Source organism: Aliikangiella coralliicola (genome assembly GCF_007004725.1).
GTDB classification, from domain to species: Bacteria; Pseudomonadota; Gammaproteobacteria; order Enterobacterales; family Kangiellaceae; genus Aliikangiella; species Aliikangiella coralliicola.
The window spans coordinates 692,057-803,184 of the sequence record NZ_ML660160.1 but is presented as its reverse complement, the minus strand read 5'-3'; the positions used below and the strand labels follow the sequence as shown (position 1 = coordinate 803,184).

100 protein-coding genes and 1 other RNA gene (1 of these 101 cut by a window edge) are annotated in these 111,128 nt (G+C 41.7%); 41 read left to right on the top strand and 60 right to left on the bottom strand.

Annotated features, from left to right (window positions below):
- Positions 1-564 precede the first annotated feature (564 nt).
- The 4 genes from FLL46_RS26905 to FLL46_RS02980 form a co-directional block, all read right to left on the bottom strand.
- Positions 565-735, bottom strand: coding sequence for a DUF6316 family protein (locus tag FLL46_RS26905; protein WP_168204017.1), 171 nt, complete (start codon positions 733-735; stop codon positions 565-567).
- 201 nt (positions 736-936) lie between these two features.
- Positions 937-1,206 (bottom strand): DUF4404 family protein, encoded by a 270-nt coding sequence (locus tag FLL46_RS02990; protein WP_142891919.1) that lies wholly within the window; start codon positions 1,204-1,206, stop codon positions 937-939.
- A 207-nt stretch (positions 1,207-1,413) separates the two neighbouring features.
- On the bottom strand, positions 1,414-2,472 hold the full coding sequence (gene metA / locus FLL46_RS02985) for a homoserine O-succinyltransferase MetA (protein WP_210418582.1): 1,059 nt from the start codon (positions 2,470-2,472) through the stop codon (positions 1,414-1,416).
- Between the two features lie 404 nt (positions 2,473-2,876).
- Positions 2,877-3,266 (bottom strand): hypothetical protein, encoded by a 390-nt coding sequence (locus FLL46_RS02980; RefSeq protein ID WP_142891917.1) that lies wholly within the window; start codon positions 3,264-3,266, stop codon positions 2,877-2,879.
- A gap of 294 nt (positions 3,267-3,560) precedes the next feature.
- Between FLL46_RS02980 and FLL46_RS02975 the strand changes: the two genes are divergently transcribed.
- Positions 3,561-5,093 carry a PilT/PilU family type 4a pilus ATPase gene (locus FLL46_RS02975; protein WP_142891916.1) on the top strand — a complete coding sequence of 511 codons (1,533 nt, stop codon included), beginning with the start codon at positions 3,561-3,563 and terminating at the stop codon, positions 5,091-5,093.
- Between the two features lie 76 nt (positions 5,094-5,169).
- Here the strand turns inward: FLL46_RS02975 and FLL46_RS02970 are convergent, their stop codons facing one another.
- Positions 5,170-6,408, bottom strand: a complete 1,239-nt coding sequence (locus FLL46_RS02970) for a CaiB/BaiF CoA transferase family protein (RefSeq protein ID WP_142891915.1) — start codon at positions 6,406-6,408, stop codon at positions 5,170-5,172.
- Between the two features lie 151 nt (positions 6,409-6,559).
- Here FLL46_RS02970 and yaaA point away from each other — a divergent pair, with 151 nt between their 5' ends.
- The 3 genes from yaaA (at position 6,560) to FLL46_RS02955 (ending at position 9,247) form a co-directional block, all read left to right on the top strand.
- A complete protein-coding gene (gene yaaA / locus FLL46_RS02965) occupies positions 6,560-7,342 on the top strand; it encodes a peroxide stress protein YaaA (protein WP_142891914.1) in 783 nt (260 codons plus the stop codon).
- A 105-nt stretch (positions 7,343-7,447) separates the two neighbouring features.
- Positions 7,448-8,311, top strand: coding sequence for a DNA ligase (locus tag FLL46_RS02960; protein WP_142891913.1), 864 nt, complete (start codon positions 7,448-7,450; stop codon positions 8,309-8,311).
- 201 nt (positions 8,312-8,512) lie between these two features.
- A complete protein-coding gene (locus FLL46_RS02955) occupies positions 8,513-9,247 on the top strand; it encodes an SIMPL domain-containing protein (protein WP_142891912.1) in 735 nt (244 codons plus the stop codon).
- A gap of 113 nt (positions 9,248-9,360) precedes the next feature.
- Here FLL46_RS02955 and FLL46_RS02950 read toward each other — a convergent pair whose 3' ends face one another.
- The 3 genes from FLL46_RS02950 to FLL46_RS02940 all read right to left on the bottom strand — a co-directional run bounded on the left by FLL46_RS02950 (position 9,361) and on the right by FLL46_RS02940 (position 10,772).
- Positions 9,361-9,729 carry a VOC family protein gene (locus FLL46_RS02950; protein WP_142891911.1) on the bottom strand — a complete coding sequence of 123 codons (369 nt, stop codon included), beginning with the start codon at positions 9,727-9,729 and terminating at the stop codon, positions 9,361-9,363.
- A gap of 137 nt (positions 9,730-9,866) precedes the next feature.
- On the bottom strand, positions 9,867-10,394 hold the full coding sequence (locus FLL46_RS02945) for a cupin domain-containing protein (RefSeq protein ID WP_142891910.1): 528 nt from the start codon (positions 10,392-10,394) through the stop codon (positions 9,867-9,869).
- A 63-nt stretch (positions 10,395-10,457) separates the two neighbouring features.
- Positions 10,458-10,772 (bottom strand): cupin domain-containing protein, encoded by a 315-nt coding sequence (locus tag FLL46_RS02940; RefSeq protein WP_142891909.1) that lies wholly within the window; start codon positions 10,770-10,772, stop codon positions 10,458-10,460.
- 189 nt (positions 10,773-10,961) lie between these two features.
- Here FLL46_RS02940 and FLL46_RS02935 point away from each other — a divergent pair, with 189 nt between their 5' ends.
- Entirely contained in the window at positions 10,962-11,453 is a 492-nt protein-coding gene (locus FLL46_RS02935; protein ID WP_246119256.1) for a bacteriohemerythrin, read from the top strand.
- A 99-nt stretch (positions 11,454-11,552) separates the two neighbouring features.
- Here the strand turns inward: FLL46_RS02935 and leuB are convergent, their stop codons facing one another.
- The 5 genes from leuB to FLL46_RS02910 all read right to left on the bottom strand — a co-directional run bounded on the left by leuB (position 11,553) and on the right by FLL46_RS02910 (position 17,401).
- Positions 11,553-12,599 carry a 3-isopropylmalate dehydrogenase gene (gene leuB, locus FLL46_RS02930; RefSeq protein ID WP_142891908.1) on the bottom strand — a complete coding sequence of 349 codons (1,047 nt, stop codon included), beginning with the start codon at positions 12,597-12,599 and terminating at the stop codon, positions 11,553-11,555.
- Entirely contained in the window at positions 12,599-13,180 is a 582-nt protein-coding gene (gene leuD / locus FLL46_RS02925) for a 3-isopropylmalate dehydratase small subunit (protein WP_142891907.1), read from the bottom strand. The genes leuB and leuD overlap by 1 nt, the downstream gene beginning before the upstream one ends.
- Positions 13,180-14,619 carry a 3-isopropylmalate dehydratase large subunit gene (gene leuC / locus FLL46_RS02920; protein WP_142891906.1) on the bottom strand — a complete coding sequence of 480 codons (1,440 nt, stop codon included), beginning with the start codon at positions 14,617-14,619 and terminating at the stop codon, positions 13,180-13,182. The genes leuD and leuC overlap by 1 nt, the downstream gene beginning before the upstream one ends.
- Entirely contained in the window at positions 14,613-15,827 is a 1,215-nt protein-coding gene (locus FLL46_RS02915) for a 2-isopropylmalate synthase (RefSeq protein WP_142891905.1), read from the bottom strand. The genes leuC and FLL46_RS02915 overlap by 7 nt, the downstream gene beginning before the upstream one ends.
- A gap of 638 nt (positions 15,828-16,465) precedes the next feature.
- Positions 16,466-17,401 (bottom strand): M23 family metallopeptidase, encoded by a 936-nt coding sequence (locus FLL46_RS02910; RefSeq protein WP_142891904.1) that lies wholly within the window; start codon positions 17,399-17,401, stop codon positions 16,466-16,468.
- Between the two features lie 242 nt (positions 17,402-17,643).
- On the opposite strand from FLL46_RS02910, the gene FLL46_RS02905 reads away from it, so the two are divergent.
- Positions 17,644-17,949: a DciA family protein gene (locus FLL46_RS02905; RefSeq protein ID WP_142891903.1), complete on the top strand. Its 306-nt coding sequence runs from the start codon at positions 17,644-17,646 to the stop codon at positions 17,947-17,949.
- 202 nt (positions 17,950-18,151) lie between these two features.
- Here the strand turns inward: FLL46_RS02905 and lpxC are convergent, their stop codons facing one another.
- The 18 genes from lpxC to FLL46_RS02815 form a co-directional block, all read right to left on the bottom strand.
- The gene (gene lpxC / locus FLL46_RS02900; RefSeq protein ID WP_142891902.1) at positions 18,152-19,066 is read right to left on the bottom strand and encodes a UDP-3-O-acyl-N-acetylglucosamine deacetylase; all 915 of its coding nucleotides are present in this window, start codon (positions 19,064-19,066) and stop codon (positions 18,152-18,154) included.
- A 528-nt stretch (positions 19,067-19,594) separates the two neighbouring features.
- The gene (gene ftsZ / locus FLL46_RS02895) at positions 19,595-20,728 is read right to left on the bottom strand and encodes a cell division protein FtsZ (RefSeq protein ID WP_142891956.1); all 1,134 of its coding nucleotides are present in this window, start codon (positions 20,726-20,728) and stop codon (positions 19,595-19,597) included.
- Positions 20,729-20,827: 99 nt separating this feature from the next.
- The gene (gene ftsA, locus FLL46_RS02890) at positions 20,828-22,060 is read right to left on the bottom strand and encodes a cell division protein FtsA (RefSeq protein ID WP_142891901.1); all 1,233 of its coding nucleotides are present in this window, start codon (positions 22,058-22,060) and stop codon (positions 20,828-20,830) included.
- A gap of 51 nt (positions 22,061-22,111) precedes the next feature.
- The gene (locus FLL46_RS02885; protein WP_142891900.1) at positions 22,112-22,915 is read right to left on the bottom strand and encodes a cell division protein FtsQ/DivIB; all 804 of its coding nucleotides are present in this window, start codon (positions 22,913-22,915) and stop codon (positions 22,112-22,114) included.
- Positions 22,916-22,955: 40 nt separating this feature from the next.
- Positions 22,956-23,915, bottom strand: coding sequence for a D-alanine--D-alanine ligase (locus tag FLL46_RS02880; RefSeq protein WP_142891955.1), 960 nt, complete (start codon positions 23,913-23,915; stop codon positions 22,956-22,958).
- 120 nt (positions 23,916-24,035) lie between these two features.
- Positions 24,036-25,499, bottom strand: a complete 1,464-nt coding sequence (murC, locus tag FLL46_RS02875) for a UDP-N-acetylmuramate--L-alanine ligase (RefSeq protein ID WP_210418581.1) — start codon at positions 25,497-25,499, stop codon at positions 24,036-24,038.
- Positions 25,496-26,632, bottom strand: a complete 1,137-nt coding sequence (gene murG, locus FLL46_RS02870) for an undecaprenyldiphospho-muramoylpentapeptide beta-N-acetylglucosaminyltransferase (RefSeq protein WP_246119254.1) — start codon at positions 26,630-26,632, stop codon at positions 25,496-25,498. The genes murC and murG overlap by 4 nt, the downstream gene beginning before the upstream one ends.
- Positions 26,629-27,801, bottom strand: coding sequence for a putative lipid II flippase FtsW (gene ftsW / locus FLL46_RS02865; protein ID WP_142891899.1), 1,173 nt, complete (start codon positions 27,799-27,801; stop codon positions 26,629-26,631). The genes murG and ftsW overlap by 4 nt, the downstream gene beginning before the upstream one ends.
- The gene (gene murD / locus FLL46_RS02860) at positions 27,798-29,156 is read right to left on the bottom strand and encodes a UDP-N-acetylmuramoyl-L-alanine--D-glutamate ligase (RefSeq protein WP_142891898.1); all 1,359 of its coding nucleotides are present in this window, start codon (positions 29,154-29,156) and stop codon (positions 27,798-27,800) included. Before murD ends, ftsW begins: the two co-directional genes overlap by 4 nt.
- 8 nt (positions 29,157-29,164) lie before the next feature.
- Entirely contained in the window at positions 29,165-30,247 is a 1,083-nt protein-coding gene (mraY, locus tag FLL46_RS02855) for a phospho-N-acetylmuramoyl-pentapeptide-transferase (protein WP_142891897.1), read from the bottom strand.
- A gap of 2 nt (positions 30,248-30,249) precedes the next feature.
- Positions 30,250-31,638 carry a UDP-N-acetylmuramoyl-tripeptide--D-alanyl-D-alanine ligase gene (locus tag FLL46_RS02850; RefSeq protein WP_142891896.1) on the bottom strand — a complete coding sequence of 463 codons (1,389 nt, stop codon included), beginning with the start codon at positions 31,636-31,638 and terminating at the stop codon, positions 30,250-30,252.
- Complete coding sequence (locus FLL46_RS02845) at positions 31,631-33,154, bottom strand: UDP-N-acetylmuramoyl-L-alanyl-D-glutamate--2,6-diaminopimelate ligase (protein ID WP_168204016.1); 1,524 nt, start codon at positions 33,152-33,154, stop codon at positions 31,631-31,633. Before FLL46_RS02845 ends, FLL46_RS02850 begins: the two co-directional genes overlap by 8 nt.
- A complete protein-coding gene (locus tag FLL46_RS02840) occupies positions 33,147-34,883 on the bottom strand; it encodes a peptidoglycan D,D-transpeptidase FtsI family protein (protein WP_142891894.1) in 1,737 nt (578 codons plus the stop codon). The genes FLL46_RS02845 and FLL46_RS02840 overlap by 8 nt, the downstream gene beginning before the upstream one ends.
- The gene (ftsL, locus tag FLL46_RS02835; protein WP_142891893.1) at positions 34,880-35,218 is read right to left on the bottom strand and encodes a cell division protein FtsL; all 339 of its coding nucleotides are present in this window, start codon (positions 35,216-35,218) and stop codon (positions 34,880-34,882) included. The genes FLL46_RS02840 and ftsL overlap by 4 nt, the downstream gene beginning before the upstream one ends.
- A 108-nt stretch (positions 35,219-35,326) precedes the next feature.
- Positions 35,327-36,256, bottom strand: a complete 930-nt coding sequence (gene rsmH / locus FLL46_RS02830) for a 16S rRNA (cytosine(1402)-N(4))-methyltransferase RsmH (RefSeq protein WP_142891892.1) — start codon at positions 36,254-36,256, stop codon at positions 35,327-35,329.
- Between the two features lie 3 nt (positions 36,257-36,259).
- On the bottom strand, positions 36,260-36,769 hold the full coding sequence (gene mraZ, locus FLL46_RS02825; RefSeq protein WP_246119253.1) for a division/cell wall cluster transcriptional repressor MraZ: 510 nt from the start codon (positions 36,767-36,769) through the stop codon (positions 36,260-36,262).
- Between the two features lie 337 nt (positions 36,770-37,106).
- Positions 37,107-37,500, bottom strand: an RNA gene (rnpB, locus tag FLL46_RS02820) — RNase P RNA component class A.
- 39 nt (positions 37,501-37,539) lie between these two features.
- Positions 37,540-40,380 (bottom strand): choice-of-anchor B family protein, encoded by a 2,841-nt coding sequence (locus FLL46_RS02815; RefSeq protein ID WP_142891891.1) that lies wholly within the window; start codon positions 40,378-40,380, stop codon positions 37,540-37,542.
- Positions 40,381-40,542: 162 nt separating this feature from the next.
- On the opposite strand from FLL46_RS02815, the gene FLL46_RS02810 reads away from it, so the two are divergent.
- The 5 genes from FLL46_RS02810 to FLL46_RS02790 all read left to right on the top strand — a co-directional run bounded on the left by FLL46_RS02810 (position 40,543) and on the right by FLL46_RS02790 (position 46,661).
- Positions 40,543-41,400 carry an MbnP family copper-binding protein gene (locus FLL46_RS02810; protein WP_168204015.1) on the top strand — a complete coding sequence of 286 codons (858 nt, stop codon included), beginning with the start codon at positions 40,543-40,545 and terminating at the stop codon, positions 41,398-41,400.
- Complete coding sequence (locus FLL46_RS02805) at positions 41,397-42,542, top strand: MbnH family di-heme enzyme (protein WP_142891889.1); 1,146 nt, start codon at positions 41,397-41,399, stop codon at positions 42,540-42,542. The genes FLL46_RS02810 and FLL46_RS02805 overlap by 4 nt, the downstream gene beginning before the upstream one ends.
- A 297-nt stretch (positions 42,543-42,839) precedes the next feature.
- Positions 42,840-45,176 carry an efflux RND transporter permease subunit gene (locus FLL46_RS02800; protein ID WP_142891888.1) on the top strand — a complete coding sequence of 779 codons (2,337 nt, stop codon included), beginning with the start codon at positions 42,840-42,842 and terminating at the stop codon, positions 45,174-45,176.
- Positions 45,121-45,915 (top strand): outer membrane lipoprotein-sorting protein, encoded by a 795-nt coding sequence (locus FLL46_RS02795; RefSeq protein WP_142891887.1) that lies wholly within the window; start codon positions 45,121-45,123, stop codon positions 45,913-45,915. Before FLL46_RS02800 ends, FLL46_RS02795 begins: the two co-directional genes overlap by 56 nt.
- A 131-nt stretch (positions 45,916-46,046) precedes the next feature.
- The gene (locus FLL46_RS02790) at positions 46,047-46,661 is read left to right on the top strand and encodes a TetR/AcrR family transcriptional regulator (protein ID WP_142891886.1); all 615 of its coding nucleotides are present in this window, start codon (positions 46,047-46,049) and stop codon (positions 46,659-46,661) included.
- A 23-nt stretch (positions 46,662-46,684) separates the two neighbouring features.
- Here FLL46_RS02790 and FLL46_RS02785 read toward each other — a convergent pair whose 3' ends face one another.
- The 5 genes from FLL46_RS02785 to rsmI all read right to left on the bottom strand — a co-directional run bounded on the left by FLL46_RS02785 (position 46,685) and on the right by rsmI (position 54,897).
- Complete coding sequence (locus FLL46_RS02785) at positions 46,685-47,596, bottom strand: MBL fold metallo-hydrolase (protein WP_210418580.1); 912 nt, start codon at positions 47,594-47,596, stop codon at positions 46,685-46,687.
- A 334-nt stretch (positions 47,597-47,930) separates the two neighbouring features.
- The gene (locus FLL46_RS02780) at positions 47,931-49,307 is read right to left on the bottom strand and encodes a M16 family metallopeptidase (protein ID WP_142891885.1); all 1,377 of its coding nucleotides are present in this window, start codon (positions 49,305-49,307) and stop codon (positions 47,931-47,933) included.
- Complete coding sequence (locus FLL46_RS02775) at positions 49,308-50,657, bottom strand: M16 family metallopeptidase (RefSeq protein ID WP_210418579.1); 1,350 nt, start codon at positions 50,655-50,657, stop codon at positions 49,308-49,310.
- Positions 50,658-50,774: 117 nt separating this feature from the next.
- Positions 50,775-53,588, bottom strand: a complete 2,814-nt coding sequence (locus tag FLL46_RS02770) for a putative Ig domain-containing protein (protein ID WP_142891884.1) — start codon at positions 53,586-53,588, stop codon at positions 50,775-50,777.
- A gap of 424 nt (positions 53,589-54,012) precedes the next feature.
- Complete coding sequence (gene rsmI / locus FLL46_RS02765; protein ID WP_142891883.1) at positions 54,013-54,897, bottom strand: 16S rRNA (cytidine(1402)-2'-O)-methyltransferase; 885 nt, start codon at positions 54,895-54,897, stop codon at positions 54,013-54,015.
- A gap of 40 nt (positions 54,898-54,937) precedes the next feature.
- Between rsmI and FLL46_RS02760 the strand changes: the two genes are divergently transcribed.
- Genes FLL46_RS02760 through FLL46_RS02745 form a run of 4 tightly spaced genes read left to right on the top strand, consistent with a single transcriptional unit; the run spans position 54,938 to position 58,447 of the window.
- Positions 54,938-56,842 carry a penicillin-binding protein activator gene (locus FLL46_RS02760; protein WP_142891882.1) on the top strand — a complete coding sequence of 635 codons (1,905 nt, stop codon included), beginning with the start codon at positions 54,938-54,940 and terminating at the stop codon, positions 56,840-56,842.
- A 43-nt stretch (positions 56,843-56,885) separates the two neighbouring features.
- Positions 56,886-57,245, top strand: coding sequence for a YraN family protein (locus FLL46_RS02755; RefSeq protein WP_168204014.1), 360 nt, complete (start codon positions 56,886-56,888; stop codon positions 57,243-57,245).
- Between the two features lie 39 nt (positions 57,246-57,284).
- Positions 57,285-57,872, top strand: coding sequence for a phosphoheptose isomerase (locus FLL46_RS02750; protein ID WP_142891880.1), 588 nt, complete (start codon positions 57,285-57,287; stop codon positions 57,870-57,872).
- A complete protein-coding gene (locus FLL46_RS02745; protein WP_142891879.1) occupies positions 57,869-58,447 on the top strand; it encodes a BON domain-containing protein in 579 nt (192 codons plus the stop codon). The genes FLL46_RS02750 and FLL46_RS02745 overlap by 4 nt, the downstream gene beginning before the upstream one ends.
- A 181-nt stretch (positions 58,448-58,628) precedes the next feature.
- Here the strand turns inward: FLL46_RS02745 and FLL46_RS02740 are convergent, their stop codons facing one another.
- The 5 genes from FLL46_RS02740 to petA all read right to left on the bottom strand — a co-directional run bounded on the left by FLL46_RS02740 (position 58,629) and on the right by petA (position 62,562).
- Entirely contained in the window at positions 58,629-59,165 is a 537-nt protein-coding gene (locus FLL46_RS02740) for a ClpXP protease specificity-enhancing factor (protein ID WP_142891878.1), read from the bottom strand.
- Positions 59,165-59,794, bottom strand: a complete 630-nt coding sequence (gene sspA / locus FLL46_RS02735) for a stringent starvation protein SspA (RefSeq protein WP_142891877.1) — start codon at positions 59,792-59,794, stop codon at positions 59,165-59,167. The genes FLL46_RS02740 and sspA overlap by 1 nt, the downstream gene beginning before the upstream one ends.
- Positions 59,795-59,882: 88 nt before the next feature.
- Positions 59,883-60,761, bottom strand: coding sequence for a cytochrome c1 (locus tag FLL46_RS02730; protein ID WP_142891876.1), 879 nt, complete (start codon positions 60,759-60,761; stop codon positions 59,883-59,885).
- On the bottom strand, positions 60,761-61,972 hold the full coding sequence (locus tag FLL46_RS02725) for a cytochrome b (RefSeq protein WP_142891949.1): 1,212 nt from the start codon (positions 61,970-61,972) through the stop codon (positions 60,761-60,763). Before FLL46_RS02725 ends, FLL46_RS02730 begins: the two co-directional genes overlap by 1 nt.
- A gap of 8 nt (positions 61,973-61,980) precedes the next feature.
- Complete coding sequence (gene petA, locus FLL46_RS02720) at positions 61,981-62,562, bottom strand: ubiquinol-cytochrome c reductase iron-sulfur subunit (RefSeq protein ID WP_142891875.1); 582 nt, start codon at positions 62,560-62,562, stop codon at positions 61,981-61,983.
- A gap of 424 nt (positions 62,563-62,986) precedes the next feature.
- On the opposite strand from petA, the gene FLL46_RS02715 reads away from it, so the two are divergent.
- From FLL46_RS02715 to FLL46_RS02700, 4 genes are read left to right on the top strand one after another with little or no spacing between them, the layout of a single operon-like run.
- Positions 62,987-64,204 (top strand): Nramp family divalent metal transporter, encoded by a 1,218-nt coding sequence (locus tag FLL46_RS02715; RefSeq protein WP_142891874.1) that lies wholly within the window; start codon positions 62,987-62,989, stop codon positions 64,202-64,204.
- 35 nt (positions 64,205-64,239) lie between these two features.
- The gene (gene pxpA / locus FLL46_RS02710) at positions 64,240-64,992 is read left to right on the top strand and encodes a 5-oxoprolinase subunit PxpA (RefSeq protein ID WP_142891873.1); all 753 of its coding nucleotides are present in this window, start codon (positions 64,240-64,242) and stop codon (positions 64,990-64,992) included.
- A 28-nt stretch (positions 64,993-65,020) separates the two neighbouring features.
- Entirely contained in the window at positions 65,021-65,728 is a 708-nt protein-coding gene (gene pxpB / locus FLL46_RS02705; protein WP_142891872.1) for a 5-oxoprolinase subunit PxpB, read from the top strand.
- Complete coding sequence (locus tag FLL46_RS02700) at positions 65,725-66,651, top strand: 5-oxoprolinase subunit C family protein (RefSeq protein ID WP_142891871.1); 927 nt, start codon at positions 65,725-65,727, stop codon at positions 66,649-66,651. Before pxpB ends, FLL46_RS02700 begins: the two co-directional genes overlap by 4 nt.
- Positions 66,652-66,654: 3 nt before the next feature.
- On the opposite strand, the gene FLL46_RS02695 is transcribed toward FLL46_RS02700, so the two are convergent.
- The 4 genes from FLL46_RS02695 to rplM all read right to left on the bottom strand — a co-directional run bounded on the left by FLL46_RS02695 (position 66,655) and on the right by rplM (position 70,011).
- Complete coding sequence (locus FLL46_RS02695; protein WP_168204013.1) at positions 66,655-67,929, bottom strand: ABC transporter permease; 1,275 nt, start codon at positions 67,927-67,929, stop codon at positions 66,655-66,657.
- Positions 67,922-68,914 carry an ABC transporter ATP-binding protein gene (locus FLL46_RS02690; protein ID WP_142891869.1) on the bottom strand — a complete coding sequence of 331 codons (993 nt, stop codon included), beginning with the start codon at positions 68,912-68,914 and terminating at the stop codon, positions 67,922-67,924. The genes FLL46_RS02695 and FLL46_RS02690 overlap by 8 nt, the downstream gene beginning before the upstream one ends.
- A 262-nt stretch (positions 68,915-69,176) precedes the next feature.
- Positions 69,177-69,569 carry a 30S ribosomal protein S9 gene (gene rpsI, locus FLL46_RS02685; RefSeq protein ID WP_142891868.1) on the bottom strand — a complete coding sequence of 131 codons (393 nt, stop codon included), beginning with the start codon at positions 69,567-69,569 and terminating at the stop codon, positions 69,177-69,179.
- A 13-nt stretch (positions 69,570-69,582) separates the two neighbouring features.
- Complete coding sequence (gene rplM, locus FLL46_RS02680; protein WP_142891867.1) at positions 69,583-70,011, bottom strand: 50S ribosomal protein L13; 429 nt, start codon at positions 70,009-70,011, stop codon at positions 69,583-69,585.
- A gap of 331 nt (positions 70,012-70,342) precedes the next feature.
- Between rplM and FLL46_RS02675 the strand changes: the two genes are divergently transcribed.
- A complete protein-coding gene (locus tag FLL46_RS02675; protein WP_142891866.1) occupies positions 70,343-70,681 on the top strand; it encodes an HU family DNA-binding protein in 339 nt (112 codons plus the stop codon).
- A 124-nt stretch (positions 70,682-70,805) separates the two neighbouring features.
- Here the strand turns inward: FLL46_RS02675 and zapE are convergent, their stop codons facing one another.
- Positions 70,806-71,897 (bottom strand): cell division protein ZapE, encoded by a 1,092-nt coding sequence (gene zapE, locus FLL46_RS02670; RefSeq protein WP_142891948.1) that lies wholly within the window; start codon positions 71,895-71,897, stop codon positions 70,806-70,808.
- A gap of 8 nt (positions 71,898-71,905) precedes the next feature.
- Positions 71,906-72,607: an alpha/beta hydrolase gene (locus FLL46_RS02665; protein WP_142891865.1), complete on the bottom strand. Its 702-nt coding sequence runs from the start codon at positions 72,605-72,607 to the stop codon at positions 71,906-71,908.
- Between the two features lie 418 nt (positions 72,608-73,025).
- Between FLL46_RS02665 and FLL46_RS02660 the strand changes: the two genes are divergently transcribed.
- Together FLL46_RS02660 and FLL46_RS02655 are read left to right on the top strand one after the other, a co-directional pair.
- Positions 73,026-73,601 carry a Z-ring associated ZapG family protein gene (locus FLL46_RS02660; protein WP_142891864.1) on the top strand — a complete coding sequence of 192 codons (576 nt, stop codon included), beginning with the start codon at positions 73,026-73,028 and terminating at the stop codon, positions 73,599-73,601.
- A gap of 236 nt (positions 73,602-73,837) precedes the next feature.
- A complete protein-coding gene (locus tag FLL46_RS02655) occupies positions 73,838-75,133 on the top strand; it encodes a YdgA family protein (protein ID WP_142891863.1) in 1,296 nt (431 codons plus the stop codon).
- A gap of 68 nt (positions 75,134-75,201) precedes the next feature.
- On the opposite strand, the gene FLL46_RS02650 is transcribed toward FLL46_RS02655, so the two are convergent.
- Positions 75,202-76,836, bottom strand: coding sequence for a tryptophan halogenase family protein (locus FLL46_RS02650; RefSeq protein WP_142891862.1), 1,635 nt, complete (start codon positions 76,834-76,836; stop codon positions 75,202-75,204).
- Positions 76,837-77,037: 201 nt separating this feature from the next.
- Positions 77,038-79,992, bottom strand: coding sequence for a TonB-dependent receptor domain-containing protein (locus FLL46_RS02645; RefSeq protein WP_142891861.1), 2,955 nt, complete (start codon positions 79,990-79,992; stop codon positions 77,038-77,040).
- Positions 79,993-80,287: 295 nt separating this feature from the next.
- Between FLL46_RS02645 and FLL46_RS02640 the strand changes: the two genes are divergently transcribed.
- The gene (locus FLL46_RS02640; protein WP_142891860.1) at positions 80,288-81,622 is read left to right on the top strand and encodes a Do family serine endopeptidase; all 1,335 of its coding nucleotides are present in this window, start codon (positions 80,288-80,290) and stop codon (positions 81,620-81,622) included.
- Between the two features lie 212 nt (positions 81,623-81,834).
- Positions 81,835-82,986 carry a S1C family serine protease gene (locus tag FLL46_RS02635; RefSeq protein ID WP_142891859.1) on the top strand — a complete coding sequence of 384 codons (1,152 nt, stop codon included), beginning with the start codon at positions 81,835-81,837 and terminating at the stop codon, positions 82,984-82,986.
- Positions 82,987-83,196: 210 nt separating this feature from the next.
- On the opposite strand, the gene murA is transcribed toward FLL46_RS02635, so the two are convergent.
- Positions 83,197-84,456, bottom strand: a complete 1,260-nt coding sequence (gene murA / locus FLL46_RS02630) for a UDP-N-acetylglucosamine 1-carboxyvinyltransferase (protein ID WP_142891858.1) — start codon at positions 84,454-84,456, stop codon at positions 83,197-83,199.
- Between the two features lie 24 nt (positions 84,457-84,480).
- On the bottom strand, positions 84,481-84,711 hold the full coding sequence (locus FLL46_RS02625; RefSeq protein WP_142891857.1) for a BolA family protein: 231 nt from the start codon (positions 84,709-84,711) through the stop codon (positions 84,481-84,483).
- A 321-nt stretch (positions 84,712-85,032) separates the two neighbouring features.
- Here FLL46_RS02625 and FLL46_RS02620 point away from each other — a divergent pair, with 321 nt between their 5' ends.
- The 11 genes from FLL46_RS02620 (at position 85,033) to FLL46_RS02570 (ending at position 93,980) form a co-directional block, all read left to right on the top strand.
- On the top strand, positions 85,033-86,010 hold the full coding sequence (locus FLL46_RS02620; RefSeq protein ID WP_142891856.1) for a calcium/sodium antiporter: 978 nt from the start codon (positions 85,033-85,035) through the stop codon (positions 86,008-86,010).
- Positions 86,011-86,256: 246 nt separating this feature from the next.
- A complete protein-coding gene (locus tag FLL46_RS02615; RefSeq protein ID WP_142891855.1) occupies positions 86,257-87,267 on the top strand; it encodes a KpsF/GutQ family sugar-phosphate isomerase in 1,011 nt (336 codons plus the stop codon).
- A complete protein-coding gene (kdsC, locus tag FLL46_RS02610) occupies positions 87,267-87,806 on the top strand; it encodes a 3-deoxy-manno-octulosonate-8-phosphatase KdsC (RefSeq protein WP_142891854.1) in 540 nt (179 codons plus the stop codon). Before FLL46_RS02615 ends, kdsC begins: the two co-directional genes overlap by 1 nt.
- Positions 87,803-88,381, top strand: a complete 579-nt coding sequence (gene lptC / locus FLL46_RS02605; protein WP_142891853.1) for an LPS export ABC transporter periplasmic protein LptC — start codon at positions 87,803-87,805, stop codon at positions 88,379-88,381. The genes kdsC and lptC overlap by 4 nt, the downstream gene beginning before the upstream one ends.
- Complete coding sequence (locus FLL46_RS02600) at positions 88,368-89,084, top strand: LptA/OstA family protein (protein ID WP_142891852.1); 717 nt, start codon at positions 88,368-88,370, stop codon at positions 89,082-89,084. Before lptC ends, FLL46_RS02600 begins: the two co-directional genes overlap by 14 nt.
- On the top strand, positions 89,081-89,806 hold the full coding sequence (gene lptB / locus FLL46_RS02595) for an LPS export ABC transporter ATP-binding protein (RefSeq protein ID WP_142891851.1): 726 nt from the start codon (positions 89,081-89,083) through the stop codon (positions 89,804-89,806). Before FLL46_RS02600 ends, lptB begins: the two co-directional genes overlap by 4 nt.
- A gap of 307 nt (positions 89,807-90,113) precedes the next feature.
- Positions 90,114-91,619, top strand: a complete 1,506-nt coding sequence (locus FLL46_RS02590; protein WP_142891850.1) for an RNA polymerase factor sigma-54 — start codon at positions 90,114-90,116, stop codon at positions 91,617-91,619.
- A gap of 86 nt (positions 91,620-91,705) precedes the next feature.
- Entirely contained in the window at positions 91,706-91,993 is a 288-nt protein-coding gene (gene hpf, locus FLL46_RS02585) for a ribosome hibernation promoting factor (RefSeq protein WP_142891849.1), read from the top strand.
- A 97-nt stretch (positions 91,994-92,090) separates the two neighbouring features.
- Positions 92,091-92,552: a PTS sugar transporter subunit IIA gene (locus FLL46_RS02580; protein WP_142891848.1), complete on the top strand. Its 462-nt coding sequence runs from the start codon at positions 92,091-92,093 to the stop codon at positions 92,550-92,552.
- A gap of 304 nt (positions 92,553-92,856) precedes the next feature.
- Positions 92,857-93,708 (top strand): RNase adapter RapZ, encoded by an 852-nt coding sequence (gene rapZ / locus FLL46_RS02575; RefSeq protein WP_142891847.1) that lies wholly within the window; start codon positions 92,857-92,859, stop codon positions 93,706-93,708.
- 8 nt (positions 93,709-93,716) lie between these two features.
- Positions 93,717-93,980: an HPr family phosphocarrier protein gene (locus FLL46_RS02570; protein WP_142891846.1), complete on the top strand. Its 264-nt coding sequence runs from the start codon at positions 93,717-93,719 to the stop codon at positions 93,978-93,980.
- A 28-nt stretch (positions 93,981-94,008) separates the two neighbouring features.
- Here FLL46_RS02570 and lepB read toward each other — a convergent pair whose 3' ends face one another.
- On the bottom strand, positions 94,009-94,710 hold the full coding sequence (gene lepB, locus FLL46_RS02565; RefSeq protein ID WP_210418577.1) for a signal peptidase I: 702 nt from the start codon (positions 94,708-94,710) through the stop codon (positions 94,009-94,011).
- A gap of 126 nt (positions 94,711-94,836) precedes the next feature.
- Positions 94,837-95,739, bottom strand: coding sequence for a transcriptional regulator GcvA (locus FLL46_RS02560; protein WP_142891845.1), 903 nt, complete (start codon positions 95,737-95,739; stop codon positions 94,837-94,839).
- A 627-nt stretch (positions 95,740-96,366) separates the two neighbouring features.
- Between FLL46_RS02560 and FLL46_RS02555 the strand changes: the two genes are divergently transcribed.
- The 3 genes from FLL46_RS02555 to FLL46_RS02545 all read left to right on the top strand — a co-directional run bounded on the left by FLL46_RS02555 (position 96,367) and on the right by FLL46_RS02545 (position 100,958).
- Entirely contained in the window at positions 96,367-97,272 is a 906-nt protein-coding gene (locus FLL46_RS02555; protein WP_168204012.1) for an arginine deiminase-related protein, read from the top strand.
- Positions 97,232-99,118, top strand: a complete 1,887-nt coding sequence (locus FLL46_RS02550; protein ID WP_142891843.1) for a diguanylate cyclase — start codon at positions 97,232-97,234, stop codon at positions 99,116-99,118. Before FLL46_RS02555 ends, FLL46_RS02550 begins: the two co-directional genes overlap by 41 nt.
- Positions 99,119-99,227: 109 nt before the next feature.
- On the top strand, positions 99,228-100,958 hold the full coding sequence (locus FLL46_RS02545) for a serine/threonine-protein kinase (protein WP_142891842.1): 1,731 nt from the start codon (positions 99,228-99,230) through the stop codon (positions 100,956-100,958).
- A gap of 138 nt (positions 100,959-101,096) precedes the next feature.
- Here the strand turns inward: FLL46_RS02545 and FLL46_RS02540 are convergent, their stop codons facing one another.
- The 4 genes from FLL46_RS02540 to FLL46_RS02525 form a co-directional block, all read right to left on the bottom strand.
- Entirely contained in the window at positions 101,097-102,257 is a 1,161-nt protein-coding gene (locus FLL46_RS02540; protein ID WP_142891841.1) for an FHA domain-containing protein, read from the bottom strand.
- A 235-nt stretch (positions 102,258-102,492) separates the two neighbouring features.
- Entirely contained in the window at positions 102,493-103,842 is a 1,350-nt protein-coding gene (locus FLL46_RS02535; protein WP_142891840.1) for a DUF819 family protein, read from the bottom strand.
- Positions 103,843-104,055: 213 nt separating this feature from the next.
- The gene (locus FLL46_RS02530; protein WP_246119252.1) at positions 104,056-104,241 is read right to left on the bottom strand and encodes a type II toxin-antitoxin system antitoxin; all 186 of its coding nucleotides are present in this window, start codon (positions 104,239-104,241) and stop codon (positions 104,056-104,058) included.
- Positions 104,242-104,367: 126 nt separating this feature from the next.
- Positions 104,368-105,231 carry an SPFH domain-containing protein gene (locus FLL46_RS02525; protein WP_142891839.1) on the bottom strand — a complete coding sequence of 288 codons (864 nt, stop codon included), beginning with the start codon at positions 105,229-105,231 and terminating at the stop codon, positions 104,368-104,370.
- A gap of 355 nt (positions 105,232-105,586) precedes the next feature.
- On the opposite strand from FLL46_RS02525, the gene FLL46_RS02520 reads away from it, so the two are divergent.
- The 3 genes from FLL46_RS02520 to FLL46_RS02510 are packed head-to-tail and all read left to right on the top strand — an operon-like array spanning position 105,587 to position 107,719.
- Positions 105,587-106,144, top strand: a complete 558-nt coding sequence (locus FLL46_RS02520; protein WP_142891838.1) for an RNA polymerase sigma factor — start codon at positions 105,587-105,589, stop codon at positions 106,142-106,144.
- Positions 106,134-106,808 carry an anti-sigma factor family protein gene (locus FLL46_RS02515; RefSeq protein WP_142891837.1) on the top strand — a complete coding sequence of 225 codons (675 nt, stop codon included), beginning with the start codon at positions 106,134-106,136 and terminating at the stop codon, positions 106,806-106,808. The genes FLL46_RS02520 and FLL46_RS02515 overlap by 11 nt, the downstream gene beginning before the upstream one ends.
- Complete coding sequence (locus FLL46_RS02510) at positions 106,805-107,719, top strand: hypothetical protein (RefSeq protein WP_142891836.1); 915 nt, start codon at positions 106,805-106,807, stop codon at positions 107,717-107,719. The genes FLL46_RS02515 and FLL46_RS02510 overlap by 4 nt, the downstream gene beginning before the upstream one ends.
- A gap of 109 nt (positions 107,720-107,828) precedes the next feature.
- On the opposite strand, the gene FLL46_RS02505 is transcribed toward FLL46_RS02510, so the two are convergent.
- From FLL46_RS02505 to FLL46_RS02495, 3 genes are all read right to left on the bottom strand, one after another.
- Positions 107,829-109,121 carry a metal-dependent hydrolase family protein gene (locus FLL46_RS02505; protein WP_142891835.1) on the bottom strand — a complete coding sequence of 431 codons (1,293 nt, stop codon included), beginning with the start codon at positions 109,119-109,121 and terminating at the stop codon, positions 107,829-107,831.
- A gap of 143 nt (positions 109,122-109,264) precedes the next feature.
- A complete protein-coding gene (locus tag FLL46_RS02500; RefSeq protein ID WP_142891834.1) occupies positions 109,265-109,813 on the bottom strand; it encodes a porin in 549 nt (182 codons plus the stop codon).
- Between the two features lie 292 nt (positions 109,814-110,105).
- A protein-coding gene (locus FLL46_RS02495) for an ATP-binding protein (protein WP_142891833.1) crosses the window boundary here: on the bottom strand, positions 110,106-111,128 show its 3' portion. The gene runs 249 nt beyond the window's last position; 1,023 of the gene's 1,272 nt are visible here — the last part of the coding sequence; its start codon lies beyond the right edge, outside the window — the gene reads right to left on this strand; the stop codon is at positions 110,106-110,108.

Here is a 111,128-nt window from a genome sequence, read left to right as displayed (position 1 = left end):
ATTCGAACTTTCTTTTTTAGAATAATAGCTCACTACACTTCCCCTTAATTCCATTTATTCACAATCAAATTAATTGATTGCCTACAACAAACTATTAGCAATATTAAGGAGTCATTCCAGTCGAGAAAATTACAGTTTTATTAGTCTTAAATTAACAAAAATATTGGCACAAAACTTTTGTTAAGATTGATAACTAAATACAGAAAAAATTTATCATCACTTTTTAATGACAGATTCGGTAAATAAAAACGAGAAACGAAAAAAACAACTACACCATCTTTCGTAGAATAGGATTACCTTAAATATTTGTATTTTTCGGGAGCAAAGTAAAGTGGTCCTATCACTACAAAAATTTTTCGTTCAAAATTAATTGGAGTTTTTATTTTGTCGACAAAACTATTATTAACAAAAACAATGAATCTAAACCAGGTTAGAATAGAATAAACCTGTGGTAAAAAATAAGTAATGAAAAAGTTAAAGCGGGAAGAGATAAAACCTTTTATCCAGAGGGTTCCCAAGCATCTCCAGCGTTCTCATCTGAAGTGGGGGCGATTGAAAAGTCACTCAGGCCTTGAGTAGATCGATGAAAGCGTTAAGCCCTTTCACAGCCATGTTTCTGGATTCGTAAGGACCGAAAGCAGCGCCTTGTCGAATTGTGAAATACCATCCAGAATCTGTGACATAAAATCTTTCGGAACGATTAAATTGATATTGTTTTTTGTCGTCTCTACGCATACCTTATGCTCTGTGTTTATTAGCTTTACTAACAGCCGGCATCTTACACCGAACAAAATAAATTTGTAGCAAGAAATATCTTTTTTTCTTGTGCGATATTTCTGACATCTATTGTAGAAAAACACCACTCAGTCTCAAGTTAACCAGTTCACAAACTGTTAAATTAACTTGATTAACTTTTGATATTGGTAGAAATAAAAACTAAATTCCCATTCGCGCGAGCAGATCCGAAAGCCGGCCGACAATGTTTGTAAATTTAGGATGTTCCGCCTCAAAATCTTTTGCCAAATCTTTAAGGCGAGTGAGTAAAAATTGATCGCCGCTCATATCAACTTCCGGACTTCCTATTCTCTCTTCAATTTCTCCGGCCAGGGCTTCCATGAGTTGGCGTTGATGATGTTCGATTTTTTCGTTCCCAGCAAGTTCGGTGCGAATTTCATACAGAATTTCAGCCATTTGTTGTTTATCCACCTTGCCCCCCTTTCGTGAGATAGTGACCGTTCAATAACCAGCGAAAAACGATTGTGGAAAAATAACCTATTGATTGTATGGTGCTTTGGTTTCTCCGCAGCTAGAATTTTCAGCATATAAAATGGACGACATAACAATAACAGATCAGTTTTCCATTATTTAAGATTAGTTCATACTGGTGAGACCTACAAGCCGGCCGAGAAGTTCCTATAGGCTTGCCAGGGGATTTTCGGGGTCTACTCCGTCCATGAAAGGTAATTTCGGGTTCTTATTCGTCAGCTGGTAAACAAGCCCCAGCCAATTATTGAATGTCGATAGCGCAGTATCGCGCCAGGTATTATCCAAGTGCTCCATTAGCCACTCTTCAGGCCATGCGGGATACTCCGAATCAGTTGATTTAGAGGACTTTAACTGCTCTCGATAGTCGATAAGCCTTTGCTCAACCACAGGATTAAAGTAGTTTTGTGGAAATGGCGGATAATCGCCTCGTTGCCCAGAAAGCCAACGGTCAATTTCACGCTTGTATTCTTTAAGCAAACTAAAATCATCATATTCCGGGTGGCCCTGAAAAAAGACCAACCGAATTCCGTCGCTACTGGTAGCTAAATGTACGCCTGCTTCAGCACTTTCTGCGAGAGTAATTACCCCTTGCTGGTCTAATTGTTCTCGGGTGATCTGGTTGTAACGGGAATGGGGCACATCGAACCGAGTATTGGTGTGACGAGTTAACGGATGATCAATTTTAGTGAGTTTGTGCTGATAAACTCCCCATTTTTTTTCCGGCAGTGGTTGCCTTTTAATATCATAAAGATATTGCACTACCGCGTGAGTCGCCAAACAGGCACATAGCGTTGAGGTTACATTATCTTTGGCCCAATCGATGACTTCAGTAAGCATCGGCCAAAAAGCCTCTTGTTCAAGGGAGTCAGATATCGGATTTGCGCCAGAAATAATGAGAGCATCCAAACCATTCTCTTTGATAGATTCAAAATCCTGATAATAGTCATCAATCCATTGCTGCGCTTCGCTAGACCGGTCAATCGAGGGCAAGGTAAAAGGATGCACATAAAATTGGACGATTTGGTTACAATCTCCAACCAGTCGCATAAATTGACGCTCTGTCGCCTGCAAAGTAGCGTCCGGCATCATGTTGAGAAGTCCCACGTGGAGTTCCCTGATATCCTGATGAGTCGCTTTTTCAAGTGGCAGCACGTCGTGGTGCTCATTCATTAAGCGTTGAAATGTCGGTAATTTGGAAAACGCCACTAACGGCATCTTTATCAGCCTCGAATCAAATGTTGCCCTAAATCAAACTAACCAATAACCCCTCATCGACACACGAGCTGCAGGTATTAATCGAAGGTTCAATTGGCCGTCTAAATGGCCATCTAATATACCCGCTAATAAGATCTTTTAAAATAGCGGAGTTATAGCGAGTAAATATATTAAAGATGATTTTGCTGGTTAATCATAGCTGGAGGTTATCAAATCGTTGGCTATCGAGGCTAATCGGCCGCATCGAGTCAGTTAGACGCTTCATTGACAGGGAGTTAACCGGCAGCACGAGTAAGCCACCATTCCCATATGGTCAAACCTGTTGCATAGAATTCACGTCAATTTAGAATATCGGTTAACTATTAAGTATTGGTCAACTTAAAATGGCGGTTAACTCAAAATATTGGCCGTTTGACGCCTTTTAGCTTCTCCAAAGCTTCAATAAACAACAACGAGTCAATCACCCACTTCTCAACCGGTGGTGCTACACCTTCGGGGGCATTGTGGTTAGGGTCAAATAAATCTAATTTATGATTAATATAGGTTTCAAAATCTAGCTGTAATCGAGCTTCATTTTTATTTCCAACATTCTTAAAATCTTCCAGCGCTTCCCGAGTAATAATAAAGTGTACCTTCTTCGAACGCTTAAAAGGCCTTTCCGGATCGCTATTTAAAAGCCAACAAAAACTGGCGAAAAAACCTTCTCTATCAAAATCAAACTCCACTTCAGCTTCCGGTGGAAGCAATAGCTGTAATACTTCAGCAATGGACTGTTTGTTCAGCACAGACACCCTCCTCGCTGTATCCCTTATTAACAAATCTTTAAAAGCTACATCCTAAACTTAACTATAGTAACATGACTTTTGGAATTCAAATCAGTCCAACGCGAATTAGCGTTACTAGACCGCAAATATGCCAGACCCGGTTTAACCCGTCTTGCGTCGGTGTGAAAAAAATCGTTTCGAAATAATTCTGCGCAGCGAATAAGCGGACTAAATATGATAAATCACCAGAAAAGCGCTATATTTTATAGGCGAATATCGATAAAAATATGCCATAAAAAGGCGTAAGGATAGTCTATGGATCTCATTGAATTACTCGGTAGTATGGTTGTTAACCAAGCCTCAGATTTGTTTATCAGCGTCGATTCACCACCGCTGATCAAGGTCGAAGGCAAGATGAGACCTGTCAGGGAAGAACCCTTGAATAGTGACGAGAACCACAAACTGATTTACTCAATCCTGAAAGAGAAAGATGTCGCCGAATTTAAAGCAAAACGAGAACTCAATATTTCGCTGAAACTGGATCGAATTGGGCGTTTTCGTATTAATGTCTTTCAACAATGTGGCGAGCCGGCCATGGTGATCCGCTACATCAAAAAGAAAATACCTTCCATCGACGAGCTCGGGCTACCTGCGATACTAAGAGAACTTATTCTCGAAGAGAGAGGGTTGATATTATTGGTCGGCGCCACCGGCACAGGAAAATCAACAACCCTTGCATCAATGATTGACTATCGAAATAACAATCAAGCGGGGCACATTTTAACCATTGAAGATCCTATTGAGTTTATTCATAAAAATAAGCAATCGCTGGTCAACCAGCGGGAAGTCGGCGTGGATACAGACTCCTACGAGATAGCCCTGAAAAATGCAATGCGAGAAGCGCCCGATGTGATTTTGATTGGTGAAATCCGCGACAAAGAAACCATGAAACATGCGTTAACCTACGCGGAAACGGGTCATTTATGCTTGGCCACATTACACGCGACCAATGCTAATCAGGCACTGGAGCGGATTGTTAACTTTTTTCCTGAAGATGCGCACAAGATTATCCTTCAGGATCTGGCCCTCAACCTGAATGCAGTTATCGCCCAACGACTTTGCCTTGGCATGGAGCAAAAGCGGGTTGCAGCAGTTGAAATTATGATCAACACCCCATTTATTCAAAAATTAATTGAAGGCGATAGAGTTGACGAAGTTAAAGATGCCATGGCTCGTTCTAAAGGACGCGTTAATTGCACCTTCGATGATGCACTTTACAAACTGGTTACTCAAGGGAAAATATCTCGTCAGGAGGCTCTCAGAAAAGCAGACTCAGCCAATAACTTACGCGTTAAATTCCGTTTAGAAGACGGTAACAAACCAGAAAATGCCCAACACGAGAGCGAATTTATCATTAATGATAGTGCCCCATTTGATCACTACAGCACCTTTAGCATTACGCCGTTAACCGTTAGAGCCAAGCACCCCGATACTAAGAAAAAAATTAACAATGCATTAATTGGCGTATTTACTAATCGCGGACTGGAGTTAAAATCGAAAAACACTGATCTCGACGTTCAATATGTACTTGGACTAAAAGTCGAAGAAGGTTTGGCGTTAGAAGCTATCGAAGGTCAACAGAATAATTTTGAGCACTTTATTCCAGATGCGAAAGAACAAGCAATGTTAGTGATCAATGTTCTCGACAATCATACCAAAAAACCCATATTTCGAATCACTGCGGTACGCGAGGTATCAGACTATAACGAGAGTCAACAACAACTCAACGCAGGTATCGAAGAACTGCTGAAAAATCTACCAGTAGGACAAGGACACCACGCGCATTAATCTATCAGAATTTGGAATAATGTCAGATTACAAGTCAATGTCAGATTACAAGTCTAGAAATAACACCAAACGCTTTTCAGGAAATGCTGTTACTTTTCTTCAAATTGTCCAGTTCGTCTTCATCGACATTGAGTACATCTCGCAAGATTTCTTCAGTGTGCTCTCCCAATTTAGGCGGCGGAACTCGATAATTAATATCTACATCGGAAAACTGTACCGGATTTGCCACTAACGGAATTTGAATGTCATTATCGCCGGCGATTTCTATTTTCATATTGCGATGTTGTATTTGTTCGTGCGCCATCGCTTCAGCAACATTATTAACCGGACCACAAGGAACACCTTCTCGCGAAAGCTCAGCCAGCCAAAAGTCTCTTCTATTTTCAGCAAACCTTTGCTCCAAAATCGAGATCAACTCAGTTCGATGAATGACTCGATTAGCATTAGTTGTAAACCGCGTGTCTTCACTAACCTCAAGGATCCCTAATACATTACATGTCGAACAAAATTGACGGTCGTTACCTACCGCTAACATGATAAAACCGTCCTGACACTTAAATGTCTGGTATGGAACAATGTTCGGATGGCCATTGCCTTTTCTTTCGGGAGGATTACCGCTAACCAGGTAATTCATCGCCTGATTTGCCAGCATCGCAACCTGTGTATCGAGCAAGGCCAAGTCAATGTGTTGGCCAGAACCGCCAGAATTTCGATGATTTAACGCCGCTAAAATGGCAGTGGAGGCATACATACCGGTCATCAGGTCTGTTACTGCAACGCCAACTTTTGTCGGCTCCCCACCCTCGCTATCAGGTTTTCCAGTAATACTCATTAAACCGCCGGTTGCCTGAATCATGGCATCATAACCCGGCGCAGCGGCCATAGGACCATCTTGACCAAAACCAGTAATTGAACAGTAAATCAACCCAGGATTGATTTGTTTGAGTGACTCGTAATCCAGGCCATAGCGTTTCAAACCATTCACTTTAAAGTTCTCAACCAAAATATCAGCCTCGCGGACCAATCGCCTGATAATGGATTGCCCTTCGATACAGCTGATATCAATTGCCAGAGAGTATTTACCCCGATTAGCAGAAAGAAAGTAAGCCGATATTTGCTCTTCACCCAGCTCCAAAAACGGCGGTCCCCAACTACGAGTATCATCCCCACATTCAGGCTTCTCTATTTTCCACACGGTTGCACCATAGTCAGCAAGCAACTGAGTTGCCCAGGGCCCGGCCAATATACGGCTTAAATCCAAAACTTTGATACCGGCCAATAGGCCTTTTGTTGAAGTGGATTGATTTGTTGTCATTTATTTTTTGCCTGGTCCGTCTGTCTTATTGAATGGTCAGTTTTTCTATAATAGCTTTTCTCTATAATAGCTTTTTTAACCTTCAGGCAATAGTGAAAGAATTTTGTTATTCTAACCGCCTTTGTCAATAGACGACCAGATAACAAGATTAATGATTACAGTAATATCACCTGCAAAAAGTCTGGACTTTGATGGGCCACTGGCAACCAAACAGAAGTCTCAACCACAATTTTTATCTCGCTCAAAAGAACTGATTGCTCAGCTCAAAGAGCTAGCGCCGCAAGAAATCGCGAACTTGATGAAACTGAGTGATAAATTAGCCCTGCTCAACTTTGACCGATATGCCGCATTTAGTACACCATTTACCCCCGACAATGCTCGTCAGGCAGTGCTTGCATTTCGAGGAGACGTTTACCAGGGGCTCGACGCTGATAGTCTGAAAAATGATGACTTTAAATTTGCGCAAAAACATTTACGTATTTTATCCGGGCTTTATGGTGTTTTGAGACCACTAGACCTGATCCAACCCTATCGACTTGAAATGGGCACCCGCTTTCAGAATAACAGCGGCAAGAATTTATACGAATTTTGGAATGAACAACTGAATCAATATCTACAAAAAGAGTTATCGAAACACGATCAACCGGTACTCGTCAACTTGGCATCTAACGAGTATTTTAAAGCGGTTAAGAGCCAACTATTATCTCATCGAGTTATTACAGCAAACTTTAAAGACTTCAAAAATGGCCAGCATAAAATCATCAGCTTTTACGCGAAAAAAGCGCGAGGATTAATGGCTCGTTTTATAATCGAAAACCGAATAGACCGACCTGAAGGATTAAAAGATTTTGCGGTAGACGGTTATTATTTCGATAAGAAATCGAGTACAGAAGACAATCTGATTTTCTTACGCGATGTAGTCCCTGTCGCATAACTTTTTAAGAAATCGCTTACAAAATAAAAGGCGCTCTTCTACTAGCCAGATAGACACCAAGCGTGAATAATACATTCCGAATGGACATCTACGGAGCGCACTAAAATGGAACTAAAATACCAGCTAGGGATAGCGTATTGTTTATTGCCAGTTAGCCTGACCAACATCTCGGAACTTTATGCCGCAACGCAATTTGAACTGAGCCCTCCGTTACTATTGGCAAAACAATTTGAACCATCGATCAACCTGCAAAATTACCTGGTCAGTGAAAAATTGGATGGAATTCGCGCCTACTGGGATGGAGAACAATTTCTTACTCGCAGCGGTCGAACCATTCATACACCCGACTGGTTTACTGAAAAATTTCCTAAAATTGCCATCGACGGAGAACTCTGGTTAGGTCGTCAACAGTTCGAAAAGATATCAGGAATTGTGCGCCGCAAAACAATCGTAGAAAAAGATTGGAAGCATATTAAATATATGGCTTTCGATCTGCCAAAGGAACTCGCCACCTTTGAATTTCGCCTGAATAAACTAAAGTCGCTGGTAAAAGATAGTCGCAGTCAATATCTCGCCGTTGTTCCTCAAAAAATAATCAGCTCGCGGGCTGAGCTAGATAACGCATTAGCGGTTGTTATCGCAAAAGGCGGTGAAGGCTTGATGTTGCACAAAAGAGATTCTCTGTATCAGGCAAAACGCTCATATGACTTGCAAAAACTAAAACCTTTTGATGATGCTGAAGCGGAAGTGCTCGCCCATATTCCAGGAAAAGGGAAGTACCAGGGATTGCTAGGCGCAATTGAAGTGGTCAATCAAGATGGTATCCGTTTCAAAATTGGTAGCGGCTTCAGTTTGAACGAAAGGCAAACTCCTCCACCGGTCGGTAGCAAAGTAACTTATCGTTTTCGTGGAAAAACGAAAAATAATACACCTCGCTTTGCAACTTACCTGAGACGATACAACGAATAAAAGGAGCCCCCTGCCCTATCTTGCTAAAATCAGCACTGGCAAACCCTTGCCCGATCGGCTTAATATCACAAAAAGCTTTAATAGCTATCGACATTAAAATAAATTACCTCTAGATTAGGTAGATAAACCGCTATGCGTTATCTTCGTGATGCGATCGAGATAATTAAAAACAACCGGCAAAATATTCTGAGGGCTATTTAAATGAACACAAGCACAATGAGAATTACCCTGACCAAACTGACAAAGTTATTTTTCCTATTAGTCATTGTTAACCTCACAAGCCTGTTGAGCGTAAACGCACAATCGCTGGACCAGCCCCATATTTCAGTCCAGGGAAGCGCAAGCCAAAGTATTTCACCTGACGAGTTAAGCTGGAGCTTGGCCATCAAGACGCTTGAAAAAGAGCTCCCTCTTGCGGCGAAAAAACATGCGGAGACATCACGGGAAGTCATGCGGTTGTTAAAACAACACAAAATTGATGCTAAAGATATTCAAACGACTCAAATGCAATTTGGTGAAAATAAGCAATACAAACACCAATCGTGGGTTATCGAAGGATACTTTGCATCCAGCCAGATTACTTTTAAACTTCGGGATCTCGATAAATACTCAAAACTCTGGAAGGCATTAGTAAAACAAGCCAATGTCAGCATGAATGGTTTTTCTTACGGTCATTCCAAATACAAAAAGATCCAGAATGAAGTTCAACAACAAGCCTTATTAGTTGCCAAGAAAAAAGCTGAAAAACTTGCACGTACTTTGAAAAACAAAGTTGGCCGAGTTTTAGTGATTGAAGAGGAAGGGAGCAATCCAATTCGCCCATATGTTGGTAGTAGAATGCAAGCAATGGATGCATCAGCCGAATCTCAACCGATAGCACACGGTACTATTACCATTAATGCGAGAATCAAAGCAGTATTTCAACTCGTAGAATAAGCAGGATTCTGAAATACAAAGATCAATATTAGTAATATGACTAATCGAGCACTTCAAATTTTGATTTGCTCTTCATTCATTAATAGATTCAACGGCGCCGTCAAATAAACAACTCAATAAGCTTCACCAAAGTTTAGTTGATGGCCCCATGGATCGGCAATGCTAAAATCACGCATGCCATAATCTGCATCGCACAATGGCTCTACTTTTGGAACGATATCTTTCACATGCTGGTGATACCCTGCAATATCCTGCATGATAAAATAAATATTTTGCTTCTCTACCTCTGAGTTTGAACAAAGATAAAACATCAATGTCACTTCGCCGAATGTCATTCCAATGTGTGTAACCGGCTCAATATCAGGATAGCGCCAACGCTCTTCGAACCCGAGACTCAAATAGTAGTGGGTCATCACCTCAAGATCGGTAACACCTAAGGTCGGCATTACCGCAACAGCTTTCCAACTAGTTGTTTTATTCATGGCTTTCTCACTTTTTTGAAAATACTCTTGTGTCGAAAAAATTATCGAGGGAAAATAAAAACAATCGCTAGTCAACAAACCAAAATCAACTTAAATTAATACTGGTTCAACTAATCAACCTGTGTACAACTAGAAGGTCAGAATTCGAATAAAATAGAAAACTCCCTGCTAGTTTTTTCACACTTAATAAATTGTCCGACACTGGAAACAAGCTCGGGGAATAGTTGATTAATTACTTCAGTCGTCGCGACTTCGTTGTCTTTATATTCAAACCCTGGCGCAACAGCTTCACTGATTAAACCAAAATCACCGTGATGTAGTTGAGATGCCTTCCAATAACCTCCTTTGACAACGAGTTGTGGTGTCTCACCGTTAGCAATATCGGGTCCCAGTATTTTCTTCTCAACTTTACCATCGGGCGAAATAATCAGATATTCGATAGAGGCCCCCAAATGATAAAAATGTACAATATCAGAACAATTTTTGTGGAGGTGTCCAATCGGACTATCGCTGGTCAATAGATAATAAATGGAAGTTAATAGTTTTCTGGGAAGGCCATCATCTCCATTAATATTTCTTTTCGACTCATAAGTTCTTCGATAGTATCCTCCCTCATTCGGGTGTGGTACTAAATTGAGAGAGTCAATCACATCATCTTTAGTCATAATTTATTTTGCCATCAGTTATAAAAGCGGGTCAAAATACGGAAATATTGATTTATCTAAACACTATTGTTCAGGGTAAAACCAAAATTCAATCTCGTCAGTTTCCAATTCAAAATAGGCGGAATGCTCAACATTTGCAGGAACGTGATACCACTGCCCGACACCAACCTTTGTTACCTCGCCATTCATGGTTAAAGTTAGCTCGCCGCGCGTAATCACACCATAATTTTCGGTTTCATGTGAGTGCTCTGGAATTGAAGTTCCTTGTGGATATGAAGCGAATAAAACGTCACTGCCTTTGGCTTCAAGTTTATATGCGTCAAAGCGCCCATCAAAAAGCGGCAACGCTTTTATTTTATCTGGATATTTTCCCGGCATTTCAATCTCCTCAAAACGATAAACGAAAGCTCGACAGAACTAAAATTCAGCTCGTTGAATTGATCCAAATCATTGTCAACAACCACTAAAAAGATATGCTTTCGCCACTCTCTTAATACACTTTTCAAAATGAGTAATCTGTTTCATATATCTCATTTTGAAAAGCCAACAACCCAATAAAGGCTCATCATGTCAACACATACAAGAAAGATTGATAAACAATCAATGTTAGTCACATGGTCCGACGAACTGAGCGTTGGAATTCAGGAAATCGACGAACAACATAAAGTCTTGGTCAATTTACTCAACCAGCTATATAACGCTATCGTACACCAACACGGCAACGAAGACGCGAAAGAAATTCTTGGACGATTGTTAGAATACACTCGAGTGCATTTTGCTGTGGAAGAGAGTTTAATGCGAATACTCGGTTATCCCGACTATGATGAGCATAAGAAACACCATGAATTGTTGCTCAACGAAGTAAAAATGCTGGGAGAGAAAGTAATGAACGGAAAAAAAGCCATTGGTTTTGAGCTACTGCACTTTCTAAAAAAATGGTTAACCAAACATATTATGGAAGAAGATAAGCTCTACACACCATTTTTTATTGCCCGTGGCGTAAAAACCAGTTATGAAAAGCGTTCCTGGATGTCCAAGTTTTGGAATTCTTTTCATTAACCAATCTATTGCGTCTTAGGAAATACAACTCAAGAAAAACATCAATCAAAAACATTGACCCTCTTCTTTAAAATGAGAAAAGAAGAGGGTTAGATCCAATTACAAATATTCAATGACTGCTAAGGTTGCGTCTTTCGTTGTTACGCTACTGGTTGCATCAAGATCCCGGGTTAGTACATCATTGGCAATTGCCTGCTGAACCGCATTTTCGACAGCGTCAGCTTCTTTAGTAAGATTTAACCAGCGTAACATCATCGCCGCACTTAAAATTGAAGCATAGGGATTTGCAATTCCCTGACCCGCAATATCAGGGGCAGATCCGTGTATTGGCTCGAATAATCCCACCCCTTGGCCTAGTGAAGAAGACGCTAGCAGCCCCATAGAACCCGCTAAAACACTGGCTTCGTCAGACAAAATATCTCCGAACATATTTTCCGTTAAAATCACGTCAAAATGTGATGGATTTTGAATCAGCTTCATCGCACAAGAGTCAACTAACTGATGCTCTAGCGTAATTTCGGGGTAGTTTTCCGCAACATAGCGGCTAACCACATCCCGCCATAATCGAGATGTTTCAAGGACATTGGCTTTATCTACGGAGGTTAATATTTTACGTCGCTGCATTGCCATTTCACAGGCAACCTTTGTAATTCGTTCAACTTCCTGGATGGAATAGCGACACTCGTCCGTCGCGAAGTCTTCACCGCGGTTTTTTGCGCCAAAATAAATGCCCCCGGTTAACTCTCTCACAACCACAAAATCAACGTCTTTCAGTAATTCAGGTTTTAATGGAGAGGCATCCAGCAACTTGGGAAAAACCGTTAAAGGCCGAATGTTGGAAAACACACCCAATTCGCTCCTTAACTTCAACAATCCTTGTTCTGGCCTCACCTTCGCGTTAGGGTCATCCCACTTGGGGCCACCGATAGCGCCCAAAAATACCGCATCAGCACTGTTACATGCGTCAATGGTTTCTTGAGGCAACGGCTCTCCAGTTGCATCAATTGCGCAACCGCCGATTAAGTACTTCGACATTTCAAAACTTTGCTGGAATTTTTCCGCAACTGCGTTGAGGACCTCAATAACTGAATCCGTAACTTCTGGTCCAATGCCATCACCTGGTAAACAGGCAATTTTGTAACCCATTATTCATACCTCGTTTGTTGGTTTTCAAAGGTTGTAATTTTATCTTGGTGGCTAATTAAGAAATCGAGTTGATCCATCCCGTTTAAAAAGCAATAACGGGCAAATGGTTCAATTTCAAACTGGAAAACTTTTCCACCAGCTTCGATGGTTTGCGCCTCAATATCAACACTGATCTCAGTTGCATTTTGGCTTAACAAAAATTGATGAGACTCAGTATCAATCACAATTGGTAGTAAACCGTTTTTAATCGAATTGTTGCGAAAAATATCCGCAATCGACGAGCTAATGACCACTTCGATACCGAAGTCGACTAAAGCCCAGGGAGCATGTTCTCTTGACGAGCCACAACCAAAATTATCTCCGGCAATCAATATCTTGCTCTGCCTGGTTTCTTTTTTATTAAGCACAAACTCGGCGTTTTCCTGTTCATCAGCGGTGTAACGCCAGTTAGAAAAAAGATGTTTGCCAAGACCCGACTTGTTAGTAATTTTTAAATGCTCGGCAGGAATAATCTGGTCAGTATCAATATTTTCATTCTCGATTACAGCCGCGGTGCCGCTGATTTTTTTGACTGCTTTCATCAGGCAACCTCCTCATTTTTAGACGATACTGGCTTTGAAGACGCTAGCGTCATTGTATTAATTTGAGACGGGTCAACTACTTTTCCCGTGATAGCTGCGGCTGCAGCAGTTGCTGGACTTGCCAGTAATGTTCGGCCGCCTTTCCCTTGCCGCCCTTCAAAATTTCGGTTACTGGTGCTAACACAAATTTGCCCCGGTTGAATAATATCGCCATTCATGCCCAGACACATTGAGCAACCCGGCTCTCGCCATTCGGCACCGGCCTGGGTAAAAATTTCATTCAACCCTTCTTTTTCAGCTTGTTGTTTTACCAGGTGAGAACCTGGCACAATTAAGGTGCGCACATTTTTTGCGACTCGTTGATCTTTGAGGACTTCAGCAGCAGCCCGTAAATCCGTAATACGCGAATTGGTGCAACTACCGATGAATACGACATCTACCGGTTTGTTGATCATGCTTTGATTGGCTTTAAATCCCATATAATCAAGTGCATGCTCAGCCGCTCCTTCAGGTATAACTGATGTTATCGGAATCGCCATTTCAGGGTTAGTCCCAAACGTAATCATTGGTCTGATTTCTTCGGCTTGAATCACAACTAACTGATCAAACTCTGCTCCTTCATCAGTGTACAATTGTGACCAATCTTCAACGGCTTTGTCCCAAAATTCACCTTCAGGCGCATAGGGGCGATCTTTCAAATAGTCAAAAGTCACCTGGTCAGGTGCAATCATGCCTGCACGAGCCCCCGCCTCAATTGACATATTGCAAATCGTCATTCGCTCATCCATATTTAATCGGCGAATCGCTTCACCAAAATATTCGATGACGTGTCCGGTGGCTCCGCCAATGCCAATTTTTGCTATGATTGCCAGGATCAAATCTTTGGCTGAAACGCCATCACTTAACTGACCGTCAACTCTGATCCCCATCGTCTTAGGTTTTCTTTGCGGTATACATTGAGTCGTGAAGGTATAGCCAACTTCACTGGTTCCGATCCCAAATGCCAATGCGCCAAAAGCGCCATGTGTGCTGGTATGGCTGTCTCCACAAACAATCGTTTTTCCCGGCTGTGTAATACCTTGCTCAGGACCAACAACATGCACAATCCCCTGGCGATCATCACCCAACTCAAAAAGAGTAATGCCAAATTCCTCACAATTGTTTTTTAATTTGGCAACCTGTTGTTTTTCTTTGTCACCATTGAACTGATATTCTCCGTCAGCTCCGGGTTTAGTGGTTGGTGTTGAATGATCCATGGTGGCAAAAGTTCGATCCGGACGACGAACTTTTAAGCCGCGGCTTCGCAACATGTCAAACGCCTGTGGCGATGTGACTTCGTGGATTAAATGCGTGTCAATATATAAAACAGCCGGTGTATTGTCTGTTTCTGGCGCGACAATATGTGCATCCCAAACTTTTTCAAATAATGTTTTTACCATCTTTTGCTTCCTAAGTATTGTGTCGCGTCAACCGAGACGACATTATCACCTTGTGACTGATTTAAGATCGCAAATACATCAGAATCGCTAATCTGTTTTTGAGTATCACTTAATGCTTTTACTTTGTTAGACAACTCAGTAATTTCATCTTCGTTTAAGGTGATTTTATTTTTATCTAACCACAATCGAATTGCATGACGACCACTGTGTTTTCCCAACACAATTTCATTGCTTTCAAAACCAACGTCTTCAGCGCGCATGATTTCATAGGTTGCCCGATTAGCAATAACGCCATGCTGATGAATACCCGCTTCATGGGCAAATGAGTTACGACCGACAATGGCTTTGTTCGGCTGTACGTGAATTCCGGTGACCTCTTCAACCATTTTACTACTATTGACCAACTCTCTCGTATTAATATCTGTTTCAATAGCAAACTTATCGTGGCGTGTTTTTAACGCCATAACAATTTCTTCCAAAGCACAGTTACCGGAACGCTCTCCAATGCCATTAACGGTACATTCTACCTGACGAGCGCCATTCGCGACGGCAGCCAGACTATTCGCAGTGGCCAAGCCTAAATCATTGTGGCAATGGACGCTAATAACTGCTTGCTCTATATTTCTAACACGAGTTTTAAGTGCTTTAATTAGCTGTCCGAACTCAGAAGGTGTGGCATATCCAACTGTGTCTGGAATATTGACTGTTGTTGCACCAGCGTCGACTACCGCCTCAATGATGTGAACCAGAAAATCCAAATCTGTCCGCGCAGCATCTTCTGCTGAAAATTCGACATCGGTAACATAAGATCTTGCCTTTTTCACCGCAGAAACAGCTCTCAGAACAACTTGTTCGCGGGTCATTTTCAGTTTGTGCTCCATATGAATATCGCTAGTCGCAATAAAAACATGAATTCGTTTGTTCTCAGCTTCTGACAATGCTTTCGCCGCAGCTTCAATATCATTATCGACAGCTCTCGCCAAGGCACATATGGTAGGCCCTTTTACCTGCCTGGCAATTTCAGAAACAGCTTTAAAATCCCCGTCAGAAATCACGGGAAAGCCGGCTTCGATTACATTCACCCCTAGTCGTTTTAACTGATGTGCCATCTGTACCTTTTCTTCAATGGTCATGCTGGCACCGGGAGATTGCTCGCCATCTCGCAAAGTGGTATCAAATATCACAATTTGATCTGATTTGTTTTTCATCTTGTGTTTTCCTTTATGTAGAGTATGTCTTGTTAACTAAAATATGTTTTGCTCAATCATCTAAAGCTGGTCGACTTAGTAGCCATAAACAGGCATAAAAAAACCCGCGAGTTTCGCGGGTTTTCTGTTGAATTCATTGGTCACTAATTAATCAACAATAGCCCGCCCGCTCCAGCTTAAGAGCAAGAGTTCGAGCGAGAGGATTTCGCAACTAATTACGGCACGAATAATGCTGTTCATATTGCTAATCATGTTGAAAATATCAGTCAGTTTCATCAATTTAGTTTCGTAAATTTTTAAGGCCTTAAAGCCGATTCAAAAAAGTAAGTAAAAAAAAGCCCCGTAGTTTACGCTACGGGGCTCTGGCTTCTTTACATGCTACAAGCAGATCCCCGTCAACGAATGAGGGGGAGGAGTATCAAATTTAAATTAGAATTGGTCACTTGTTTATCGATATTCTGGTTGCATGATTAATATCAAGTGAATCTATGAAACTTGAGGATTCAGGTCAAGTGAATATAACTTTTCAATATAAAGCAGGGGGGATAACGTGAAATATTATCTCAAAAAAAAGCCCATAAATATGGGCTCTTCATCAATCAGTTTGTTTGAAAATTAATTCAATTATTCTTACTTATTTAGCCTTTGGCACGTCTGTTTACATAAGGCAGTGGATTAACATTTCTGCCATTTTTTAGCACTTCATAGTGAACATGTGCGCCAGTGGAACGCCCTGTATTTCCCATTTTTGAAATAGCCTGGCCTTTGCTCACGACATCGCCTTTTTTAACCAATGCCTTTTTGTTGTGGCCATAACGTGTTACCAGACCGTCGCCATGATTAATTTCAATAAGCAAACCATAGCCATATCGATCCCCAACCCAGGAAACGACGCCAGCCGCAGTGGCATGTATCGAAGCCCCCTCTTTTCCTGCGAAGTCAATCCCACCATGCCATGCAGGCTTGCCGGTAAAGGGATCATTTCTTTCCCCATAATAGGATGACATCCACCCTTTCTTGATTGGTCTGCCCGATATATATCGCTCAACTCCCATATGCTTATCCATCAAGAGTGATTCCAATACTGAAAGTTGCTGTTGTCTTGAATCGAGCTGATTATCTATTTCATTGAGGGCATCTAGTAGTTGAGGGATATCGGCTGTGTCAGAAGCCGTCGCTTTTTCAGGGCCGCCAATTGCCGGCGCATCGTCAAAATTGAATTCTTTTGCATCGAGCCCCGCAATACTCACAATTCTTTCACCAGCAGCGTCCAGTCTTCTGATATGAGCCTGCATCATGCCTAATTTTGCCGTTAGTGCGTTTAATTGTTGTTGAGACGAACGCTTAGCCATATCTAGCTCTCTCCATTGATTGGAGAGTTCGCGTTTCCAGTTATCAATGGTGACTTGTTCCACCTCAGCCATTTCAGCACGCTGGCTGGCGAAATAGTAACCACCCACTGCGGTCGCAGTTGGAAAAAGAATAAACAGGCTTAATAATGAATAAACATATCGATTCTTTAGTTTGACGCTACGCATCCCTTGAGGCGAGCGTTGTAATATTGTGATACTCATGGACAACTCTTTTAAATTAGTTAATCGATCGCTACCAGAAGTTTGTTATACTTGTCGTCACGAAGTACGCATTTTCTAGAAAAAACGCGTATTGTCAATAAATACAAACTAAATTGGTTTGCTAATTTCAACCGAGAAGCAGTTTTAACAGATAAACAGTTCTACGTAATTCAGTTATGAGCAACTGTTAAACAGCCGCTTTACTTTTTGTTTTTATTAGTTTTTTTCCTAAACTTACTACTATGAGCCGTCCTTCAACACCCAATCTGAACAAGCTAATTTCCGATCCTTCCGGTGACGTCAAGTCACTATTAGATCAGCTGGCTAAAATTCAGACGCTAAACAATACCTTACAAAGCAAACTTAATGCAACACTTTCAAAACACTGTCGTGTTGTGAATCTTCGCAAGAATACCCTGGTTATTGCCACTGATAGTGCTGCATGGGCAAACAAGATTCGCTTCCAAACCCCTGATTTACTGAGCTTTTTTAGGGAATCTGGCTACTTTGGGCTGGCTAGCATTGAGGTTATCGTCCAACCGAGATAGTTCTTTAACAAATATCTCTCTCAAGCAGACGAATATCTCAAATTTAAATGAAAAATGGGCTCTTACTCACAGTTTGACACTTTAGTCCCGACTGCTAACCACTCTTCATAGAAATTCAGGCGATATTATCATTATCATAAAAAAACCGGGACAAGCCCGGTTTATTCAATTCGCTCAATCGTCTGAAAAAGTGTTTTTTAGACTATATTGCCAACCCCGGTTTCATAATATAAGAAATCGGCGCAGCTTCTGCGTCTTCAAATGTGACTACTTCCCAAGCTTCTTGATCGGCGACGAGTGCTCTTAATAATTTATTGTTGAGAGAGTGACCCGACTTGATGCCAGTAAAGGCGCCAACAAGGCTATTGCCGAGCAAGTATAAGTCACCAATGGCATCTAGAATCTTATGTTTTACGAATTCATCGTCATAACGTAAACCATCTTCATTTAACACACGATACTCATCCAGAACGATAGCATTGTCCATACTTCCACCTTGAACCAGGTTTTTAGAGCGCAAATGCTCAATATCGTTCATAAATCCGAAAGTTCTGGCTCTACTCACTTCCTTTACGAATGAAGTGGCAGAAAAATCAATTTCTGAATGTTGCGCGCCAGCAGTAAATACAGGATGGTCAAAATCGATGCCGAAAGACACTTTAAATCCGTCAAAAGGTTCAAAAATAGCTGTTTTATCGCCTTCTGAGACTTCAACACGCTTTTTAATGCGGATAAATCGTTTAGCTTTATTCTGCTCTTCGACACCCGCAGACTGAATTAAAAATACGAAAGGACCTGCACTACCGTCCATAATTGGTACTTCTGGTGCAGAAACATCAATGTAAGCATTATCAATTCCCAAACCGGCCATGGCTGCGAGTAAATGCTCTACAGTGGAAATTCGTTCGCCATCCTTGACTAAACACGTAGAAAGCGTAGTGTCACCCACATTTTCTGGCGCCGCACAAATTTCGACAACCGGATCCAGGTCAATTCGGCGGAATACAATACCTGAATCTACCGGCGCAGGCCGCAATGTCAGGTAAACCTTTTCACCAGTGTGAAGGCCAACCCCAGTTGCTCGAATAGCAGTTTTAAGCGTACGTTGTTTAATCATAATTGAATTGTTCTCCAATCAATCTCAAGTTTTGTTCCCTAATGGACAAAATTGAACATTTTTTATACTCATCCGATGAGTCGTATAAAAATTTGCCGCATATTAGCATAATTACGCTTATATGACACGAATAACCATCTATTTGTTAATGATTATCAACAAAATTAGGCAACTGAGTTCGATTTTAGCCTAATTAATGTTATTTTTTGCAAAAAAGTTCTCTTTCCTGATATGTCGTTTCTGCACATTTCGGCCAACAATCTCAATTTGCCAACCTCGTCAATAAACACCACAATCGAAAAAGACCGAAGGGAAGTCTTTTTCGAAAGCGACAATTTTCACTGACAGCCGTGTCGTGACGCCTTTAATGCGTTAACCGCATCAATCATCCACAAAACATGCAAACCAGCATATCCAGCAACATAAACCTAATCGACCAAAAAACTGGATTATCAAACACCGTCGCAATCGACCCTGTGATTCAACCAGGATCAGCTACGTCATCGGCTAACGAGTTACCCCAAAAGGTTAGTCAGCCTGTTTTCGTAAAAACGCTGGAATATCCAGATAGTCCAAATCACTACCGACAGCCTGCTTTGGCTGGCTAGCTTGTTGTCTCAGGATAGTCGGGCGGTCCAGTTCAGGGTAATTGTTACTACCATCTGACTTTTTGGTGTTATCTACCCGCACTTCAGGCGCTTTCACGGTATGTTGACCAATACCTGTTGCAACAACTGTGACTCTGATTTCATCTTTAAGTTCAGCGTCAATAGCAGTACCGATAACAACTGTCGCATCATCTGCAGCAAAATCCTGTACAACACTACCAACCTCAGAAAACTCGTCGATACTCATGTCTTCGCCAGATGTAATATTAACCAGGATGCCTTTCGCACCAGCCAGATCGACGTCTTCCAGTAATGGGCTGGATACAGCGAGTTCAGCCGCACGACGCGCCCGATCTTCACCGCTACCAACACCGTTCCCCATCATTGAGGTACCTTTCTCTGACATGACGGTTCTAACATCAGCAAAATCCACGTTAATCAATCCAGGACAAGTCATTAACTCAGCAATACCTTGAACGGCTCCATGCAACACATCATTTGCCGCTCTGAAAGCCTCGGTCAGTTTTTTACCTTTCATGACATTCAGTACTTTATCGTTAGGCACAATAATTAATGAATCAACATGTTGACGGAGATCGTCAATACCCGATTCAGCAACCTGCATTCGCTTTTTCATCTCAAAGAAAAATGGTTTTGTGACGACAGCCACAGTTAAAACTCCCATTTCTTTAGCAACTTCAGCAATCACCGGTGCAGCACCAGTTCCTGTTCCACCACCCATACCTGCGGTGATAAAAACCATGTCAGTATCAGTTAAAATCTCAACAATACGATCACGATCTTCAATTGCAGCCTGCCGACCAATTTCAGGGTTAGCGCCAGCGCCGAGCCCTTTGGTAATTTGGCTGCCCATCTGGATAGTCGTACGGGCTGTTGATCGATTAAGTGCTTGCGCGTCAGTATTGGCACACACAAAATCAACACCATCGACATTTGCTTTCAGCATATGCTCAACAGCGTTACCGCCACCACCGCCTACACCAATTACTTTGATAACCGCATTTTCACGACAGTTATCGACTAGTTCAAACATATTAGCCATATTATTTCCCCTTCGTTTTACTAACTAATTCCAATAAAAAAATAAAATATTCAAAGTCAAAAATACAAAACACTAAATTTAAATAACTCATTAAAATCCGCTAAACCACTGCTTCATTCGTTTGAACAAGCGACCAAAACCTGACTCTTGCTCATCGTAATAATTTCGTTGTACATTTTGATGCTGTCCGTAAAGTAAAAGCCCGACGCCTGTTGCATGAATTGGATTACGAACCACATCTGCAAGTCCCTTGACACCTTGCGGCATCCCAAGCCTTACCGGCATGTGAAAGACTTCTTCTGCTAACTCAATTAAACCTTCCATTTTAGAAGAGCCACCAGTTAACACGATTCCGGCAGGAATAATTTCTTCAAATCCACTACGTCGCAATTCAGCCTGAATGAGTGTGAACAATTCTTCATAGCGAGGCTCAACAACTTCAGCCAAAGTTTGTCGCGACATTTTTCGAGAATCTCTGTCACCGACGCCCGGAACTTCAATAGTGTCTTCTAACGACGTTAGCTGGCGTAATGCGCAGGCATACTTAATTTTTATATCCTCGGCATGTTGTGTCGGAGTGCGCAATGCAACGGCAATATCGTTGGTAACCTGATCACCGGCAATTGGGATCACCGCGGTATGACGAATTGCTCCCTCGGTAAAAATCGCGATATCAGTTGTTCCGCCGCCGATGTCAACAATACAAACGCCCAGCTCTTTTTCATCATCGGTTAAAACAGAATATGATGACGCCAACTGCTCTAAAATAATGTCATCTACTTCTAGACCACAACGGCGAATACACTTCACAATGTTTTGCGCAGCACTCACTGCGCCGGTCACCATATGGACCTTAGCTTCTAATCGAACCCCCGACATACCAACAGGTTCTCTGATCCCTTCCTGATTATCGATAATGAATTCTTGCGGCAATATATGAAGAATTTTTTGATCCGCAGGAATTGCAACAGCCTTAGCCGCATCAATCACCCGTTCAACATCGCCAGCATTCACTTCGCTATCTCTGATCGCTACAATTCCGTGAGAATTTAAACTTCTCACATGACTTCCTGCAATACCCGCGAAAACCGAGTGAATCTGGCAACCGGCCATCAACTCCGCTTCTTCAACGGCCCGTTGAATTGATTGCACTGTCGATTCAATATTAACCACCACACCTTTTTTAAGGCCAGTTGAACGGTGGCTACCAATACCGATAATATCGGTTGTTCCTTCGGCGCCGATCTCGCCGACAATAGCCACGACTTTCGACGTCCCGATATCCAGCCCTACAATCAATTTTTTTTCTGTTGTTTTTGACATAACACTTTGGCTCTCTTTCCTTTAGAAAAGGATTAACCTTTTAGTTGAGACTTAAGTCTCTGTTTTCCACTCAATAGCGAGGCCATTGAGGTACCTCAAATCAATTTTCTTTATTTTTTGTTTATCTTTTATTTCGCCATAAACTTGTAACAACCTGGCAACTCTTTCTTCTCTCTCCTTTCGTCCTAAATTAATTTGCAGTCCATTGGTAAAGCTTAACTGCCAGTTTTTTAATTGATCAACTTGAAGCAAATCAGTCTCTAGATTTAACAATTCAAATTGTCGTTTAACTTGTTTATATTCTCGCCATACGGCCATGTAAAATTTTTCATCGTTAGCTTTCTCAGCCTGCTCCTCATCCTTATGTTGCAAACTAATTTGAGGTAATTCCACTGACCAGGAACTGCGGGTATCATTCTTGATCATGCCACCTTGTTGAGTAAGAACCTGATTATCGAACATTGCGACAGGTTGATGCTCTTCTACAGTAAAAATTAATTTGTCCGGCCAGACTTTTCTAACCTCGATATTTTTTATCCAATCTAACCTTTTCGCCTGTCGCTGAATTTCACTTAAGTCAATCGCTAACATCCCCTGCACCGGCTGCTGCCTGACAAATTCAATCAAGGCATTTTTCTGAAAATACCTAGGCTCGTTTTCTAACACCACTTCTCTAACCGGCCAAACTCCCTCATAAACACCAACAATTTTGTTACCCAGAAAAACAATACAAACAACAGATGCGGCAGCGAAAAGAATGCGGCCAACAGACTTAGCCTTTTGCACTCCATCAAAATTAAATCGAAATTGTTTTATTTTCGATTTATTCTTTATCGCCATCTTTTTCTTTGTCAAAACGTTATCCTGTTATTTAACAATTACGGCCTAAATTTTGTTACTGTCCCGGCGAAAAACTAGTGTCCAAAATATGAAACACTAATTTTTCAAAGCTAATACCGACAGCATTAGCAGCTTTAGGAACAAGAGAACTTTCAGTCATTCCTGGAACTGTATTTGCCTCAAGAATCAAAAACGGTCCACTTTCACCCTCTCTGATAAAATCAACTCTTCCCCAGCCGGTACATCCAAGCGACTCAAAAGCTCTCAAAGCTAGCGACTGCACTTCCGACTCGTCTATGTCATTCAATCCACTCGGGCAAAAATATTCTGTTGTCGTCGACTCATACTTTGCTTCGTAGTCGTAAAACTCTCGAGGCGTTTGCATACTAATGCTAGGTAAAGCCTTTCCTTTCAATACTGTCACTGTGTACTCTTTGCCACTGATATAACTTTCAACCAGGGCATGCACATCATATTGATGGGCGAGTTTCACCGCACTTATCAGTTCTTGTGGCGTTTTAACTTTCGACATACCAACACTAGAACCTTCTTTTACTGGCTTGACAAAAAGAACTGAACCTAATTTAGCAAATAACCTTCTCGCGTCGACCTCACTAAACGACTCTCCATGTTTAACCGTTGAAAAACGAGCGGTCGGAATTTCTAACTGTTGCCAAATTTGTTTGCTTAACAATTTATTCATCGAGATCGCCGCACTGCCTACATCAGAACCAGTAAACGGAATATTCAATGTTTTAAGAAAACCTTGCACCACGCCGTCTTCTCCATCACGGCCGTGTAGAGCGATAAAAACACGCGTAATATTTTGCGATTTAAGTTGTTCATATAACCCGTCGACCGGGTCTATTTTTACAGCGTCGACTCCGGCGCTGATTAATGCGGCATAAATTGCCTCACCAGATTGCAGCGACACTTCTCTTTCTGCCGAATGACCTCCAAGGAGTACAGCGACACGTCCATATTCCTGAGGAGTTCTAGTTAAACTTAATCCAATACCCACTATTTCTGTCCTATTACCTTTAACAATTTCATTAATGCTTTAACTTTCATTTTGGTTCGCTACTGATTTCTCAACCAATCTAGCTAACCGTTTCATTTCACTTGTCTACCTAAATTAATTGGTTAACTCATCGACAAAAGACATTTTTTCTGTCGCCCAATCTTTAGAAATAGCTCCCACATTACCGGCCCCCTGAGTGACGACCAAATCGCCATCTTTAACGACTGCAGCTACCGTTGACTTCAGATCGTTTGGATCTTCGACAAAAATAGGATCCGTTTGGCCTCTTTGCCGAATTGAGCGACACAAAGAACGGCTGTCAGCCCCAGCAATAGGTGCTTCCCCAGCCGCATAAACATCAAGTAGTATAAGCACGTCAACTTTCGATAAAACAGCAGCGAAATCTTCAAATAAATCTCTAGTTCTGGTATATCTGTGCGGCTGAAAAACCATCACTAATCTTTTATTTTTCCAACCATCTCTAACGGCACTGACCGTTGCCGCAACTTCCGTTGGGTGATGTCCATAATCATCAACCAATTCAAGCGTTCCCTTCTTAGTTTCAAACTGACCGCAAAATTGAAAGCGTCGTCCGATGCCTGCAAAGTTTTTTAAAGATTCAACCAAAGCCGGCGCTCTTACGCCGTCTTCGTTAGCCACGGCAAGTGCCGCCAACGAATTGAGCACATTGTGTTTACCAGGCATATTTAACTTAACTTCTAGTAATCCAGGCTTGCCCTTCCGCTTAATTTTATAGTGACTCACACCACCTTGCTGTTGAAACTCGACCGCCTGATAATCTGCGCCTTCAGAAAAACCATAAGTAACGTAAGGGCGCATTAATGAGCCAATTATTTGTTGCACGCCTTCATCATCAATACATAAAACAGCCAATCCGTAGAATGGCATGTTATGAAGAAATTCAACAAAAGTTTGTTTCACTTTTTCAAAATCGCCGCCATAGGTGTCCATATGATCCATATCGATATTAGTGACGATTGAAATCATCGGTTGCAAATGAAGAAACGACGCATCACTTTCATCCGCTTCCGCAATAAAATACCGGCTTTTACCCAGTCGAGCGTTGGCGCCCAAACGATTTAACAAGCCGCCGATAACAAATGTAGGATCTAGGCCGGCATCGGCATACATGGTTGCCAACAAACTAGTTGTCGTCGTTTTTCCATGGGTTCCGGCGACCGCAACACCGTGTCTAAAGCGCATTAATTCGGCTAGCATTTCAGCACGAGGTACAATTGGAATTCGTCTGTCACGGGCAGCTTGCAACTCCAGGTTAGACTCTGGAATCGCCGTACTAATAACCACTACATCAGCCCCTAAAACATTATTGGCAGTATGTTTATGGAAAATTTCAGCACCTAGTGACTCTAATCGTCGGGTCACCTGATTATCAGCCGGATCAGAGCCTGTCACAGAATATCCCTGATTGATGAGTACTTCTGCAATGCCGCACATACCAGCCCCACCGATACCGATGAAATGAATACTGCGGATCCGTCGCATTTCAGGAATATCCATTACCATATTACTAGGAACTGTTTTATCAAAAATATTCATGCCGCTTTTTTCCCGATTGGTTTGCGCCCGAATTGATCGCAGTAATCTGCAACTTTCTCTGCGGCCGTTAGTAACGCACAGCTTTTCGCTTTTTCCGCCATCTGGTTGATCGTTTGTGGCGAGTTAATCAAACTTTCAACTTCTTCACGAAAACTGTCTTGCTTAATATCTTTCTCACTCACACAAATCGCCGCCTGTTGGCTCACCAGCCATTTTGCATTCGCCGTTTGATGATCATCAACAGCATATGGAAAAGGAATAAAAATCGCACACTTACCTACTGCTGCAACCTCTGAAACAGTCGACGCTCCAGCACGACAGATAACCACATCACACCATTTAAATGCTTCAGCCATGTCATCGATAAACTCTACTACTTCAGTATTGTCCGAAGCTTTCAGCCCTAATGCCGAATAAACATTTTGAGTTTCATCCAAACGATTTTTTCCAACCTGATGTTTCAATTTAATTTTCTTTTCATCTAATAAATTTTTTAGCACTTTTGGCAAATGCTGGTTAAACGCTAATGCGCCTCTGCTGCCACCAATAATTAAAACCTTTACGATATCGTCAGCTTTTACCTGGCTGACTAATTCGCTATTCAGCGCAACAATTTCACTACGCAATGGGTTACCAACAGTTTCTACATCAACGCCACTTTCAAATGCGCCAGGAAAAGCCTGAAACAATTGATGGGCAATTTTCGACAAGGCTTTGTTAGTTAACCCTGCGATAGCATTCTGCTCATGTAATACCAGCGGCTTTCTGGTTAACCAGGCAGCCAAACCACCGGGCCCAGAAGCGAAACCACCAAAGCCAATGACCACTGCAGGCTGTTTACTTCGCAACACTTTTGCTGCTTCAATAATCGCTTTTGTCAAACTAAAAGGCGCTTTTAACCAACCAAGAATACCGTTACCTCTCAACCCCGAAATACTAATCAAATTTAAGTCGATACCTCGGTCATTAACCAATCTTTCTTCCATTCCGCCTTTTGAGCCCAACCAGCTAACATGCCAACCTCTATCAGCTAACGTTTTTGCCACTGCGAGACCTGGGAAAATATGCCCGCCGGTGCCACCTGCCATTATCAAAGCTGTCGCATTTTCCTTTAAGTTAATTTCGCCGCTCACTTAGCTTCACCTTCAGCCGTTTCACTCATTTCAGCTGTTAAACATCCTTGCTCAACCAACTTACTTTCGTAATCAATTCTTAATAATATCGCCACCGCAACAGAACAAATAATCAAACTATTTCCTCCGTAACTGACAAAGGGTAAAGTCAGTCCTTTGGTGGGCAGGGCTCCACTGGTAACCCCCATATTAATCAGCGCCTGAAATGTCAACCAAAAGCCAATACCATAGGCTAAATACCCTGCATAAGGTCGCTGCTGTAATAACGCCTGTCGGCCGATCTTCATTGCGCGATAAAAGAACACAAAAAATAAAGACAACACGAGTACAACACCTATCAGTCCCAGCTCTTCAGCAAGCACCGCAAAAATAAAATCTGTGTGGGCCTCCGGCAAATAAGAAAGTTTTTGCAAACTGTTGCCTAATCCTTGCCCAAAAATACTACCCCGCCCAAATGCAATTAATGACTGAGTCAATTGATAACCACTACCAAAGGGATCCGCCCAGGGATCTAAAAATGTCATTAACCTTTCCAACCGGTAGGGCTGACTCACAGCAATCAAACCAAGTATGACACCGACCGCCGCAGACAAGCCGATAAACTGCCACAACCTCGCGCCGCCTAAAAATAACATTGCCAGTGATGTCGCTAAAATAACAACAGAAGCGCCGAAATCTGGTTCTAGTAACAACAGTCCGGTGATCAAGGCCAACACCATCAACGGCTTGGCAAATCCTTTAATTTGTGTTTGTAATTCATCAGTTCGCCTCACCAGATAACCCGCAAGATAAACCACCACGATCAGTTTAATTGCTTCAGAAACCTGGAAAGTTAACGGACCTAAAGCTATCCAACGCTTACTACCATTCACCGTTCTTCCTGCAAACAAAACCAACACCAATAAACAAAGACCGAGTACTAATAAATATGGCCCGTATTGTTGCCAGCGAATAACCGGTTGCGTTAGTACAATGGCAACGCCAACCGCTGCGATTAACATATAAATTAAATGTCGAATAACGAAATAATTAGTTTTCCCATTAATGCTGTTTTCGGCATAGTAAAGTGAACTAGACGTGACCATAATCAAACCTAACGCAACCAATAGCATGACCGAGATCACTAGTGTTCTGTCGTACCAGGTATTTTGAAGTGTCGCCTGACTCATTGTAAGGCCTCCACTTCCTGGCAAAAAATCTGTCCCCGCACTTCAAAGTTAGGATACATATCCAAACTTGCACATGCCGGCGAAAGTAGCACTAATGGCTTTTTATCCGAATCGCGATTAGCATCAACAAATGTCTTTGCTTTTACTACTGCTTGTTTCATATCAGTCGCGAAATATTTTTTATCTTTGGGTGCTAACTGCGCAAACAAAGCCGCATCTTTTCCGATTAAAACCAGACAAGAAATTTTGTTTTCGAACGCGGGCTTGAGTGGCGATAAGTCTCCCCCTTTCGCATCACCGCCAGCAATAAGCACGACTGGGCCATGATGGTTAAAATCAACGCCATCAAGCGCTGCTTCAGTCGCGCCGACATTGGTTGCCTTCGAATCATTTACCCAGTCAATATCTGCCTTTCGCGAAATCAGCTGGAAGCGATGCGCTAAACCTTCATATTGTCGCAAAGCTTCCAGAACCTGTTGTGTTATGTCTACTTTCAACTCTGATAAAATACCTAGCGAAGCTAATACGTTACTCCAGTTATGGCTTCCGGTTATCGCTAACTGTTCAGTAGTGAGCAAAGTTTTTCCATTACAAACAAATTGCTTGTCGTTAGAACTTTGTTCAAGGAAAAAGTCAGCTTTTTCATTGGTCAAACTGTAACGACTAGATGCCCCATCAAAGTAATCAGTTATAGCTGAATCATCCAGATTAACTAACGAACTCAATGCCCCCCGATAAATCGACAATTTCGACTGACGATAGTGTTCAAAAGAGCGATAACGATCCATATGATCTTCAGTAATATTCAATACAACAGCAACATCAGCTTGCAGCGAATAAGTGGTATCTAATTGAAAACTGGACAACTCTAGAACATATACTTCTGCATCATCTCCGGGTAAATAATCTAAAACGGGCACACCAAAGTTTCCGCCGATTTTCGCATTGACTCCCGCCGCGCATAATAGCCGATGAGTTAAGTCAGTAACGGTGCTTTTACCATTTGAACCAGTGATTGCTACAATTTTTTTGCTGGTGCTTCTAACAAATATTTCAATATCACCAACAACTTCAACCCCGGCATTTTTTGCCGCAACTATTTCAGGTAGCTCTGGCGTAACACCAGGACTTAAAATGATCATGGAAGCCTGCTGCAGTCGCTGCTCGGGAATCTCTCCGAAATAGGTTTGCTGACAATTACTGAGTGCTTCAACTTCTGTCTTTCCTGGCGGTTCATTCCTCGAATCAACGACAAAAAATTCTTGTTCGGTTCTTTGTAAGTAACGCGCGGCCGAAATTCCAGTCTTTCCAAGACCGAAAATACAAACCAGCTTATTTTCGACGTTACTCAACATTTATTTTCCTATCGAATTTTCAGCGTGGCCAGACCGACCAAAACTAAAACAACTGAAATAATCCAGAACCTGACAATGACACGAGGTTCAGGCCATCCTTTCAATTCATAATGATGATGAAGCGGTGCCATATTAAAAATTCGTCTTCCGGTTAACTTAAATGAGGCAACTTGCAAAATAACGGACACTGTTTCCATCACAAACACGCCCCCCATGATAAAGAGCACCAACTCTTGTCGGACAATAACAGCCACAGTACCTAAAGCTGCGCCTAATCCTAATGAACCAACATCGCCCATAAACACTTGAGCGGGATAAGTGTTAAACCATAAAAAGCCAAGCCCTGCTCCGGCCAGGGCACCGCAAAAAATAATTAATTCTCCGGTTCCGGGAATATAGGGAATGGCAAGATAATTTGAGAAATTAACATTTCCAGTTACATACGCAAATATCCCCAACGCGCCCGCGACTAATACCGTCGGCAAAATCGCCAGACCATCTAAGCCATCGGTTAAATTCACTGCGTTACTCGTACCAACGATGACAAAATAAGTCATCACGATATAAAATATTCCCAGATTAATAGCCACATTTTTGAAAAATGGGATGATCAAAATTGTTTCGGCGTCGACTTGCGCGCTCCAATACAGATAAACTGCTGCAACGGTTCCAACAACCGATTGCCAGAAGTATTTCCAACGAGAAGCTAAACCTTTAGGGTCTTTGTAAATTAACTTTCGATAATCATCAACCCAACCCACAGCGCCAAAACCGAGCGTTGTTAACAACACGACCCACACATAACGATTATCCAGGTTAGACCAAAGCAAAGTGGAGACAGCTATTGCAATTAAAATTAATGCTCCGCCCATTGTTGGCGTCCCGGCTTTGCTTAAGTGGCTTTCTGGTCCATCGTCGCGTACGGTTTGTCCAATTTGCTTTCCAGCGAGCTTTCGGATCATGAAGGGTCCCAATAGCAATGCAATAACCAACGCCGTTAATACACCTAAAATTGCCCGTAAAGTCAGGTAACCAAAAACGTTAAAACCGGAATAATATTGTTGTAAATATTCGGTTAGCCAAAGTAACATGATTATTCTTCCCCCATATTGAAAGCAGCGCCCTTACTCTGTTGTTCAGAATCTTCCATTAAGGCCAGCACCACTTTTTCCATATGTGAGCTACGCGATCCTTTTACCAGTATCGTCGTATTCGCTTTCGCTTCTTGTTTTAATTGTTTTATGAGTTGTTGTTGATTCGAATAATGCTTTCCTTCTCCCCCATAAACGGATTGAGAAAACTGAGTTAAAACGCCACAGCTGTACATAGCATCAATACCAGCTAATTTGGCAAATTCGCCGACTTCTTCGTGACATTGTCTGCCAAATTCACCAAGTTCGGCCATATCACCAATCACTAAAATATTTCTGCCTTTATATCCGGCTAACAATTGAATAGCCGCTCGCATAGAATCAAGATTTGCATTGTAGGTATCATCGATCAAACGACAACCATTAGCTAACAGCTCAGTCATTAACCTTCCAGTTACTACCGGCGATCGAGACAACCCTTTACAAATATCTTCTAAGGATATATTTAACGCCAGGCAGCAAGCCGCAGCAGCCAATGCATTATGAACATTATGCACGCCAGCCAGGGGCAACGAAATTTTTTGCGATTGGTTTAAATACTCTAATTCAAACTGCGGGCATTGGTTTTCATCTAACTGGATGTCAGTCGCAATAACATCACCATTTCCTTTGGCCGAAAAAGTTAACACCGATGAAGTAATATGTTTTTTCCAGAACGGCGCAAATTCATCATCATTGTTAACGATTGCTGTTCCGTCATTTTTTAACTCTGAATATATTTCACCCTTCGCTCGCGCTACTCCTTGTAAATCACCAAACCCCTGCAAATGGGCAGCGGCAACATTATTAATCAAGGCCACATCAGGTTGCGTAATCGCAGCGGTATAAGCAATTTCTCCGGCATGATTTGCACCTAGCTCTATCACACCAAATTGATGTTCTTCGTTCATTTCAAGTAGCGTCAACGGCGCACCGATATCATTGTTAAAATTACCTTTGGTCGCAAAGGTCGTTCCAACATTTTGTAATATCGACGCAATCATTTCTTTCACCGTTGTCTTACCACTACTGCCGGTGATTGCAACAAACCTGGCATTGAGTCGTTTTCGATTAAATCTGGCTAAATCCCCTAACGCTAGCTTGCTATTACTCACAACAAGCTGAGGGATATCTAAGCTACTTTCATTTTCAACAATAATGCCGGCCGCACCTTGCTCAACAACTTGTGGTAAAAAATTATGTGCGTCAAAGTGAGGTCCTCTCAATGCAACGAACAAACCATTTTCACATTGTTGGCGGCTATCGGTATAAACCTGACTAACTTGCGCATCTCCGCCGATTAATCGCGCGTTAAGAAAGGGTTGGAGCTGCGATAAAAGCGTTTTAATCATCACTTAACTCCTTAATGTGTTTTTCCGCAATTTCCAAATCACTTAAATGTAATTTTTCATTGCCAATTATCTGATAATCTTCATGGCCTTTGCCGGCAATTAAAACAGCATCACCAGGGTTAGCTTTTTTCAATGCCGTCGCGATTGCTTCTTCTCGACTTTCGATATAGGTTACTTTATTAATTTTTCTAAACCCTGAATAAATATCTTCTTTTATTTTCTCAGCCGGTTCGGTCCGTGGATTATCAGTTGTAACAATGACACGATTGGAAAATTTTTCCGCGACACGAGCCATTAACGGCCTTTTACCTTGATCTCGGTCTCCGCCGCAGCCAAAAATGCACCAGATCATTCCGACACAGTGCTCACGAATGGCCATTAATGATTTTTCCAACGCATCCGGTGTATGTGCATAATCGACGATAGCCAAAGGCGTATGCTTATTACCTATTTTTTGCATTCTTCCCGGTGCTGAACGTACATTTTTTAACGCCAACAAAACTGGGTTAACGTCTTTTAAGATACTCCCTAGTGCGGCAATGACTAATAGCAAATTGGTTAGATTAAACTGGCCAATAAGTGGAGAATCTAATTTTCCACTTCCCCAGGGTGTATATATTTTTGCGTGTAATCCCTCAAGCGATAGCACCACATCTTCTGCCCAAATCCATCGGTTCAAATTTGAGCCCGATGTTGGTAACTTGGTTGTTACCAACCATTTAGTTGCACTGATTTCATCATCCTTTGCCAGTTTGCGCCCAAATCGGTCATCCATATTAATCACGGCGTTTTTCAAATTATCTGGCAGAAAAAGTTTACGCTTAGCTTCACCGTAATTTTCCATAGAACCATGGTAATCAAGGTGATCCCTGGTAAGGTTGGTGAAGACAGCAGAGTTTAATTTCACCGCTGCAGCGCGATCCTGATCGATTCCATGGGAAGAAATTTCCATCGATACAAATTGCGCTCCCGCTCCCACTGCTTGCGCCAAAACTCGTTGCATCGTAATTGCATCGGCTGTGGTATTTTCACAAGACTCAAGATTACTGCTTTGTCCAACTCCCAAAGTCCCTAACAAATAACATTCAAAATGCAACCGTTGCAGTGTTTTCGCAATGAGATAACTACAACTGGTTTTTCCATTTGTTCCAGTTACACCAATCGCCTTCAAAGAATGAGAAGGATGTTGATAGTAATTGGAAGCCAGCAAACTGACCTGTTGACGTAAGTTTTTAACCCAGATAATACGATTATCTTCACCGTATTTTTCTCGATATTCATCACTCTCATCAGCTTCAGCAATAATGAGAGCTGCGCCATTATTCAAAGCACTCTCGATGAACTTTCTACCATCAGTTTGATAACCGGCAATTGCCACAAAAGTATCGCCGCTTTTAATCTGACGACTATCTAAAGTAAGTGGACCAACCGATAATGACATTCGGTCGGCCACTTCCTGCTCACTGGAAATATTCGTTAATAATTCAGCCAGCGTAATCGATGTGAAACTATCCATTGTTATCACCTTTTCGCTTGGTTGTGGCGGCAATTCCATTAAACTGATCTGGTTTTACATTGAGTAGGCGTAAAGTCTCCGAAGCTACTTTTGCAAATACGGGAGCAGCAACTTGCCCGCCGTAGTATTCTTCGCTTTTAGGTTCGTCTACAAAAATAACCATAGCAATTTTGGGATCAGTCACTGGCGCAATGCCTGCAAAAAACACGGTGTATTCATCACCATATCCGCCTCTTGTTGCCTTACGCGCAGTTCCCGTTTTACCGGCAATTCGAAAACCATCTACTTTCGCTTTTTGGCCGGTTCCACCTTCGCCAACCACAGTTTCCATCATTGCGATTACTTGCTGACTGACTCGCTTAGACAAAACTTGCTCTCCCTGAGAAACTTTGTCTAACTTCAACAAGGACAACGGCCGTTTAATGCCATGTGCCCCCAAAACAGCATACGCCTGTGCTAGCTGAACCGGCGTCACACTAAATCCATAACCATAAGAAACTGTAGCCTTTTCAATATCACTCCAGTTATCTCGAATATGAAATCGACCCGCGCTCTCACCAGGAAATCCACTTGCGGTATTTCCGCCAAAACCAACCTGGTAAAAAGCGTGCAAAAACTCATCATCACTCATCATATGGGCAAGCTTAGTCACACCGACATTGCTCGACTTTTGTAACACGCCGCTCACATCCAATACGCCGTGATTTTTGCCGTCTTTCACCCAATGTCCGTTAATTTTTATTCTTCCCGGTTTCGTATTAATTTTGCTATATGGTTTAACGACACCCGCTTCTAATGCACTGGCAACGGTAAAAGGCTTTGCCGTTGATCCCGGTTCAAAACTATCAACAAAAGCAGAGTTCCGGGTAAATTCGGGTAAGCGAGAATCGAACCGATTTGGGTTGTAAGAAGGTTGACTTAATAACGCCAACACTTCTCCGGTATCAACATCAAGCATTACCAGGGAACCTGATTTAGCACGATGTTTCAAAACCGCAGTCTTTAGTGCTTTATAAGCTAATGCCTGAATTCGATTATCAATACTCAATTTCAGATCTTGCCCTTTCTCTGCCTTTTCAATAATTTCTTTCTGTTCAATTACCCGGCGTTGCAAATCCAGTCGAACTTTTTCTTTACCGTTTTTACCAATAAGCACATCGTCATAAGCTTTTTCCAGACCTTCTCGTCCTCTGTCATCAACGTCTGTAAACCCTACCAGGTGAGCGGTGATTTCCGCTGATGGATAGTAACGTCGAAATTCATCTCGTAAATAAACCCCCGGCAAATCGAGAGTCTTTACAATGCTGGCTCGCTTTGGATCAAGATGCCGTGCAATCCAGGCAAACTGCCGCCCCTTTCTCTTCACAATCCACTTTTTAAATGCCAACGGCGGTTTTTTAGCAATAACGGCTAATTTATTCCAATCATCTTCAACCAGTGTTGGCGACTTCTTCATCACTTCAGTCACATCCATCCAAACAGATTTCACTGGAATACTGACGGCCAACTCAACGCCATTGCGATCCAGGATAACCCCTCGATGGGTAATAATATTTTTATCGCGAACACTACGTGAATCAGCTTTTCCAATCAGTATTTCAGCTTCATCAACTTGTAAGTATGCAGCACGAGCCAATAACGCTAAAAAACCACAGGACAAAACTGCGACCAGTACATAAAACCGGCCGCTAGCTAATGGAACTGTGTTAGGTTTTCTCGCCTGACTCATAGCGATATCACCTTTTCATTTTTAGTTGTCACTTCAACCATTCCCAATTGTTTTTTTGCCTGGCTAGAAATGCGATCAGGCTCAGACAAGGTCGTTAACTCTAATCTTAGTGACTCCCAATTCACTTGTTCGGTTCGGTGCTGTTGTCGTAACTCCTGCCATTCAGCGGTTAATCGTCTCGCGCTATGGCTAGTATGTGCAATCATCATTGACGAACTAACAAATAACAAAGCAAGTGCGGTCACCACCCAGTGGCGCACAAAAATATCCGACAACAGCACAACTAACAGTGCTGGTGCTTTTTTGGTTACTTTTTTTTGCTTTTTCTTTGCCATTTCTCGTTAAAGTTAAGTAATTTTTCCGTGTTTAAACTTTTTATCTATTGCCGTCTTGTTTTTTCAATTTCAGTACTATTCATTTCAGTGCTATCAACTGATTACAAATTAAAGTTTTTCCGCCACTCTCAACACAGCGCTACGTGAGCGGCTATTTAATTCAATCTCTTCGGCAGAAGCTTTAATTGCTTTGCCTATCGCTTTAAATTCCTGATTTAACTCACTTGCCATAACCGGTAGTCCTTTAGGAAAGTTATCCCCTTTAGACTTCTGTTTAATAAATCGCTTTACCATTCTGTCTTCCAAAGAATGAAAACTAATCACAGACAATCTGCCTCCCTTTGCCAAAATTTGTGGCGTAACCTCTAAGGTTTCTTTCAATTCACCCAATTCGTTATTGATAAAAATACGAATTGCCTGAAAACTCCTTGTGGCTGGATGTTTAAACTTGTCTTTTACCGGACAAGCCTCATCCACTATTTTTGCCAGTTGCAATGTTGTATCAATTGACTCGACATCTCTTTTTTCTACGATGGCTCTGGCGATACGAGTAGCAAACTTTTCTTCTCCATACTCTTTTAACACCCGTCTAATATCTTCGACCTCCGCAACGGCTAACCATTCCGCAGCTGATATTCCCTGGCTGGTGTCCATTCGCATATCTAAAGGTCCATCTTTCAAAAAACTAAAGCCTCGTTCCGCTTGATCCAACTGCGGTGAAGAGACACCAAGGTCAAGCAATATTCCGTCTATCATTCCTATCAAGTTTTTCTGTTCTAACAGAGGCACAATAGTGGCGAAATTCTGATGAAAAAATTCAAACCTTGTATCGCTCTGTAACTCCTGGGCTGACTTAGCAGCTTGCGGGTCACGGTCAATCGCTATCAATCGACCATTCTCACCCAATTTTTCTAAAACCAGTCGACTGTGACCGCCTCGACCAAAAGTACCGTCAACGTAAATCCCGTCAGGTTTTACATCTAAGCCGTCGACTGCCTCGTGGAGCAAGACAGTTATATGTTTTTGTGTCTGTTGCATAACTTAGTAGTAGAGGTCAGGTAGTTCTTCAGAATCTAGCTCGTCGCTCGAAAGCACAGCCAGATCTTCTTCTGTCAACTTATTCCATTCAGTTTCATTCCAAAGCTGAAAGGTTTTTCCTTGTCCAATCAACATAACTTCCTTATTTAAACTTGCTCGTTCCCGCAGTACACCTGGGATCAACAGGCGTCCACTGGAATCCATATCAACTTCAGTTGCGTGGGCTAGCATAATTCGCTTTAAGCGTCTGTGGAGAGGTTTTGAGTTGGAGAGAGATTGTAGATCGGCTTCCGTTGATTCCCAGTGTTCCAGCGTAAAAATCAACAAACAGTTATCATAGGGGTCGCAGGTGACAATCATATGTGATTCGCAAGACTCAAGGATGCCGCTACGATACTTTGCCGGTATCGCAATGCGCCCTTTCGAGTCTAGATTTATAGAATTAGCTCCACGAAACACTATAATTATTCCTGCTAACGCGGCAAGTTGATCAGACAAGCCACTATTTTGCACAAAACTACACTTTTCTCCACTTCTGTGCACTATAGGTAGTGATGGCGGGTTTTGTCAAGGGAAATGGGCTATAAAAAACGAGAAATAGTGCTTATATCACAAAGACTTAGCTTAGTTTAAAAGCCCTAACTTTTAGTCACTATTCGAATAAGAAGATATTTCATAAAGTTATATATCAAACTTAAAGTAATACATTAAGTGTTGGGTCAAAGTGGGCTAAATTTTCAGGAATTGAGGTTTTTTGCTGGTTCAGGTGTGTGTTTTTTGTACAGAAATATCGTTTTTTATCTCAAATAGTAAAAAATCGCCCCACCCGTGAGGGTAGAGCGATCTCAAAAATTTGGGTTAACCTGTAAGCCGGATTCTGTCGTGGGCAATCATTCATCTAGGCGTTACGTCACCATAACGCTCAAGCAGCCTACCCGGTTCCAACGCGAGCCACGTCTCAAGAGCCACGATACTACCTTAGCAATATCGCTTGTCTACCGGAACCCTATTTGGCCTTGCTTCGAGTGGGGTTTACCCTGCCACTGATGTTACCATCAGCGCGGTGCGCTCTTACCGACACCTTTTCACCCTTACCTGGTAAACCAGGCGGTATATTTTCTGCGGCACTTTCCGTGGGCTTTAGCCCCCCAGGCGTTACCTGGCACTCTGCTCTGTAAAGTCCGGACTTTCCTCCGCTCGATATTTAATTAAAAACATCAAACAGCGACTGCCCAGTCAACCCAGCGCAATACTACCAAGAAGCCGTCACCGATTCGAGCAAATTATTTCGCAAATAATCTTTTTCTTCGAACCAGCAGCATTGTCACAGCGATCAGGGTTAAACCACCGAAACTTCCCCCTCCACTGCTACTTGCCGGCGGAGTGGGTGGAGGTGGTGGAGCAATGACACTCACCTGAACAGAATCGCTCGACTGAGCCCCTTTACTATCCGTCGCGGTTAGCATGAACTCTAATGTTGCCGCGGCGGAAGGTGCAACAAATGAAGCCTGAGCCTGATCAGCCGAACTGATTGCTACATTTGTACCAGAGGTTTGAGTCCATTGATACGTCAGGGCATCGCCTTCTGCATCCGTGACAGTACTGGTTAACTGAACTGTTTGGCCGGTATTTGCTTGAAAATCTTCTCCAGTTGACACCGCTGGGGCAGTGTTGGAATCATCATCAGCAATGGTCACCGTTAATGACGACTTAGCCCCGAGCGACGCACCTGCAACCGTCGACAAACTTACGGTGAAAGACTCGCTGGATTCCTCGTCAGTATCATTAATGATGTTAACCGTAAAGCTCTTAGGAGTGCTTTCTCCGTCTTGCCAGTTGAGAGTGCCAGAGGTGGTTTCGAAATCTTGCCCAGACATCGCTGTGCCGTTCTGCAACTGATACTCAACGCTTGCCGCTCCCTCAGCACCGCCAACTCGATTCACGTTGACCGTTACCGTGCCGCTGTTTTCTGCAGCGTTGATAGCGGTTTCTTCAAATTCAACCGCCCCGGAATTAGACACACCGTTAACTTTTACTGTTAAATAACTGGTGGTTGATAAACTAACACCGGAAGTTGGATCGTAAAGCCTGATATAAAAAGTTTCACTCGGTTCGCTGCCGGATGGATCACTGGCAATCGTCACATTAAAGCTCTTGTTGCCAGACTCATTTCCGTTCCATTCAAGCGTCCCGCTTGTGGTAGTGAAGTCTGACGCTTTTGTCGCGCTTCCAGAAAGAATTTCGTATTTAACCGATACAGATGTACTTGACGCGTTATTGTTTTGTCGAGAAACATTGATAACTGCATCAGTTCCCTGGTCAACCTCAATTTGAGCAGCGGTAAACCCCAGACTTCCTTGTGTTGTTGATTGGGTTTTGTCACGTAAAACATAAAGTCCACTATTAATATCACTGGCTAAAATGAGCCCGGATGGTAAGTATGGATAGACCCCCCAGGCACCATTAAATGATGCATTATCACTCGATGGAAAAGTATCAAAATAGCCAATCTCCGTTGGATTTGCCGGATCGGTAATATCAAGAATCGTCATACCACGCTCGTAGTTAGACATATAGTAACGGTTACCCCGCACAAAACCGTTATGGTCAATGGCACGCGTTGGTCCCGTCCACTGGCCGACTTTCACCGGACTTCGCAAGTTATCGATCTGGAATATTCTCACTGTAGAATTTAAGCCGCCGCGATTTTCGTCAAACTCGTCGTGCAACAAAATAAATCGTTTATCTTCAGTCACCCAGCCAGAATGAATATATTGATTAGCCAGCGGTACATCGTTGTAACCAATTTCGGATAATTTTCGCGTATCTGTCGGATTAGTAATATCCCAAAGCACCATTTCTTTTTCATTAAAGTCCACAAACACGGTGCAGTTTTGAGTCGCGTTAAAACAATCACTATTCATACGCGAATCGTTAATAAGAACCGAGGCACCATCATGGGTGTACCCGTTGAAACTTGATTGGTTACTTTTTACTTGAATGGTTGTTGGATTGTCTAAAGCATAACTGTGAAATGAGCCAGAAAAATTACTCGCTCCTACTAACTGCAATAAAGGTTCCGCGTCTTCTAATTTAATATTTAAACTATGGTCAACATTACTGATATAAACATTATGAGCATTACCGACACTATTGTTGCGTTCAACTAAAGAGATGCTGTTGGGTAAGTTGTTCAGGTCAATAATCGTTACACCGTCTTGAGCACCGTCAACAGTCACGTAAGCATAGGCCCGCCATAACCGGTTGGTTTCATCAAAGTATTGATACACTTTGATATCACGCCAGGTCGCAGAGCTACCGCTAACGGTGCCGACTTCTACAGGGCTTTCAGGATTACTTAAATCGATAACAGCCGCGCCATTTTGTACTCCCATAATGGCATATTCTTTTCCCGTATTTAGATCAACATGTCCCCAGATATCATTACCCGAATTTGGATTAGAACTGAACGAAGACAATGGAAAGTGAGATACCAGGTCGACATTTTGACAAGGAAAGTTTCCGGCACTTCCATTAACGCAGGCAACATCAGCTTGAGATTTATCGAGTTCATAAAACGCAGTCATTTTCTGCGTCAATGCTTCAGAGGTTTGTTGGCTTTTACCGTCATTGATTATTTTAAATCCTTTTTCTCTTAATGCAGGAGCCATTTCAGCTGGAACGCCGAGTAAAAAAGTTTGGTTAAGATCGGGGCTCTGTGATTGAAAATGATCGAATCGGTTGAATCCGGCAAAAATTGGAACAATCTCACTCTTCAAATAAAATAATTCTTCAGCCGAGGTGACTTGATAACTACCACCAGCAACCAAAACTTTATCTCCTTTATTTGCTCGCTGAACAGCGTAGGAAATTGTCTTACAAGGTCTTAGTGCATTTTCGCAATAACCACTGTCTTTGCCTGTGTTTGAAACATAACGCGCTTTACCATGTTCAGAATGCGCCAGCGCTTGTCCTATGAGAAAAAAAGCAATAATAAGTCCGGTACACCAAACAGTAACTCGTTGCATGTTAACCCCCGTTTTACCGTGTAATTTAATTGATCCGCTTTTCTTTCCCTGACCGCTAACCAGTTTTAATTGCCAATCACTTATTAAATCACGCAAAGGACAATCTAAAAAGTTAAATATTTACTTATTCAACACGAAATCATTAACGTAAACTCGTTTTATGATAAATTAGCTTAAGCTTGATATTATTTTAGCTATTTATATCGCTTCAGCTAATTATACTATTCCGACTTCGACCATAGAGTGAGAGAGCGCAGTTTGTTATCTAAAAAAAGTAACTTTTGTAGCAATGTGAAGGCCATCACATTTTTAGTGGTACAATTCCTGCTGCTTTCGGGTTGTCAAAAAAATCCAGAGTCTTATTCAGTAGATTTTGCCGTTTACTATGGGTCAAAAAAACTGGATTGTAAAACGGTGTTTGAAGGCGAAGATACGTTTGAACATCAAGGACAAGTTTGGCGGCTTTCTCAGTTACAATTTTTTATTCACGATGTTCAGTTAAAAAGCAAAAGCGGTCAATGGCATCAGGCTACTCCGGTTGTCCCGGAAAAATATAGTGACGAAGTTTTTTTGATCGGTAGTGGATGCGGGCAACAACAAAACTGGCAGATAAAATTAACTAGTCTATTGGCAAAAAATGAAATCTCCGGAATCAAATTTATCGTTGGCGTACCACCAGAAATTAACCATAAAAACCCGTTAACACTCGCAGCACCACTTAACCAGCCCGATATGTTTTGGACCTGGCAACTCGGACATAAATTTATTCGTATGGAATTTGCTAACAGTGCTGAAGAATGGATTTTTCATCTTGGTTCAACTGGGTGTCGTTCACCAAGCCCGGTTCGACCACCCAAAGAAGCCTGCAAAAATCCAAACGCACCAAAAGTTGTTTTAAATAATTTTAGCGCGAAACATCACGTTGCTCTCAACATTTCTGCATTTCTTGAAGGCATAGATATGCAAGATAACTCTAATTGCCAATCATCTCTAGATACTCCTGCATGTCAGTTATTATTGCCTCGTGTTGGCATAGCCGTCGCTTCAAATTTGGCAAATTCAAACTCGCCGAAAAATTTGCAAGCAAAACAAAAATTGTTCGAGTCCAGACGATGAAAAAAATAACCAGGTTGGCACTCGGCACTTTCATTTGCTGCTGCTTTGTTTTTGGTTGCGGCCAGGAAAATTTAGAAGTCGAATATAACTGGAATCTACGTCAAGGTTTTCCGTTACCACAAGTGCCGGCAAACAACCCAATGACAAAAGCTAAGGTTGAACTCGGTCGGCATTTGTTTTACGACACGAACCTTTCTTTTAATCAAACTCAATCATGCGCAAGCTGTCATCAACAAAATATGGCGTTTGCGGAAAGTTTATTCACATCGATCGGCTCAACGGGAGAAATACATCGCAGAAACTCTCCCGCACTAGTTAACATAGCCTATAACAAAACCTTAACCTGGGCCCACGACGGTTTGACTAGTATCGAACAACAAATATTGTTACCGATGTTTGGAGAGGAACCCGTTGAATTAGGTATTACTGGTCACGAAAATGAGGTGTTAGCCCGATTTAATACTCAGTCATATTCGAAACTATTTTCTCGTGCTTTCCCCGGTGAAAAAATAAGTTTCGAACTCATCAATAAAGCCCTGTCTAGTTTCGTCAGAAGTTTAATTTCACTTAATTCTCCTTTCGATGTTTATGCTTATGATGGGGATGACTCTGCACTTGATCAATCAGCCATAAACGGGATGACTTTATTTTTTTCAGAAAAATTAGAGTGCCATCATTGTCACGGTGGATTTAATTTTACTCAATCAACCTCACACGAAAAACAATTACTCGACCGACGACCATTTCATAACACAGGACTTTATAATGTTCTTCCTGATGGCGGTTATCCAAAAATTGACACTGGGTTATCGGAAATAACTTTGAACCCTTTAGACGATGGACGCTTTCGCGCACCGACTTTGAGAAATATCGCAATGTCTGCGCCTTACATGCATGATGGTAGTATTGCCACTTTGGAAGATGTCATCGATTTTTACGCTGCCGGTGGAAGAAATATTGATTCCGGCGATCTTAAAGGAGATGGAAGGCAAAACCCCTTAAAAAATTCTTTTGTTAAGGGATTTGAGATTACCGAGCAAGAGAAAAAAGATTTACTCGCATTTCTAAATTCCTTAACCGATCAAACTTTTTTAACGAATCCGGAACACGCGGCTCCAGTTAAAAAGGAGACCGGCGAATAATTTTGACCGGGAGCTAGCCTCCACCTTTTCGGTAAATCATCTAAAAACAAGTTTTTTTATATCAAATAGTGCTCCCATCATATATAGAGAAATTACCTGACAGGTAATTTCTCTATTTAATTAAATAACTTAGCATCTAGTTTCCCTGTATTAGCCTGAAATTTCTATCTTGGAGCAACAATTTAAACTTGCATACATACTAGTTGGTATGTATTATACAGACCAACTAGTCGGTATTACCTAAAACTAACTAACCAAACTGATTTAAATTAATCAAACTCAAAAGAGGAAATAACAATGTCTGCGACATTAGCGAATCTTGTCATTCGTTATCGGTGGTTATTATTGATCCTTGCACTGCTTACTATTGGTGCCGCTGGCTACGGCGGTTCAAAGCTGGGATTCACCACAGATTATCGAGTGTTTTTTGACGAGGGCAATGAGCAATTAGAAGCTTATGAAGCTTTGCAAAATACCTATGAAAAGTCTGATAACGTCCTTTTTGTGCTTAAGCCAAAGCAAGGGGATATTTTTAATAAAGAAACCATCAAAGCAATTCAATGGTTAACCAATGAATCCTGGCAAACCCCCTTCTCTACACGGGTCGATTCGATTGCCAACTACCAACACACTAAAGCAGAAGAAGATGATCTGATTGTTGCTGATCTAGCGGGAGAAGAACTTGAACTCACGCCAACAGAAATTGACTACATCAAAAACGTGGCTTTGAATGAACCTTTGCTGGTTCATCGCCTGGTTTCAGAATCAGGACATGTTGGCGCGGTAAATGTCACCGTTAAGTTGCCTGGCATTGAAATGGATGAAAACAACCGAGTTGCTACATTCTCAGCCGATTTGAAACAACAACTTGAGCAGAAATTTCCACACCTGGAAGTTTACATGACAGGTTTTGTGATGCTGAATGAGGCATTTCAGGTGGCTTCTCAACAAGATATGGCCACCATCGTTCCTCTAATGTTTATGGTTGTTCTACTAACTTTAGGGTTCTTATTAAGAAGCGTGACCGCCACCTTCGCGACTCTGGTAATGATTATCGCCTCAATCGTTACTGCGATGGGAATAACCGGTTGGTTAGGTATCAAGTTAACCCCACCTTCCAGTTCCGCGCCAACGATAATTATGACCATGGCCGTCGCCGATGCAGTTCATGTACTCGTCACCTTTTTACAGCAGTACCATCGCGGACTGAATAAATTTGAAGCGATGAGAGAAAGTTTACGCGTCAATTTTCAACCTATTTTCTTAACCAGTGTCACCACAGTAATTGGTTTCTTAAGTATGAACTTCAGCGAAGTTCCACCATTCCATGACCTGGGGAATATTGTTGCAATGGGTGTTACCGCGGCATTTTTATTTTCTGTGACCTTGCTTCCGGCAATGGTACTCGCTCTCCCCATAAAGCAGAAAATCATTCCAGCAGATAAAGAACAAGGTATGGACAAGTTAGCTAATTTTGTCATCAACAACCGCAAAAATCTTTTGTGGAGCATGACTATTTTTACCTTGGTTACAGTGGCGTTTCTACCGAAAAATGAGCTTAACGATGAGTGGGTTCAATACTTCGATAAGTCAGTCCAATTTAGAACGGACACAGACTTCGTTTTAGAGAATCTAACCGGTCTTTATACTTTGGAGTTTTCTTTGAAAGCCGGTGGTGAAGGTTCTGTTAGCGATCCAAAATTCTTGAAGATGGTTGAGGAGTTTTCTGACATGGCTGAATCACAACCTGAAGTGATTCACGTGAATACTTTTACCGACACCATGTCTCGACTGAACAAAAATATGCACGGAGATAATCCAGAATATTACCGTTTACCACAAGAACGAGAACTGGCAGCTCAATATCTACTTCTGTATGAGATGTCATTACCTTATGGTCTCGATCTGAACAACCAGATTAACGTGAAGAAATCATCTACTCGGGTGGTTGTAACTGCGAAAAACCTGTCAACCAAGGAAACGATTGCTTTGGAAAATCGATTGGGTGCCTGGTTGGTTGTCAATGGCAAAGACTTTGATTTCGACGTCGCCAGCCCGTCGCTAATGTTTGCTCATATTGGCGAGAGAAATATTGTCAGCATGCTTGGCGGTACAGCAATTGCCCTGGTCATGATTTCCATATTGCTAATTTTCGCGATGCGCTCGTTTAAAATGGGATTGGTTTCATTAGTACCTAACCTGGTGCCAGCGATTATTGCCTTTGGAATTTGGGGTATCTTCGTTTCTCAAGTGGGGATGTCTCTTGCGATGGTTGCCGGTATGACGCTGGGTATTGTCGTTGATGATACCGTCCACTTCCTCAGCAAATACCTGAGAGCCCGCGAAGAAAAAGGATTGTCAGCAACAGAAGCTGTTCGCTATGCATTTGCCAATGTGGGCAAGGCGCTGGTTACCACTACGATAGTGTTAGGAGCCGGCTTCAGCGTGATGACTTTTTCAAGCTTTAGTTTAAATTCCGATATGGGTGTGATGACGGCATTAACAATCACCGTCGCACTACTCATCGATTTCCTATTATTACCCGCATTATTATTGACCTATGAGAAGGAGAAACGAAATGTTCAAGAGCCTAACCGTCTTGCTACTGAGTCTAATATCAGTACAGCCAATTAGTGCTTTCGCCCAGACAGCAGCCGAAAAAGGTTTAGCTATCGCAGTTGAGGCCGATAAGAGAGACCTTGGTTGGCAAGATTCGACGGCAGATATGCTAATGATCTTGAGTAATAAACAAGGTGAAAAAAGCGAACGAAAAATCCGCATCAAATCAAAGGAAGTTGGTGGTGAGGATGACGGAGACAAAAGCCTGACCGTTTTTGACAGTCCGAAAGATGTGAAGGGAACGGCATTTTTGTCCTACTCTCACATCGTATCGCCGGATGATCAATGGCTATATTTACCGGCGCTGAAACGTGTGAAGCGGATTTCATCTTCCAATAAATCCGGCCCATTTATGGGGAGTGAGTTTGCGTTCGAAGACTTGAGTTCATTCGAAGTTGGTAAATACACTTACCAGTATCTAAGGGAAGAAGACTTAGGAGAATTAAAAACTTTTGTTATTGAGTATTATCCAACTTATAAGCACTCAGGCTATAAAAAGCTGATATCGTGGATAGATCAAAAGGAATACAGAGTTTTAAAAACGGAATTTTACGATCGAAAAAACGATTTGCTTAAGACGTTGACTTATTCTGATTACCAGCATTATCTCGGAAAATACTGGCGTTCTCATAAAATGTCGATGGTGAATCATCAGTCTGAGAAAACGACTGAACTACTTTGGTCTAACTATCAATTTCGAGTTGGACTTGATGATTCAAGTTTCAATCGTAACAGTTTAAAGCGTATTCGCTAGCGCTTTAAAAGTCGGGATACCTTGCGGCAATGCAGGGTATCCCATAAAATGGTGATTCAGTAGCTTGAAGTTTACACACTAATATTAGCTAACCTGCAATTGCTGGTTAACCTGACACGCAAAAGGCTCAAATGGTACGTAAAAAAAATCCTCAACAAACCCGGCAACAGATTCTGGAAGTCACTGCAGATCTGCTCCACCGTCATGGCTACAAAGGGCTGCGAGTGGATGAGGTTGTTGAAAAAACAGGGCTGACTAAAGGTGCTATTTACCATCACTTTCCCAATAAACAAGCTTTAGGTTATGCCGTTGTTGATGAGCTATTGCACAAAGTATTTCTAGAGCATTGGAACAAATTGCTGGAAACTGAAGCGACTCCACTCGAAATTATTTCTCTATCATTTGAGTGTCCTGATGGCGAAATGAGCGAAGACAATCTGGAAATCGGCTGCCCTCTCACCAACCTTGGCCAGGAAATGTCCTACGATGATGAAGGTTTTCGTTTCAGAATCAATAGCGTTTTCGATAACTGGAGTAATCAGATTGCCGACTTACTACGCAAAGGTATTGAAGACGGCAGTGTCAAACCCGATGTTAACCCAATAAAAACAGCAAGATTTCTGGTGAGTTCATTTCAAGGCATCCAGTGCAATTCAAAATGCACGAAAGACTTAGAGCGATACCATGAAAATGTTGATTACTTACGCTCAATCATCCAAACGCTAGCCAATCCAGTTACCGCTTAGTCTTATAATAACCCCTTCTCTAATTATTTTCCCGAATTATCAGGCCGCCAGGGAAAAGGCCCCATAAACTCGTCGACTAGAATTCGCCATATGTTCATTTCTAACCAATCATCATAACCTACCCAATCTTTATATTTTGGAAGTTTCAAAGTTTTTGGGATTAACATAGGATTGGTTCCTTTGCGCAGATGTTCATAGAATCCAGCTCTTAAATCTTGAAGATATTGCAACTGGGCAACGACCTCTTCTTTACCTCCTGCGGCAAGCGGTGTTTTGTTTTCGTTATGGGAAAAGATTGCCTTATCAAAATTCAGATTTAAAATTTCCTTCAGGCTTCGCTCCCACTCTCTTAAGTTGAAATCTGGAACAACAGAAAAAATAATACGATTTGGGGTAACAATATCAGCAATATAGGCAATTTTAGATTGAGGTAACACAAAGACTGTCATGCCCAAACCATGATTCATGCCAAGATAGTGCAGCTCAACTTTTACTCCGCCTAGCTCAAAATCTTTTCTATTTCCGCTCCACGACTTCTTTGGTGCCACCATATCTTGATACGGGTTAGCGACAATCCACGCCGTTGCTTCGGCGTGCGCAATGGTCATAGCGCCTTCATTCAAAAAAACTTGACCGCCGCTCGCATGATCCCAATGATTGTGACTTTGAAAAGCATACTTAATTGGTTGACTGGTAATATCTTTAATGGCTTTAACCATCGCCTTCGCATGTACAGAATTCATCGTTTCAAACACTATCACACCGTCAGCAGTGACAACGAACATCGAAATATATTCGCCATCAATACTAAATGAATAAATATCTTTTGCGATTTCGAACGCTTTTTTTTCAGTACTTTTCGCCCATGAAAACAAAGAAAATAGCAATAACGTAATGAATAAAAAACTTCTCATTTCCAAAGATTGTAAGCGCATAAATATCTCTCCCTACCTCAATTGACAAAACTAACCTTATTTTCCTTTCCCCTCTCCACTTTGATTTAACTCATTCGAACAAAGCATTCAACAAAACGGAAGACTCTATGAAAAAGTAATAAAAAGTTAAAAATTGATATACAGGTGGTACAGCACGATCTCACTCGGTACATGCTGTAAAGTATAGTTTATCGTTCAGGACTAAGACGAACTAAAATTGTCGCCTCTAAAATGAGCCGACCAGAAAGGCAGAGGTAGTGTTGAAGATACTGAGACTACCAGCACTTAACATGGCGTGGAGTCTCAGTTTATTTGGTATTAAGTGGTAAACCAATTAATAATTAAAGGTCTTAATATTCATTTCTTTAAGCTTTCCGTATGCTTTTGCTTTTTCTCTAATTTCCGACGCTTTCCCAACTAAAACAAACTGCAAATTTTCTTTTGGAAACAGTTGCTTTACCAGTTGATTAGCTTTTTTGACATCAAGAGAATCTACTTTTTGTTGAAAGTCATTGATAATTGAATCACTCAATTTTAATGCCCACATTCTGCCGAGCAAACGTGCCAATTGTTGGCTAGTTTCAAATCGAGGAGGAAACTGGCCTTTTACGTAAGCTTTAGCAGATTTAAGTGTCTCCGCATCAATCCCCTTTTCCCAAAGTTTGTGATAAGTTTTTATCGCCAAGTCAATTGCTTCAAAAGTCGTTTCTGTTTTGGTAAATGTTGAGATAGTAAAACTACCTGCAGTCGAATTATCAGAAAAACCGCTTCGAGCTCCATAAGTAAGTCCGGTATTTGTTCGAAGCTCTTCATTTAACCATGAAGTAAATCTTGCTCCCAAAATTGTATTGATCACCTGTGCCGAGACATAGTCCGGGTGGTTGGCGTTAATGCCTTTCCCGCCGATCATAAATGTGGTTTCATTAGCGTCATCCTTGTCAACTAACCAAACTCCTGACTCAGTTTTATTATTAACTAAAGATAGCACTGAATCTTCAGGCGCTTTTCCACGCCATTGTCCAAACAACTGCTTTAATTGCTTTTTGATTTTCTTGGCATTAAAGTCCCCTACCACAATCAATGCACTGTTATTCGGCGTATAATATTTTTGATAAAAGTCTTTTACATGGCTAATGTTTATCTTTTCTACTGTCGATATATCGCCGGAAACAGGATTACCATAAGGGTGTTCGCCGTAATACATTCTTTGAAATAAATTGCCTACAATATTTCGAGGACTCTCTCTACTTTGAGTCAGCTGGCTGATATAACGCTTTTTGAACTTGGTAAACTCTTCAGCAGAAAAAGTTGGCTTTAACGCAACATCTCGAAAAAGTGTCATCAACTTTTTTTGATCTTTAGCTGCAAATGACATGCTCAGGGTAGACATTTCTGTATCGGTAAATGAAGAAAGTTCAGCACCATGAAATGCTAACAGGTCTTCCACCTCAACTTTTGACAGTTTTCCACTACCGAACATTAATGCTTCACCCGTTATATTGGCTAATCCGAATGCTCCCTGATCATCGACCGCACCAGCTCGAACCGTTAACTGTACGTCGATCAAAGGAACTTCCGATTGTTGCATTAAATAAATTTGTAGTCCGTTGTCCAGTTTCAAAGATTGATATTCAGGAATCTTAAACGCGGCAGAAACCAGCGGACTTATTAATGTAAGAATAATACTGATACCTAAAGTAATAATTTTCATTTATAAATCCTCTTCCTGACTATCTTCTTCTGCTGCGAGTATACCCACAGTTCGATTTTTCTTTCGTAAATAAGTTGAGGCGACTCTCTTAATATCTTCAACTGTTACGTTTTGCATATCCTCAACCGCACTAAATAATTTACTGTAATCACCAAAGTACAAGGCATAAGTTCCTAATGTATTGGCTTTACCATTAATCGTTGAAATTGTTCGGTAAAAATTCACCTGGGCTTTGTTTTTTTCCTTTTCAAGCTCGCCTTGCGTTACTCCCTCTTTAATGACTTTATTAATTTCCTTTACCACGGCTTTTTCTAGCTTTTCTGCAGAAACATCTTTTGCAGCGACTGCATAAACATAGAATAGATTTGGGTCAAAAGATTTTGGAAAATAAGTAAAGATGCTGGTCGCCAACTGTTGCTCATCAATTAATGAACGAATAAGTCTGGAGCTGTCTCCGTTACCCAAAATGTTAGATAGCATTTCAAGTGGATAATAATCATCACTTGAAGTTGCAGGAACATGATAAGCCAACATTATATTTGGCGATGTCACACTAGACTTTTGAACATAGACTCGTCGTTCACCTCTTTGCTCAGGTTCAACAGTTCTTACTTTTTGCGGCGCAGGTTGAGCGGGAATCGGTTCCCAATATTTTTTCGCGAGCTTTTTAACTTGAGACAATTTTACATCGCCCGCAATCACCACAAATGCATTATTCGGCGCATAATAAGTCCGGTGAAAGTCTTTCAGATCTTGCAGTGTCCAACTATCGATATCCGACTGATGGCCAATGACCGACCAACTGTATGGATGCGCACGAAATGCAGCACCTTTAACTTCTTCCATTATCATCCGAACATTGGAATTCTCTAAACCGGTAGAGCGCTCAGATGTCACCACTCCCCGCTCACTTTCAACCATTTTCTCGTCAATTGCTAAGTGTTGAATGCGATCAGCCTCAAGATCAAACATAACTTCAATCGAGTCTGAAGGAAACCAGTTGGTGTATACAGTCAAATTCTCCGTCGTGTAAGCATTGTTGGCACCGCCATTGGCTTCCATTACTTTGTCAAATTGTTTGGGCCCATATTTCTTAGCACCGTTAAACATCATGTGCTCAAAAAAATGGGAAAGACCGGTAATTCCCGGAACCTCATTTCGTGAACCAACTTTCCAGAAAAGATACATGTTTGCGTTGGGAATAGATTGATCTTCCACAACCAGGATTGTCATTCCGTTACTCAGCGTAAAAGATTTGACATCGCTTTTACGGGTAGCCGCATTAACTTCAGCCATCGACATGAAAACCATGACGAGGCAGAAACTAATCAATAGTAAAGTTTGTTTCACGAGAATACTCCCAAAATTGTTAACAGAACTACATTAATCACAATCGTTTATTGGTGAAAGTTGATTTATTCTTATTCTGTTTCGGTTTTTGAATTTTTTTGCGTTCAATCAAGATGGCTAGCGCGAATGTGTTCGCATTCGCATCATAGCAGTTAAAACGAATAACAGAAAATGTATACTGCCACCGCCCCCAGAGCTTGAACTTTGCGTTGCACTCACAGTAATAGAGAGTGCGCTAGTTGTTTCAAGTTGTCCGTCAGTGGCAATTAACGTCACGGTAAAAGTGCCTTTCATGCTAGTCGCGCCAGATATCACTCCTTCAGAACCTAGCAAAAGTCCAGCCGGTAAACCATCAGCAGAGTAAGTCAATACATCATCATTTTGATCATCAAAATAGCCAGATACATCATGACTTATTGTCTCATTTTGATTAAGGGATAAGCCAGGAGACGATTGTAAGGTTAGCGGCGGGTAGTTGGTGACATCGTTTAATTGTGCCTTGAAAGCACCACGGCCGTATGTGAAGACAAACAAATGTGACGCCAGATCGAAACGATTATAAACCAGTTTTTCTGCCGGCACGTTGGGTAATCCAGTTGTTAACGGCTGCCACTCGGCGCCATTATTTTCGCTCACATAAACCCCGATGTCTGTTGCCACATATAAAGTGTTAGTATCATGGGGAGCGACGATTATATCGTGAGCGGGCAAGTCCGGTAGCCCACTACTGCCAGGCTGATCAATTGCTTGCCAACTTACGCCAGCATCATTGCTCATCCAGGCGTGAAGTTCACCAAAAGTCGATACAGTTGCAACGACTTTTTGCGGATTATTTCGGTCAAAGTTAATCGCAGAAATATATCCATCTGCAATCTTAATTTTTTCCATCGCAAAATTTTCTGATCCAGTGAGCGCGGCAGTGTGCCTAAAAATATGCCCATCGGTTCCACCAAGAATAACCAGGTTAGAATTTCCAGGTTGCACCGCGACCGCTGAAAGGCCGTCGATAAAATTCATTGGATATTCATCGCTACTAGCCTTCACCCAACTCTGACCACTATTTTCTCCTCGCCACAATGCCAGTCCTGCGAGCCACAATCGGGTATTATCATTAGCGTCTAGTGTGAACGGAGTAATAAACAGTCCGGGCTGATCGAAACTACCACCAATATTAGTGACTTGATTTTCACCAGTTTGAATTTTTATTCTGGCCAAGTTTGCATATTGTGACGAAACATAAACGGTTGACGAATCTTTCGGGTCAATCGCAGAATAAGAACCATCGCCACCCAAGATTTCTTCCCAATCGCCACTAGCTGAGCGCCACAAAGAACCATTGTCTTGTGAACCACCAATGATAGTTTTCCCGTCTCTCGAAACTGATCCATGATAAAACTGGGTTACCGCATAATGATTATTGAGCGTTTGCCAGTTAACCATGCTAGTGTTTGGATTACAGTTATCGCTTGCCAAAATATCTGTGGAATTCGATGTCTGCCAAATACCACCATCGTTAGTGGCAAACAGGCGACGTTCGGTCACACCATCATAATCAGGGTGGTAAACTAACAAGTGGTGATCGCCGTGAATATAACTTGGCCTATCTTCAGTCGCCCACCAAAATGATCCCAGGCTAAAGTTTTCGCCCGCATCATCCGAACGCCACAAATCAAGACCACCAACCCAGATGCGATTTTCATCGGTAGGGTCAACGGTTAACAGATTATAATACCAACCTCCCCCTGCCAGTCGTCCATCTTGATACTGACCGGTATTGGTACAATCAAATACGTAATTAGTAGTTGATAACAGTGCTCTGTTATTAACATTAGCGGAACTCGTACTAGCAACCTGCTCCCAACTATCACCACCATCGTTTGAGCGATAAAGCCCATTTAATCCATAAGGGTAAGGTCCAAATTGGTTTTGAGCAGATAGCGCATATACTCTGGCTGGATTCGATGGAGAATACGCGATTGTAGTGCGTCCTTGAAATTCTTCTTCGATCACAATACGCCAGGAGTCCCCATTGTCGTCACTTTTGTAAACGGCTGAATCTTCAAAACTTCCGCAGGAAACCAATAAACGATTAGGATTACTGGCTGGCTGGATTTCAATTTCATGACATCCACCGGTGCGATCCTTCTGCTCGAGCTGCAATTGCCAAGTGTCGCCACTATTACTCGAACGCCATAAGCCCCGTTCTGTTGCGGCAAATAATGTTCCGTCCCCGGCCGCTCTTATTTTGTTAACAAATCTAAAGTCAGGATTGTTCAGGGTAAATGAAATGGCTTCCCAGGTTTGGCCATCGTTGATAGAGCGGTAGATTCCATTTCCTTCAACACCTCGACTTCGTACAATTGGTCGGCCGACATAGACACCTTCTCCGGTCCCAGCAAACACAACATTGGGAGATGTAGGCATTATGGCCAAGGTGACCACGGCAATATTTTCAAGATCGTCTGAAATAGGCGTCCATAAGGCTCCGCCATTAACGGACTTCCAGACACCACCGGAAACGCCGCCCGCGTATATAATGTCTGGATTATCAGGGTGAAATTCGAGACTTCGCGTTCGTCCTCCAACAAAGTCAGGCCCCAGAGATTCCCAAGGTTCAGCCGTAAACGCTCGATGAACTTTAAAAAATTCACGCTTTTGTTTTATCGCGTCAACATAGTTATGGGAATAATTCAGTTGAGTCAGATGGTCTTTAGTGCGTGGAAACCTTTTATTCGCCAGGTAAGCACCGGCTCCTGATGGAGACTTTTCCAGGAAACGGTTTTTTCGTTGTTTTTTGTCGTGGCTTAAACGTAACTTTTCTGCTTGCAGCTCCTTCTGACTCAAAGGCATACTTTGAAATACGAAAAGCGGCAAGCCTGCAGCTAAAACGCAACAGAACAACATTATTAGAAGCAATGATTTCAATTTCATCAGTGTTTCTTTACTCTTCTTTATTAATCGCCACGATTATTAACCGTTAAAATCGCTAGTCATGTACCGTCACTGAGAGCATTTTTGCTAACAGTGCTATCATTAAATCTGGGCTTTTCAAATTCAAACATTTCAAACCCAAATATTTCGTGAGTGCCTACTACCAATATCCGCCTTAGTGTACAGTTATAGGAATACTTATTTTCAATCAAACCAATACTCAATTGAAAGGTTGATCTCCTATCTTAGAGTGCCAGATTTTAAAAGAAAAGTTCTAGCGACACTTTTTATACACTTTTGGTAATAATTACGCTCATCTTTCTGTGCTTTACAAGCGCCACTTCTAGTAATTGTTCCAACCTCAAATTGACGCCAAAACCCTAAATAAGCACGGTAAATCCTTGGAATGCAATTGGTCTGGCTTTTAACGCTGGTTAGACAATAAAAACTGATATATCTGGTTTTTTTTATCGCCGAACATTTCGGCAGTTACCTTCGCCGCTTGCTTAATCGGCAAATATTCAATCAGCTTAGTAGCCAACTCTTGTGACTCGACTGATAAAGCTTCATTCGCTTTCGCTGCACCTCTCAGCATGACAACAAACTCTCCACGACATTGATTCGGATCGTCATCAAGGATTTGTGATACTTCGCTCAATTCACCATCTAGAAAGGTCTCGAAAGTCTTAGTCAGCTCACGCGCAATTACTACGTGTCGGTCGCTACCAAATACCTGTTGCATATCTGAGAGGCTCGCTTTGATGCGATGTGACGATTCGTAGAAAATAATCGTGCCAGATTCCTTGAGCAAATTTTTCAGGTAAGTAAGCCTCGCCCCCTGTTTCGCAGGCAAAAAACCTTCAAATATAAAGCGGTCGCTCGGTAACCCGGCGGCGGATAGAGCGGTGATCAACGCGCAAGGGCCGGGTATCGGCACTACTTTTAGCCCTTTGGCTCTAAGTTCAGTGACCAGAGGATAACCCGGGTCGCTTATTAACGGTGTACCAGCATCGGAAATCAAAGCGATTGACTCTCCTTCACTGAGTTGCTGAACTATATAATCTAATTTTTGTCTTTCGTTATGTTCATGTAACGAAAAGCATGGTTTGTTCACACCGATATGGGATAATAGTTGCCTTGCTCGACGCGTGTCTTCCGCGGCCACTCGAGAAACCATGGCTAGAATTTCACGCATACGATCACTAATATCACCAAGATTTCCAATTGGCGTGGCAACAACATACAATACGCCCTGTGATTCAATACCTGAAGATTGACTGGCCGGCTGGTAAGATTGGTTAGAGTTCATGGTCGCCTTGACGAGAAATGATTGGAGTTTTTAACGGATAATGAATAATTTTATCAATCAAAGCAACAAATTACTGAGTTTCGCGCTGATAGTCCTATTATTGCAGGGCTGCGGCCCCCAAACTCGACAGTCTTCTTTAAGTTCAGCCTCAAACCAGCAAAATCTTGAATACTTGTTAAAACAGGCACAAAAAGCTGACCCCGATAGAAAAAGTGCGCTTTTGGTACAAGCTTCCGGTTTACTTGTGCTTGAACGACGCTTTGAAAAATCTCAGGAGCTTTTAATCCGGGTCAATCAACAACTACTGACTCCAGACCAGATGGACGACTTCCATCTCTACTATGGCGAAACACTGCTCGGCCTGGAGGCAAACGAAGCCTCGCTAAACCAACTAAAAACAATTGTATCGCCCACGGCAAAACCTATTCATTGGCAGCTACGCTATGCCCAGAGCCTGTCAGATAGCTATCTGGCAAATGGTAATTATTTTGAAGCGGCAAAACTTAGAATAGAGTTAGACGACTTAATTGATGACGCAGAGGTTTTAAGAGCCAATAACGAGAAAATCTGGCAGGCATTGAGTGAAATTGAAACTGATTTCTTGCAACAACTCATTACGGATTTTAATAGTCAGAGGATGAATGGTTGGCTGGAAATCGTGTACATTAATAAGCGTTGGGGTTACCACCCTCAGAAGCTGCTCAGTGAAATTGACACCTGGAAAAAACGCTACCCGCTTCACCCGTCACAAGTTAACCAACCAGCAACACTACAGAAAGCGGTGGCTGCTGAAGAATACAAACCACAAAGAATTGCAGTGCTTTTGCCGCTCAGCGGGAAAAACGCCAGCATTGGTATGATGATCCAGGACGGTATAATCGCGGCTCACTATCAATCAGATTCGGCTAACGTAGCGCCCAAGTTAAGTTTCTATGACACGGCTCGCTCGTTATCAGCACTAACGCCCTATCAACAGGCAATCGATGATGGTGCGGACTTCGTTCTCGGACCTTTAACCAAAGAGTCCCTTGAGACAGTGCTTAACCAAGAGTCACTTCCTGTTCCGATGCTCGCCCTCAATCGAATGGAAGAACAAAGATATAACCATCCTCAAGTTTTTCAGTTCGGTTTACCGGTTGAAGACGAAGCGATCCAGTCAGCTCATCGCGCGTTTGAAAAAGGCTACCGTAAAGCGATTGCATTTTTACCGGACAACACTGTTGGAAAAAGAGCCGAAGAAACTTTTAGAGAATATTTTGAGCAAATGGGTGGCGAATTAGTTGAAGTTCAGAAATATAAAGATGCCAAGTCACTGAAAACTGAAGTACAACATTTACTCGGCGTGGACAGCAGTATGCGTCGCAAAAAATCTTTACAACAATTGCTCGGCAGAAACCTTGAATTTGAAATGCGCCGTCGACAGGACGCTGATTTTATTTTCATGATTGCCAGTCCGGCAATGGGGCGCATGATTAAACCTTTTATCAACTTTTACTATGCCCATGACCTGCCGGTTATCGCAACCTCTATGGTTTATTCCGGTAAGAAGAAACCACAAACTGATATTGATCTTAATGGTATTGAATTTCCTGATATTCCACTACTTCTTAGCGAGTTACCAGACTTTGAACAAACTCGAACTGTGCTAAAGGAAACTCAACCGCAGGCACTCGATGCTCGTGGTCGCTTTTTTGCACTGGGCTTTGACAGTTATCGAATTCTTAATCAACTGGCGATTTTGAAAGCATTTCCTGAATATCGTTGGAACGGCCTCGCCGGTGAGCTCGCGGTTGACGAATTAGGGCTGGTTCATCGTTTTCTAACCTGGGCTCAGTTTAACCGTGGCATTCCAAACGTCACCAAAGAACGTGAAATAAAACAACTCGAAACCCAAGCGAATATCGAACAAGATAAGCTGGAACCTCAGTCTTCCAATATCAATTAGACATGATGAATTAAGAGAGTTAGGACTGGAATTGTTTAGCAAAGTGAATAAGCGCGAGTTTGGGTTTCAGTTAGAATCATTTGCCTGTACTCAGCTAAAAAAGTCTCAGTGTTTAATCGTTGAAAACAACTTTCAATGTAAGCTCGGAGAAATTGATATTATCGCTCGTGACGGACAAACACTTATTTTTGTAGAGGTAAGATACCGCAAACAATCAAGTTACGGTGGTGCAGTTGCCAGCGTAGATTTAAGAAAACAGAAGAAAATTATTCAAACAGCCAGCTTCTATTTACAACAGAAAAAACTAACCAATAAAGTCAGCTGCAGATTTGATGTATTTGCCATTGAGGGCAGCGCAGAACGACTTAGCTACAACTGGATCAAGAATGCATTTACTGCTTAAGTCCAATTAAATCAGGTGTTAAAAAATCAGGCTAAAAACATGATAGAAAGAATACGAAACACTTTTACCGAAAGCATCCAGACCAAAATTGCAGCAGCTGATGCGCTTCCGGATAAGATATCAAAGGCCGCGGAATTGATGGTCTCAACTCTGTTAAACGGCGGTAAAATTTTGACCTGCGGTAATGGTGGTTCAGCGGGTGATGCACAGCACTTTTCTTCAGAAATGCTCAACCGATTTGAACGAGAGCGTCCGCCATTGCCAGCAATTGCTTTGACAACTGATACCGGAACCATGACCGCAATTGGTAACGACTATAGCTTTAACGAAATTTTTGCCAAGCAAGTCAAAGCACTTGGACAAGCCGGAGATATATTGCTCGCCTTTTCCACTAGCGGTAATTCTCAGAATGTCATTGAAGCAATGCGCGCCGCACTCGCCAAAGACATGTTAATCATTAGTTGTACCGGCAAGGATGGCGGTGAAATGGCGGGATTGATTGGCGCAAACGACGTGGAAATCAGAGTTCCTTCAAACAGTACCGCCCGCATTCAGGAAGTTCACCTGGTTGTTATTCATTGCTTGTGTGATTTAATTGATAATACACTTTTCGGGGAGGCTAAATGACACGTATATTGATTGTTTTACTAATTTCTAGCTGCAGCCTGCTAAGCGGTTGCACCAGTTTGATCATTGCTGGTGCAGCAACCGGCGCGGCGGCTTCACAAGATCGAAGAACGCTTCCCACTCAGCTGGAAGACCAAAATATTGAATTAAAAGCATTTAACGCCCTATTCGAAAATGAAGAACTTTGGGAGGGCACTAATATCAGCGTGGTCAGTTTTAATAGTACTGTCTTGTTGGTTGGTCAGGCGCCGACGGTCGCTCTCAAACAAAAAGCTGGCGACGAAATTAATAAGATTGCTAAAGTCCATAAAGTCCTAAATCAAATTCGAGTAGCTGCCCCCGTCTCTTTTTTCGCGAGTCGAAATGATGAATACATTACAACTAAAGTAAAATCTTCAATGCTGTTTACCGATGATTTTCCTTCTTCAAAAATAAAAGTGGTTACCGAAAACAGTGAAGTTTTTCTCATGGGGCTAGTCACAGAACAAGAGGCTGCGAAAGCGGTTGAAGTTGCGCGTAACGTCAGTGGTGTTACCAAAGTGATAAAGGCATTTGAATATCTGGAACCAGAATAATCGAAAGGTGACGCAGTTGAGAACTAGACTGCAAAGACTTTTATAACCTCAACTTATACAACTGACATTTAAAATTGTGATAATCAACAAGTAAAAAAAAGAGTGGAAAAATTCCACTCTGATTTAGCTACTTTTTGTTAGTATAGTTATTCGTTTCTACTTCACTGATAATAATCAAATCTTACTTAACAATCTTAAGATGTGAACCTTTCTTAGAAGGTGGCTTTTTATCAGGCGTTGTCGGATCTTGTTCTTTTATTTCACTTGCATCCCTTAAGTGATTAGTACTTTTCGAGTGATTAGCATCCTGGAAACTTTGTGATTCCTCTATTTTTTCAGCATCACTCAACTCTGTTTCTTGTTGACCACTTTGAGACTCTTCTTCCAATTCATCTTGCGGAGGAAATGCCATTCCTAATCCATTTTCCTGCGCATAAATAGCCATTAACGCATTCATAGGAACATATATGTGGCGAGAGACACCACTAAACCTGGCATTAAATGAAACAGCTTCGTTATCAACGTGCCAGTCACGCACTGCAGAAGGATTCGCATTTAATACAATTTGATCATTCTTGATATGTTCTTGTGGCACGTCCACGTATGGTTTAGTTGCATCAACCAAAATATAGGGAGTAGCCTCATTATCGAGCAACCACTCATAAATTGCTCGAAACAGGTAAGGTTTATTTGACGTAAACGTGTCTGGTAACTGCATTAGTCTCGCAGCTCTCGTTCAGCATCGGTGAGACTAGCTTGAAAAGAATCTCTCTCAAAAAGAAGTTCCATATAGCTGCTGACTTCTTTTGCACCGCGTCCGGTCAATTTAATCCCCATCGCAGGCAATCGCCACATTAAAGGAGCCAGGCAGCAATCAATCAATGAAAACTCTTCGCTTAAAAAGTAAGGCGTTTCGCTAAAAACAGGGGCAAGGGTTAACAAGCTTTCGGTAAGTTCTTTACGAGACTTTTCAGCTTCCTTTTCTTTTCCATTTAAGATGGCATTCATCAAGCTGTACCAGTCTTTTTCAATTCGATGCATCATCAGACGAGAGCGAGCACGAGCAACAGGATAAACGGGCATTAGCGGTGGATGAGGAAAGCGCTCGTCAAGATATTCCATAATAATAGGCGCTTCAAACAATACGAGTTCTCTATCAACTAAAGTCGGAACTGTGTTGTAAGGATTTAAGTCGATTAAATCTTCTGGTGGTTGTTGATTACCCACTACTTCAATTGCTTCGAAATTAACACCTTTCTCAGCTAATACAATTCGAACCTGATGACTGTACACATCGTCAGAACCCGTATACAAGGTCATTATTGAGCGTTTGGCTACTGTTGCCATGGAGTCTTCTCCGTACTTGCGAAAAAAGAGTAACCACCCATTGTAGTTACTCTTTAGATTAATGTTTTTTTAATTGCTATTAGAGATTCTAGTGAATATCTTTCCAATATTCTTTCTTAAGTAGATAAGCAACAAATCCAAATCCTACTATAAACAATAAGACCCAAACGCCTAATCTTTCTCTCTCTAACTTAATTGGCTCGCCGACATAATCAAGGAAATTCACCAAGTCAGCCATTGCGCTATCGAACTCTTGGGGACTTAGTCGACCTTCTTTAACGATTGTAAAAAACTCTCCTGCAGCTGCTAACTCAACCATCGCCGCCTCAGCGTCGTGAATCGTTTTCTCTGCCTGCTTGAGCATTTTTTCTGCCTCGCTGGTGTTATTGCCTTCCTCTAACTGTTTACGAGCATTAGCAATATCGGCTTGAGCATAAAGAACATCGTTTTCTAATCCTTTCACTTTCTCAGTTTTTGCCTGTAATCCCTGCATATTCTCTAACACATGAGGCATACCAACGTCTTTAAATACGCCGTTATTAACACCATAGGGCCGTGAATCATCGACATAAAAGCCACGCATATAGTTATACAACCAATGAGTTCCACGAGCACGAGATACCACTGATAAATCCGGTGGCGCAGCGCCAAACCAATTAGCAGCAGCTTTGGTTTTCATGGTGTTTTCCATCAAATCGCCGACTTTTCCTTCGGAAAACAAAAGGTTTTCAATCATTATATCTTCTGGAATTAACAAGTCCTTTGCAGCACGATTGTAGCGTTGAAACTCAAGCGAGTGACATCCCATACAATTGTTCATGTAGATCTGCATTCCACGCTGTTGTGAAACAATTAATGCATCATCATTAAGAATCGGCAACTTATCATCAGGAAAAGTCAAACCTGCTTCAGCAGCAGATAATGAAAACGATAACATTGCGCTTATTGTTATTAGTAACTTTTTCATTAGTGAGTCACCCTCTCAGGTACAGGCTTAGTGTCTCCCCATGTACTCCACCAAGGCATCCCCAGGAAGAATACAAAATAATAAACTGTCGCTATTTGAGCAACAAGAGTCCGCATTGGCGTTGGCCCTTTCATGCCAAGGTAACCCAGGACAAAGAAAGCAATGACAAATAAACCTAACCAAACTTTAAAGCTCCAATGTTTGTAACGAATAGATTTAACTTTGCTTCGATCAAGCCACGGCAAGAAGAACATAACAATCAGGGAGGCAGCCATCGCAACAACACCAAGTTGTTGATCAGGGACCGCTCTTAATATCGAGTAGTATGGTGTGAAATACCAGACTGGCGCGATATGCGCTGGAGTTTTTAGTGGATCTGCCGGTGTAAAGTTAGGTGGCTCTAGGAAGAAACCATTTAACTCTGGGGCGAAAAAGATAATCAGGCAGAAGAAGAACAAGAAGCCTGCAACACCAACAATATCTTTAACAGTATAGTAAGGATGGAAAGGAATACCGTCTAATGGGATACCATTTTCATCTTTATATTTCTTAATTTCTATTCCGTCAGGGTTGTTTGAACCAACTTTATGCAATGCAACGATATGTAAGAAAACCATCAATAACAATGCTATTGGTAGTGCAACAACATGTAGTGCAAAGAAACGATTCAAGGTTGCACCCGAAATGATAAAGTCACCTCGAATCCATTCTGTTAAGTAATCGCCAACATAAGGAACCGCGCTAAACAGATTGATAATAACCTGAGCTCCCCAGTATGACATGTTACCCCATGGAAGTAAGTAACCCATAAATGCTTCAGCCATCAGTAATACGAAGATGATCATACCGAAAAGCCAGACTAACTCGCGGGGTTTTCTGAAAGAGCCATAAATCAGGCCGCGGAACATATGGAGATAGACAACCACGAAAAACGCGGAAGCGCCGGTGGAGTGCATGTAGCGTAACAGCCATCCCCAGTTAACGTCTCGCATGATGAACTCAACCGAAGCATAAGCATGTTCGCCAGATGGGTTATAGTTCATCGTTAACCAGATACCGGTTAGAATTTGATTCACCAAAACGAGAAGCGCTAGTGAACCAAAGAAGTACCAAAAGTTAAAATTCTTTGGTGCATAATATTCTGCCAGATGTTCGTTCCAAACTTTGGTCAGTGGAAAACGATCATCAATCCACTGCATCAGCTGAGCCATTTTAGTCATTATGCAGCCCCCTCATCTACGCCGATTACGATCTTGTTATTTCCTTGATAAGAGTATGGCGGCACTTGAAGATTCTTCGAAGCAGGTACACCGGCAAATACACGACCGGCTAAATCAAAGCGTGAACCGTGGCAAGGACAGAAGAACCCGCCGCCCCAATCAACTTCAGTTTCTTTCAGATGCTGAGGTACACAACCCAGGTGAGTACAAATACCAACTAGCACAATCACGTCAGGACGAATTGATCGAGTGACGCCATCAACATATTCAGGCTGTTGCTCAATATTTTGTGACTCAGGATCTTTTAATTCCTGCGTTGTATTCTTTAGTGCGTCAACGACTGTTTCACTTCGTTTAACTACAAAAACAGGTTTTCCGCGCCACTCAACTTTTACCATTTGCCCTTCTTCAAGCTTGTCGAGCGGCACTTCAACCGGCGCCCCAGCGGCCTGAGCTTTCGCGCTCGGCTTCCAAGAACCTAGAAATGGAACCGCTACAAAGCCCGCTCCAACCACTCCAACGGCACTCGTTGCAAGTGTAAGGAAACGACGTTTGCCGCTATCTACACCATCATTACTCATTCGGATAGTCTCCCCATCGACCAGTAACTAATACTTGATAATAATTTCTTTTTAACAGGTAAACTTGTCGGCAAGAATGTTTGTTTTAACCGCCAAATTCCCTTATAAACAGGATTCGCGGGCAGATCATAAAGAAATACCATGACTTTTACAAGGAAATGCCGTTTTTTGTTTGTATCTTATTGATATATAATAATATTTATTTTTTACATTAAACTTCGACATAGCCACCATAAAGCCCTCTATCAAGTATCAAAATTTATTTAATTCGGTGCAATTATCAGTTTTACTGTTTAAGCGGGTAAATTGATAACTTTTATCGACGTTATTATCCGGTATTATAGGGCTTCAAGATCTCGGTAAATTAATAATAGTTCAATTAGAGTTAACCAGGCTCAATAATAAAAGAGAGATTACAAACGCAATGAAACTACCTCAGGTTGGTCCCGCATTTTTGGTTACGGCCGCATTTATCGGCCCCGGAACAGTGATTACTGCCAGCTTGGCCGGTACTCACTTTGGCTATTCTCTGATTTGGGCTTTATTATTTTCTGTCATTGCAACTATCATTTTGCAAGAAATGACAGCCCGCCTGGGAATTGTCACGCAACAGGGGCTAGGAGAAAACATACGCAGCAGCTTCCAACAGCCGTTACTAAGGGCAATTTCAATTTTACTGGTCGTCAGTGCCATTGTGGTTGGCAATGCGGCGTATCAAAGCGGCAATATCTCTGGGGCCAGTCTTGGCCTATCAGGCTTATTAGAACTTCAACTATCAGGTTCATCAGATCTTTCACTATGGCCTTTAATCATCGGCGTTGTCGCATTTATTCTATTGTGGAGTGGTAGTTACAAAATCGTCGAAAAGGCATTGATCCTATTGGTCTGTATTATGAGTCTGGCATTCCTGACGACTTTCATCATCACTCAGCCTGACTTATCTGAGTTATTCTCTGGTTTACTAATTCCCAGCATGCCTGACGGTTCAACACTAACCATTATTGCATTGATAGGAACCACTGTTGTTCCTTATAATTTGTTTCTGCATTCTGCGAGCGTCAAACAAAAATGGCAATCACCGGATGATTTGCCCGAAGCGACGAAAGACCTTTTTATTTCCATTCCCCTCGGTGGATTGATTTCTATCGCAATAGTTTCAACAGCCGCCGCAGCCTTTTTTGGAAAGCAGGTAACAATTCAGTCTGCCGCCGATCTGGCCCCGGCATTAGAACCCGTTTTTGGCGAACTTGCCAAAACATTCATGGCCATTGGTCTGTTTGCCGCCGGTATATCCTCCGCAGTAACAGCCCCACTCGCATCTGCATACGCCCTGAGTGGAATTCTCAACTTGAAAAACAACCTTGATACTATTGAGTTTAAGGCTATCTGGATTATTATTTTAATTTCAGGCGTGGTGGTTTCGAGTATCGGATACAAACCGATTTCCATTATCTGGTTTGCGCAAGTGGCAAACGGTATTCTATTACCAATTATCTGTGCGTTTTTATTGTGGATTATGAACAGCGAAAAATTAGGAAGTCATCGTAATTCGGCCATGCAAAACATTCTTGGTTTAGCCGTTTTAGCAGTTACTTTGATTCTTAGCGGCCGCAGTTTGATGCTTGCTTTTGGCTGGCTATAATTTTCAAATAATTTTGACAAGTGGCTAACAGTCCTATGAATTCAACCATCGACATCAATTGTGATTTGGGCGAAGGCAACTCCGCAGAGGATTGCGAAAAAGACGCGCGCTTAATGCCCTTTATTTCAAGTTGTAATATCGCTTGTGGCGGTCACGCAGGTAACGAAAAAACAATATTAATATCCCTACTAAACGCTTCCAAACATCAGCTCAATATTGGTGCTCATCCCGGCTATCCCGATAAAAAAAATTTTGGTCGAGTTTCGATGTCAATCAATGTGACCGAACTTGAGTCAACTATTTATCAGCAACTCAACCTGATAACTGAAATCGCTGAGCAACAATCGATTCAACTCAACCATGTAAAATTGCACGGCGCTTTATATAATGACGTTGAGAAATCTTCAGAATTAGCAACTCGCGTAGCAACACTAATAAAGTCACAATTTGCAAAACTAAAAATTTTCGGTTTAGCCGGTGGAAAATTGCAGCAAGCGAGTCACGAAATTGGCGTTGAATTTGTCGCCGAAGGATTTATGGATCGGGCTTATCTCGCTAATGGTCAGTTAGCACCAAGAAGCATTGCTGGTGCGGTTTTAGAAGATGAACAAACAAGCATACGACAAGCTGTCGCACTTGCTGCTCAAAAACCGATTCAAACAATAGAAAACAAAACGATTCACCCGAAAGTCGATACCATATGTTTACATGGCGACAACCCGAGAGCACTATCGATTATAAAGAATCTAGCTGACGCATTGAAACTTGCCAAAGTGACAATTCAGTAAAAAGTTTCACGGTGACTTAAACCTTTTTATGACCAACTTAACAACGCATATTCCCCATCAATTAATCACTAATGGTGATGCGGCAATTACCATTGAATATCAAGCTGTCATTGATGAGAAATTAACTGAACACATAATTCAAACAACGCACTACCTGACAAAACAACTCAAGAATTATGCCACAGAGTTCATCCCTGGCTATCAGACACTCACCGTTGTTTTCTCTCCCCTGAAAATATCGATAGAGCGATTTGAACAGGTGTTGAAAGAGTTACTTGAGAAACCGATTCAACAACAACCAATCCATGGCAGACTTATTCAAATCCCGGCATGCTACGATCACGAGTTAGCACCCGACCTTTTGCCTCTGGCCAACTATTGTCAATTATCGATCAAAGAAGTCATTCATCTTCACACGCAAACAACTTACCTGGTCCACATGTTAGGTTTTTTGCCTGGTTTTTTATATCTTGGTGGCTTAACTGACAAACTTCATTGCCCGCGAAAATCAACACCAGCAACTAGAATACCGGCAGGGGCCATTGGTATTGGCGGTCAACAAACAGGGATCTATCCAGTAGCGAGCCCAGGTGGTTGGAATATTATCGGACAAACACCGGTCAATCTCTTTAACCCATTAAACACAGAGCCGTTTATTGCAGCTCCATTAGATAAAATACAGTTTGTTCCCATTAGTAAAAAAGAATTCATAGCACTAAAGAAGAAACAATCATGAGCATTCACTTTGTTAAACCTGGTTTGCAAACTAGCCTTCAGGATCTGGGGCGAATCGGTCAAATGCACAAAGGAATTTCTCGTAGTGGCGCAATGGATACCGTTGCCATGCAAATGGCGAACTGGTTAGTCTCAAAGCCGCTTGACTCTGCCGTTCTGGAAATAACCTTAGTTGGTCCAACTCTGGCGTTCGAAAAAGCAATGACCCTTGGCGTATGTGGTGCTGAATTCGAGCTTTTTCTAAATGGAAACCAGGTCTTCAACAATGAAAGTTTCAATGTCAAACCCGGCGATAAGCTTCAATTTGACAAGCTAAAAACTGGCGCCCGAGCTTATCTCGCGTTTTCAGGAGAGCTCAAGTTAGCAAAAGTTTTAGCTAGTTATTCGACACATATTACTGCAGGTTTTGGCGGCTATCAGGGACGGCAATTTAAGCTCAACGACTCATTAGAACTTCACCAAACACAGATAAAAGACGCTAGAAAGTTACCAAAAGAATGTGAAATGTTCTACTCAGGAAACTACCTTCTCCGTTGTGTTTCAAGCGTTGAATCCAGTTTATTTAAACAGCAGAACAAAAATCAGTTTTACGCTTCAAGCTACAAAGTTTCAACAGATTCTAATCGCATGGGAATTCGACTTTCAGATAACCCAATCCAGCTAGATAACAAACTCGAAATATTATCAAGTGGCTTAACCCAGGGAAGCATTCAAATACCTCCCTCAGGCGAACCAATAATATCATCTGTCGACGGACAAACTATCGGCGGTTATCCACGAATTGCAAACGTCATAACTGCCGACTTATCGCTGTTAGGTCAGCTTAAAGCGAATGATAAAGTTAACTTCGTTTTTACTACTAACAAACAAGCCAATATCATTCTCACCAACAAACAGAAAATAATGAATAAGCTCCTTCGATAGCCGCTAACTCTGACGTATCCAGCGATAGACTTCAGACCACTTTGGTTTTTTACCTGTCTTTAGAATTCCAATTCGGTAAATTTTCCCTGCGAAGGAAAATACAAAAAACAACGTGGCAATATTAACGCTTAACGCTACTGCAACTTCCCACATGGGAATATCAATAACTGCCATGCGAACTGGCATTACAATTATTGATGCGAAAGGAATTAGCGAGGACACCTGGGCAATCGAGTTAGATGGATCTTTGATGATGGTAAAACAAATGTAAAATGGAATTAATATCAAAAACATTAAAGGTGTAGCGCCCTGCTGAGCTTCGCTAATGTTATCAAAAATAGCACCAACTGCTGCGTACAAACCAAGAAAAGTAACAAGTCCGATACCATAGTTAATAACAAAATAAGCGATCTGACCTAGCGTAATTGAAACTTGAAATTGTTCCGGAAGAACAAATAAAGTGGTCACACTTAATAAAACAAAAGGTAACATCCAGATTATAATTTGTAATAATCCTGCAGTTGTCGTCGCAATAATTTTGGCAGTCATTAGCTCATTGGCATGAAGCGATGAAAGTAACACTTCTACCACCCGATTTTCTTTTTCCTCTATTACTGCTCGCAAAATTTGCAAACCGATCATTAACAAACTCATGTAGAGTAAAAACGCGAGCACAAATGCTACAATATAAGCACCATAATTATCTTCTTCAATATCTTCTTTTTCGCTGACTTTAAAGCTGGTTAGTTTGACGTTATTGCGAGCGAATTCTAGATCTCTATCAGATATCGCCTTACCAGAAAAATGCTGATCGACAAGGACGTTATTGACCAGTCTTTTAATCCGGCCGGTAATATTATTATTCTTTGGATTGTTTGAGTAATAGGCAATTTCCTTTTCGTAATCAACAGACTTCCCTACAAAAAAGATGCCATTCAGCTCACCATTGAGCAACCTGGATTTATTTTCCTCGACGAAACTTTTCAAGTCAGATTCAGGCATTGACTGCACATTGATTTCATACAATGACTGGTTGATGTTTTCTGATTCATCGAATTCTTTTCTAAGCAAAGCAACTAGCGTAGAATCTTCCGCAACCACTTCGATACTAACCTGTTTCTCTTCTTCGAACATCATCAAGAAACTCTGAAACCCGAGTCCACCAAAAATAAGAAGAGGAACGAGAACTGTCGTGATGATAAATGTTTTTGTCATCACCTGGGCCTTCAACTCTCTCTTTATCACAGCATAAGTTCTGAATGAAAATAAATTACGCATTTTGTAAAGTCTCCTGTTTGCTTTCAGAAGAATTGGTTGATACAGCATCAACTTCTTGTTGCTCAATAGTTGAGCTTGGTGAACTTCTGTCTGCAGTAAGATTAATGAAAATTTCATGTAATGAAATATCATTAGCGTCGAATCTTTTCACAGTAATATTATTTTCAACAAGCAGTCTTAATAATGTTTGTACGTCTTCCTTTTCCTTTACCTGAATTCCTGTAAACCTGCCAAAATCTTCCATTTTTTCTACACAAGATTGAGATTCTAAAAACTTGATGTCTCCTTCATAAACGAGGCTAATATTTTTTTGGCTGTAGCTTCGCTTAAGCTCTGATAAATCCCCTTGCTCAATAATTTTTCCCTCATGGATAATGGCGATGTGATCGCACATTTTTTCGGCAAAATCCATTAGGTGTGTAGAAAAAATAATAATCTTACCGGCTTTTTTTAGTTCCAGAATAATATCTTTAAGAATGTTGGTGTTGACGGGGTCGAGTCCGGAAAATGGCTCATCAAGAATAATGAATTCGGGATCATGAATAACAGTACAGATAAATTGAATTTTTTGCTGGTTACCTTTTGAAAGATCTTCAACTTTGGCATCTTTGCGGTCAAGTAATTCAAATCGTTCTAAGTATTCCAGCGCTTTAGATTTTACTTGTGGTCCTTGCACACCTTTTAATTCCGCAAAAAACAGAATGGTGTCTAAAACTTTCATTTTTTTGTAAAGCCCACGCTCCTCCGGTAAATAACCGACTTTGTCGCGAAACTCTTGCCCAACATTAACCCCACGTAGTAGAACCTCTCCTTCGTCGGGAAAGTAAATGTTCATTAACAGACGTATGGTGGTTGTTTTGCCGGCACCATTTCTGCCCAACAATCCAAACACTGCACCTTCAGGAATATTAAATGAAACCTTGTCGACTGCAGATAATTCACCGAAATTCTTCACCAGATTCCTGGCTTCCAATGCAAATGCCATTCATTGCTCCTTGATCACGATTTGCTGAATTGATAATCAGCACACCAGGAAGCAACCTATTTCTTTCTAAACAGGTTACCTCACACTATTCACTTCGATTGTAACGCGTTCGATTGCTGAATATTTCGTTATTATTAACAATTCAGAAAACCAGGCAATTATCACGAAAGAAACCGTTTCGCTAGAACGAAAAAAAGCGCCTCCAAAAGGAGGCGCTTTCCGAACGCAAGACTTTGAGGAATAAATTCCCCAAAAGCAAATTTTAACGCTTCGAGAACTGAGGACGTTTACGAGCTTTGTGAAGACCAACTTTCTTACGCTCAACTTCACGTGCATCACGAGTTACATAACCCGCTTTACGTAGTGCTGGACGTGTTTCTTCATCAAACTCCATCAACGCTCTGGTAATTCCAAGACGAATTGCGCCAGCTTGTCCAGTGTCACCACCGCCTTTAACTGTCACATATGCATCAAACTTTTCTACGTTTTCAGTAAGTTCAAGCGGTTGGCGAACAACCATTCTTGAAGTCTCACGACCAAAATATTCGTCTAGCGGTTGCTGGTTAACAACAATGTCACCTTTGCCTGGACGAAGAAAGACTCGTGCGGTAGAGCTCTTGCGACGACCTGTACCATAGTATTGTGTATTAGACATTATTCTTCACCAATTAAATGTTAAGTTCTTTTGGCTGTTGTGCCTGATGAGAATGCTCAGGACCAACAAAAATCTTTAGCTTGCGTAAACATGCACGGCCCAAAGGATTGCTTGGGATCATACCTTTTACAGCATTTTGTAAGATTCTTTCCGGCGCTTTTTCTCTTAATTTCTCAAGAGTAATGCCACGGATACCACCAGGATAACCTGTATGGTGGTAGTATGTTTTAGCAGCTTCTTTATTACCAGTTACTGCTATTTTCTCAGCGTTTACAACAACGATATAATCGCCGGTGTCAACGTGAGGTGTATATTCTGCTTTATGCTTGCCGCGTAATCTGCGGGCAATCTCTGTAGCCAAACGGCCTAGAGTTTTACCAGTTGCGTCTACAACGTACCAATCACGTTTTACAGACTCTGGTTTTGCACTAAAAGTTCTCATTTTTAGCTCCAGTTCAGGGCTTTGCTTATGCCTAGCGTTCGTTAATACCTTTAAAAAAGAGCGCGAATTTTACAGAAATGATAGCTAAGACACAACCTATTTTAGTTAAAAAATACTAACTTTGACTGATTTTTGCTGTTGATTTTCATTAAAATTCACTCAATCCCCTTAAATACTTGGCTACAGAGTGCAAATAAATATAAAAATATTAAAATAATGCTTTATTTCCAGCGGTTTCTAAGTTAAAAAGCACATCAGCTAAGTGCTTATTTATCCGGGCGATACTTGCCCAATAGTTCTTTTCTTTAACTAATCTAATCAGGAACTGATTATGGCTACAGCAAAAAAACCAAAAACTATCAAAGAAAGATACACCAAAACTCAAATCATGACGGAAATTGCCGACTCTACAGGTCTAACCAAGAAACAGGTATCTTCTGTATTTGACGAGCTATCAGACGTTATCGAACGCCACATCAAAAAGCGTGCATGCGGTGAGTTTGTTCTTCCAGGCTTATTAAAAGTAACAACGGTTAAGAAGAAAGCAACTAAAGCGCGTAAAGGTATCAACCCTTTCACTGGCGAAGAGACCATGTTCAAAGCGAAACCAGCTTCAACTCAGGTAAAAGTTCGCCCGTTAAAGAAAATGAAAGATATGGCAACCAGTTAATTTAACTGCCAGTATATTATTGAATGCCATTAAGGGCTTATTAGCTATTATAAGCCCTTAATTTTCTATTGTTTATTGAAACAAAAGCAGTCCCATAAACATCTGATGAAGCATCATCGACGGTTCAAGCAAGATGTTCTTTTGCCAAATAATCGTGAGATTGCATCTCCTGTAACCGACTTAATGTTCTTTTAAACTCAAACGCTAGCTGATTTCCCAAATACAATTCTTCTAATCTCACAGCCGCAGTTAACATCAGCTTCACATTTCGCTCGTAGAATTCATCAACCATACTGATAAATCGTCGCGCCGCAGAATCATCCTTTGACTCTAGTTGAGGAATCTCACTGACTATCACCGTATGGTAACAGCGAGACAACTCGATATAGTCAGTATGACTACGCGCCGTTTCACAAATATCACTAAATCGAAACCACACGACACCTTCAGCACAGCGAACAGTTTGAATCTGGCGGTGTTCAACCTCGATAGAACTGGCCTCTGGTTGCTCTTCAGTACTCAGATGCTCAAAACTGTAGTTCAGGTTATCGATTGCCTCCTGGTCGTGTGGGCAGTGAAAAATATCTGCTTGTTCCAATGTTCTTAACCGATAATCGATTCCACCATCAACATTCACTACCTGTGTGTGCTGTTGGATAAGCTTAATTGCAGGAATAAATCTTTCTCGCTGCAAGCCATTCCAATAAAGTCGTTCAGGAGGAATATTAGAGGTCGCAACTAAGCTAACGCCACGCTCAAATAGCGCTTCAAACAAGCCCCCTAACAACATCGCATCAGTAATATCACTCACGAAAAATTCATCAAAACAGATTACACATGTCTGCTGGGCGATATCATCAGCAATTTTGATCAAAGGATCTCTTTGGCCTTTGTGGGTCGTCAGTTGCTCGTGCAACTGGTGCATGAATCGATGAAAATGCAGCCGCATTTTGTTTTCAAACGGCAACTGATCGTAAAACATATCCATCAGATAAGTTTTTCCTCTCCCCACACCGCCCCAAAAATAGAGTCCTTTTTCCGGAAGTTGATCGTTGGAAAATACGGATGTCAAATTTGCGAAAAAACCCTTTGGTTGATTGGCTTTAACTAATCTCTGATATAAATCATCGAGCAGTTGAATCGCCTGTGCCTGCGCAGGATCTTCAGTAAACTCTCCCGACTGCATATCAATTTGGTATTTTTCCAGCGGCGTCATTGTCATAATCAATCTTTCTCGTTAGCCTGGTTATTGATGTGCTGGGTGACTATGTTTTCAACTTTCTCTCTCAGCTCTATCAAACGACCGTGAAAAAAATGACTTGCATCGTCCATCGTGATCATTTGAGGCCGATCTGAAAATGAGTTGACCCATTCAACTACCCCGGAATACTCCACTAACTCGTCTTTACTACCGATGATAATTGTCCAATCGCACTCAGGTCTGACAAAATCTCCAAAATCAAACCGCTGCACCGGCGGCGCGACACTGAGCAACATCGATGGTTGAAGCTGCGATGCAGCTAACGCCGACACAAAAGAACCAAAGGAAAATCCAGTGACAATTAGCTGTTTGCCCGGATATCGGCTTTTCATCCAATCCACCACAGCAAGCAAATCTAACTGCTCACCTCGACCTTCATCATAACTCCCTTCACTAGCACCAACCCCGCGGAAATTAAATCTAAGGCTAGGAATTCCAAGTCCAGCAATGCTCCTCGATACAGTGTGCACGACTTTATTTGTCATGGTACCACCGTGTAAGGAATGTGGATGACAGTTCACCGATATAAATGAGGCATCACAATCGGACACAGAACTATCTCCAGACGCTCCCCCGGTTAACGATGATCCTTTTGGTAAATCCAGAATCGCCTGTATTTTTCCAGCAGGCCCAGAAATTTGAACATCTTGAGAATTAATTTGCATTGGAAATGAGTCCAATTGGCTAAATGCCGCGCATTTTCTCACTAAATAATGAGCTTTACCAGCTTCCTTCTATGTCCAGCCCAAATCAATTTGCTATCTAATTGATTTCCATTTGCAACAACAATCAAGCTTTACAATGCTCCGTGAACGCAAATTTAAATATAGCCAACTTATTTTCCTTAATATGTACCAGTCATCCATTTGACATTATTAATTACACTCTTTTCAATGACTTCATTTAGGCGAGCCAACTCACTCACAACCCAACAATGACCTGGATCATAGACATGAAATTTTTGTTAACTACTGGCCAATTTAAACTAATTGTCATTCGACTCCTTGGACTATCTGGTATATATTTATAAAGTAGATATTTCAGTTTCTATGTTGTCTGAACAATCATTATCGAGGTAAGTCAATGGAAGTAATCTCAATAGTTTTAGGGATCATTGCTGGCGCAGCCGGTGGTTTTTACTTTGGCCGTAATTTCTCTGGCAATGCTAACGAAAAAAGCCGTCTTGAAACCGAACTGAAAGAAAAGCAGAGCGAATTAGATGCTTTTCGAAATAAAGTGACTAACCACTTTGAAAAAACAGCGGTTCTGTTTAATCAGGTTTCTGATAGCTATCAGTCCCTATACGATCATATTGCCAAGAGCTCTACCCAATTATGCTCAACAGCAACATTTCAATCTTTGCCTCAATCAACCGATGAGCAAATAGAATCAAAACCGAACCCAGTTCATAAAACAAATACAGATTCAGAAAACCTGTTTGATGCGAACAAGTTATATAACGCCCACGATTACCGAAATAATACTGAAGAATTAGAAGAGACCGAAAAACTAAACGTAGACTTTCAAGATGACAAGGTTGTTGATATTGAATCAGCGAAAGAAGAAAAGAGCGAACCTGCATTAGATTATGCGATAAAGGAAGAAGGCGTTATTAACCACAATAGTCTTGATATTGACGGCGTAAAAACCTCAAAATAAGGATTTTGTTAAAACCAAACATTTGTTGAAACCAAAATGATAGATTTTTAAAGGGCCGATTAGGCCCTTTTATTTTAATTGCCCCATCAAAAAATCAATAAAATCCATATTTCTGTGATCTCAAAGGGAATAAGCGGCTCCATTGCTCGTTGCTGTGTGGTAGAATTCGCAAGTCATAAAAATCATCACTGTTCTTAAATGTTAGGAATTTACTACTAAAATCAGGAAGTTAATCCATGAAAAAAATAATTATTCTTATTTTTGCCATTGCAGCCATTGTGCTGATTACTCCGTTCTTCGTCGGCTCTAAGGCTGAAACAGCCATTAAAGATGTTTACGCAAAAGTGAATGAAAACCCAACTTATCAATTGAAAATCACCGAATACAATAAGGGCTGGTTTTATTCTGATGCGAAACTAGAGTTAGTATTAACCTTGCCGCAGGAAATCTCAATTCCTCCGGTTGTCGTTACTCAAAAGATGCAACATGGTCCTTTTCTGTGGACTAGCGGCGGTTTTGGAACCGGGCTTGTTGACACTATCTTTGGCGTAGAACTGCCGGCAGAACTCCAGGCTGAACTCGACAAGATAAAAGAAATTGATGAAAACACGATATCGATTACTTCACGTATGGCATTTGATTCATCTGTTGACTCTCAGGTTGTCGTCAAACCATTCGTTGTTAATCATGAAGGCGTAACAGTCGATGTTAAAGCGGCTGATATCCAATCTTCACTGCAAAAAAGCGGCAAAATGACCGGAAACGGTTACTGGGACGGAATGTCGGTCACCGAGAGCGACGTTAAAATGCTTGAAATCGGCAAGATGTCTTTATCAATGGACCAAAACCTCGTGAGCGGCGAAATGTTCAGCCCTTTGGCACTGTTTGAAGGCGACTTCAATGTTAGCCTGGCAAACTTGAATGTTAATGGTAAAAATCCGGGCGAGAGTCTTGGAATAAAAGACTTCGCAATTACAGCGAAATCTGATATCAACGAAAAGTTAGCCAACATCAATGTTGTTTTTGGCGCTAAAACAATAGAAGCCATTCAACAAACTTTTACCGACCTGACCTATGATATTTCTTTTGAAAATCTCGACACAGAAGTTCTTCAAGAACTGAATAAAATAATGATCGAATCGCAAAGTAATGCTGGTGGCAATCCAATGGCAGCAGCAGCTCAGGTTCAAGGGTTGTTACCTAAACTTGTCGAAAAAGGGCCGCTGATTAAAATCAACAAGTTTGGTGTCAATACTGCAGCGGGTGAAATTGATAGTAACCTCAGATTTACTATCGACAAAAACATCTATGATGCAGCTAACCCAATGACGATGATGATAGCGATTGATGCTGACGCTAAGGGCCATGCTCCTGAGGCTTTTTTTGCAGGGCTAGGATTAGGACCAAATGTTGAACAACTCGTCCAACAAAATTTTCTAGTACGTGATCAAGGCAATTTAAAGTTTGAATTTACATTCAAGAGTGGCCAGGCGCTCCTTAATGGTAATCCAATGCCATTAGGTGGCTTCTAATTCTTCAAAGAAGAATAACCAAAAGCCGCAAATTTTGCGGCTTTTTTTATCTCAGTAAACCCGAGAATTTAGCAAACCCAGCCTGCAGGCTTTTGCGCAATAGTATAGTCTTCCATTCCAAGCTTTTGTTTTAACCAGACAGCATGAGGCGGAATTTTTTGTTTCGCAGCTTGAAGGCGATGAAGAACGTGAGGATGAACCTGACTAGGCGGTCTATTTGTACCAAATAACTCATCGAACTCCTTATCTAAAAAACCCATTCCATACAAAATACATTCATAACTTTCGTGATTCCATAGTCCCGCAGTATCAACTGCAGCGCGTCCATCAAAACATTGCCCACCGGTTGATATTCCAACTTGTTGCATTCCAGGAAAACACTGGTCTTCAAAGTCTGTTGCGCTCGGCGGTTTCATCTTCCAATATTCGAGTTTCGCCTTTAATCGCTCAGTAATTCTTTCTGGCTTTTGTACCTCTCGCCAAAACTCAGTATCAGTGCGACGGGTCATACAATAATGCATATTGATAAAATCTAGAATCTCATAGAAACGATTCGATAGTATTCGGTTGTAGCGAAATGCCATCTCTTTCATATGCTCACGTCTGTATGGAAAGTGTTCTGCAAGCATTACCGCACCCAGATCGGCAAGATACAATCCTGTAGATTCCAAAGGTTCGATAAAACCTCCCGACAGCCCGATAGCAATACAATTACCTTTCCAATTTTGCTGTCGTCGCCCTACTTTGAAATGAACGAAACGTGCAGGTAAATCTTCACATCCCGCTCCCTGATAAGCTCTCATTTCCGCTTCAGCGTCTTGCTCACTAATAAACTGACTTGAATGAACATAACCAACTGAACGTCTCGATCTCATGGGAATATCCCATATCCAACCGTTTGATAACGCGGTTGCTGTGGTATAGGGCCTTATCATTCCCGGATAAAAATTATCATATGGCACGTGCATAGTAACCGCGCGGTCGCACAACAACCATTGAGAACAATCCTCGAAGGTAACGTCCATTTTTTCTTCAATCAGTTTGGCTTTAAAACCAGTGCAATCAATAAACAAATCAGCTTCTAAATGATTTCCTGTATCGGTCGCCACAGATTTAATATCCCCCGATTCATCCATATCGATATCAGTCACGTTTGCAAGAATATGCTCCACTCCCCGTGCCACCGAAAAATCGCGTAAATAATCAGCAAATAGTTGCGCGTTAAAGTGATAGGCATAGCTCAGCGGCGGTCCCAACTCCCATTGGCCTAGCATTTGGGCAGACAATCCCATTTCACAAATAATCGGCTGTGCTGAACAGGTTTCCATAAATGGAATATTTCGCGAACTACGCAGCCAATTCATGCCACTTCGATCAATCGGCTGCGTCCTAAATCGACTAAACGGATGGTGATAAAAGGTATTGTTATTGTTAACCCAGTTTACGTATTTGATTGATTGCTTAAATGAAGCATCAGTAGCCTTCATAAAGTCAATTTCATTAACACCAATCACCGACAAGATGTGTCGAATGGAAGGAATGGTCGCTTCGCCAACGGATATCCTGGGTATGTCAGGCGACTCGATTAATTTGATTTCTACATTTTTCTGATTACCCTGGAAGTTCAAGGCACCATTCAGATACGCGGCGGTCATCCACCCCGATGAACCACCACCAACTATAAGTATTCTTCTAGTGTACATCTGAGCTCCGGTTGTATTGTTCAATAAAATCTAGCTCAATTAAGCCTTGTCGACTTGAATTGAGAATTGAGCCAGGTTAAAACAGATTGCATTATTATTCTGGACTCACATAAAGAGTTCGTAATTTATCTACTGAATAAAATTAACTATAGAAAACAAAAAGCCGACTCGCGTCGGCTTTTTGCTTATTACTTTCTTAAACTAGAACTTATAGTTTAAGTTAACGAAGAGTCTTCGTCCTAACCAATCATATTGAGAATAGAACGCAGAATCACCCGCAGTTGTTACCGAAGTACCAATGGTAGTAACTTGTGGTGGTCTCTCATCGGCCACATTAGCCACACCAAATAGTGCGGTTAACCCTTGGTCAAATCTATACTGAGCTGAAAGTGAGTGATAAATCACAGCGTCGCTGGAGTTAACAGCACGAACAGTCGTCCCTCGATAAGTGATGGTATCGCCGTCATCTCGCCCAACGTTTGAAACAGAGCCGATATAGTTGATACCCCAGTTATAAGTCCAATCATCCATTTCCAATTGCGCATTTAATGTCGCAGTCAGACGAGGATCGCCGAACTCACCATTGGTATCAAGAATCGAATCAGGAAATAACGCTTGAGACGATTTTTTCTGATAAGTATGGCGGGTTGATATAGACAAACGACCAAAGTCGAGGTCAGTGTTATAGTTAACCGCTAAATCGTAACCACGGTTAACTTGAGAAGCAATGTTAATAAAGCTATCTCTAACTGTTTCAATTCGTTGGTCAGTCGCGTTTCTGTCAAACTGATCACATAACGCCTCTGTTGCAAAATTTTCAGATGCATAACATCTAGCGGTAATGTTAGCGGCCCCCAATTGAGTAACTTCGTCTTCGATTAAGAAATCAAAGTAATCAATCGACACGCTTAAATCAGCAAATTCAGGCTGCCAGACAAATCCAAAAGACTCAGCTTCAGAAGTCTCTGCATCCAGAACACCTAAACCACCACCAGTGAATATTGTTGCACTAATAGCAGCACCAGCAAAGTCAGCAGCGATTCCATCAGCAGCACAGTTATCTGCAGTTCTCTGAGTAATGTTGCCGTTTGCCAACTCAGTTCCCCAGTTAATACAAGGGTCAATCGCTCGCTGCCCAAGGAAAGAAGTTTGATCTGCAAGATAAAGTTCAAACAACGCCGGTGATCGGAACGAAGTACCTCTGGAACCTCTGAATCGAATCTCGTCTGTGATTGACCAGTTAACACCTATTTTATAGGTCGTTTCGCTACCATAAGAATCAACATCTGTGTTACGCGCTGAGAGCGAAACGTCGAGTAGTTGAACACCAGGTAAATCGGTTAACAATGGAATAACGGCCTCACCAAAAAATGCCTGAGTCGTATCATCACCAACGGTTCTACCGGCACTGGTTGATCCCCATAAGTTACCCGCTAAAGTGTGCGGACCAGGGGTATCATCAATTTCATCATTTCGATAGTGGAAACCGATCGCAACCGAAATAGGTCCAGAATCAAGTTCCGCAATATCACCAGAGAAAACAGCTTCTAGCGTATCTTGCTCATAAATTGTCTCACCAGTATCATAACCAAATAAGAAATCTCTCATATCTGGAGAAATATTACCTGCTAAGAACTGTGGGTCTAACCATGGAATATCCTGGCAAGGAACCCCTCGTACTGAAGTATTGGTACCAACACACGAGCCTGACAGGAAGTTTTGATCCGCAACCGAGTCATTAAAAATAACAGCAGTTTTGTACTCACCTTCAGATTTCGAGAATTGATAGGAAACATCCCAGTACCAATCACCAATATCACCGGTTAAACCAACCACAAAGCGCTGGTAATCAACAGTGATTTCGGAGCCGCTATGATCGGTGATTGCCGTCGGACTAAACCATTGAGATCCTGTCCAACCAGCGCTTAGCGGGTTACCAGCAAAAAAGTTTTCGTTGTAGATGTAACCCCAGAACTGACGGTAACCATTGCTTTCAGTCTTACGGCGGTTTAACAGAACTTCGGCATAACCTTGCAAGTTATCGCCAAATTCATATTCGCCTTGAGCAAAAATTGTGGAGCGATTGATTTCTGGAATAAACGATTGCAAATCCTGGAATGGGTGATCAGCATTGGCAACCGCATCAGAAGCAGCGTCATATCGAACTGGGAACCAACCGGGAGGAGTTACCATAAAACCAGGGTTGCTTGGGTCTACAGCAAAACCAGGAATATAGTTCGCTAAATCTCCATCATAATCAAACTGCGCCAACGCCCCCGAAGGAACATTACCACCAGCCCCCTGATAGTCGTAAATCCACACATGCCCCCACAAGAGGTCATTACAGTGTGGCCTTCCAGTTCTAGGATCAATCGGATCCACCTGTTGTCCGGTATTTTGGTCAAAGATGTATCGTTGGCTACAGGCAAAGAAATCTCTATCGCCTCTTGCCAGCTCGCTTTGGCGATAAAAATCTGCAGTGACGCTGATAGAGCCTTTATCGTAGGTTTTGCCCCACGAGCCACTCAGTCTCGTATTCTCACCACTTGATTCTTCTGGAATAGAGGAGAAAAAATCAACCTCACCGCCATCTTTAGCTTTAGTGATGATGTTAACCACACCCGCTACCGCATCGGAACCATACAAAGATGATGCACCATCTTTCAAGATTTCGACTCTCTCAATCGCACTCAATGGAATAACATTGAGGTCAAACGCAGAGACTCCACCACGAGTTCCTGCTGGTCCGGCTCGTCGGCCGTTAAGCAAGAAAAGTGTTCGATTAGCACCTAAACCGCGAAGTGACAGGGTTTCAGCACCTGTACCACCGTTCTGAACAAACGCCGTAGATGTCGCTGCAGTGACCTGAGAGGACCCTGACGCCACAGTAGACTTTCTTAACAGCTCCGCAAGGCTACCTATACCTTGTGCTGCTGCGTCATCAGCCATAATAATTTCAACAGGTTGTTCACTGTTAAAACCATCTCTACGAATACGCGAACCAACAATAACGATTTTCTCGTTTTCATCGTCGGTCGCACCCTGCTCGTCGTCAGACGATTCTTGTGCACTGATATTCAACGCAGAAGCAGCGAGAACACAGCTTACGGCATGAATCAGTGGCTTTTTCTTAAGTTCTATATCAGAAATTTTCATTGTCGTGAATTCCCTAGACTCGTTGTTATTAAAAGTTTTGCTAGTTATTGATATTACAGTCAAAAATAAGGAAAGCCCTTTATTATTACGCGATAATATTATTGTTATTAAGAGCTTATCTTATCAAAGGACCAAAAAGACCTTACACCATGTTATTTCCAACAACAACAAAAATTCAATAATTCAATATTTATTACATAATATTTTCAATAACATTGAAAAGATTATTTTTACCTTCACAAACCAATTTTTCCTGTATAAGGTAAGCCAAAAAAAGGTCCTTAAGGAAACCAATATGCTATTGAGAACATTACTATTTTTATTAGGAATAGGCTTAATTTCGGCACCATCAATGGCGAGTTTGCCAACCGCAGTTAATGGCCAAAAACTCCCCTCTTTGGCACCAATGCTCGAACAGGCGAATCCAGCTGTTGTTAATATTTCAACCACTGCAATCGTCGACTCTCGCTATGATCGGGATCCATTCTTTCGTTTCTTCGAAAGTCCAAGGAGGCAAATACGTCCAGCCAGCCTTGGTTCCGGGGTCATTATTGACGCTGAAAAGGGCCTTGTTTTAACAAACCACCATGTCATTCAAGGGGCTGAGGCAATCAAAGTTTCTTTAGTCGATGGTCGAGAATTCGACGCTGAAATGCTTGGTAGTGATAAAGAAACAGATGTTGCAGTAATCAAGATCGCGGCTGAAAACCTCACAGCTCTGCCTACCGGAGACTCCGATGCTCTTAGAGTTGGCGACTTTGTGGTTGCGATAGGAAATCCTTTCTCATTAGGAAATAGTGTGACTTCCGGAATTGTGAGCGCTAAAGGGCGACAAGGTCTCGGCATTGAAAAATACGAAGACTTTATTCAAACTGACGCGGCGATAAATCCGGGTAACTCCGGCGGCGCGCTCGTTAATTTGCGAGGAGAGCTCATCGGTGTTAATACTGCGATCTTGGGACCATCAGGGGGAAATGTCGGTATCGGCTTTGCTATTCCGATAAAATTGGCCCTTAACGTCATGGAGCAACTGCTCGAATTTGGCGAAGTTCGGCGTGGCTTACTTGGTGTTAAAGGGCAAGACTTGACACCTCGAATTGCCAATGCATTAGGCTTATCAACGAATAAAGGTGTCATTATTACTCGCATTACTGAAAATTCCGCAGCGGAGAAAGCAGGCGTTAAGCAGTACGATATAATTACCCATTTAAACGGCAGAAGGATCCGCAGTAACGGCGAGTTGGTTAACCAACTAGGGCTGCTTCCTGGTAATAGCGATGTAAAGCTCAATCTGATAAGAGATAACCGCGAAATTACCATCAATACTCGCCTTGATGAGCCGAGCTACAAAAAATATTCCGGATTCGATGCGCATCCTTATTTAAAAGGCGTTATCATTGGCGAGTCTAGCAACCTCGACGAAGAACGCGCCCATTTGAAAGTTCAGCAAATCGACACTAATTCGCGGGCCTATTACGCAGGTCTGAGAAAAGGCGATAAAATTGTGGGAGTTGGCCGATATCGTATTTTTAAATATTCACAACTCGTAGACCTTGCTAGTCGGGCCGGTCGTACCTTACCATTGACGATTGAGCGAAATAACGAAAATCTTCTGCTCTTTATTAAATAAATCTCAAGCTGATTTTTACTGGATAAAGAACGAAATAAGGATTAAGAACGAAAAAGTTAAGCTCATTGACTAAAATGACGACTTGCTGCTTTTTAGAGACCTCGCATACTAGTGCTAGACTATTGGTCTGTTAAAATAGCGGCTTTTTCAAATCGGAGTTTTAAGCAATAAAACTCCGATGACAGTAACCACTCAATATAAGTATCGCTCTAATGAAAATAATCAGCTCGATGACATTTTTAATCAAATATATTTTTTGGGGCGCATTAGCTGGACTACTAATTCTTTTCTTTATGCCAAATAGTCAGTTACCTTTCAATTGGCACGTGGCTCAAGATATATTTCATTTTTATCAAACCCATTCCAGATTGGAAGCCCAACCAGCCTCTCAGGCAACCCTTACTATTGATAATCTTTCTTTTGCCGAAGCAGTTGAAAAAGCTTCACCATCGGTCATCACTATCAACACATATCATCCGAAAAGATTCAGAGAAAGCGAAAACTTAGCGCCAAACGAAAAAATACTGGATGTTGCCGTTGGAATTGGTTCCGGCGTCATTCTGAGTAGTGAGGGATATATCGTTACTAATTACCATGTGATTAACAACGCGGAAAGAATCAGTATCAGTTTACCTGACGGAAGACGACGTTTCGTCGAAGTCGTCGGCTATGATGTCGAAACTGACATTGCCGTGCTCAAAACCAACCTGCAAGCACTAGACTCAGCGAAGTTGGCAACTTCCAGTGGAGTAAAAACCGGTGATCTGGTGTTGGCTATTGGAAGCCCATTTGGCCGAAATCAATCGGTCTCTCTGGGTATAGTGAGTGCAATTACTTATCAATCTTTCGCTCCCCGAATACAGACTGACGCAGCCATTAATAATGGAAATTCTGGTGGTGCGTTAATCAACTCGAGTGGCGAAGTTGTTGGTATCAATCAAATGATACTGAGTTCGCTAGGCGGAGGGCAAACAGGTATCAACTATGCAATTCCTATCGACCGAGTGAAAAAAATCGCCGAGGAAATTATTTCGTATGGACGGGTTCGCAAGAACTGGTTAGGTATTGACGCCGCGGAATTTACCGAATATGCACATAGGCAGCGCTTTCCCGATATTGAATTTGGAACCGGTTTTTTCGTTCGCAAGATAGACATTGATAGTCCTGCGCAAAAGGCAGGTATTCAAAAAGGCGATTTTATCACTCGATTTGAGAAACAAAGCATTTCAGGCGTTGCTTCCTTTTATAAGCTTTTTTATGACACGCCGATCGGCAAAGAAGTTGAAGTTGAGTTAATCAGAGATGGAATAAAACTGATGACCAAAATAAAACTGGTTGAAAAATCGATTCAGCCAATCAGTTAGGTAAGAAAAAAGTTAATCGAAAGTTGACCGCCTTGCAACATCAAATTAACCTGAACGCGATAGCCCGCCTTTAAAAATGATCGGTATTTTTCGCTAAGGCATTATCAGGCTTTGCTCTCACAGCAAAGCCTGCACTACAGATAGTTCTTTTTATCGTGAAGTCCTTATCACAAAACCCTTATCACAAAACCCTTATCACAAGATCCTTTATCACGACATTCTACGGATGCTAGCTCCCATTAGCTGCAGTTTTTCTTCGATACATTCATAGCCACGATCAATGTGGTAAATACGATCAACGATTGTTTCACCGCCTGCAACCAGACCTGATAAAACCAGGCTGGCTGAAGCACGCAAATCGGTCGCCATTACTTGCGCACCAGAAAGCTGAGTAACGCCTTTGGAAATGGCCGCATTTCCCTGAATGGTAATATCTGCACCCATGCGCTGCATTTCGCTCACATGCATAAATCGATTTTCAAAAATTGTTTCGCGAATAACTCCTGTTCCTTCGGCAATCGCATTAAGCGCCGTAAACTGCGCCTGCATATCCGTTGGAAAACCAGGGTATGGCGCAGTAGTAATATCCACAGCCTTGGGTCGTTTCCCTTTCATATCCAATTCGATGATGCCCTTACCTGTTTTAATTTCAGCACCAGCTTCTTCAAGCTTTAGCAATACGGCTTCTAGAATATCAGGATTAGTATCGCGTAATTTGACCTTCCCGCCAGTAATTGCGGCAGCCACAAGGTAAGTGCCGGTTTCAATTCGATCCGGCAAGACGTCATGATGACAGCCTTTTAGCTTATCGACACCTTCAACGGTAATGATATCAGTTCCTGCCCCGGAAATTTTAGCCCCCATTCCAATCAGGCAATTGGCCAAATCAACAACTTCAGGTTCACGAGCAGCATTCTCGATAATACTGGTTCCTTTGGCTAATGTAGCAGCCATCAAAATATTCTCAGTACCGGTCACACTAACCGTATCCATAAATATCCGAGCCCCTTTCAAGCCTTCTGGCGCTCGCGCTCTGACATAACCGTCAATCACATCAATGTCAGCGCCCATCGCCTGCATTCCTTTTATATGCAAGTCGACCGGGCGAGAACCAATCGCACAACCACCAGGCAATGAAACATCTGCCTGACCGAACCGAGCGAGCAATGGTCCCAATACTAAGATAGATGCGCGCATGGTCTTCACCAACTCGTAGGGCGCTTCAAACGAATGAATAGTGCTGGTATCAACCTGTACGGTCATTTTTTCGTCGAGGGTCATGGAATTGCCGAGAATTCCAAGTAGTTCTAAAGTGGTCGTAACATCATTTAAATGAGGAACATTACCGATAGAAGTCGTCCCTTCAGCCAGCAAGGTCGACATTAAAATAGGTAACGCAGCATTTTTTGCACCCGATATTCGAATACTACCGTCTAGCTGTGCGCCACCATTTATTTGTAATTTATCCATCAAAACTCCGCAATGAGTGAAAAGTTACTCTGCTTCAGCAGGCGTTAAAGTTTTCAACGATAGCGCGTGTAGTTCGCCCGAAGAAATTTCAGATTGTACTGTCGCATACACCATCTGTTGGCGCGCTACAGGTCTTTTACCTTCAAAAGCGGCAGAAACGACTTTCGCTTCAAAGTGGTAACCGTCACCGGAGACTGTCACTGACTCACAATCCATCCCAGCTTCAATTAGTTTTTTTACATCGATTTCAGTCATTAAATTACTCAATTAAATATCAACGAACCAGTTAGCCGCACATTGTACCCCGAATTAATCTGAAGTATACACTTTCCGCCTCGTAATTTTCTGCTGATATCGAGTACAAGTGTGGCAGAATCAAGTATAATGCGGACTTTTTACAATCTGAAAGCCAAAATGGCGGCAGGTTTGACTAACGGTAAAGTGGCAGCAAATTCGATCGGAAGCTGATATATCTTAATGGATTGAAACATTTTTTTTCTTGCTAATCAGATAATTAGATTACTAACATACACGGCTAGCGCTGTATTTGGGATTCATTAGGTCAACAACACACAAATGCTACTTTATTTCGCGATGGTTATCTCCGGCATTTCGCTGCTTGTCTGGAGTGCCGATAGATTTACAGACGGTGCCGCGGCCATTGCTCGCAACTTGGGCATACCACCACTGATTGTTGGGTTGACCATTGTCGCTATGGGTTCATCTGCGCCGGAAGTTGTAGTGTCCATAAATGCAGCTCTGAAAGGCACGCCCGGACTTGCCATCGGCAACGCCATTGGCTCCAATATTGCCAACGTCGGATTGGTACTCGGAATTGCCGCACTTGTTGTTCCTCTAAATGTTCAGTCAGCCACTCTAAAACGAGAAATTCCGGTTCTGTTTAGCGTGATGATTCTTGCATTTATGCTAATTATCGACTTACACATCTCAAAAATTGACGGCGTTATTCTGCTTTTTTCTCTCGGCGCTTACCTGACCTGGTTAACCCGCTCAGCCATTAAAACACGTAACAAAAATGACTTAATGTTAGAAGAGATTATAGAAGAACTACCCGAGCAAATGCCGAACTGGAAAGCCAGCTTATGGGTAGTGGTTGGACTTATCCTACTTCAAATCAGTTCTAACCTTTTAGTCACGGGCGCAACTGAAATAGCCAGCGAATTCGGCGTGAGTGATTTTTTGATCGGGGTAACGATCGTCGCCGTTGGAACGAGTCTCCCAGAACTCGCCGCCTCAATAACTGGCGTGTTAAAGGGAGAGCATGAACTTGCGATTGGAAATGTGATAGGTTCCAATATCTTTAACCTGTTGGCAGTATTAGGCGTTCCAGCGATACTGACTTCAGTTGAAGTATCTCGTGATGCATTGATGATCGACTATGCCTTTATGTTCGGTATTACAGTTGCCGTTTGTTTTATGGCCTGGGGGCAAAAAAATGGACCGGGCGAGATCACTCGCTTTGAAGGCGCAATACTATTATCATTATTTATTGGTTATCAGGCCTACCAGTTTCTTGTTGCCTCGAACGCTTGATAATCAGAACGACATCTAAACGAATACCTTAAAAGCTTATCTCCAGGTCTCTGTCTGGGCTGAGCACACTTCCCCAATATTCAATCCGACTGTCATGGCTTGAAAATGTTAAAAATAATATATTTTTAACGATATCATGACTATTTAAGATATACTTCAAGTCAAAATTATTGAACCCTTTAGCTGATAGAATATTCGACAACGGCAATGCCATGTTTCAATTAAACCTCATGTCTGACAAAAATCATGCCTGAAAAAAACACTATGCCCCAAGAAGATCGCATGTCTCTTAGAAACCAGTTTATCGAACGCGCCAAGAATGTCATAGAAATTGAGCAAAGCGCAGTTTTGTCACTCAAGCAAAAGCTCAATGACGATTTTGCAAAAGCCTGTGAAATTTTATTCAACTGTGAAGGTCGCATAGTCGTCATTGGTATGGGTAAATCAGGGCATATCGGCAACAAAATTGCGGCCACTTTGGCTAGCACCGGAAGCCCGGCATTTTTTGTTCATCCAGGCGAAGCCAGTCACGGCGATCTGGGAATGATTACTACCAAAGACGTCGTCTTAGCGTTATCTAACTCAGGGGAAACCAGCGAAGTCACAACTATTTTACCCGTTATCAAGCGTAAAAATGTTCCTCTAATTAGCATGACCGGCAATGCCAACTCAACCCTTTCAAGGTTTGCAACTGTTAACCTGGACACCAGCGTTGAAAAAGAAGCCTGTCCAATGAACCTGGCTCCTACCGCGTCAACAACCGTTTCATTGGTCATGGGAGACGCACTCGCTGTGGCCCTATTAGATGCTCGCGGTTTTACCGAAGACGATTTCGCACTATCTCACCCCGGCGGTAGTCTGGGCAGACGACTACTACTAAAAGTTGATGATATTATGCATAAAGATCAACTGGTACCTATTGTCAATTTAGATACGCCAATTCATTTGGCTTTACTCGAAATGAGTGAAAAGCGATTGGGAATGACCTGTGTTGTTGACGAACAAGGCGTTCTAAAAGGAATTTACACCGATGGTGATTTACGCCGAACTTTAGAAACAGAACTAAATTTTAAAACCACCCCCATCAGTCAAGTAATGACCCAGGGTGGAAAAACAATCAGTGCAAATAAACTTGCTGCCGAAGCTTTGCAAATTATGGAAAGTAAAGCAATCAACGCCCTGGTTATTACCGACGAAAATAACCACCCCATCGGCGCGCTCAACATGCATGATCTTCTTAAGGCAGGCGTAGTCTGATGTTACCTAATTATCCAGCCAACATTTTAGCTATTGCCAAAAACATCAAACTGCTTATTTGTGATGTAGACGGTGTACTCAGCGATGGAAAAGTCTACCTGACCAACCAGGGTGATGAAATAAAAAGCTTTAACATCAAAGACGGATTGGGTATCAAGCTCCTGCAAAAATCAGGTATTCAAGTTGCAATAATTACTGGCCGACATTCAACTATCGTTGAACGTCGAGCCAAAGAATTAGGAATTCAACATGTGTATCAAGGGCGTTCGGATAAGCGTTCAACCTTTGATGAAATTGTTTCTCTGCTAAGTCTGACTCCTGCTCAGGTCGCTCACATTGGCGATGACTTGCCTGATTTGCCATTGATGAAACGCGCCGGCTTGGGAATTAGCGTCGCTGATGGATATGAATTTGTTCGCGAGCAAGCTGACTGGGTTACTACGACTTCCGGCGGCCAGGGGGCAGTTAGAGAAGTAGCCGATTTATTGCTTCATGCACAGCAAAGGCTAGATGATATTCTTGATGGTTATATGACGTGAAAAAACGCACGCTAATTTTTATCATTTCCTCAATAGCAGTTGTTTTATTGACGACAAGTTACTGGCGCTCCGATCAACCAGCGGATTCTATTGTCGAAAAGAAACCATCAAGCGCTGATTATTTTTTTAAGCAGGTTTCGCTGAAAAATTATGATGAAAATGGAAAACTGATCAATCAAGTTGATGCAAAAAAAGTTGAACATTTTTTGCTGGATAACGTCTCAGTTTTTGAAGCACCGAAAATAAAGACATTAGGCGTCAAAGATTCCGATTGGCTTATTCAGGCAAAACAGGGAAAGTTGACTCATCAAACGAATCAGCTTGATCTCATCAATAAAGTTGAACTGACACAAACAGACAAAGCGGATCAAGCACAAAACTCGTGGGCCAGAATTTATGGCGAGCAGCTCTCCTTTAACTTGGAGCAAAATACTGCAACCACAGATGAAACCGTCACCATTTCCGTGATGGGAACTGAAACTTTTGCAAAAGGTATGCAAGCAAATTTTAAAAAAGAACATATTGAACTTGGTGAGCAAGTTCATACTATAGGAAAAAAGAATGTTGTTGACTAACAAACCGTCTCGCCTTTTGATGGCCCGCATATCAGCAATAGGATTGCTTTTGTTCTTTCAATCAAACACTGCAGTTAGTCGCGAATCCGATTGGGGAATTACCAGCGAAAGCTCTGTTTTCGATCTCGCCAATCGAGTACTGCGTTACACGGGTAACGCCAAGTTTACGAGTGAAAATGTCCGCGTCGCCGGCAACCAGATTGAAACTAACAGTAAAAACAGAGGTGAAACAGAATCGATTAAAATATCGGGACACCCCGCTCATTTCACTTTCAACGACCCGTCTAACAAAAAAATTGATTTCACTGCAGAAAATATAAATTATGTTCTTAAAACAGAGTCAATTAACGCACGTGGGAACATAGAGCTGAACCTGCGTGAAAATGCAAACAACCAGGTAAAAATCAGCAGTCAAAAACTCAGCTTTGCTTCTCTACCGTCAGGTTTACTCACAGCCTATGGAAACCCACTAGAGGTGACGATTTCGCAACCCGAAAGTACGTTAAAAGCGACAGCATCGGAACTAGTTTACAATCAGAAAACACAACAGTTTGAGCTCACCGGTAAGGTAAAACTAACCACGGAAAGAGAAACCATTAAGGCACACAAAATTCATTACAATGGCGAAACCCGCGTGATGCAAATCCCTAAATCCCCTAACCAACAAGTCGAAATGACTCAAAATAAAAAGAAAGAGCAATGAGTAAACTTTCAGCACAGCACTTAGCTAAAGTCTATTCTGGGCGAAAAGTCGTTTCAGATGTTTCGCTCGAAGTCAGCATCGGAGAAATCGTAGGGCTGCTGGGCCCGAACGGCGCAGGAAAAACCACTTCGTTTTATATGATTGTAGGATTAGTGAATGCTGACGGTGGTGAGATTTGGCTGGATAATCAAGAAATTACTTATTTGGCCATGCACCAGCGAGCCAAACTGGGTATTGGGTATCTTCCCCAGGAAGCTTCGGTATTTCGTAAACTTTCGGTTGAAGATAATATTATGGCGATACTGGAACTGAATACTGAGTTGAGCAAAAAACAACGCTATCGAAAGATGATGGAGTTGTTAGATGAGTTTCAAATTACACACATACAAAAGAGCCCGGGGATGGCGCTTTCCGGCGGTGAAAGGCGCCGCGTGGAAATAGCTCGCGCACTCGCCAATGATCCCAATTTTATTTTGTTAGATGAGCCCTTTGCCGGTGTTGACCCTATTTCGGTTACTGATATAAAGAACGTTATTCAACAACTACGAGACCGTGGTCTGGGTGTTTTAATTACCGATCATAATGTGAGAGAAACTCTGGATGTTTGTGAGCGGGCCTATATCGTTGAATCTGGAAAATTACTAGCCCAGGGCAGCCCAGGTGAAATTCTTAGTAATCAACAGGTTAAAAAAGTTTATCTGGGCGAAAACTTTAAACTTTAATAGTAAAGGCTAGACTTGAAGTAACCTTGATAGTAGTCACAGTCATTGTTTGCTTTTTAAACTATTAATGACTGATTTAATCGATAAATGAACAAATTTAAACCAACAGGTAATAAAAATAAAATTTATTAGTTAATATGCTTGATTCCTGGCGCATTCGCCATCATATTAACAACATCGCTAACTAATAAATAAACGTATTTACTAACTAGCTGTGCGGGGTGTTTTTTCTCAATTAAACCGAATAACTGCTATAGTTAGTAACAAGAGAGGCAACGGGTAAAAGCGCCTCTGGAAAAAAACATTAATGAAACAATCTTTACAACTTAAAATCAGTCAATCTTTGACAATGACCCCCCAATTGCAGCAAGCAATTAAGCTGTTGCAGTTGTCAAGTCTCGATTTACAAAGTGAAATTCAACAGGCGCTTGACTCTAATCCACTACTTGAATCGGAAAACAACGAATCTCTAAGCGAAATCGAAAGTAATGCCAATAATGCTGAGTCACAAAATCAAGTGGAAAACTCAAGCGACGACTTCGATACCAGCACACAAATTCAAAGTGACAAAATTGAAACTGACTTAACAATTGATACCAAGTGGGAAGATTGGGGTTATGTTTCTCAGGGTTCAAACTCTGGACGAAATAACGACGACTCTTCAAGTTTTGATTATCAGGGCGAAACATCTGAATCTCTGCAAGATCAACTTCAGTGGCAAATTGACATGATGAATATTAGTGATGTCGATAAAGCTATTGCCACCATTTTGATTGATGCAATCGATGAAAGAGGCTACGTACAACTCAACCTGGAAGATGTGGTTGAAATGTTTGCCGAAGAAAATGAAGACTTAATTGAAGATCCTGAAAGTGAATCACAAATTGAATTGGAAGAAGTTAGCGCGGTACTTCATCTATTACAAAGCTTTGAACCCGCGGGCATTGCAGCCCGTAACTTGCAAGAGTGCTTGTTACTTCAGCTAAAACGAGATTCCAACGATACTCCATCGCATAAACTGGCACAAAAAATCGTTCAGGAACAATTCCCGCTCCTTTCTAGTCGAAATTATCGACAGATCATGCGCGCTACCGGCACTTCAGAACTGCAACTGAAAGAAGCAATTGAAATAATCCAGTCGCTGGATCCGCGGCCAGGCAACCAAATCAGCCAAAACACGGCGCAATATATCACGCCCGATGTTTACGTTACGAAAGATAGTAAAGGTGTATGGGGAGTTGAATTAAACAACAGCTCCTCTCCTAAATTGAAAATCAATAGTGACTATGCCAGCTTGATTAAAAGAGCCGACAACAGCGCTGAAAATGTTTACCTGAAAAATAATTTACAAGATGCCAAGTGGTTTATCAAAAGCCTGCAAAGCCGCAATGAAACCTTGCTAAAGGTAACCAGCTGCATTGTTGCAAAACAAATCGGCTTTCTTGAATATGGCGAAGAAGCGATGAAGCCTCTGGTCCTTAATGACGTCGCTGAAGAAGTTGAAATGCACGAATCAACCATTTCCCGCGTGACTACGCAAAAATATATGCATACACCTCGGGGAATTTTCGAACTGAAATACTTTTTCTCCAGCCATGTTGGCACGACAACGGGTGGAGAATGTTCATCAACAGCCATCAGAGCGGTCATCAAAAAGTTGATCGCAGCTGAAAACCAGGCAAAACCGCTTAGCGATAGCAAATTAGCGAATTTGCTCAAAGAGCAAGGAATCAAGGTCGCTCGAAGAACAGTGGCGAAGTATCGAGAAGCAATGTCGATACCACCTTCGAACGAACGAAAGAAATTGATCTAAGGCATTAGGGATCACTTCTCAATGTTGTAATCTAAACATGTGAAGCGAAACCTGATATTTCCGTCAACAAAAGAAGGAATACTACTATGCAAATTAACCTGACTGGTCATCACTTAGACATTACTGACTCTCTTCGAAACTACGTTTACGAGAAGTTTGAGAGAATCGAACGTCATTTTGATCATATAAATAACGTCCATGTTATTTTACAAGTTGAGAAGCTCCGCCAAATTGCAGAAGCCAAACTCAATGTCAATGGAGGCGAAATATTTGCGAATAGTGAGTCGGAAGATATGTATGCAGCGATAGATACCTTGATCGATAAGCTCGATCGTCAAGTTATTAAACATAAGGAAAAACTCACCCGTCATTAATTATCATTTTTTCGGTAAAATTTATTACGAAAAATCGGGGCGATTATGCTAAAGTTGGCACCTAATCGCCCCAAACCTTTAACACCACCTCAATTCAATGAAAATTAGTCAAATTCTCTCTCCAGAATCAACTTTCTGCAGCTTGAAGCTATCTAGCAAAAAGAAAGTTCTGGAAAAGGTCAGCGAAGTAATGGCTGAGTTTATCGACTGTCCCTCGCAAGACATATTTAATAGTCTGTTTGCTAGAGAGCGCCTGGGCACAACAGCACTAGGGCATGGAATAGCAATTCCCCACGGTCGTGTTGAGGCCTGCACTGAAGCAACTGCGGTTTTCATTTTACTGGATGAAGCCGTTGATTATGATGCACCTGATGGCCAACCGGTCGACATAATCTTCGCAATTATGGTTCCCGAAAAAGCGGACAGCGAGCAATTAAAATATCTCGCGGAGATTGCGCAAGTCCTTTCAAAGCCGACATTAGTATCACAAATTAGGCATGCCCATTGCGGTGACGCATTATTTGAGATAATTGAAAAAGCGACGGAAAAGCTCCAATAACTCAAAATAAGATAATCCGACATACTGATGTCATAAGGTTATATTAACTTAAACTACATCTAATTTATTTGAATTGAATATAATTAACCTGAAAACTGTAAATCAGGTAACGCTCAATTTAACTATTTAAGCAAAATGATATGAAATTGAGTGATATTAACTTTTATCATCAGAGGTATTCCGTAATAATGATCTGCGTAGATTGAATTTGCGCCTAATTAATTTACAGTGATATCAATAAACAACTATATTAATAATTACGTTCATTAAAAAATAATCAAACCACAAAGGAATATTTATCCACATGAAGAGGATAATTGTCAGCGGTCGTTCTGGTTCAGGAAAAACAGTTGCGCTTAGAGCTTTGGAAGATCAGGGTTTTTATTGCGTTGACAATATTCCAATAAAACTTATTCCGGCCTTATTGGACCAAATAGACTCACATTACCCAGGTTTGGCTATTGGTATAGATGCACGTAATGTTACTCATACCTCAGAAGAATTTGATTCACTCATCAAACAAATCAGGCAAAGTAAGTTTCAGCTTGATGTGGTTTTTATCGACGCGAATGACACAACACTACTAAAACGCTTTAGCGAAACCAGACGTCGCCATCCCTTGACCACTGAAGGTCTTTCCCTTTCAGAAGCCATCCAATTGGAAAAGGAAAGGCTAGAACCGGTTACCCGCTACGCCCAGTTGGTCATTGATACCACTTCCAAATCTCCCCATGAATTATGTGAAGTGATCGTCGAGAGAGTGTTAGGAACAAAATCCTCTCGCTTAAGTTTATTGTTTGAATCTTTTGGGTTTAAAAACGGCGCACCTAATGACGCTGATTTTGTATTTGATGCGCGTTGTCTGCCGAATCCCTATTGGGAAGAAAAACTGCGGCCTTATACAGGAAAAGACGAGCCCATTATTCACTATTTAGAATCACAACCCACGGCACAAGAGTTTTACTGGCAACTTAAAGTATTTTTGCAAACCTGGATACCAAGATTCGAAGAAGATAACCGAAACTATTTAACCATTGCCATTGGCTGCACCGGCGGCCAACATCGTTCTGTGTACGTCGCTGAAAAATTGGCCAAGAACTTCGCCTCTCTTTATCCTGACACGCAAATTCGCCATCGAGAACTTAGAGAGTCTTAAGGCTTGATATGCCGAGTATCGATTGTGAAGTCGTAAACATCAAAGGAATGCATGCAAGAGCCGCCGCTAAGATAGTGGCGTTAGTCTGTGATTATCAATGCTCGGTGACACTTAATCACGGCGATAAAAGCGCGCCAGGTGATAGCCTGATCAAACTATTAACTTTAAATGCACCCAAAGGTTCTCTGATTTGTATTGAAGCGAGTGGCGATGATGCCGACGCCTTCCTGCAAGCAATTCAATTGCTTTTCGCGGAAGGCTTTGGAGAATAAGTTATTTGATGTAAAACCTAATGATCAACTAGAGTCTTTGCCAGTATCGCCCGTCGCGCGGTAAATAATAATTATCACTATCGAATGACACAACCACTCTTTCAGCCCTTCCAACGAGTTCACTTCTAGGTATTAGTCCAATTACCCGCGAATCAGCACTGTTATCACGATTGTCTCCCAGCACCAGTAGATAGTCTTCAGGAATAGTCGTTTCGTCAAACGAATCTAGCGAGGAGCGCATTGTTCGGCTAACTCGAATAGGATAGCCTTGCGATTGCGCAATGTTATCGTAGCCGCTTTTAACTGGCTTTTCCTTAAAATACACCGCGTCCTCTCGATCTTGCATAAATTGATCAATTGTCAGATCGCTCTCCAGCAACTCGGTATTAACTTGCTTACCATTGATCATCAAGCGGTTTTTATTCATAGAAACACGATCACCGGACACACCAACAACTCGCTTAATCAGGCGTTCACCAGCTTTTTCCGATTGGAAAACAACAACATCACCTGCTTGTGGTTCGTGATGTCGGTTCAAATTAATGCTGGAAAATGGAATTTTAACGTCATAGGCAAGTTTATTAACCCAGACTCTATCGCCAATCAAAATATTCGGTTGCATTGAGCCGGATGGAACATGATACCAATCTGCTACTGCGGTACGAAAAAATAGCATCAAAAAAATAAATGAAATAACGCCTTTATTATTTTTCCAAAATCTTGCCAGCACTGAATACGCTCCAATAGTGATTTGTTAACTTCTATTCATTAACATCAAAACTCAATAACTTTCTATAATGACCATATAATCATGGTATAGAGTGAAAATACGATTACTCTCATTCGACCACAAAAATTACATAAGATTCCCACTCTCCTGCCGCACTGTCTGCAACAACCAGTCAGTAAATGCCTTGATTTTTGGTCTTTCGGCAGATTCCTTAGGGCAAACAATGTCATAGGAAAAGTCACTTTCCATCATCAGCTCAAAAGGACGAACCAGGCGCCCCGCCTGAACATCTGCTTGCGAAAGCACCAAATGCCCCATCGCGATACCTTGTCCATAAATCGCCGCCTGCTGAACCATCGAGGTATGGCTAAAAACGGGCCCATGATTCAGATTAATTCCCTTAACTCCCGCAAATTTTAACCAGCGTCGCCAATCTCCGGTACTCCCATCATGTAACAAAGTATGATGTTTCAAATCTTGCGGCGATTTGAGAGGCTTATTTCCTTCAAGCAGCGCTGGAGAACAGAGTGGTGTGAGTCGCTCACTCAACAAGGTCACGGAATGAACTCCGGGATAATCACCGGTATCATAGTAAATAGCGACATCAACATCTTCCCTGACAAAATCGACCGTGTCATCGCTAGCCTTCAGGCGAACCTCAATCTCAGGGTAAATCTGGCTAAAATGAGAAAGTCTGGGCACTAGCCAGACGGTCGCAAATGTCGGCACAACGCTAACTGTTAAAGCACCGCTGGCACCTTGAGCCTTTATTTGCTCTGTTGCACTACTTAAAGTCTCAAAAATGTCCCGAATTTTCGGCCAATAATTCTGGCCTTCATCGGTTAACAATAGCTTTCTATTTCGCCTGACAAATAGCGGAACGCCCAAAAATTCTTCTAACGATTTTATTTGATGACTAACAGCTGCCTGAGTCACAAAAAGTTCATCCGCTGCTTTGGTAAAACTTAAATGCCGCGCCGCGGCCTCAAAAGCCCGCAGGCTTTTTAGTGGTGGTAGTCTTTTCCCCATTGTGGCTCGCTAATGGATTAGTTTTTCTAATGCGAATCATTATAAATGATCGTTTGAAAAGGTACAATTTGATAAGTATAGTTCGCCCCAAGTTCAGAGTCTAAAGAACTTCAAAGTACTAATTGAACGATACCACTTTGGTTGTTCGTAGTATTTTTGGATTAATCACTTTGATGCAAAGTGAGATATCTGAATTAATGTTTCCAGTAAGCAGGTGAGTGTTGAAATTTACACGAATGACTGAGAAAGCAAGCATTCCGATTGGATTGTTGAGTTTTTCCTTAATCAGGTCTTAGTCATGAATTTGAGGCATAGCCTCAACGGTATGATTAGCCCATACCACGCTTGTTAAGCCGCTCTATATAGCGAATTAGCAAGAACACAGTTTTAAGTTGAACTGTTTTGAGAGTTGTTTTTTGTTTCTGTCCCAACAGAGTTTATTAGTGAATGCTGTGGCCTCCTACCCCTTTTTGGTCCTATATTTCACAGCAAATTACTAGTAAAGCTTGCTTCGGCAAGCTTTTTTTTTGCCTGAGATTTGAGTTAGTATTGCCTATTAATTGCTAACCAACCTTTCCTATCCTTATGACAACCTTTACGCAATCCCATCTTACAAGTTCGTTGGTAATGGTTAGACCCACTGATTTCGGCTACAACGAACAAACAGGGCAAGATAACGAATTTCAAAACAAACCTGTAGATAGTCAAGCCAATGAAATCACCCAGAAAGCGCTCGGTGAATTTTCTCAAATGGTCGAGCAATTAGAGTCCCACGGAATAGAGATTTTAATTTTAGAAAAGCAACAAACAACACAAAAATTACCTGATGCTATTTTCCCCAATAATTGGTTTTCAACTCGGGAAGATGGAAATATTTTTATTTATCCGATGAAAACACCTAATCGTCGCGCCGAAATTCAGATAGAACCGCTTCAAAATAGTCTTAAAAGCAAAGGTTACACAATCAAAAATGTTATCGATTTACGCCAGGAATTTACCAGTGACTCTTTTTTGGAGGGAACCGGCAGCCTTATATTCCACCATCCAACCGGCCAAGTATTCGCGGCTTTGTCAGAACGCTGTCATCAATCAGCGCTTATTCAGTTTGCAGATAAATATCAATACCAGCTATCGACATTTGAAACCTCGACAGCTAGCGGAAAGCCGGTTTATCACACCAACGTGTTGATGTCCTGTGGGGAATCCTTTGCTGTCATTGCAGAATCGGTGCTGAAGGAATCTAGCAGCAATCGTACTTCGATGCTACAGTTAACAGACACTGTCACAGATCTTATCAGTATTTCAGAACAACAAATGACTGAAAATTTTTGCGGTAACATCATTCAGGTCAAAAACAAACAACAACAATCATGCATAATAATGTCTTCATCCGCTCATTCTGGCTTTAGCAATAGCCAACGAAAACAACTAGAAAAACATGGCGAACTCATAGTTTGCGATATTCCGACAATTGAACACATTGGAGGTGGAAGTGCTCGTTGTATGGTCGCCGAAAATTTCCTTTGCAAATAAAAAAGTTCGACACTCGATTAGTTGCCTTAGATTAACTATTGCATTATGTTTCGTCTGCCACTTCACCTACGCCATGGCGGCTCCTCATAAAAACTCTGAAATAGAGAATTCTTTAGGGACTAATCCTGTAGCAGTTTATAAAGAGTTGGCCCTCAAAATAAAGCAAGTATCTTCAAATCACGAAAAGTTAGAACTCCTCTATCAGATGATATTGGCGCGAGCAGAAATTGGAAAGCTCGACATAGAAGATGAATTAAACGAATCAATAATTTTAGCTCAACAATTGGGCGATGATTATAAACGCTGCTTACTTCAAATTTTTCATTATAAAATACTTTCATCGAAAACAGACATTGATCAAGAGTTCAACGCAAAGAACCTGGCGGAAACTTGTAGTGGCGAACTAAACGACCCAAATCTACAGGTTGATTTTGCATGGGTCGAAGGCGGTATCGCACAAAACAGAGGTTCAATCACTCAAGCTATCAATAGTTATAATAAAGCTTATGAAATAAGTAAAAAAAACCAATTGTTGAGAAAAACATTTATCTCGCTAATTTATCTTTCCCGCGCATCGGCCTATACCAACAGCCTTGTACCTGCCGGAGAATATCTTGATGAAGCGGAAACCTTATTTAAACAACGACCAATGTTACATGACTCAGGAATATTGGAATACACTAAGGGTAGTTACTATTTAGCGAGTAATAAATTAGCGTTAGCCCAAGAGCATACTTTAAATACAATTAAAATTGGGCAAAAGTACAACAACGAATATGGTTTGATTTCAGCCTACTTTCAACTCGCGCAAATCGCTAGCCAACAACATAAAATAAAAGAAACTTTTGACAACCTGGAGCTTGCACAAGAAATTGCCCTCCGGCATGCTGACAATAACTGGTTAGTTGAGTTGTTTACATTCCAGGCACAACTAGGATTACAAACTCATGAGCTCGATAGAGTAAGCACTCTCATTGCGAAAACAAAAGAGATTTTAAAAACTAAGGATAATCCTCTTATCAATTCGCGATTAGCGGCTATCGAATCTCGCTACTTTGCGGCCACACAAAATTATGAGCAAGCTTACCGCTTACAACAGAAATCAATTCAACTTCAATATAAGGCATTTAAAAATCAAAATGATCGAAACTTAAAAGAGATGGCATACCGTTTTAATTTCGAACACCAGCAAACAGAAAACGCGCTGTTACAAGAGCAAAACCGAGCCCAGCAACTCGAGCTGGAAAAGCAACAGTCGAAACAAAGGCTTCACTTATTAGTCGGCGTTTTACTCATATTATTATTACTATTTTCAATACATGCCTACCGGCGGGAAACTCGTATAAAAAAACAAATGACGAAACTTGCGCTCACCGATGAATTGACCGGCGCGTCCAATCGAAGACATATCTTCGAAACACTGACCAACGAAATCGAACGTGCAAAGCGTTATCAATTCCCATTAACAATCAGTGTAATTGACTTGGATCACTTTAAAAAAGTTAATGATAGCTATGGTCATCACGTCGGAGATAAAGTCCTTAAACATTTCGCAGAAACATGCCAGCAACATCTTCGATCTGACGATAATTTTGGCCGTATTGGCGGCGAAGAATGGTTATTTATTTTTCCACATACTGATCCGGAAAAATCGCTACAAGTTTGTAACCGCATTAAAAAATCACTAGCGGAAACGATAGTCAACCCCATGGCTCAATCAGTCACTATCAGCCTTGGCGTTACCGCCTTACAAATAAACGACGACATTGAATCAATTATACACAGGGCCGATTTAGCACTTTACCAGGCCAAAAATTCGGGTCGCGATCGAGCCATTGTTCGCTAATGATTTCAACGAGTTCGAAAGAAGATGACATTATGGCAATTCAGGGCAAACTCAAATAAATGGGTCTAAAATAAGAATACTCGAAGACAAAATAATAAATTGAACGTCTATGGGATTTCCCATCTTAGCAGGCTATAAAATTAACCAGGAGTTGGCGTCGGGCGGAATGGCAAAAATTTATGATGCCATCCAGGTTTCCCTTAATCGCCCCGTCGCAATCAAGTTTCTAAGCAAGAAGCTGTTAACCCACCCCGAAGCCAAAAAACTGTTTGAGCGAGAATCTCTGATTATCGCCCAGCTCAATCATCCGAATATTGTCCAGGTCATTGATAAGGGCATTACTGATGATTCTCAGCCATTTTTTGTCATGGAAAAGATCAAAGGAATCGATCTGTCTTACATGCTCTCAGGTGGAGAACTCCCTCTTGGTAAAAAGCTCGACATCGCTATTCAGCTTTGTAGAGGCCTGGCTTACGCTCACAAAAATGGCGTTATTCACAGAGATATAAAGCCCTCAAATATCATTATTGACCAACATGGAAACGTCAGGATACTAGACTTTGGCATCGCCATTGCTGAAGAACCGGTCAATCCCCGAAAAAGCAACCGCGATAGAGATGCCGCTAACGAAAGTCAAACCAGTGTTATGGGCACCGAAGGTTACGTCGCCCCAGAGCAGGAAGCCGACTACAGTAAAGCTACCTTTGCGAGCGATATCTATTCTGTTGGAATTCTTTTTTATGATCTGTTTGGCAAGCCCTGCACTACGACGGATAAAAAATCCCGCGACAGACTAGAGAATCAATTGCCGGACGAGCTTGTCAACATGATAGAAAAGTGTTGTCATGATTCGGCGGCCAAAAGATACCAGTCCTTATCTGAAGTACGAGACAAGTTGCTCGGCATATCTCAGGGTAGTCACCTTGGAAAAACCAACATCAAAGAACTAGAGCAGGAAAATAAGGATCTTACCAGCAACTTTAACTTACTCGATGTTTTAAGTAAGACGCACGGAAAACGCGTATACCTGTTTCAGAAAAAAAGTAATCGGCAGTTGTTCGTTATTAAACGAACCATCGGCGACACCAGTGGACTAAAAGAGGCAAAATATCTATCAAGTTTGAAACACCCCAACATTCTTAACGTCTTCGCTGCGGTAAAAAGCCAGAGTAATGTCACCATTATTAGTGAATATCTGTCAGGCGGAAGTTTAAGTAACCAGCTTATTCAGGACATGAATGAACAGAGCTTTCTGGTGCAAGCGTGTCAAATCTGTTCAGCGCTCTACTTTGCGCATCAGAATAATATTTTGCACCGAAACCTTTCACCGAATAACATTCTCTTTGACGCGAAACAAAATCTGAAACTCAGTGACTTTGGTCAGGCGGCAAGCAGCAACGATGACCCGCAAGCAATCCGCGCATACCAACCACCCGGTAACCAGGCTTTTAGTGAAAAATACGATATCTACTGTATGGGTGCCATTTTTCATCATATGCTTTATGGCGTACCGCCTGCCACTCCCCTTCCCTCACCGACCAAGAAAGTCTCAATCCGGCTGGAAAAATTAATCGATAATATGATCGCAATTGATCCATTGCATCGACCGAGTTCAGCTCAGCAAATTCTGGTGGAATTGCAACGAATCGCCAGCAATAGTTCGAACAAGCAGTTTCGTTCCAATATGGGAAAGTCAACCAAACAAGACACTGTGGAGCCACGAGTAAGGAGATTGTCTCAAACCAGACACAAAAAAGATCACACAGTCTGGCTTTCCATTGCGTTGGCAATCGCCATTTTGTGTATCATAGGATTACTGATCAAAGACTTTGTGAAGTGATTTTCCATAGGCGGTCAGTAAACTGAACAACTATTCAATTGAACAAGCTGCGCATACAACCAAATAAGAAAACCTGAACACGACTTCACGCTAATCAGGTGAAAAATTGATCGGCTGTTTGCACAGACAGGTTAAATATTAGCCAAACAGCCCCAAATAAAAAGCGCCTAAAGCAACCACAACCACGACAACAACAGCAGCGATAGCCTTCCCTGTGCCCGAAGAACCGCCAGAAGGTTTGGCATAATTTAATGGCTTATCGCCTACACATTGAAACTTGAGTAAAGTGCCACCAACAACTAATTCGTCGCCATCTTGTAAGACACTTCTTGCTTGCATTTTTCCATTAACCATTAAGCCGTCCGCGGCGCCATCATTTTTAATTTGCCAACCCAAATCGGTTTCTTGCAAATAAACATGTCTGGCTGAAACGCTTCGCTCACTCGTTGATAAATGATGTCCTAGCATTCTGGATATGTGGTTTTGCGTTTTGGTAATTTCATAGATTTTCCCCTGAACATCAGGCGACATTCCATGCAGAAACACCTTATGACTGGCTTCAGATTTTTTAATCAGTCCATGATTTGCAGTTACCCGGTTTTCTTTTTTGGGTTTTGCTACCTTTTCTCTGACAATAGTGCGAGGCTTACTCTCAACTTTAGTGACCGGTCCAATCACGCTAAAAATAAATTCATCTAGTCTTAATTCATCGCCATTTCTCAATTCACAAGACTTGATCCTCTCGCCATTCACGTACGTACCGTTAGACGAGTTAAGATCTTCGATATAAAGCTTATCTTTTCTAAGTGCAAATTTAGCGTGCTTTCGTGACACATAACTTAAAGGAACCAAAACATCGCAGCTCTTTTCACGGCCAATATCAAAGCCATTGGCTAAGGAAAAATACTGGCCATCTAATGGTGGGGAAATTGCCTTCAACATCCAGGGACTGACAGACGGGCGAATAACCGTGGCCTGCTCTGGCACTTTCTCAGGAACAGGCGTGCGTTCGCTTAGCGGATCAATGATTTCTAATTCGCTAGTTCCTAGCCTGATGATATCCCAGGCAACTAGCTGATGCTCATTGACAACCGGAACCTCATTAATAAAAACGCTACGTTTAGCGCTAACATTTTTTAGTAGAATCTCATCTTGCTGGATAACCAGTTCAACATGTTGCGGGTCAACTTGATCTTCATCCACAACAATATCGCAGCCAGGATCAGAGCCGATAGTGAAGGTAGAATCTACCAACCATATTGCAGGCTTTCTTCGATCCTTGAATTGGATTTTTAGCATAGGTGGAGCAATTCCTATTGTTTTTCTAGTTCAGAATTTATCTGACACTATTGTACCAATTTTTCTTAGTATAATAACGACTTATGGTGAATATCAAAACGATTTTTTTGTCAAATTTGTAGCAAATGAGTTTATGTTATTGGTTATCTCTTTACTTTATATAGCACAGATAATCTCTATAAGAACAAAAACAGCGCCTCACGCGCTGTTTTTACTCACTTTAGCTGGATTAATCTCAGGCTCCGGCAGCAACCATCAGAATCTGACCACAGAACCACGCTGCGTATGTGCCAAGAGCATAACCTAACACCGCTAACAATACACCAACCGGCGCCAGTGAGGGATGAAACGCTGACGCAACAACTGGTGCAGACGCCGCACCACCAACATTTGCCTGACTGCCAACAGCCATGTAAAACAAGGGAGCTTTAATTGCTTTCGCAACAATTAACATCAGTGAAGCATGAACAAGCATCCAGATCCCGCCAACAAGAAACAACCAGGGACGCTCAACAATTGCTGAAATATCCATGTGTAATCCTATCGATGCCACTAGCACATAGATAAACACAGAACCAACTCGAGAAGCACCTGCCGCTTCAAATTGCTTTAACTTAGTCGTTGAAAGCACGAGTCCAATACTCGTCGCAGTGACGACCAGCCAGAAAAATTTACTGGTCAACGAATACTTGCTCGCTGCGGGCCAGTTTTCAGCAATAAAAGGCGCAACATTATCTGCGACTAAATGACCAACGGCAGTTGCACCAAAACCAATTGCCAAAATGAGCATTAAGTCAGTTAAGTCTGGAATTCTGGCATGCTTTTTCTGGAATCGCTCCACAGTAGCCTTAAGGTCTTCAATCGCCGAGGTATCTGCGCCTGAGGCAGTGTCAATTTGTTTTGCGCGTCCTGCCATTAATAATAAAACCGCCATCCAGATATTGGCGATTATGACGTCAACAGCAATCATGCTGGAAAACAATTCACCGGAAACATCATAAACTTCTTTCATCGCCGCCTGATTTGCACCGCCGCCAATCCAGCTACCCGCCACAGTGGTCATTCCTCGCCAAACATCACCAGCAACAATATCAGGATTAATCAGCGACATTATTAGCAGCGCAATCGGCCCACCGATAACGATTCCAAGGGTCCCGGTCAAAAACAGAATAATGGCTTTAGGACCAAGCGCTTTAATCTTTTTGAAATCGATACTTAATGTCAAAAGCACCAAACTCGTGGGTAATAAAAACCGTGATGCAACATAATAGAGTTGCGAGCCACTTGCCGCTATTTTGGCGTCCTCGGGACTCTTTGCCAATTGGCATTGTTCCAAAACCCCTTTACCAGCATCGACCGCGCCACTTAAAATATCTGTGCAGGAATAATCATATGGGACGATGTGAAACGTGTGTAATAGTGACGGAATGAAATAACATAAAAGTAACGCCGGAACGAATTTATAAAATCGCCGACAATAAACATTATCACTTTTATGAGTGTAAAAAATGAGTCCTAAAATGACTGCTAAAATACCAAAAACAACGGCACTGTTTGTAATCAGGTAAGTAACTGGTTGTTGCATATAAACCCTTAGACTTAAAATTTTATTGTTATTGTAGAGCCCAACAAACAGCTTAGGTGAGCTTCAATCCCTAAAGATATCAGGCATTGAAGCAAATTTATAGCGACAAAATACAGAAAATCGTTGAGAACCAGACGGAACTCACCAAAGATCGGAGTCACCCTGCGAGCAATTCACATTACCAAATCGAAAAACTTAGGCACTAAACTGCCGTTAGTTTTCTTCAGGTTCATCAATTGGTTCAGTCTTATTATTTTTTACTCGGCCGGCTTTTCTTAAGGCATCACGCAATACATACTCTATTTGCGCATTAATACTTCTTAATTCGTCATCAGCCCAAACCTGCATTGCCCTGAGTATGTCTTCGTTGATTCGTAACGGATAAGCCTTTTTAGCCACGATTGTCTCCACTCAGCATTTCTCTACCCATCCAGAAAACAGCGGTACTTGACCTGTTTTTATCAGGCCGCAAAAGAAGCGGCCATTGCATGACAATTTTAATCGCATGTCTATCAATACAAACTATCAGTACAAACTACCGGTATTAACCACAGGCTGGGCTGCTTCATCACTACATAAAACAACCAACAGATTACTGACCATCGCTGCTTTCCTCTCGCTGTCCAACTCAACGATATCCCTTTCCGATAAGTGCAATAATGCCATTTCAACCATACCCACAGCCCCTTCAACAACCTTTTTGCGAGCAGCTATAATCGCCATAGCCTGTTGTCTTCGCAGCATGGCGTTTGCAATTTCAGGTGCATAGGCCAAGTGGCTGATCCGAGACTCAATCACTCTGACTCCAGCCTTTTCAAGACGATCTTGCACCTCGGTTTTAAGCGCTTCGGATATTTCAACAGGATTACTCCTCAATGCAATATCACCTTCTTCGTGATCATCGTACGCGTAGCTGGTCGCTAAATTTCGTAAGGCAGATTCACTCTGAATGGATACAAAATCTTCATAATCATCCACCTGAAATACCGCTTCAGCAGTATCAATAACTTCCCACACAATAACCGCCGCTATTTCAATTGGATTGCCATTTTTATCATTGACCTTGAGTTTACTGCTCTCGAAATTACGCACTCTCAATGACACCGCAGATTTTGAATAAAAAGGATTAGCCCACCGTAATCCTGGCTCATGGACTGTGCCGACATACTTTCCGAATAATTGAAGCACGCGCCCTTCCTTTGGATTCACCATAAAAAGTCCAAACCAGCAAACCAATACCGTCAAACTCAATAAAAATGCCAAGACAGCCAAAACAGGGCTCGATTTGATTAACGCTATAAATAGCAGGACAGATACCACTTGTGCGATTAACAACACAAAAATCATCAAAATTCCGTTCGGCGCTTTTATCTCTTTCTCAGTTATCATAAATCATCTCCCATGCATCTAAGTGATATCATTATGATATCACTTAGCACAAAAAACAACCGAATCTTGTGAGCAAAGATGTATTTCCTTTATATTCAGTGAGTTAAGCATTAATGCGTTATAATCAACTTGATTGGTCGTGGCCGCTTTTTACATTAGAAGAACTGGTCCTTATTCGCCTTTTGGGTTAAAACAACTGACTTTTTGTCAATTTTTCAGACAAATTCAAACTATTTCGAAAATTGCATCGACATAGGAAATACCTTCGAAACAGAAACACCTTCGATACAATGGGTCATTGAAATGAACCGGTCATCAACGACCATTTGTTATCAACAACAACCGCGGCATATTAATGTTTAATTTACGCAAAGACGAAAAACTAATAGAGAAAGCCCTCAGCGGCTCTCAATCCAGCTGGATAACGCTGGTAAAAAGATATGAAGGGCTAGTGTACAACTACTGTTTAAGAATGACATTTAACAGCTCTGACGCAATGGACTTGATGCAGGAAGTCTTTCTGGCCGTGTATCGCAATTTACCAGCCTATCGAGGCGACGGTAAATTTAAAGGCTGGATGATGCGAATCGCTGCCAACAAAACAACTGACTTTTTACGAGCCAGAGGCAGAAACCCACTTCATCGCGCTGACGACGTTGAAGAAGATAGTTTTCATTCCCATCACTCTCCGGAAAACGAGTATGAAGCATTCGCTGACAATCGAAGAATAATGGCAATGCTGGCAACTCTACCGGAAGAACAGCGACTAGTGGTTGAGTTGAAATTTTTTCAACACTTTACTTTTGAAGAAATCAGCCATCAGACCGGTGTTGCTATTAGTACCATCAAAACCCGACTTTATAGCGCCTTACAAAAATTGAAAGGTCAATTGGAGATTCAAAATGTTGTGTGATCATCAATTAGTATCTGACCATCTGTTAGACTACATCGACGAAAAGTTATCGCCTGCAGTCAGAAAGCAAGTTGAACAGGCATTGGATAACTGTGAAACCTGTCAATCCTGCTACCAGCAAGCAATAGCGCTGCACCAGGCTGCTCACCAGTGGAAACAAGAACCGGTTCCTGAATGGCACCGCACGGAATACGCAGTAAGACCCAGGCAACGTCAGCCCGGTTGGTTAAATTGGGCGGCAATGGCGACTTCAACGCTGGCAATTTTGATGGTTATTTTTCAAGTTCAATTTTCGGTTAACGATAGTGGATTTAATATCGCCTTTGGCAACCAATCCAATCAACAGGTTAACACCCTGATTGAAGAAAAACTAAATGAATATAAAAAGCAACAAGCCTTATTAATCGAAGCGCGCTTCGTCGCGCAAAGTGATAAACAGGCTACAGCTAACCAACTATTAGTCGCCAACTTGTTAGAAAAAACACGAGAAGAAAGGCGCGATGATTTGAACTTTCTTGTCACCGGCATACAGTCACAACGCTTCGAAGACCAGAGAAAAGTTGAAAAGCGGTTAGCTTCTTTAACCGACAACCAGATAGAAAATAATCAATATATTAACCAGTTAATCCAGTCTGCAAACTTTAATAAGGGAGACGACCAATGAGAACTCAATTGACTAGAAACTCTATGGTTAAAACCAGTTCAGTAAAAAAAGCGCTCTTAGCGATTGCTAGTCTAGCGACGGTAATGGGCACTAGCATTTTCGCCAAAGAATATAATTTTGAGCGAGCTCAAAAAGAAATCAAAATTATGAGTAAAATTTTTGAAACTTCGTTGAGCGAACAAACGCCGACAAAACGTCGCTACCTCAGTTCGCGCTTGCAACGAGCTGAAGCGACCTACCTCGCGAATCAGGGAATGGTATTCACTTTCAGTTTTGGTAGAAACAGCTTTTCCAGCGCCGACGATTGGGCTGCGTTTGGTCAGGGCATTGGCCACTTTGTTGAAGGTATCGCCTCTGAAGTTGGCGCGGCCATCGCTGAAGTGCCTGTTGCCCCCGTTGCACCAGACTTTCCTGAATTTAATATCGATTTCGAAGACGTTTATGACGGATATCAGGAAAGAAGAGAAGCACTCGAAGTATTGCGTGAAAAACAGCAAGAACAACGCGAACATATTCGCGAAATTCAAAGAGAAATTCGTAGCCTGGAGCGTAAAAAAGATCGCGAAAGGGATTCTGGTAACCGAGTAGAAAAACTCAAAGACGAATTAGCAGAGAAAGTTGATACCTTGAAACAACGCATGTCCGAATACAATCATTCGATGAACGAATATCGCAAGAAGCGCGATGAAAAATATACGGCAAGTTCCAAGCAGCGCTCTGATACAATCATCAGTACACTTTGTGATTACGGCGCGACCTTACGTTCATTAAAAAACAATGAACATGTTACCTTGGTATTTAGCAATTATGCCGATAACAAAGATCAGGTTTACGTATTCGAATATAGCGATGTTAAGAATTGTGACTCTAAAGAAAAATTATTAAGAAAGGCAATTAGCTATCAACTTTGATTTAGCCGATTATCTTTTCCCCTCTCCTTCAAAGGAGAGGGCCAGGGAGAGGTAAAGATGTTTTCGAGCGCTCTCCCCCTGTTTCTCAGTTTCCCTAACTTCAGATAACTTATTTGTTAACGTAGACCTTTCCGTCTTTCATCACAAAAGAAACATTTTCCATCAACGAAATATTTTTTAACGGATCACCGTCAACAGCCACAATATCTGCCAGCTTTCCATTTTCAATAGTTCCGAGTTTATCCTCAATTCTAAGCAACTTGGCAGTATTTAAAGTTGCAGATTGAATCGTCTCGAAAGCAGACATTCCAGCTTCAACCATATAACGAAACTCTCTACCATTTAGACCGTGTGGGAATACACCTGCATCTGTTCCAAAGGCTATTTTTACCCCTTTCTTATAGGCTTTCTTAAATGTCGATTGAATCTTCGGACCGATAGCTGCCGCTTTAGGCTGAACCACTTTAGGATAGTAACCTTCTTCCGCAGCCTTCTCACCCACCCATTTTCCCGCGGTAATCGTTGGTACATAATAAGTACCGTGTTTTTTCATCAGACGAATGGTTTCCTTATCCATATAAGTACCATGCTCCACAGAGTCGACTCCCGCTCTTACCGCTCTTTTCATACCTTCCGCTCCATGAGCATGAACCGCGACAACAAAGTCATAGTCTTTCGCCGCTTTCACCACAGCTTCTAACTCTTCTTGCGTAAATTGCGGATTAGAACCACTTTTTGCCAAGCTTAAAACGCCGCCGGTTACCGTCAGCTTAATAACATCAGCACCTTCTTTGTATCTTTGGCGTACAGCTTTCATTGCTTCGTCAGGCCCATTAACGACACCTTGTTCCGGTCCTGGATCGCCCATCAGTTCATGCCTTACACCATTGGTCGGATCCGCATGTCCCCCAGTTGTCGCAATACTTTTACCAGCAGCATAAATTCTAGGCCCGATAACATAACCTTTATCGATGGCTTTTCTGAGAGAAATGGGCACACCTTTAAAAAGCTCCCCTAAATCCCGCACAGTTGTGAAACCGGCTTCCAGCGTTTTGCGGGCAAATACAGTGCTGCGAAACGCTGCATCGGCATTATTAAGAAAAAATCGCTCAGAGTAAGAGGTCTTATTGATTTCACCAGACAGATGGACATGCATATCCATTAACCCAGGCATCACGGTTTTATTTTTCAGGTCGATTAGTTTTTCATCAGATTTTGGCTTTATAAAACCTTTTTCCACAGCAGTGATTTTATTGTCTTTAATTCGAATCGAGTAGTTTTGATTAACTTTCAGTTTTTTAACATCGAGAAGTTTACCCGCGTGAATGAGATAGTTTTCAGCATAAACCTGCAGCGAAAAAGGGATAAAGAGAATCAATCCAAAGATGTTTTTCTTATTCATTAAATGGTCCTGTTAGTCAAAACAACTGACAAGACTAGCTTATGGTTAAATGACAGGCAATAGTTTTGAGTGAAATAAAACTTGAAAATAGGTGAAGAAAAAAACAAAACTCGGGCGATTGCCCGAGTTTTGTTACTGATTAACTAGAAACTCCATCTAACACCAATGGATGTCTGATCAAAGTCTGATTCTTTTGTGTAATCGGCATAAACCGCCAAAGTATCAGTAAAGTTGTAAGCGCCACCCAGGGTGTAAAGATCTGATTCATCAGAATCAACATCCAGTCTTTCATAAACAGCTTTTACTTCGAAATTTTTAGTTAAGTTAGTTCGCACACCAAGCCCTAACCGATAACCATCTTCATCAAAACCAGCGTTATTTTCGAGTTTCGCCCAGTCAAGTTGCACAAAGACAACACTGCTATTACTGATTTCAGACTTGTAACCTACACCGGCATTGGTCATCTTCAATTCAGCGTTAGACTCGTCAACTTTTGAATAATCAAGATTTAGATAAACATTATCGTTAAACTCGTAGTTCCACTTGAATTCGTAGCCATCTGGCTCAGCACTAGTACCGTCAACATCCAGTTGTGTTTTTCCGATTTCAAAAAAGTTAAACGAAGGTGTTTCGGCCATCGCCCCAAAAGACAGTGTCGACAAAATAGCTGCTGTTAAAAGTGATTTTTTCATGTGTCTAACTCCTCAGACAGTTTGTTTAAATGTTCGAGGCCAGAATAGTCAGATCACGATTAACTCAAACTGAACAGAAAAGTTTGGTTACATTTAGCGTATTTGTTTAAATATTAACCACCGACTCACACAGGGAATAATTATTGTAAATTTCAAAATAATTTAACTCAAATATAAATACAGAAAAGTCGATTGATAAAAAACTTTGTAGGCCGAAAATCTAAAGAATGATTATCTTTTTTAAGGAAATTGGATGGCCAAAATTCGAACAAAAATTCAATTCCAAAAGCTTTTAATGACTAGTGCTGAAATCGATACTCACCACAGTCCCTTTTTCATCACTGTCGATTTTAAGTTCCAACCCATGCTTTTCGCAAATGCGTTTAACAATCGATAAACCAATGCCAAAACCGATACTGTTTGCTCCCTTAACCATCGACTCTGTTACCTGGTGCTTGATTGAATCCTCTATCCCTTCACCGCTATCGGAAATTAATAGCAAATTATCCGACATCGAAATTGTTACTGTTCCACTTTGGGTATAACGAAAAGCATTACTGATCAAGTTGGCTAACAAAATTTGCAGTGTTCCTTCAGTTGTCGACACCACTTGTTGCACAGAAATATTAACATCAACTTCAACCGATTTTTCTTCTATCAGATAGGCATTTTGAATAACAACTTGCTCAACAATTGGTAGTAGTCTTATCGGCACATAGTGCTGATTACTCGACTCTTCTCTGGCAAGCATCAGTAAAGTCTCAACCGATTGTTCCATCTGAAAAATTGCTGAACTAATTCGTTCCAGTAACTCTCTCTCTGTCGGCTTTAGCTCTCTTACAGCGAACAATTCTACCGCCCCCTTTATACTCGCAATAGGCGTTCGCAATTCGTGGCTTGCGTCTCGCGTAAATTGTTGCTCTCTTTCAATAAACGTACGAATACGATTCATTGCAACTTCCAAAGAACTTGCTAATATTCCAATTTCGTTTGATGGAAATTCTTTGGCAAATGCTTTAGGTAATTTATCGGGTTCAGTTTCTTTAATTAGCGATGCTAACTTAGACAATGGATTGATTGTTTTTCCGGCGATCCAGTATCCAACCCCCCATACCAGTAGCAGCATAACTAATGATGAAATCGCGAAAAACATAAGAATTTTCCCGCGAATGGGTCTAACAAATAAATAACTACTCACCTCCGCGATTAACAAGAAGCGCGGCTGTTTTTTCGATAAATAAACATGATAATGCCGGTTGTTATCGCCAGAAATTTCTTTTCGTTCTGGTTCCTCTTTTAGAATTTTTTTTATTTC

Excerpts from the sequence above, each read along its gene's own strand:
- FLL46_RS02805 (WP_142891889.1), top strand. The coding sequence starts at position 41,397 with ATGAAAAAAATAACCAGGTTGGCACTCGGCACTTTCATTTGCTGCTGC.
- FLL46_RS02790 (WP_142891886.1), top strand. The coding sequence starts at position 46,047 with ATGGTACGTAAAAAAAATCCTCAACAAACCCGGCAACAGATTCTGGAA.
- FLL46_RS02950 (WP_142891911.1), bottom strand. The coding sequence starts at position 9,729 with ATGAATAAAACAACTAGTTGGAAAGCTGTTGCGGTAATGCCGACCTTA.
- FLL46_RS02695 (WP_168204013.1), bottom strand. The coding sequence starts at position 67,929 with ATGCGTAATTTATTTTCATTCAGAACTTATGCTGTGATAAAGAGAGAG.
- ftsZ (WP_142891956.1), bottom strand. The coding sequence starts at position 20,728 with ATGTTTGAACTAGTCGATAACTGTCGTGAAAATGCGGTTATCAAAGTA.
- FLL46_RS02715 (WP_142891874.1), top strand. The coding sequence starts at position 62,987 with ATGAAACTACCTCAGGTTGGTCCCGCATTTTTGGTTACGGCCGCATTT.
- FLL46_RS02520 (WP_142891838.1), top strand. The coding sequence starts at position 105,587 with ATGTTTAATTTACGCAAAGACGAAAAACTAATAGAGAAAGCCCTCAGC.
- pxpB (WP_142891872.1), top strand. The coding sequence starts at position 65,021 with ATGACCAACTTAACAACGCATATTCCCCATCAATTAATCACTAATGGT.
- murC (WP_210418581.1), bottom strand. The coding sequence starts at position 25,499 with ATGAATATTTTTGATAAAACAGTTCCTAGTAATATGGTAATGGATATT.
- FLL46_RS02665 (WP_142891865.1), bottom strand. The coding sequence starts at position 72,607 with ATGCAAATTAATTCTCAAGATGTTCAAATTTCTGGGCCTGCTGGAAAA.
- murD (WP_142891898.1), bottom strand. The coding sequence starts at position 29,156 with ATGTTGAGTAACGTCGAAAATAAGCTGGTTTGTATTTTCGGTCTTGGA.
- FLL46_RS02525 (WP_142891839.1), bottom strand. The coding sequence starts at position 105,231 with ATGATAACTGAGAAAGAGATAAAAGCGCCGAACGGAATTTTGATGATT.
- sspA (WP_142891877.1), bottom strand. The coding sequence starts at position 59,794 with ATGGCAACAGTAGCCAAACGCTCAATAATGACCTTGTATACGGGTTCT.
- leuB (WP_142891908.1), bottom strand. The coding sequence starts at position 12,599 with ATGGGTTACAAAATTGCCTGTTTACCAGGTGATGGCATTGGACCAGAA.
- murA (WP_142891858.1), bottom strand. The coding sequence starts at position 84,456 with ATGGATAAATTACAAATAAATGGTGGCGCACAGCTAGACGGTAGTATT.
- FLL46_RS02780 (WP_142891885.1), bottom strand. The coding sequence starts at position 49,307 with ATGAAAATTATTACTTTAGGTATCAGTATTATTCTTACATTAATAAGT.
- FLL46_RS02615 (WP_142891855.1), top strand. The coding sequence starts at position 86,257 with ATGCCTGAAAAAAACACTATGCCCCAAGAAGATCGCATGTCTCTTAGA.
- FLL46_RS02505 (WP_142891835.1), bottom strand. The coding sequence starts at position 109,121 with ATGAATAAGAAAAACATCTTTGGATTGATTCTCTTTATCCCTTTTTCG.
- FLL46_RS02640 (WP_142891860.1), top strand. The coding sequence starts at position 80,288 with ATGCTATTGAGAACATTACTATTTTTATTAGGAATAGGCTTAATTTCG.
- FLL46_RS02750 (WP_142891880.1), top strand. The coding sequence starts at position 57,285 with ATGATAGAAAGAATACGAAACACTTTTACCGAAAGCATCCAGACCAAA.
- FLL46_RS02620 (WP_142891856.1), top strand. The coding sequence starts at position 85,033 with ATGCTACTTTATTTCGCGATGGTTATCTCCGGCATTTCGCTGCTTGTC.
- zapE (WP_142891948.1), bottom strand. The coding sequence starts at position 71,897 with ATGACGCCGCTGGAAAAATACCAAATTGATATGCAGTCGGGAGAGTTT.
- pxpA (WP_142891873.1), top strand. The coding sequence starts at position 64,240 with ATGAATTCAACCATCGACATCAATTGTGATTTGGGCGAAGGCAACTCC.
- FLL46_RS02700 (WP_142891871.1), top strand. The coding sequence starts at position 65,725 with ATGAGCATTCACTTTGTTAAACCTGGTTTGCAAACTAGCCTTCAGGAT.
- FLL46_RS02940 (WP_142891909.1), bottom strand. The coding sequence starts at position 10,772 with ATGCCGGGAAAATATCCAGATAAAATAAAAGCGTTGCCGCTTTTTGAT.
- FLL46_RS02570 (WP_142891846.1), top strand. The coding sequence starts at position 93,717 with ATGCCGAGTATCGATTGTGAAGTCGTAAACATCAAAGGAATGCATGCA.
- FLL46_RS02660 (WP_142891864.1), top strand. The coding sequence starts at position 73,026 with ATGGAAGTAATCTCAATAGTTTTAGGGATCATTGCTGGCGCAGCCGGT.
- FLL46_RS02915 (WP_142891905.1), bottom strand. The coding sequence starts at position 15,827 with ATGAAAAACAAATCAGATCAAATTGTGATATTTGATACCACTTTGCGA.
- FLL46_RS02535 (WP_142891840.1), bottom strand. The coding sequence starts at position 103,842 with ATGCAACAACCAGTTACTTACCTGATTACAAACAGTGCCGTTGTTTTT.
- rplM (WP_142891867.1), bottom strand. The coding sequence starts at position 70,011 with ATGAGAACTTTTAGTGCAAAACCAGAGTCTGTAAAACGTGATTGGTAC.
- FLL46_RS02690 (WP_142891869.1), bottom strand. The coding sequence starts at position 68,914 with ATGGCATTTGCATTGGAAGCCAGGAATCTGGTGAAGAATTTCGGTGAA.
- FLL46_RS02840 (WP_142891894.1), bottom strand. The coding sequence starts at position 34,883 with ATGAGTCAGGCGAGAAAACCTAACACAGTTCCATTAGCTAGCGGCCGG.
- FLL46_RS02740 (WP_142891878.1), bottom strand. The coding sequence starts at position 59,165 with ATGCAGTTACCAGACACGTTTACGTCAAATAAACCTTACCTGTTTCGA.
- FLL46_RS02910 (WP_142891904.1), bottom strand. The coding sequence starts at position 17,401 with ATGAGTATCACAATATTACAACGCTCGCCTCAAGGGATGCGTAGCGTC.
- FLL46_RS02625 (WP_142891857.1), bottom strand. The coding sequence starts at position 84,711 with ATGACTGAAATCGATGTAAAAAAACTAATTGAAGCTGGGATGGATTGT.
- FLL46_RS02745 (WP_142891879.1), top strand. The coding sequence starts at position 57,869 with ATGACACGTATATTGATTGTTTTACTAATTTCTAGCTGCAGCCTGCTA.
- FLL46_RS02795 (WP_142891887.1), top strand. The coding sequence starts at position 45,121 with ATGTTCAAGAGCCTAACCGTCTTGCTACTGAGTCTAATATCAGTACAG.
- FLL46_RS02515 (WP_142891837.1), top strand. The coding sequence starts at position 106,134 with ATGTTGTGTGATCATCAATTAGTATCTGACCATCTGTTAGACTACATC.
- FLL46_RS02590 (WP_142891850.1), top strand. The coding sequence starts at position 90,114 with ATGAAACAATCTTTACAACTTAAAATCAGTCAATCTTTGACAATGACC.
- FLL46_RS02655 (WP_142891863.1), top strand. The coding sequence starts at position 73,838 with ATGAAAAAAATAATTATTCTTATTTTTGCCATTGCAGCCATTGTGCTG.
- petA (WP_142891875.1), bottom strand. The coding sequence starts at position 62,562 with ATGAGTAATGATGGTGTAGATAGCGGCAAACGTCGTTTCCTTACACTT.
- ftsL (WP_142891893.1), bottom strand. The coding sequence starts at position 35,218 with ATGGCAAAGAAAAAGCAAAAAAAAGTAACCAAAAAAGCACCAGCACTG.
- rsmH (WP_142891892.1), bottom strand. The coding sequence starts at position 36,256 with ATGCAACAGACACAAAAACATATAACTGTCTTGCTCCACGAGGCAGTC.
- FLL46_RS02650 (WP_142891862.1), bottom strand. The coding sequence starts at position 76,836 with ATGTACACTAGAAGAATACTTATAGTTGGTGGTGGTTCATCGGGGTGG.
- FLL46_RS02540 (WP_142891841.1), bottom strand. The coding sequence starts at position 102,257 with ATGCTAAAAATCCAATTCAAGGATCGAAGAAAGCCTGCAATATGGTTG.
- kdsC (WP_142891854.1), top strand. The coding sequence starts at position 87,267 with ATGTTACCTAATTATCCAGCCAACATTTTAGCTATTGCCAAAAACATC.
- FLL46_RS02785 (WP_210418580.1), bottom strand. The coding sequence starts at position 47,596 with ATGCGCTTACAATCTTTGGAAATGAGAAGTTTTTTATTCATTACGTTA.
- FLL46_RS02635 (WP_142891859.1), top strand. The coding sequence starts at position 81,835 with ATGAAAATAATCAGCTCGATGACATTTTTAATCAAATATATTTTTTGG.
- lptB (WP_142891851.1), top strand. The coding sequence starts at position 89,081 with ATGAGTAAACTTTCAGCACAGCACTTAGCTAAAGTCTATTCTGGGCGA.
- FLL46_RS02580 (WP_142891848.1), top strand. The coding sequence starts at position 92,091 with ATGAAAATTAGTCAAATTCTCTCTCCAGAATCAACTTTCTGCAGCTTG.
- FLL46_RS02960 (WP_142891913.1), top strand. The coding sequence starts at position 7,448 with ATGGAACTAAAATACCAGCTAGGGATAGCGTATTGTTTATTGCCAGTT.
- FLL46_RS02730 (WP_142891876.1), bottom strand. The coding sequence starts at position 60,761 with ATGAAAAAGTTACTAATAACAATAAGCGCAATGTTATCGTTTTCATTA.
- FLL46_RS02645 (WP_142891861.1), bottom strand. The coding sequence starts at position 79,992 with ATGAAAATTTCTGATATAGAACTTAAGAAAAAGCCACTGATTCATGCC.
- ftsA (WP_142891901.1), bottom strand. The coding sequence starts at position 22,060 with ATGTCAAAAACAACAGAAAAAAAATTGATTGTAGGGCTGGATATCGGG.
- FLL46_RS02760 (WP_142891882.1), top strand. The coding sequence starts at position 54,938 with ATGAATAATTTTATCAATCAAAGCAACAAATTACTGAGTTTCGCGCTG.
- FLL46_RS02770 (WP_142891884.1), bottom strand. The coding sequence starts at position 53,588 with ATGAAATTGAAATCATTGCTTCTAATAATGTTGTTCTGTTGCGTTTTA.
- FLL46_RS02555 (WP_168204012.1), top strand. The coding sequence starts at position 96,367 with ATGGTTAGACCCACTGATTTCGGCTACAACGAACAAACAGGGCAAGAT.
- FLL46_RS02945 (WP_142891910.1), bottom strand. The coding sequence starts at position 10,394 with ATGACTAAAGATGATGTGATTGACTCTCTCAATTTAGTACCACACCCG.
- FLL46_RS26905 (WP_168204017.1), bottom strand. The coding sequence starts at position 735 with ATGCGTAGAGACGACAAAAAACAATATCAATTTAATCGTTCCGAAAGA.
- rsmI (WP_142891883.1), bottom strand. The coding sequence starts at position 54,897 with ATGAACTCTAACCAATCTTACCAGCCGGCCAGTCAATCTTCAGGTATT.
- yaaA (WP_142891914.1), top strand. The coding sequence starts at position 6,560 with ATGATTACAGTAATATCACCTGCAAAAAGTCTGGACTTTGATGGGCCA.
- FLL46_RS02800 (WP_142891888.1), top strand. The coding sequence starts at position 42,840 with ATGTCTGCGACATTAGCGAATCTTGTCATTCGTTATCGGTGGTTATTA.
- FLL46_RS02675 (WP_142891866.1), top strand. The coding sequence starts at position 70,343 with ATGGCTACAGCAAAAAAACCAAAAACTATCAAAGAAAGATACACCAAA.
- leuC (WP_142891906.1), bottom strand. The coding sequence starts at position 14,619 with ATGGTAAAAACATTATTTGAAAAAGTTTGGGATGCACATATTGTCGCG.
- lpxC (WP_142891902.1), bottom strand. The coding sequence starts at position 19,066 with ATGATTAAACAACGTACGCTTAAAACTGCTATTCGAGCAACTGGGGTT.
- ftsW (WP_142891899.1), bottom strand. The coding sequence starts at position 27,801 with ATGAGTCAGGCGACACTTCAAAATACCTGGTACGACAGAACACTAGTG.
- rapZ (WP_142891847.1), top strand. The coding sequence starts at position 92,857 with ATGAAGAGGATAATTGTCAGCGGTCGTTCTGGTTCAGGAAAAACAGTT.
- mraY (WP_142891897.1), bottom strand. The coding sequence starts at position 30,247 with ATGTTACTTTGGCTAACCGAATATTTACAACAATATTATTCCGGTTTT.
- FLL46_RS02500 (WP_142891834.1), bottom strand. The coding sequence starts at position 109,813 with ATGAAAAAATCACTTTTAACAGCAGCTATTTTGTCGACACTGTCTTTT.
- FLL46_RS02845 (WP_168204016.1), bottom strand. The coding sequence starts at position 33,154 with ATGGATAGTTTCACATCGATTACGCTGGCTGAATTATTAACGAATATT.
- leuD (WP_142891907.1), bottom strand. The coding sequence starts at position 13,180 with ATGAAAGCAGTCAAAAAAATCAGCGGCACCGCGGCTGTAATCGAGAAT.
- FLL46_RS02560 (WP_142891845.1), bottom strand. The coding sequence starts at position 95,739 with ATGGGGAAAAGACTACCACCACTAAAAAGCCTGCGGGCTTTTGAGGCC.
- FLL46_RS02510 (WP_142891836.1), top strand. The coding sequence starts at position 106,805 with ATGAGAACTCAATTGACTAGAAACTCTATGGTTAAAACCAGTTCAGTA.
- FLL46_RS02545 (WP_142891842.1), top strand. The coding sequence starts at position 99,228 with ATGGGATTTCCCATCTTAGCAGGCTATAAAATTAACCAGGAGTTGGCG.
- FLL46_RS02725 (WP_142891949.1), bottom strand. The coding sequence starts at position 61,972 with ATGGCTCAGCTGATGCAGTGGATTGATGATCGTTTTCCACTGACCAAA.
- FLL46_RS02955 (WP_142891912.1), top strand. The coding sequence starts at position 8,513 with ATGAACACAAGCACAATGAGAATTACCCTGACCAAACTGACAAAGTTA.
- FLL46_RS02970 (WP_142891915.1), bottom strand. The coding sequence starts at position 6,408 with ATGACAACAAATCAATCCACTTCAACAAAAGGCCTATTGGCCGGTATC.
- hpf (WP_142891849.1), top strand. The coding sequence starts at position 91,706 with ATGCAAATTAACCTGACTGGTCATCACTTAGACATTACTGACTCTCTT.
- rpsI (WP_142891868.1), bottom strand. The coding sequence starts at position 69,569 with ATGTCTAATACACAATACTATGGTACAGGTCGTCGCAAGAGCTCTACC.
- FLL46_RS02975 (WP_142891916.1), top strand. The coding sequence starts at position 3,561 with ATGGATCTCATTGAATTACTCGGTAGTATGGTTGTTAACCAAGCCTCA.
- FLL46_RS02905 (WP_142891903.1), top strand. The coding sequence starts at position 17,644 with ATGAGCCGTCCTTCAACACCCAATCTGAACAAGCTAATTTCCGATCCT.
- FLL46_RS02600 (WP_142891852.1), top strand. The coding sequence starts at position 88,368 with ATGTTGTTGACTAACAAACCGTCTCGCCTTTTGATGGCCCGCATATCA.
- FLL46_RS02935 (WP_246119256.1), top strand. The coding sequence starts at position 10,962 with ATGTCAACACATACAAGAAAGATTGATAAACAATCAATGTTAGTCACA.
- FLL46_RS02850 (WP_142891896.1), bottom strand. The coding sequence starts at position 31,638 with ATGATTAAAACGCTTTTATCGCAGCTCCAACCCTTTCTTAACGCGCGA.